Source organism: Kitasatospora sp. NPDC058115 (assembly GCF_042884635.1).
In the GTDB taxonomy this organism is placed as follows: Bacteria; Actinomycetota; Actinomycetes; order Streptomycetales; family Streptomycetaceae; genus Kitasatospora.
In genome coordinates this window covers 1-90,391 of record NZ_JBHVTL010000028.1, presented here as the reverse complement: position 1 = coordinate 90,391, position 90,391 = coordinate 1, and the positions used below count along the sequence as shown (strand labels likewise).

Annotated in this window: 73 protein-coding genes and 3 pseudogenes; 43 read left to right on the top strand and 33 right to left on the bottom strand. The window is 74.0% G+C overall.

The features are described from left to right. The first annotated feature begins 400 nt into the window (after window positions 1-400). Window positions 401-1,243, top strand: coding sequence for a TIGR04222 domain-containing membrane protein (locus ACFVVL_RS27570; RefSeq protein WP_387679835.1), 843 nt, complete (start codon window positions 401-403; stop codon window positions 1,241-1,243). 119 nt (window positions 1,244-1,362) lie between these two features. Here the strand turns inward: ACFVVL_RS27570 and ACFVVL_RS27565 are convergent, their stop codons facing one another. Further along, a complete protein-coding gene (locus ACFVVL_RS27565; protein ID WP_387679832.1) occupies window positions 1,363-1,647 on the bottom strand; it encodes a pyrimidine/purine nucleoside phosphorylase in 285 nt (94 codons plus the stop codon). Window positions 1,648-1,869: 222 nt separating this feature from the next. Between ACFVVL_RS27565 and ACFVVL_RS27560 the strand changes: the two are divergent. Further along, window positions 1,870-2,031: pseudogene (locus ACFVVL_RS27560) on the top strand (MepB family protein); the annotation flags it as partial. A 1,261-nt stretch (window positions 2,032-3,292) separates the two neighbouring features. Here the strand turns inward: ACFVVL_RS27560 and ACFVVL_RS27555 are convergent. Further along, a complete protein-coding gene (locus ACFVVL_RS27555) occupies window positions 3,293-3,697 on the bottom strand; it encodes a RidA family protein (protein ID WP_380297244.1) in 405 nt (134 codons plus the stop codon). A 374-nt stretch (window positions 3,698-4,071) separates the two neighbouring features. Between ACFVVL_RS27555 and ACFVVL_RS27550 the strand changes: the two are divergent. Next, a pseudogene (locus ACFVVL_RS27550) lies at window positions 4,072-4,212 on the top strand (IS5/IS1182 family transposase); the annotation flags it as partial. Between the two features lie 145 nt (window positions 4,213-4,357). Beyond that, a complete protein-coding gene (locus ACFVVL_RS27545; RefSeq protein ID WP_387679942.1) occupies window positions 4,358-4,813 on the top strand; it encodes a hypothetical protein in 456 nt (151 codons plus the stop codon). Between the two features lie 254 nt (window positions 4,814-5,067). Here ACFVVL_RS27545 and ACFVVL_RS27540 read toward each other — a convergent pair whose 3' ends face one another. Next, complete coding sequence (locus ACFVVL_RS27540; RefSeq protein WP_380297246.1) at window positions 5,068-5,628, bottom strand: hemerythrin domain-containing protein; 561 nt, start codon at window positions 5,626-5,628, stop codon at window positions 5,068-5,070. Between the two features lie 727 nt (window positions 5,629-6,355). Here ACFVVL_RS27540 and ACFVVL_RS27535 point away from each other — a divergent pair. After that, window positions 6,356-6,931, top strand: a complete 576-nt coding sequence (locus tag ACFVVL_RS27535) for a hypothetical protein (RefSeq protein WP_387679828.1) — start codon at window positions 6,356-6,358, stop codon at window positions 6,929-6,931. A gap of 111 nt (window positions 6,932-7,042) precedes the next feature. On the opposite strand, the pseudogene ACFVVL_RS27530 reads toward ACFVVL_RS27535, so the two are convergent. Further along, window positions 7,043-7,169, bottom strand: a pseudogene (locus ACFVVL_RS27530) (IS5/IS1182 family transposase); the annotation flags it as partial. Window positions 7,170-7,329: 160 nt separating this feature from the next. On the opposite strand from ACFVVL_RS27530, the gene ACFVVL_RS27525 reads away from it, so the two are divergent. Further along, window positions 7,330-7,686: a phosphatase PAP2 family protein gene (locus tag ACFVVL_RS27525; RefSeq protein ID WP_387679825.1), complete on the top strand. Its 357-nt coding sequence runs from the start codon at window positions 7,330-7,332 to the stop codon at window positions 7,684-7,686. 77 nt (window positions 7,687-7,763) lie between these two features. Here ACFVVL_RS27525 and ACFVVL_RS27520 read toward each other — a convergent pair whose 3' ends face one another. Together ACFVVL_RS27520 and ACFVVL_RS27515 are read right to left on the bottom strand one after the other, a co-directional pair. Then, on the bottom strand, window positions 7,764-8,177 hold the full coding sequence (locus ACFVVL_RS27520; RefSeq protein WP_387679822.1) for an ATP-binding protein: 414 nt from the start codon (window positions 8,175-8,177) through the stop codon (window positions 7,764-7,766). 599 nt (window positions 8,178-8,776) lie between these two features. After that, window positions 8,777-9,442 carry a DNA-binding response regulator gene (locus ACFVVL_RS27515; RefSeq protein ID WP_387679936.1) on the bottom strand — a complete coding sequence of 222 codons (666 nt, stop codon included), beginning with the start codon at window positions 9,440-9,442 and terminating at the stop codon, window positions 8,777-8,779. 67 nt (window positions 9,443-9,509) lie between these two features. On the opposite strand from ACFVVL_RS27515, the gene ACFVVL_RS27510 reads away from it, so the two are divergent. Continuing rightward, window positions 9,510-10,358: an aldo/keto reductase gene (locus ACFVVL_RS27510; protein WP_387679819.1), complete on the top strand. Its 849-nt coding sequence runs from the start codon at window positions 9,510-9,512 to the stop codon at window positions 10,356-10,358. Between the two features lie 141 nt (window positions 10,359-10,499). Here the strand turns inward: ACFVVL_RS27510 and ACFVVL_RS27505 are convergent, their stop codons facing one another. Continuing rightward, entirely contained in the window at window positions 10,500-10,793 is a 294-nt protein-coding gene (locus tag ACFVVL_RS27505; RefSeq protein WP_387679816.1) for a hypothetical protein, read from the bottom strand. A gap of 198 nt (window positions 10,794-10,991) precedes the next feature. On the opposite strand from ACFVVL_RS27505, the gene ACFVVL_RS27500 reads away from it, so the two are divergent. Further along, window positions 10,992-13,802, top strand: coding sequence for a BTAD domain-containing putative transcriptional regulator (locus tag ACFVVL_RS27500; protein WP_387679813.1), 2,811 nt, complete (start codon window positions 10,992-10,994; stop codon window positions 13,800-13,802). A 571-nt stretch (window positions 13,803-14,373) separates the two neighbouring features. Here the strand turns inward: ACFVVL_RS27500 and ACFVVL_RS27495 are convergent. Next, entirely contained in the window at window positions 14,374-15,045 is a 672-nt protein-coding gene (locus tag ACFVVL_RS27495) for a response regulator (protein WP_387679810.1), read from the bottom strand. Further along, window positions 15,042-16,238, bottom strand: coding sequence for a sensor histidine kinase (locus ACFVVL_RS27490; RefSeq protein ID WP_387679807.1), 1,197 nt, complete (start codon window positions 16,236-16,238; stop codon window positions 15,042-15,044). The genes ACFVVL_RS27495 and ACFVVL_RS27490 overlap by 4 nt, the downstream gene beginning before the upstream one ends. 263 nt (window positions 16,239-16,501) lie before the next feature. Between ACFVVL_RS27490 and ACFVVL_RS27485 the strand changes: the two genes are divergently transcribed. Next, on the top strand, window positions 16,502-17,734 hold the full coding sequence (locus tag ACFVVL_RS27485) for an alpha/beta hydrolase family protein (RefSeq protein ID WP_387679804.1): 1,233 nt from the start codon (window positions 16,502-16,504) through the stop codon (window positions 17,732-17,734). 307 nt (window positions 17,735-18,041) lie between these two features. Here ACFVVL_RS27485 and lepB read toward each other — a convergent pair whose 3' ends face one another. Together lepB and ACFVVL_RS27475 are read right to left on the bottom strand one after the other, a co-directional pair. Continuing rightward, on the bottom strand, window positions 18,042-18,800 hold the full coding sequence (gene lepB, locus ACFVVL_RS27480) for a signal peptidase I (RefSeq protein ID WP_387679801.1): 759 nt from the start codon (window positions 18,798-18,800) through the stop codon (window positions 18,042-18,044). Between the two features lie 482 nt (window positions 18,801-19,282). Further along, window positions 19,283-19,717 carry a DUF6892 domain-containing protein gene (locus tag ACFVVL_RS27475; RefSeq protein ID WP_380294248.1) on the bottom strand — a complete coding sequence of 145 codons (435 nt, stop codon included), beginning with the start codon at window positions 19,715-19,717 and terminating at the stop codon, window positions 19,283-19,285. A 322-nt stretch (window positions 19,718-20,039) separates the two neighbouring features. Here ACFVVL_RS27475 and ACFVVL_RS27470 point away from each other — a divergent pair, with 322 nt between their 5' ends. The 3 genes from ACFVVL_RS27470 (at window position 20,040) to ACFVVL_RS27460 (ending at window position 22,619) form a co-directional block, all read left to right on the top strand. Next, window positions 20,040-20,813, top strand: coding sequence for an SDR family NAD(P)-dependent oxidoreductase (locus ACFVVL_RS27470; RefSeq protein ID WP_387679798.1), 774 nt, complete (start codon window positions 20,040-20,042; stop codon window positions 20,811-20,813). Between the two features lie 319 nt (window positions 20,814-21,132). Further along, the gene (locus ACFVVL_RS27465; RefSeq protein WP_387679796.1) at window positions 21,133-22,143 is read left to right on the top strand and encodes an aldo/keto reductase; all 1,011 of its coding nucleotides are present in this window, start codon (window positions 21,133-21,135) and stop codon (window positions 22,141-22,143) included. Window positions 22,144-22,199: 56 nt separating this feature from the next. Next, window positions 22,200-22,619: an SRPBCC family protein gene (locus ACFVVL_RS27460; RefSeq protein WP_387679793.1), complete on the top strand. Its 420-nt coding sequence runs from the start codon at window positions 22,200-22,202 to the stop codon at window positions 22,617-22,619. A 136-nt stretch (window positions 22,620-22,755) separates the two neighbouring features. On the opposite strand, the gene ACFVVL_RS27455 is transcribed toward ACFVVL_RS27460, so the two are convergent. The 6 genes from ACFVVL_RS27455 to ACFVVL_RS27430 form a co-directional block, all read right to left on the bottom strand. Further along, complete coding sequence (locus ACFVVL_RS27455; RefSeq protein ID WP_387679790.1) at window positions 22,756-23,961, bottom strand: low temperature requirement protein A; 1,206 nt, start codon at window positions 23,959-23,961, stop codon at window positions 22,756-22,758. A 396-nt stretch (window positions 23,962-24,357) separates the two neighbouring features. After that, window positions 24,358-24,585 carry a hypothetical protein gene (locus ACFVVL_RS27450; protein ID WP_380294252.1) on the bottom strand — a complete coding sequence of 76 codons (228 nt, stop codon included), beginning with the start codon at window positions 24,583-24,585 and terminating at the stop codon, window positions 24,358-24,360. 200 nt (window positions 24,586-24,785) lie between these two features. Further along, window positions 24,786-25,970, bottom strand: coding sequence for a GDSL-type esterase/lipase family protein (locus tag ACFVVL_RS27445; RefSeq protein WP_387679787.1), 1,185 nt, complete (start codon window positions 25,968-25,970; stop codon window positions 24,786-24,788). Between the two features lie 702 nt (window positions 25,971-26,672). After that, window positions 26,673-27,881 (bottom strand): hypothetical protein, encoded by a 1,209-nt coding sequence (locus tag ACFVVL_RS27440; RefSeq protein WP_387679784.1) that lies wholly within the window; start codon window positions 27,879-27,881, stop codon window positions 26,673-26,675. Window positions 27,882-28,284: 403 nt separating this feature from the next. Continuing rightward, window positions 28,285-29,106 carry a DUF1206 domain-containing protein gene (locus tag ACFVVL_RS27435; protein WP_387679781.1) on the bottom strand — a complete coding sequence of 274 codons (822 nt, stop codon included), beginning with the start codon at window positions 29,104-29,106 and terminating at the stop codon, window positions 28,285-28,287. A gap of 282 nt (window positions 29,107-29,388) precedes the next feature. Beyond that, window positions 29,389-29,892 (bottom strand): metallophosphoesterase family protein, encoded by a 504-nt coding sequence (locus tag ACFVVL_RS27430; protein ID WP_387679778.1) that lies wholly within the window; start codon window positions 29,890-29,892, stop codon window positions 29,389-29,391. A gap of 204 nt (window positions 29,893-30,096) precedes the next feature. On the opposite strand from ACFVVL_RS27430, the gene ACFVVL_RS27425 reads away from it, so the two are divergent. Both ACFVVL_RS27425 and ACFVVL_RS27420 read left to right on the top strand, forming a co-directional pair. Then, window positions 30,097-30,597 (top strand): MarR family winged helix-turn-helix transcriptional regulator, encoded by a 501-nt coding sequence (locus ACFVVL_RS27425; protein WP_380294257.1) that lies wholly within the window; start codon window positions 30,097-30,099, stop codon window positions 30,595-30,597. Between the two features lie 87 nt (window positions 30,598-30,684). Then, window positions 30,685-31,713 (top strand): LLM class flavin-dependent oxidoreductase, encoded by a 1,029-nt coding sequence (locus ACFVVL_RS27420; protein ID WP_380294258.1) that lies wholly within the window; start codon window positions 30,685-30,687, stop codon window positions 31,711-31,713. Window positions 31,714-31,770: 57 nt separating this feature from the next. Here ACFVVL_RS27420 and ACFVVL_RS27415 read toward each other — a convergent pair whose 3' ends face one another. From ACFVVL_RS27415 to ACFVVL_RS27390, 6 genes are all read right to left on the bottom strand, one after another. After that, entirely contained in the window at window positions 31,771-32,205 is a 435-nt protein-coding gene (locus ACFVVL_RS27415) for a hypothetical protein (protein WP_387679774.1), read from the bottom strand. A gap of 103 nt (window positions 32,206-32,308) precedes the next feature. Next, a complete protein-coding gene (locus ACFVVL_RS27410; protein WP_387679770.1) occupies window positions 32,309-34,633 on the bottom strand; it encodes a hypothetical protein in 2,325 nt (774 codons plus the stop codon). Continuing rightward, window positions 34,630-35,298 carry an ABC transporter ATP-binding protein gene (locus tag ACFVVL_RS27405; RefSeq protein ID WP_380294261.1) on the bottom strand — a complete coding sequence of 223 codons (669 nt, stop codon included), beginning with the start codon at window positions 35,296-35,298 and terminating at the stop codon, window positions 34,630-34,632. The genes ACFVVL_RS27410 and ACFVVL_RS27405 overlap by 4 nt, the downstream gene beginning before the upstream one ends. Window positions 35,299-35,534: 236 nt before the next feature. Continuing rightward, window positions 35,535-36,290, bottom strand: a complete 756-nt coding sequence (locus ACFVVL_RS27400) for an SDR family NAD(P)-dependent oxidoreductase (protein WP_387679767.1) — start codon at window positions 36,288-36,290, stop codon at window positions 35,535-35,537. Continuing rightward, window positions 36,274-36,969 carry a GntR family transcriptional regulator gene (locus tag ACFVVL_RS27395; protein ID WP_380294263.1) on the bottom strand — a complete coding sequence of 232 codons (696 nt, stop codon included), beginning with the start codon at window positions 36,967-36,969 and terminating at the stop codon, window positions 36,274-36,276. The genes ACFVVL_RS27400 and ACFVVL_RS27395 overlap by 17 nt, the downstream gene beginning before the upstream one ends. 37 nt (window positions 36,970-37,006) lie before the next feature. Continuing rightward, window positions 37,007-37,570, bottom strand: coding sequence for a VOC family protein (locus tag ACFVVL_RS27390; RefSeq protein WP_380294264.1), 564 nt, complete (start codon window positions 37,568-37,570; stop codon window positions 37,007-37,009). Window positions 37,571-37,706: 136 nt separating this feature from the next. Between ACFVVL_RS27390 and ACFVVL_RS27385 the strand changes: the two genes are divergently transcribed. The 6 genes from ACFVVL_RS27385 to ACFVVL_RS27360 all read left to right on the top strand — a co-directional run bounded on the left by ACFVVL_RS27385 (window position 37,707) and on the right by ACFVVL_RS27360 (window position 46,320). After that, on the top strand, window positions 37,707-39,890 hold the full coding sequence (locus ACFVVL_RS27385) for a thiamine pyrophosphate-dependent enzyme (RefSeq protein ID WP_387679763.1): 2,184 nt from the start codon (window positions 37,707-37,709) through the stop codon (window positions 39,888-39,890). A 38-nt stretch (window positions 39,891-39,928) separates the two neighbouring features. Then, entirely contained in the window at window positions 39,929-41,353 is a 1,425-nt protein-coding gene (locus ACFVVL_RS27380; protein ID WP_387679760.1) for a dihydrolipoamide acetyltransferase family protein, read from the top strand. A 126-nt stretch (window positions 41,354-41,479) separates the two neighbouring features. Then, a complete protein-coding gene (locus ACFVVL_RS27375) occupies window positions 41,480-42,793 on the top strand; it encodes an MFS transporter (protein ID WP_380298158.1) in 1,314 nt (437 codons plus the stop codon). A 151-nt stretch (window positions 42,794-42,944) separates the two neighbouring features. Continuing rightward, window positions 42,945-43,766 (top strand): TIGR04222 domain-containing membrane protein, encoded by an 822-nt coding sequence (locus tag ACFVVL_RS27370; protein ID WP_387679757.1) that lies wholly within the window; start codon window positions 42,945-42,947, stop codon window positions 43,764-43,766. 221 nt (window positions 43,767-43,987) lie between these two features. After that, complete coding sequence (locus ACFVVL_RS27365; protein WP_380298161.1) at window positions 43,988-44,467, top strand: hypothetical protein; 480 nt, start codon at window positions 43,988-43,990, stop codon at window positions 44,465-44,467. Window positions 44,468-44,766: 299 nt separating this feature from the next. Then, window positions 44,767-46,320, top strand: coding sequence for an alpha/beta hydrolase (locus ACFVVL_RS27360; protein ID WP_387679754.1), 1,554 nt, complete (start codon window positions 44,767-44,769; stop codon window positions 46,318-46,320). A 70-nt stretch (window positions 46,321-46,390) separates the two neighbouring features. On the opposite strand, the gene ACFVVL_RS27355 is transcribed toward ACFVVL_RS27360, so the two are convergent. Next, on the bottom strand, window positions 46,391-49,696 hold the full coding sequence (locus ACFVVL_RS27355; RefSeq protein ID WP_387679751.1) for a BTAD domain-containing putative transcriptional regulator: 3,306 nt from the start codon (window positions 49,694-49,696) through the stop codon (window positions 46,391-46,393). A 352-nt stretch (window positions 49,697-50,048) separates the two neighbouring features. Between ACFVVL_RS27355 and ACFVVL_RS27350 the strand changes: the two genes are divergently transcribed. Beyond that, a complete protein-coding gene (locus ACFVVL_RS27350) occupies window positions 50,049-51,065 on the top strand; it encodes a hypothetical protein (RefSeq protein ID WP_387679748.1) in 1,017 nt (338 codons plus the stop codon). 70 nt (window positions 51,066-51,135) lie between these two features. Here the strand turns inward: ACFVVL_RS27350 and ACFVVL_RS27345 are convergent, their stop codons facing one another. Then, window positions 51,136-52,251, bottom strand: a complete 1,116-nt coding sequence (locus tag ACFVVL_RS27345) for a TolB family protein (RefSeq protein WP_387679745.1) — start codon at window positions 52,249-52,251, stop codon at window positions 51,136-51,138. 610 nt (window positions 52,252-52,861) lie between these two features. Between ACFVVL_RS27345 and ACFVVL_RS27340 the strand changes: the two genes are divergently transcribed. Together ACFVVL_RS27340 and ACFVVL_RS27335 are read left to right on the top strand one after the other, a co-directional pair. Continuing rightward, the gene (locus ACFVVL_RS27340; RefSeq protein WP_387679933.1) at window positions 52,862-53,272 is read left to right on the top strand and encodes a peptidase inhibitor family I36 protein; all 411 of its coding nucleotides are present in this window, start codon (window positions 52,862-52,864) and stop codon (window positions 53,270-53,272) included. Window positions 53,273-53,620: 348 nt separating this feature from the next. Then, complete coding sequence (locus ACFVVL_RS27335) at window positions 53,621-53,881, top strand: hypothetical protein (protein ID WP_387679742.1); 261 nt, start codon at window positions 53,621-53,623, stop codon at window positions 53,879-53,881. Window positions 53,882-53,999: 118 nt separating this feature from the next. On the opposite strand, the gene ACFVVL_RS27330 is transcribed toward ACFVVL_RS27335, so the two are convergent. Beyond that, the gene (locus tag ACFVVL_RS27330) at window positions 54,000-54,500 is read right to left on the bottom strand and encodes a tetratricopeptide repeat protein (RefSeq protein ID WP_380289561.1); all 501 of its coding nucleotides are present in this window, start codon (window positions 54,498-54,500) and stop codon (window positions 54,000-54,002) included. 120 nt (window positions 54,501-54,620) lie between these two features. Here ACFVVL_RS27330 and ACFVVL_RS27325 point away from each other — a divergent pair, with 120 nt between their 5' ends. From ACFVVL_RS27325 to ACFVVL_RS27300, 6 genes are all read left to right on the top strand, one after another. Further along, on the top strand, window positions 54,621-55,931 hold the full coding sequence (locus ACFVVL_RS27325) for an acetyl-CoA carboxylase biotin carboxylase subunit family protein (protein ID WP_387679739.1): 1,311 nt from the start codon (window positions 54,621-54,623) through the stop codon (window positions 55,929-55,931). Window positions 55,932-56,033: 102 nt separating this feature from the next. After that, on the top strand, window positions 56,034-56,951 hold the full coding sequence (locus tag ACFVVL_RS27320; RefSeq protein ID WP_380289557.1) for a LysR family transcriptional regulator: 918 nt from the start codon (window positions 56,034-56,036) through the stop codon (window positions 56,949-56,951). A gap of 186 nt (window positions 56,952-57,137) precedes the next feature. Beyond that, window positions 57,138-57,482 (top strand): hypothetical protein, encoded by a 345-nt coding sequence (locus ACFVVL_RS27315; RefSeq protein WP_380289555.1) that lies wholly within the window; start codon window positions 57,138-57,140, stop codon window positions 57,480-57,482. A 143-nt stretch (window positions 57,483-57,625) separates the two neighbouring features. Continuing rightward, window positions 57,626-58,909, top strand: coding sequence for a dTDP-4-dehydrorhamnose 3,5-epimerase family protein (locus ACFVVL_RS27310; protein WP_380289554.1), 1,284 nt, complete (start codon window positions 57,626-57,628; stop codon window positions 58,907-58,909). Window positions 58,910-59,041: 132 nt separating this feature from the next. Next, window positions 59,042-60,466 carry an MFS transporter gene (locus ACFVVL_RS27305; RefSeq protein WP_387679734.1) on the top strand — a complete coding sequence of 475 codons (1,425 nt, stop codon included), beginning with the start codon at window positions 59,042-59,044 and terminating at the stop codon, window positions 60,464-60,466. 149 nt (window positions 60,467-60,615) lie between these two features. Continuing rightward, window positions 60,616-60,810, top strand: a complete 195-nt coding sequence (locus ACFVVL_RS27300; RefSeq protein WP_387679731.1) for a hypothetical protein — start codon at window positions 60,616-60,618, stop codon at window positions 60,808-60,810. A gap of 91 nt (window positions 60,811-60,901) precedes the next feature. Here ACFVVL_RS27300 and ACFVVL_RS27295 read toward each other — a convergent pair whose 3' ends face one another. The 5 genes from ACFVVL_RS27295 to ACFVVL_RS27275 form a co-directional block, all read right to left on the bottom strand. After that, the gene (locus ACFVVL_RS27295) at window positions 60,902-63,961 is read right to left on the bottom strand and encodes a BTAD domain-containing putative transcriptional regulator (protein WP_387679728.1); all 3,060 of its coding nucleotides are present in this window, start codon (window positions 63,959-63,961) and stop codon (window positions 60,902-60,904) included. Between the two features lie 402 nt (window positions 63,962-64,363). Further along, window positions 64,364-64,762 carry a hypothetical protein gene (locus ACFVVL_RS27290; RefSeq protein ID WP_380289546.1) on the bottom strand — a complete coding sequence of 133 codons (399 nt, stop codon included), beginning with the start codon at window positions 64,760-64,762 and terminating at the stop codon, window positions 64,364-64,366. A gap of 349 nt (window positions 64,763-65,111) precedes the next feature. Continuing rightward, window positions 65,112-65,696 carry an RICIN domain-containing protein gene (locus tag ACFVVL_RS27285; protein ID WP_380289544.1) on the bottom strand — a complete coding sequence of 195 codons (585 nt, stop codon included), beginning with the start codon at window positions 65,694-65,696 and terminating at the stop codon, window positions 65,112-65,114. A 44-nt stretch (window positions 65,697-65,740) separates the two neighbouring features. Beyond that, window positions 65,741-66,403, bottom strand: a complete 663-nt coding sequence (locus ACFVVL_RS27280) for a hypothetical protein (protein ID WP_387679723.1) — start codon at window positions 66,401-66,403, stop codon at window positions 65,741-65,743. A gap of 246 nt (window positions 66,404-66,649) precedes the next feature. After that, on the bottom strand, window positions 66,650-67,714 hold the full coding sequence (locus tag ACFVVL_RS27275; protein ID WP_380289540.1) for an IS701 family transposase: 1,065 nt from the start codon (window positions 67,712-67,714) through the stop codon (window positions 66,650-66,652). A 354-nt stretch (window positions 67,715-68,068) separates the two neighbouring features. Here ACFVVL_RS27275 and ACFVVL_RS27270 point away from each other — a divergent pair, with 354 nt between their 5' ends. The 12 genes from ACFVVL_RS27270 to ACFVVL_RS27215 all read left to right on the top strand — a co-directional run bounded on the left by ACFVVL_RS27270 (window position 68,069) and on the right by ACFVVL_RS27215 (window position 81,899). Continuing rightward, the gene (locus ACFVVL_RS27270; RefSeq protein ID WP_380289538.1) at window positions 68,069-68,644 is read left to right on the top strand and encodes a TetR family transcriptional regulator; all 576 of its coding nucleotides are present in this window, start codon (window positions 68,069-68,071) and stop codon (window positions 68,642-68,644) included. A gap of 531 nt (window positions 68,645-69,175) precedes the next feature. Then, a complete protein-coding gene (locus ACFVVL_RS27265) occupies window positions 69,176-70,420 on the top strand; it encodes an NAD(P)/FAD-dependent oxidoreductase (protein ID WP_380289537.1) in 1,245 nt (414 codons plus the stop codon). A 108-nt stretch (window positions 70,421-70,528) separates the two neighbouring features. After that, window positions 70,529-70,882: a cupin domain-containing protein gene (locus ACFVVL_RS27260; RefSeq protein WP_380289535.1), complete on the top strand. Its 354-nt coding sequence runs from the start codon at window positions 70,529-70,531 to the stop codon at window positions 70,880-70,882. Continuing rightward, entirely contained in the window at window positions 70,879-72,552 is a 1,674-nt protein-coding gene (locus ACFVVL_RS27255) for a class I tRNA ligase family protein (RefSeq protein ID WP_387679718.1), read from the top strand. Before ACFVVL_RS27260 ends, ACFVVL_RS27255 begins: the two co-directional genes overlap by 4 nt. 370 nt (window positions 72,553-72,922) lie before the next feature. Beyond that, on the top strand, window positions 72,923-73,300 hold the full coding sequence (panD, locus tag ACFVVL_RS27250; RefSeq protein WP_380289531.1) for an aspartate 1-decarboxylase: 378 nt from the start codon (window positions 72,923-72,925) through the stop codon (window positions 73,298-73,300). A 148-nt stretch (window positions 73,301-73,448) separates the two neighbouring features. Further along, window positions 73,449-74,792 (top strand): SidA/IucD/PvdA family monooxygenase, encoded by a 1,344-nt coding sequence (locus tag ACFVVL_RS27245; protein WP_387679714.1) that lies wholly within the window; start codon window positions 73,449-73,451, stop codon window positions 74,790-74,792. After that, on the top strand, window positions 74,789-75,883 hold the full coding sequence (locus ACFVVL_RS27240; protein WP_380289526.1) for an NAD(P)/FAD-dependent oxidoreductase: 1,095 nt from the start codon (window positions 74,789-74,791) through the stop codon (window positions 75,881-75,883). The genes ACFVVL_RS27245 and ACFVVL_RS27240 overlap by 4 nt, the downstream gene beginning before the upstream one ends. Next, complete coding sequence (locus tag ACFVVL_RS27235; protein WP_387679710.1) at window positions 75,880-77,478, top strand: hypothetical protein; 1,599 nt, start codon at window positions 75,880-75,882, stop codon at window positions 77,476-77,478. The genes ACFVVL_RS27240 and ACFVVL_RS27235 overlap by 4 nt, the downstream gene beginning before the upstream one ends. 5 nt (window positions 77,479-77,483) lie before the next feature. Further along, complete coding sequence (locus tag ACFVVL_RS27230; RefSeq protein ID WP_387679707.1) at window positions 77,484-78,413, top strand: lactoylglutathione lyase; 930 nt, start codon at window positions 77,484-77,486, stop codon at window positions 78,411-78,413. Between the two features lie 102 nt (window positions 78,414-78,515). Next, complete coding sequence (fdxA, locus tag ACFVVL_RS27225; protein WP_380289520.1) at window positions 78,516-78,842, top strand: ferredoxin; 327 nt, start codon at window positions 78,516-78,518, stop codon at window positions 78,840-78,842. A 10-nt stretch (window positions 78,843-78,852) separates the two neighbouring features. Continuing rightward, a complete protein-coding gene (locus ACFVVL_RS27220; RefSeq protein ID WP_387679704.1) occupies window positions 78,853-80,658 on the top strand; it encodes an NAD(P)-dependent oxidoreductase in 1,806 nt (601 codons plus the stop codon). Then, entirely contained in the window at window positions 80,655-81,899 is a 1,245-nt protein-coding gene (locus ACFVVL_RS27215; protein ID WP_387679701.1) for a cytochrome P450, read from the top strand. The genes ACFVVL_RS27220 and ACFVVL_RS27215 overlap by 4 nt, the downstream gene beginning before the upstream one ends. Window positions 81,900-82,371: 472 nt before the next feature. On the opposite strand, the gene ACFVVL_RS27210 is transcribed toward ACFVVL_RS27215, so the two are convergent. Both ACFVVL_RS27210 and ACFVVL_RS27205 read right to left on the bottom strand, forming a co-directional pair. Further along, a complete protein-coding gene (locus ACFVVL_RS27210) occupies window positions 82,372-83,118 on the bottom strand; it encodes a thioesterase family protein (RefSeq protein ID WP_387679930.1) in 747 nt (248 codons plus the stop codon). A gap of 1,282 nt (window positions 83,119-84,400) precedes the next feature. Beyond that, entirely contained in the window at window positions 84,401-85,411 is a 1,011-nt protein-coding gene (locus ACFVVL_RS27205) for a GlxA family transcriptional regulator (protein ID WP_387679698.1), read from the bottom strand. A 482-nt stretch (window positions 85,412-85,893) separates the two neighbouring features. Between ACFVVL_RS27205 and ACFVVL_RS27200 the strand changes: the two genes are divergently transcribed. Then, a complete protein-coding gene (locus ACFVVL_RS27200; protein ID WP_387679695.1) occupies window positions 85,894-87,030 on the top strand; it encodes an MFS transporter in 1,137 nt (378 codons plus the stop codon). Window positions 87,031-88,515: 1,485 nt separating this feature from the next. Then, complete coding sequence (asnB, locus tag ACFVVL_RS27195; protein WP_380289510.1) at window positions 88,516-90,366, top strand: asparagine synthase (glutamine-hydrolyzing); 1,851 nt, start codon at window positions 88,516-88,518, stop codon at window positions 90,364-90,366. Window positions 90,367-90,391: the final 25 nt, after the last annotated feature.

Below are 90,391 nucleotides of genomic sequence, written 5' to 3'. Positions count from 1 at the left end.
CTCGCCGGCAAGTTCTCGGACGGCCAGCTGCTGATGTGGGCGGGCAACGGCAACGGCACCGTGAGCACCAGCGGCTACTCCATGCTCGCGAGCGGCAACTTCGCCGCCGTCAGCGACCTGATCTGAGCGGCACCCCCACGCAGAACCGTGGCGCAGGGCGGAACCTCCGCCCTGCGCCACGGCGCGTTCATCACATCGGGCAGCCTGGCCCTCCACCGGGCGCTGCGCATGTTCTGTCGCGCCGGCCCGGCGTGCTGCTGCGCCGGAGGCGGGACGCACGGTCCGGGCCGGCCGGGCCGGCGGACGCCGCGTCCCCGCCGGCCCGGCCGTCCGCGTCGAGGACGGCCGGGAGGGGTAAGTGCCAAAGGGAGGCGGGTCGGCGGGGGTCGGGGGTGGTGCCATGCCGTGGTGGGTTCTGCTCGTCGCCGCGTACGGGCTGGGCGTTGTCTGTGCCGTCCGCTACCGCCGCGCGTTGCGGGTCTTCCTGCACACTCCGGTGCGTACGCGTCCGCCCGACGAGGAGTTCACCCTGTACGAGGTGGCATTCCTGGAATTCCAGGAGCAGCGGGTGGCCGAGGTGGCCATGGCCGCGATGGTGCTCGGCGGCCGGTTGACGGTGCGGGACAAGGTGATCACCGTCGTCGACCCCGAACCGCGCGACGCCGTCGAGGCCGCCGTGCTGAAGGTGATCGGTCGCTCGCCCCGGAGCAGGATGTGGCGCAGGACGGGCCGGTTCGGGCGGAGCCGGGCCATCGTCGCGATCGGCGACGGACTGGGGGACCAGGGCCTGACGAGACACCCCGGCCGCTCCCGCGCGGCGGAGCGCCGTCACAACCTGCTGGTGTGGGCCCAGGTGCCGTGTCTCGCCATGGGACTGACGGCCACCGCCCTGGCCGCCGACGAGGGCGGCCGCCTCTTCCTCGTCCCGCTCGTGGCCACGGCCGTCCTGCTCGCCGCCGTCTGGAAGGCCGCCCACCCCGAGGTGAGCGGTCACTACTGGCGCAGCCATAGGACGGAGGCGGGGCGTGCCGCGCTGGAGGCCCACTTCGCCCGCCACCGGCCGTGGAGACCGGCCACCAACGACGACCTCTCCCCGCAGGACGCCGAACTGCTCGCCGCCGTCCTGCCCTGGGGCAGCTTCCGCGGCAGGCTCGCCCCTCTGTCCGGCGCCCTGCGCCGGCCCGAACGACCGCGCACCGGCGGCACACCCGTCAACGACCCGCCGGGGCTCGGCGGCCTCTGACACCGGCCCGGACCCTGTCCGCAGGACGGCCCCGACCGGCTGCCGGGACGGATCGCCCGTCACCGCTCCGGCGGCGACTGCCCGGCCTCCGGGTGTCGGTGGCGGGGCGGTCCGCGACGTCAGTCGCGGTACTCGCAGAGGTAGGCGCTCTCGACCGCGCTCCTGACCTGGAACCTGCTGTCGGCCGGGACGTCGAAGCGGCCGCCGGCCCGGAAGGTCTCCCACTGCTCGCACCCGGGCAGCCTGACGGTCAGCGCGCCACTGACCACGTGCATGATCTCCCGCTTCGCGGTGCCGAACTCGTACTCACCGGGCGCCATGACGCCGACGGTCGCCGGACCGTCCTCCGCCGTGAAGGCGATCGACCTGACCGCGCCGTCGAAGTACTCGTTGACCTTGAACATCGGCATCCTCTCGGGAGACGGGCACAGCAGGGGCGCCCCGCCCATCGCAGGCCGGCCCCCGGGGAGGGAAGGCTACCGGCAGCCGTCAACGCCCTTCCGCGACGTCCGGGGAGCGGACGGCGACCGGTACCGCAGCGGTCGGCCGATCGACGTCAGGACCACGACCCACCCGGCAGAGCTTCCCCCCGTCGACATCCACCAACTGCGCGGATGCCGCTCCTCGGCTCCGGCGGGAAGAGAGGATTCCGTGTCTACCCGCCGTGGGTGACCACGGCCAACCGGCAAGCCCGCAGCACGCAGGCATGGCAGATGAGCCACTTCTTCCCCATCGGCCAGGACGGGCCTGCGGACATGGCACGCGCCCAGGCGCTCTACCACCCGTAGGTGCCCCTTCAATCCACCGCCGAACAACCCGGCCCGATTCGCCGCACCCGTACACGAGACCTCTCACCCGCAAGCCCGGTCACCGCCCCGGACCGGCCGCGCGGTCTCCTGGCCCCGGACGAAGCGCAGCGGGCGGGACCGGACGACGAGAGACTGAGCACAGGACCGGGCGGGCAGTGGCCCTCGGGCCATGCGTGGCGGGCGGGCTGTCCGGCGAGGATTTCGTGGCTGCCCTCGTCCAGCCAGCGGCAGCGGGCGCGGGGCGGGCGGACGGCTCGCGGCAGGGCGGACGGCTCGCGGCCGGTACGGGCGCCCGGAGGGTGCGGACGCCGGTTCCCCCGCACCGGCCGTCAACGCATGAATCCGCAGATCAAGGGCATGCGGACGCGGAGAGCGGCCGGCGCAGCCAGGGGCCGGCCCGACGACGAAGGGAGCAACCCCGCGGTGACCGAGCAGACCCGGCCCCCCGAGGCCGTACCTCCTCACGACCCCGGCGGCCCCTCCCGCCCCCCGTTGGTGCCGGATCCGCCGCCGCCACCCGGCGCACCTGTACCGCCCCCGGAGCCGCAGCGTCCCGCTCCGGCCCCGCCGAACCCCGAACCGGCCGCACCGGGACCGGGCGAGCCCCGAACCCCCGAACCGCCGGACTAGTGTCCCGAGCCCTTGATCCGTCGGCAGTGTCCGGCGCGGATCCGCCATCCGCGACGCGCAAAAGGCAATGGCGGCGGCGAAGCGGCGCGTCAGCGTGCGGCCGGGGCGCGTGGTCTCCGCCCGGCCGGGGCCGGCCCTGCCAGCGCGGCCGTGCGGGCACCCCCCGTGACCGTCCGTCCCCGCTGTCGTGGTGAACGTCGCCGGCCGGTCCGGGCCGGTCCTGTTCCGGACGGGTGGACCACCCGCTGCGCCCGTCCGGTGATGCGGCGTTGGGGCACGAAGCCACCGCCAGGATCGGCCAGGTGGTGGGCCGTCGCCCGCTTCTCCGCGGTCACGGCCACCGGCCTCACCCCGCGCCGCCGCCCCCGGGCCGGTGAGAACGGGGACGGTCCCGTTCTCACCGGCTGCCCGAGCTCACAGGGATCCGGGGGTGAGATTCATCGGCCGGGCGGTTGGGGGACGCCCTCCTGGACGCCGCACCGCGCGGGATCCGGCGGTCTGACCGCTCCCGGGCGTGTCGCGGCGCCCGTCGCGGTGGAGGGGCCGGGTACGGGCCGCGCACGGCCGGTTCCAGGAGCCCCTCCGTCTCGCAGGCCGAGCCTCGATCCGGCTAGGGCTTCACATCGAGACGCACAAGGGCACCGATTTCCACGAGCTGGTCCGGCAGCGCCAGGTCCGATATGCCCATGACCGTGCTGGTCGGCCGGTGCTCCCCGAAGTAGTCGGCGTGGAGGCGTGCTGCCGCTTCGAAGTTCTCCCGCAGATTCCTCACCAGTACCGTGGTTTCCACGATCTGGCTCCGTTCAGCACCGAACTGCCCCAGTACCAGGTCGAGGTTCTCCAGCGTGGTGCGGACCTGCAATTCGAAGTCGCCGGCGCCCACGAAGTTTCCATGCTGGTCATGGGACAACTGACCTGACACGTAGACGGTTTCACCCACCTGAACGGCCTGGCTGTAACCGTACAGCGATTCCCACGGCATGCCGAACCCGAATGCCTTCACCTGAGAACTCACAAGCCACTCCTTCGATACAGCGCACGGTGCTGCCCGTTGCAGACCGGAACCTTTCCGGCAGAAATTACAGGTCCTCCGGAGTTTTAATTTCACGACCGCGAACTCGAATTATTCTCTGCGCGCACAGACGGGGCTGTGAACGCGGCCGAGCCCTCGTCGGCGCACACCCGCACCCGAACCGGCCCGGCCCGGCCGTCGTGCTGGTGGTCACCGCCGGTCCCCAGCCGGGCAGGCGGGCTCCGGACGCCGTCACGCTCGAAGGCGCGGCCGCCATCAGCTCCTTCTGCACCCGAATCACCCCCTCAGCCCGCAAGCGGTGCACCCACCCGCGCGGCTGCGGGCAGTTCACCCCGCCGTCCCACTCCCCCGCCGGCCGACTCCACACCTGCCACGGCACCCGGAACCGGGTTCACGATGCCCTGCGCGAGCGAACGCGGGTGGCCAACGGCCGGGACCCGCAGCCCGTGCGCGGTCACCGGGGCGGCGAGGCGATCGGCCACGACGCAGGCAAGCGGGGCGGGTTCGGGGCCGCCCGTGCGCTCGCCGCCGTGCCCGATGGGGCATGGTCGGGGCGGCCGGGCGGACGGGGCCGAACCGGGTGGCGACGACAGCGCGTCGGGTGGTCAGTAGCGCGTGACCACCACCACCGGGGAGAAACGGATGATGAGGATCAAGAAGACCGCCGCCGTCGCGGTGGCGCTCCTGAGCGCGACGCTGGGCGGCGCGGTCGCCTCCGCGACGGCGGCCCAGGCCGTCCCCGCGAAGTTTCCCCGCGTCCACTGCAGCGCCACCAAGATCGAGGTGAAGTTCCTCGACGTGGCCGGCGGCCCGGTCAAGTGCGGCGGCGCCCTGGGCGACCCCCTCTACTACACCATCAACGGCGTCGACCACGTCTTCGCGGTCGGGACCGACAACGCCATGTGGGTGCGGTGGATCAGCCCGTCGGGCGTCCTCAGTGACTGGATCTCGTTCGGGGGCAACCTCACGAACGAGATCCGGCTGTACTCCGACGGCTCCGACGCCCTGTACTTCCGCGCCCGCTGGGCCGACGGCCACCTGTACGAGATCACCCGCAACGGCGACGGCTCGTGGATCAACTGGCGCCGCGTCGACTGAGAAGGCACCGGGCAACCGGGCGGCTGCTCCTCCTTGAGGTCGCCCCCCCGACACCGGGTCCCGCCCGCCGGGGCCGGCCGTCCGTGCGCGGGACGGGACCGATCGGCGTCCCCGCAGGGACCTGCAGCCGGAGGGGCGCGGCGGGGGCGGGCCTCGCCCGGCGGGACGTCATGTGGTCGGCGATGTGCCGACGGCCGGCCTCCGGGTCGTAGCGGGTCGGGCGGGTCGGGCCGGCGCCCTCCGGAAGGCGGTGGTCAGGACTTGCCGCGGCCGGTTACGAAGTCGCGTACCCGGTCGACCATGCCGGTACCCGGAGCCAGGAGCTTGTTGGCGGGCGGAGTGTCGGGGGCGGAGGGGTGCGGGCGGGTGGGCGCCGTCTTCTTGGCGGTGCGGACCTTGTCCCCCAGTGCGTCCAGCCGCTCGGGCGAGCACACGCCGGCCAGCGCCGGGAACAGGTTGTCCTCCTCGTCGCGCACGTGCTCCCCCACCTCGGTGATCAGACGGCTCACCAGGACATCGAACCGCGCGTCCCCGACATCGGTGCCCTCCAGCTCCTTGAGGAGCCGTTCGACCTTGGCGTGGTCGGCGAGTTCCTTGTCGGCCAGCGACGCGCCGCCGGGCACGTGCTCGCGCACCGCCGGGTAGAGGTACTGCTCCTCGGCGACCGAGTGGCGCACCAGCTCGATGGTGAACTCGTCCGCGATCGTGCGGCGCCGCTCGTCCCCGGAGGGCAGGGCTTTGATCTTGTCGAACAGTTCTTCCACCTCGCGGTGGTCGGTAGTGAGCTCCGCGATGACGTTCCCGCCGTGTCCCATGTCCCAGTCATCCTTCTGTTGGTGGGCGGCGGTCGGCCGACCGCCGTACCGGGCATCCGTTCCTGTCGCGGGACGGCGGGCACCGCCGTCCCGCGAAGCATCACCCGTCTGCCCCGCGCGCCGGTCCGCAACCGGGGGTGAGAGGAATGGCCGGGCGGAGCAGCCGCGGTCGGCAGCGGCGATCGCGATGATCGCGATGATCGCGATGATCGCCGGAGCGGTGAGGGTCAGCAGGCAGCTGGGGCGGAGGTGGCCACGGCGCTGTCCGCGACCCGGCCGCTCGCTCAGTGGGACGGGGCCGCCTTCGGAGCGCTCGGTCTTGCAGCCTTCGATGCGGAGCCCGACGGTCCGGTGGCTCGCGCGAGGCATCAAGATCGGTTCCGGCGCGCCGGACAACGGCCTGGGCCTTGAAAAGACGATATGACGCAGAATTCCAGGAGAAGAACCCAAACCCGAAATATCACCGCCCACTTCATGGAAATCATCCATAAAGGGCGATCCGAGCCGCGGGCCCCGAGGCCGATCTCGGCGAGCAGGTACTGCCGACCTGGACAGAGCTCGGCCCGGCCGGTTTCTCAGCGCCTGGCTGGTCACAGAGGGGCAGCGGTCGCGGTCAGGGCCTTCGCCGCTGTTTGCATAAAAATGATGGCGACAGGTCGTCAATAACCCTATGATCAAAGCCAGTTCATCTGTGCACATCACGTTCGGACACAGTCAGGATGGTGAAATGACCAGGTTCACGACCAGGTTCGCCCGGGGGACCGCGATCGCAGCGGCAGCGGTCGCGCTGACGGCCTTCGCTCCGACGGCGGCCCAAGCCCATGGCTCGTCCGGCATCACCCCCGCCACGGCGGGCTCCAGCCCCGCGCTCGCAGAATCCATACCCTCCAGCCCCGCACTCGCAGGCTCCATCCCCCCCTGTACGGCCCACAACGCGAACAACGACCTCGGCGTCGGCTTCTGGGCCACCTACACCATCGTGTCGACCGCGGCATGGTGCAGCTACAGCTACAAGTACGAGCTCGCCATGCAAGGCGATGGCAACCTCGTGCTGTACAACAGGGAAAGCGGCTCGGCGATCTGGGCCACCGGCACGTACAACCACCCGGGCGCGACGGCGAAGATGCAGTCGGACGGGAACTTCGTCGTCTACGACACCAACGGCACCGCCCTGTGGTCCACCGGCACCTGGTGGGCCGGCGCCGACTCGCACTTCGTGTTCCAGAACGACGGCAACCTGGTCGTGTACAAGGGCAAGGGCGAAGGCAACCCGGTATGGGCCAGCGGCACCTACGGCGCCTGATCCCCCACCCGGCGGGGCCGATTCCGCTGCCCCGCCGCAGCGCCTGATCCATGGTGCGGAGCTCCGAAAGGCCGCTGCCCTGTCCTTGGGTTCCTGGAGCAACGCCGTTCAGTCGGTGATCACGTGGCGCTTCGAGCCCGGTCGGGCGCGGCCGACCGGGCTCGGTCCCGTTTGGGCCGCCGCGACGGGCCTGGTGGTGCGAGCCGTCGATCACCGTCCCGTGCCGGTCGCCCCGGTCGTCCAGCGGCGGGCGGCCGAGGTCGCACGGGGCGGCCGGCACGGGCGGGGAGAGACGTTCGGGAGCGCCGGGGACCAGACGGTGGACCTGTGACGAGGACCAGGAGCAGTGGCACCCGGGTCGTCGCCGACGCGCTGCTCGGCCCCGGCCTCCGGTGGCGGTGGCGCAGGGGCGCACGCCGCCGTCCGCACGGGGCGGCGGCTGTGTCCTGGCCGCGCTGCTGGCGGCCCTGGTCGCGTTCAGCCGGCTGTATCGCGGCATGCACCACCCCGCCGACGTCCTGGCCGGTCCGGTGAACGGTGGCGCCGCGCTCTGGATCATGTGGCGGGCCTTTCTCGCCGACCGTGGGCGGGGCGCGGGGGCTACCGGGCCCGTCCGCCCGCCCGCCGGCCGGGCGTTCGGGGCCTGGCGGCGGGAGAGCGGGCTCCGGACGGCGCGGCTCCGGCAGGGGCCGGAGGCCGAGCTCGGCGCGAAGGACGGGCTCCGGCCACGACCGGCCGGCGATCCGCAGCTGTAGCGGCGGCCGGGCAGAGCCGGACGGATGGTCCAGGGGGCAGCCCGACCGGCCGTTCCCGCCGGCTGCGGCCGGGCTGCTCAGTGAGAGGGCCCCACGCCCGGCGGGTGGAAGCAGGCGGTGACCGTCTTGCCGTTCTTCTGCCGGCGGGTGTGCCAGTGGTCGGCGAGCGCGTCGACCAGTGTCAGGCCCCGCCCGCCGACGGCGTCGGGGGCGGCCGATCGCGGACGGGGCAGCCGAGGGCTGTGGTCGTGGACGCTCAGGTGCAGACAGCGCCCGTCCCACGTCAGCACCAGCTCCGCGTCACTGCTGGCGTGGACGTGGGCGTTGGTGGTCAGTTCGGACACGGCCAGTACCACCGCGTCCGCGGCCTCGGGCGCGTCCTGGTCCCAGCCCAGGGCCTCCAGGTGCGTGCGCGCCCACTCCCGGGCGGCCCGTACTCCCGTGCCGAGCGGAAGGCGCCGGGCCCACCCCACTCCGTGGATCCTTGCCATGCAGATCTCCCTCCGACCTGGGTCGTTCGAGAACCTCCGGATGCGTGCGTCCAGCGCCTGCCCGCAGCCGGTGACCGCATGCGACGTACCTCACGGTCCGTCGGCAGCGACCGGCCGGGGCCCCCGGCCCACGACGGAACCGGGGTCGGCGGCGAGGCCGTTCAAGCCGCCGACGGCGCCGGGCAGGGGCAGGGGTTCGTCCGATGTGCCCGGGTCGACGGGGACGGGTTGGCCGCGTGCGGAGAGGACGGCGACCACCTGGCCGCGGATCATCGCCGGCTCCGGCTCGGCTCCGGTCGTCTCCCCGGGGCCCGTGCCCGTGCCGTCGTCCTGCTGCCTCCGCACGCGGAGCGTCTGCGGTCCGGTGGGCGGCCGGGCTCAGGGCTGCCGCGGTCGTGGGATCCTGTGCGCGCAGCGCGTCCGCCGTCGCGGCGATCCGCTTCGAGGCGACCTCGGCGGCTGTCGCGTTCAGGGCCACCGCAGCGAGAGCCGTGGCCGGCGTGGTGGCGCCGGACGCGGCGGCGAGGGCCTTGCGGCGTGGGGCGGTTGGTTGTGCGCTCCGCAGTGCTCAGGTGGGCAGACCCGCGATCACCGTGGCTTCAACGGGGTAGCCCCAGCTCGGCCGCACGCAGCCCGGCCTGGAAGCGGGAGTCGGCTTCAAGCTCGGCCATCAGCCCGGCCACCCGCCGCCGGTAGGTGCGCAGCGAGAGGCCGAGTCTCCTGGCCGCCGATTCGTCGGTGAGGCCCGAACCGAGGGCTTTGAGGATCATGCGGCCGTCGGCATCGAGGTGCGGGACATCGCTGCCCAGATAGGTTTCGAGGTCGACGGCGGCGTCCCAGATCGCCCGGAACAACGAGCGAACGCCCTCGACCAGGATCTGCGACGTCGTCACGGTGTATTCGCGGCCGGTGGGGGTCTCCTGGCCGGCGAGGATCATCACCCGCCGGTCGATGAGAATGGTCTCGTGCGGCAGCGGCGAACGGCTGATCCGGACGAGAACGCCCTTGCTCCGCACCAGCCGCAGGTGCGCGCGGGCCTCCTCGTCGGCGAGCGCCACCGGGCTGAGCAGCTTCCGGGGGGTGAAGGCAGGCGCATCCGCCGCGCGCATCCGACGGCGGACCGCGGCCCTGGACCCCGGGTGCGACCAGGTCCTGAGATCCCGGGCGGCACACAGGAACTCGGCCCGCGCGGACTCGAAGAGATGACCTGCGCGCGCGATCAACTCCGAGTCCCCCCGCACTGAGAACACCTCTTCGTTCCGCATCCCGCCAGTCTGGCAGCAAGCTGTCACGAACTCGCCGGACGTCGTGCCGGTGGACACCATGAGCGTCATGGCGATCAAGACCTTCCCCCTCGGCGGGGAGCTGACGATCAACCGGCTCGGCTTCGGCGCGATGCGCGTGGCGATGGGCACCTTCGCCGGTCCGGCGCGAGATCCCGGGACGGGCATCGCGGTGCTGCGCCGGGCCGTGGAGCTGGGTGTGAACCACATCGACACGGCCGGCTTCTACGGCCGGGACGCGGTGTGGGCCAACGAGCTGATCCGCACGGCACTGGCCCCCTACCGTGACGACCTGGTGATCGCGACGAAGGTGGGGCCGTTGCCCGGAGCGAACGGTGTACCGAGCGGGCAGGCGACGGCCGATCAGCTGCGCGGCCTGGTCGAGGCGGACCTGCGCTCGCTCGGCCTGGAGCGGCTCGACCTGGTCTATCTGCGGGTCGGCGGGGTGACCGGGCCGGGTGCCGAGTCGATCGCCGAACGGTTCGCGGTGCTGGCCGGGCTCCGTGCGCAGGGGCTGATCCGGCACCTGGGCGTCAGCAACGTCGATGCCGCCCAGTTCGCCGAGGCCCGGGCGATCGCGCCCGTCGCGGCGGTGCAGAATCGGCACACCGGTGACAGGGGGCTGCTGTCCGAGTGCGAGGAAGCGGGTATCGCGTACGTGCCGTACTTCCCGCTCGGCGGCGGCGTCGGCAGCGGCCCGCTCGACGCTGAACGGCTCGGCGAGGTCGCCGCACGCCTGGGCGTGACCCGGGCGCAGCTGCGGATCGCCCTGCTGCTGGCGGAGTCGTCGGCGGTACTGGCGATTCCGGGCACCGGTTCCCTCGACCATCTGGAGGAGAACCTCGCGGCGAACGACCTCGATCTCCGTGGCGAGGACCTGGCCGGCCTGCGGGGATAGCCGGTCGGCTCCGGAAGCCGGCCGGCCGGGCCTGCCCCCGCCCGGGCGTGCCGGGATACCGCGCCCCCCGTGTAGCGCGGTACCCCGACACGTCCGGGCGGGGGCCTGGGCGGGAGCGCGCCCCCGCGCCCCGGCGGGTCCTCAGCTCTGCACGAGCAGCTCCCATACCGTCCCCCGGTATCCCCGGTCCTCGCAGAAGGCCCGCTTGCCGGGGTGCCGGCCGGCCCAGGCCACGGCGGCCGACTCACAGGAGCTCAGGCTGGGGTAGGTGGCGATCACCGTCCAGCCGGTGACCGCAGAGGGGGCCTTCGCCGGGCCTGCGACGGCGGCGGGGGCCGCGGCGGGGGCCGGGGCCGCCTGGGCCGGCGCGGCCAGGGCGCCCACGGCGAACGCGGTGCCGAGGGCGAGCCCGGCCATGGTGTGACGGATGCGCATGATCTGCCTTTCGTGGAAAAGGTCGGTCCGGTCTGCTGCCGTGCCCCGCCCCGCCGGCGGCCGGCGGCCTCGGAGGCACGTCCGCAACTCTGCTCGGCCGACCTGAGGCAAACCCTGAGCAAACCTCGACGTCACAGGTGAGACTGTCAACTCATCGATCGAAAAAGGACGTTGAACTCACGAGAGAGGCATCGCGGCATGGTCGGGTTCCGCATCCTGGGCCCCCTGGAGGTACTCGCCGGCGGACGGCCCGTCCCGCTGGGCCACGCCCGGGAGCAGTGCGTCCTCGCCGCCCTGGTCCTGGACGCCGGCCGCCCCGTCCCGGTCGGCCGGCTGATCCGCGACGTGTGGGGCGAGGACGCGGGCGACCAGGCACGGAACACGCTCTACACCTATGTCTCCCGGCTGCGCCGCGTGCTGGGCCCGCTCGACGTGCTGCTGGCCCGCGGGCCCGGGGGCTACGTCCTGCGGGTCGAGGAGGACGCCGTCGACGCCCACCGCTTCCGCCGGCTGGCCGCCCGCGCCAAGAGCGCCGACGACGCCACCGCCCTGACCCTGCTGGACGAGGGACTCGCCCTGTGGCGGGGCGAGCCGCTGGCCGGGCTGAACGCCCCCGGACTGGACGCCGTCCGCGAACACCTGGCCGCCGAACGCCGGGAGGCCGAACTGGCGCACACCGACCTCATGCTCCGGGCCGGGCGCCACAGCGAGTGCCTCGCCGCGCTGTCCGCCCGGGCCGCGGCCCTCCCCCTGGACGAACGCCTCGCCGGACAGCTCCTGCTGGCCCTGTACCGCAGCGGCCGCCCCTCGGAGGCGCTGGAGCGCTACCGGCGGACCCACCGGCTGCTGGCCGAGGAACTCGGCACGGAACCGGGTCCGGCCCTGCGCACCCTGCATCGGCAGATCCTCGACAACGACCCCGCGCTCTCCCTCCCCGCCCCGCCGCCCGCAACCGGCGGCGCCACGGCCACCGGCGGCGCCGGCCCCCTTCCGGTGCCACGCCAACTTCCTTCCGCGCCGATCCAGTTCACCGGGCGCGAGCGCGAGATCGCCGCACTCGACCGGGCCCTGGCCGAAGGCCCGGCGGGACCGGAGGGCGCCGTCACCGGCCGTACGGTCGTGCTGAGCGGGATCGGCGGCATCGGCAAGACCTGGTTGGCCCTCCACTGGGCGCACCGGCATCGCCGGCGCTTCCCCGACGGCCAGTTGTACGTGGACCTGCGCGGCTTCGCGCCCCACCGGGACCCCCTCCCCCCGGCGCTGGCGATGGGCTCCTTCCTCGACGCCCTCGGTGTCCCCCACGACACCCAGCCCGCCGAACCGCAGACGCGGCTCGGCCTCTACCGCAGCCTCGCCGCGGGAAAACGGCTCCTCATCGTCCTGGACAACGCCCGCGACGCCGAGCAGGTCCGCCCGCTGCTGCCCGGCTCCGGCCTCTGCACGGTGATCGTGACCAGCCGCAGCCGGCTGCCCGAACTCATCGCCGCCGACGGCGCCCGCCTCCTCGCCCCGGCGGCCCTCACCGACGACGAGGCCCGCGGCCTGCTCGCCCACCGCCTCGGCGGCCACCGGATCGCCCGGGAGGCCGAGGCCGTCGCCTCCATCGTCACCGCCTGCGCCGGGCTGCCCCTCGCACTCGCCGTCGTGGCGGCCCGGGCCCTGGCCAACCCCGCCTTCAGCCTGGCCATGCTGGCCGGTGAACTGCGCGACGCCGCCGGCGGGCTGGACGCCTTCGCCGAAGGCGGTACGGCACTCAGCCCGCGCTCGGTGTTCTCGTGGTCGCGCCGCGCCCTCAGCGACGACGCCGACCTGCTGTTCCGCCTCCTCGGCGTCCACCCCGGACCGCAGATCAGCAGGCCGGCGGCCGCCAGCCTGACCGGCTTCTGCCGGCACCGCACCGGCGCCGCGCTCGGCGAACTGGTCCGCGCCCAGCTGATCACCGAACACCTTCCGGGCCGGTACGGCCTCCACGACCTGGTCCGCGCCTACGCCGCCGAGCTCGCCGACGACCCCGCGAACCGGGCGTCCCGCCACGACGCCCTGCTGCGCACGGTCAGCCACTACACGCACACCGCCCACGGGGCCGCCGCCCTCGTCGAGCGCCACCGCACGGACATCGCCCTTCCGCCCGTCCACCCCGGCGCCCACCCCGAGCCGCTGGCCGACAGCGCGGCGGCGCTGGCGTGGCTCGGCACCGAACGGCCCGTGCTGCACGCCCTCGTCGCCCTCACCACCGCCGCCGGACTCGACGGCCACACCTGGCCGCTCGCCTGGACCCTCTCCCACGTCCATGCGCGCGACGGCTACCTGGACGCCTGGCTGTTCGCCCAGACCACCGGGCTGCAGGCGGCCGAACGGTTGGGCGACCGGCTCGGCCAGGCACTGTCCCACCGCGCGCTCACCCGGGTGCACACCCGGCTGGGCCACCACGCCGAGGCCGAACGCCACGGAACCGAGGCCCTCGCGCTCTTCACCGCCCTCGGTGACACCACCGGCCGGGCCCGGATGCACCTCGCCCTGGGCTGGATGCTCGACCAGCAGGGCCGCCACCCGGAGGCGCTCGACCACGGCACGGTGGCACTGGAGCTGTACCGGTCGGCCGACGACGTCGCGGGCCAGGCGCGCGCCCTCAACGCCGGCGCCTGGTCGCGCACCATGCTGGGCGACCGCGACCAGGCCCTGCGGCAGTGCGAGGAGGCCCTCGGCCTGCTGCGGAACACCGCCGACCGCCCCGGTGAGGCCGCCACCTGGGACACCCTCGCCCACGCGCACCACCGGTTCGCGGCGTACGACGAGGCCGTCCACTGCTACCGGCAGGCCATCGGGCTCTACCGGACGCTGGGCGACCGCTCCTGGGAGGCCCGCACCCTCGTCGGCCTCGCCGACACCCACGAGGCCGCCGGGGACCGCCCCGCGGCCCGGGCGGCGCTGCGTCAGGCCCTGGCCGTCTACGAGGACATCGGCCACCCCGGCGCGGAGCGCCTGCACGCCCGCCTCGCCGAGGGCTGACCGGCCGGGGACAGCGGGCGCGGGTGTCCCGGCCCCGGAGGAGAGCGCGCACCGGGCCGCGGAGTGCGCGGGGCGCAGCAGGCGGGCAACCGGCGGCGGGGGTGCTTCGTTCGGGGCCGTCGTGTACGGCCGGGACCGGGTTCGGGGGGCGGGTTCGGGGGGCGGGCTGTCCTGGGCGGGGCGCAGAGCCACGGCCGGCCGGTCGGCCGGCCGGCCGGCTCACGACCGATCGCGAGGACGCCGTCGCGCAGGCTGGTGGCCGGAGGTCGTCGGCCGGCTCGATGTGCGCAACTCCTCGGGTGTCGGCGAGCGCTGGTTCTGCCTGGCGGCGGGGGCAGCGGTGCCGGGGCCGTCAGCGGCATCACGTCCAACGGCCCGGCGGGCAACGGCTCGACCGGCATCGGCGGCCAGGAGGCCTCCGGCGTCCGGTGGCGGGCGCGGACCGTCTGCATGGCGTGCGCTGGGGACCGCAGGGGCGCGCGCACCGCGGTCCTGCGGCCGAGGGCTCTGGGGCGTCGCCGGCGCCGCCTGGAGTGCGGTGGACGTCGCCTGAGCCGGCGGCTGCCCGTGTCTACCGCGGTCCGACCAGTCCGCACTCGTACGCGAAGATCACTGCCTGTACCCGGTCCCGCAGGCCCAGCTTGGCCATGGCGCGGCCGAGGTGTTTCTTCACCGTGGGCTGTGCGAGGCCGAGGGCGGTGGCGAGTTCTGTGTTGGTCAGGCCGCGGGCGGCTCCCAGCAGGACCTCCCGCTCGCGCGCGGTCAGCGCGCGCAGCCGCTCCGCGTCGCCTCCGGCGCCGTCGTCGCCGGTGGCGGGGAGCCGGTGGGCGAAGCGGTCCAGCAGGCGCCGGGTCACCCGGGGGGAGAGTGCGGCGTCCCCCCGTGCCACGTCGCGGATCGCTCCCAGCAGTTCCTCCGGCCGGCTGTTCTTCAGCAGGAAGCCGGAGGCTCCGGCGCGCAGCGCCTCGAAGGCGTAGGTGTCCAGGTCGAAGGTCGTGAGTACCAGCACCCGTGTGCCGGGCGCTTCGCGCAGCAGCTGCCGGGTCGCCTCGATGCCGTCGGTGCCCGGCATCCGCACGTCCATCAGCACCACGTCCGGTCGCAGCCGTCGCGCCAGTTCCACTGCTGCCGCCCCGTCGGCGGCCTCTCCGACCGGTTCCATGTCCGGCTCGGCGCGCAGGATCATGCCGAAGGCCAGCCGCAGCAGTTCCTCGTCGTCCACCAGCAGTACCCGGACGCTCATGGCGTGCCTGCGGGGTCGAGCCGGACGAAGACCCGCCAGCCGCCGCCGGGCCGCGGGCCCGTTTCCAGTACCCCGCCGAAGGCGGCGGCGCGCTCCCGCATCCCGGTGAGGCCCCGCCCGGATTCGGCGGGTGCGGGGTGCCCGGTGTCTGCGGGGCGCCCGGTGCCTGCGGGGTGCCCGTCGTCGGTCACCTCGACCGTGACCGCCCTGGGCGCGCAGGTCACCCGCACCTCGGCGCGCGAGCCCTGCGGCGCGTGGCGCAGCGCGTTGGTCAGGGACTCCTGGACGAGGCGGTGCACCGTCAGTTGCGCCGCGGCCGGTACCGTGGCGGCCTCGCCGTCCACGCGCAGCCGGGTCGCGAGGCCCGCTGCCTCCATCCGCTCGCACAGCACCCCGAGTTGCCCGATCCCCGGTGGCGGCTGCCGGTCGTCCTCGGGGCCGGCGTCGGGGCCGGTGTCCTGGAGCAGGCCCAGGGCGCGGCGCATGTCGGTCAGCGCCTGCCGCCCGGTCTGTGCGATCCGGGCCGTCACGGCGGAGGCGTCGGCCGGCCGTGCGTGGCCGAGTGCGTCCGCCAGCGCCACCACCACCGACAGGCCGTGCGTGACGCTGTCGTGCAACTCCCGCGCGATCCGGGCGCGTTCCTCCTCCACCGCCCGGCGCTCCCGCTCGTCGCGGTCCCGTTCCAGCCGTTCCAGACGCTGGGCCCGCGCGGCCCGCCGGATCCGGGTGTTCACCCCGAGCAGGGTGCTCGCGGCGACCGCCGCCGTCATGGCGGCGGCCGAGGCGAGGAACCGGCCCTCGGGTGCCCAGCGCGCCGCCGCCAGCACGGCCCCGGCCACCGCCACCAGGGCCGCCGCCCACGCCGACCGGGACGGCGCCCGCGCGGTCACCGTCCCGAGGGCGACCAGCAGCGCCACGTCGGCCGGCAGCTGAACACCCAGCAGCCACTGCGTGAGCGCCGCGGCGGCGATCACCGCGAACGCGGCCCGCGGCGCCCGCCGCCGCCACACCAACGGCAGCACCAGGGCGGTCTGCAGCGCGTAGCCCGTGCCGTCCGTCACCCGTCCGGGCCCGAGCGTCACCAGGAACAGGGCCGCCGCGAGCGCGGCGTCCGCCACCAGGGGCGGCAGCCGTCCCGGCAGCCGGGCGAGGGTGCCCGGCGGGCCCGTCCGTACCGCGCCGGTCTCGGTCATCGTGTCCGTCCTCGCGTCCGCGTCGTCCGGCGTCCTCGCCGGAGGCCCACGGTAGGGCCCCCGTGGCCGTGAAGGCGTCCGCCCACCGGCGGAGACCGGGGGCTCCCCCGGGACACCGGGGGCTCCTGCGGGCGGAGGAGGGCACGGGCCCCTGGGGCGGCCCGTGCCCCTTCGCGGGATCGTCCCCCGGCAGGGCGCCTCGCGTCCCCGGCGGCGGAACGCTGGTGGTGACCCCGCAGCCGTACCGTCCGAGGAGCCCGCCCATGCCCTTGACCCGCCGCGCCCTGCTCGGCACGCTCGGCGCCGCCGCGCTCGCCTCGGTGGCCGCCGCCCCGGCCCCGGGAGGCCGCCGCGCCGCGCCGGCCGCCGCTCCCGTCCCGCTGCGGCTGCCCGCGCCCACCGGGCCCTGGCCCATCGGCACCGTCGCGCTGCACCTGATCGACGACAGCCGCCCCGACCCCCTCCTGCCCGCCAAGCCCTACCGGGAGCTCATGGCCGGCCTCTGGTACCCGGCGGAACCCGGCGGCGGGTACCCGACGGCCCCCTGGCTGCCGCCGGCCGCGGCGGGCGACTGGGACGCGCACTCGGCGCCGGCCCTCGGTGTCCGCGCCGGCGCCGCCGACTGGCAGGGGATCAGGACCCACGCGCGCACCGGCGCGCCCGTCGCCCGCCGCGCCGGCCGGCTGCCGGTGGTGCTGTTCTCCAGCGGCGACGGCGGCTCGCGCGCCCTGGGCACCACCCTGGTCGAGGAGCTGGCGAGCCGCGGCCACCTCGTCGTCGCCCTCGACTCCACGTACGAGGCCGAACAGGTCGAGTTCCCCGGCGGCCGGGTCGAACGGGCCCTCCCGCTGCCCGACGACCTCACCCCGGAGGTCATCGCCGCCCTTCTCGCCGGGCACTGCCGGGCCCGCCTCGCCGACGCCCGTTTCGTCCTCGGCGCGCTCGACCGGCTCGCCCGCGGGGAGCGCCCCGACACCGGCACCGACCCGCTCCCGGACGGGCTCGCCGAAGCCGCCGACCCGGCCAGGACCGGCGTGCTCGGGCAGTCCCTCGGCGGCTGCGTCGCCGCCCAGCTCGCCCACGACGAGCCCCGCGTCCGCGCGGCGGCCGACCTCGACGGCGCGCTCCTGGGGCCCGTTGCCGACAGCGGCCTCGCCAAGCCCTTCCTGCTGATGGCCTCCGGGACGAAGAGCCTGCGCACCGAACCGAGCTGGGCCTCCTGCTGGGCGGCGTCCACCGGCCCCCGGCACGCCCTTCGGCTGCGGGACTCCGCGCACGGCTCGTACACCGACCTCCAGGTCCTCCTGCCCCAGCTCGTGCGCCGCCTCCCGGTCCCCGACGCGGATACCCTCATCGGCACCGTCGACCCCCGGCGTTCCCTGGCCGCCCAGCGCACCGCCGTGACCGCCTTCTTCGCGCGGTACCTGGCGGGGCGGCCCAGCGGCTTCCTCGAACGGCCCGGTGACGACTGGCCGGAGCTGGAGGTGCTGCGCTGAACGGGCCCGCCCGGCACCCCTCGGGGCGCCGGGCGGCACGGCTCCTGAGGGTGTGGGCCGCGCCCGCACCGCCGCCTTCGCCGGCCCCGATGGCGGTGCCGTTGTGCACGAGTACGTCCGGTCCCTGCCCGCCGGGTTCTTGGACCGGCAGCGGCGGTCACCGCACGGGGCGCGGGCGGCGCGGCGGGCCGAGGGGCGCCGGAGCAGCGGCACCGTCACCGGCCGTGTCCCGCGGTCGGCTCGCGGTCTTCGGCTTCTCCTGCCGTGCCGCGCGCCGGGTGGCTGCGGTGAACCGGCCGGCCGGCGTCTACCTCCGGTCCCCGTGACCGTCCGTCCCCGCTGTCGCGGCGAACGCCGCCGGCCGGTCCAGGCTCGCCCAGTGTCCGAACGGGTGGACCACCCACTGCGCCCGTCCGATGACGCGGCGTTCGGGCACGAAGCCGCCGCCAGGATCGCCCAGGTGGTCGCGCGAATCGTGGGAGGTGCTGCGGCGGTCCCCCATCACCCACAGCTTTCCGTCCGGCACCACGACGTCGAAGGCCGTGTTCGACGGTTCGTCGCCTTCGGCCAGGTAGGCGGACTCGTCGACCGGCACGCCGTTGACGGTGATCGGCTCGCCCGGGCCGGTGCCGGCCACCCGGTCGCCGCCGACGCCTATGACACGCAGGAAGTAGATCGTTTCACCGGCCGATGTCAGGCCCAAGTCCCGCCCCAGCGAACGCAGTCCCTCCAAGGGACCGTTCCGCTTGGCCGCCCCTCGCACGAAGTAGCCCCTGCCGTCGAAGACCACCACGTCACCGCGTTGGGGGTGGCCGTCGAAGGCGTACGCCAGCTTGTTCACGACCAGGCGGTCACCCGGTCGCAGAGTGTTCCCCATCGAGCTCGACGGCACCGCGAACAGGCGAGCCACGAAGGCGTTCAGCGGCAGGACGATCACGACACAGACACCCAGCAGCCGGAGCAGGCCGCGCAGGCGGGAACGGGTCCGCGGGCTCTCGGACGAGTCCGCCTTCCCCTCCGGCCGTGCCGCCCGGCCCTCGGCTTCACCGTGCTCGCTCACATCCATCCTCCTGACGGTCGATGCCGAACGGCGGCGCCCGCCGTACCCGTCGGCCCGAGCGGCGTGGCCCACTCGCTGTGGTCCGCGGCGGCTGCCTGCACCGCAACGGTGTCGACGAACGAGGACGGGGACGGGGGCGACAACGGAACGGGTGCACCGATCATGGGGACATGATCGCAGCCGGCACCGACGACATACCCGCCGAGCAGCGTGGAGGGCGTCCTGTCTGCGGCCGCTCCCGGGCCGAAAGGAGTGAGGAACTGGTGAGCGGTGTCGGCCGGCGCCTCAGGGGGCGATCACGGCCGGCCACGGACACCACCGCACCGCAACCCACCCCCCGATCCTCAGCTGCGGGTTGGCGCTCGTTCCGCGCGATCGCCACAGACATCGCCCCGGCCGGAGCGCCCGGTCAGAGGGTTTCCTTCGTCATCTGATCGATCGGCCGGTCTCTCGCCTGCCGCGGCCCCGATGGCGTTCCCTGTCGGGGATCAGTCGGTCTCGATGCCGCGCGCGGCGAAGATCTCCGCCGCGTCCGGCACGGCAAGGACACCGTCCTCGACGAAGGTGACCTCCCGCAGGTTGGGCAGCAGGGCGAGGTCGTCGAGCGAGCGGACGTCGAACAGGTCGTCCTCGCCGTCCCAGGCAGGGGCGCAGTGACGGAAGACGTCCGCCCCCGCGTCGAAGCACAGTTCCTCGACGCGGGCGAGCAGTGCGGCCGGGATCTCCAGGGACTCGAAATGGGCCCGGGACTCCGCCAGCACCTCCTCGTGCAGGCCGTTCTCCAGGACGTAGGACGCGGGGTCGCCGATCCCTCGCTCGGCCAGCTGCGCGGACACGTCGTAGACCGGGAGGAGCGGCTCGGGGCCGTACATGAGCTCCTCGATGACGAGCAGCTTGAGGTTGAAGTCGCGGAACTGGTTCATGGGGGATGGGTATCACGGAGGTACGACACGGGCTCCTGCCCGGTCGGCGGCCTCGATGCACTCGACGTCGACCTGGTCGGCGGCGCAGGCCGGCTCGGCGGCGATCGCCGTACCCGGCTCCATCGATCCTCGGGCCTGCTGTTCTGCAGGGGCTCCGAGGTTTCCGGGGTCGGCGGTCCCCCGGCGTCCGGGGAGGTCTTCGAGGTGCCGGGAGCGCCTTGCGAGGTGACCATCGAGGTGTGCGCCCGGGTGCGTATGCGGATGCGGCCCGTCGCCGGGCGTGCGGGCTGCGGTCGCCGACCGAGGAGAGGTGTCCCCTCCGATGCAGATCGATCTCACCGGACGGATTGCGCTGGTCACCGGATCAACGGCCGGAATCGGCGCGGCGGCGGCTCGGAGCCTGGCCGCCGCCGGAGCCGATGTCGTGGTCAACGGCCGCAATCCCGACCGCGTCAGCGAGACCGCGAAGCGGATCGGCGGGCGCGGGATCGCCGCCGATGTCGGCACGGCCGAAGGAACCGCCGAGCTGGTACGGCAGCTGCCCGACGTCGACATCCTGGTCAACAACACCGGCATCTTCGAGACCAAGCCCGTCTTCGACATCACCGACGCGGACTGGCTGCGCTTCTACGAGGTCAACGTCCTCTCCGGGGTGCGCCTGGCGCGCCACTACACGCCCCGGATGGTCGCGCGCGGCTGGGGCCGGGTGGTGTTCGTCAGCAGCGAGGCCGGTGTCCAGACCCCGCCCGACATGGTCCAGTACGGCATGACCAAGACCGCCCAGCTGGCCGTCTCCCGGGGCATGGCGCAGGAGGTGGCCGGCACCGGTGTCACGGTGAACTGCGTGCTGCCCGGGCCCACCATGAGCGACGGCGTGCTCGCCATGTTCGACGAGCTCTACCCCGGCCTCGACCCCGCCGAGCAGGAACGCCGCTACCTGGCGGAGAACCGCGCCGCTGCTTCGCTGCTCCGGCGCCTGATCCGCCCCCACGAGGTCGCCAACATGATCACCTACGTGGCCTCCGAGCACTCCTCGGCCACCACCGGTCGCGCCCTCGGCGTCGACGGCGGCCTGCTCCCGACGATCATTCCCTGAGCCGGCTGCCCGGCCGCTCGTCGGGGCGGGGGCCTGCCGGCCCGGACATCGGGCGGGGGCCGGCCCGGGCCCGGGGGGGCCCGGTCGGGGGGACCACTTGCATTACCCCGCGCGTGCAATTATTGTTTTCACACGTAAGGCGCTTCTGCATCTATGTGGTGCAGGTGCCCTGCCTCCGGCCCTGCGGAACGCCGCCGCGCACCCTCGCGCGACCCGCCCGCAGCGCCGCCGCCCCTCACAGGCGCACCCTCCACTCGCGCCTCGCCCCGGCCCGGGGCACCGTCAGGCCCTTGGCACCAAAGATCGAAAAGGCATCGTCATGACCCTCAAGAACATCCTTCCCGGCCGGCTCGGCTTCGGCACCGCCCCGCTCGGCAACATGTTCCGCGCGATCCCCGAGGCGGAGGCCGCCGCCACCGTCGAGGCCGCCTGGCAGCAGGGCGTGCGCTACTACGACACCGCCCCCTTCTACGGCGCCGGCCTGTCCGAGCAGCGCCTGGGCGAGGTGCTGTCCACCAAGCCGCGCGACGAGTACGTCCTGTCCACCAAGGTCGGCCGCGTCATCCTCGACGAGGTGGAGGAGGGCGAGCGCGACCTCGGCGAGAAGGGCGGCATCTTCGAGCACGGCAACCCCAACAAGGTCCTCCACGTGTGGACCGCGGAGGCCACCGAGCGCTCCATCGAGGACAGCCTCAAGCGTCTGGGCACCGACCGCCTGGACATCGTCTGGGTGCACGACATCGCCCAGGACTTCCACGGCGACCTGTGGCTGAGCAAGTTCGAGGAGGCCCGCACCGGCGCCTTCCGCGTGCTGTCCCGCCTGCGCGACGAGGGCGTCATCAAGGCCTGGGGCCTGGGCGTCAACAAGACCGAGCCCATCGAGCTCACCCTCGCCCTCGACGAGCCGCAGCCCGACGGCTTCCTGCTCGCCGGCCGCTACACCCTCCTCGACCACGACCACGCCCTGCAGCGCCTGCTGCCCCTCGCCCAGGAGCAGAACGTCGACATGGTCGTCGGCGGCCCCTACAGCTCCGGCGTGCTGGCCGGCGGCACCCACTTCGAGTACCAGCCCGCCCCGCAGCACATCCTGGACAAGGTCGCCCGCCTGAAGGACCTGACCGCCAGGCACGGCGTGTCCGTCAAGGCCGCCGCCCTGCAGTTCTCCCTCGCCCACCCGGTCGCCGCCGCCGTCATCCCCGGCGCCACCAAGCCCAGCCGCATCGCCGAGGACATCGCCGCCCTGGACGAGGACGTCCCCGCCGCGTTCTGGCAGGACCTGCGCACCTCCGGCCTGGTCAGCCCGGCCGCCCCGCTGCCCCACGGCGCCTGAGCCGCACCCCCCACCCCCGCACACCACCCCCACCGCAGTACACAGGAGAAATGATCATGGCTTCCACCTCCGTCAGCCGCGTCGTCCCCGGCACCCCCGAGCAGGTCTGGAACCTCATCGGCGGCTTCGACGCCCTGCCCGACTGGCTGCCCTACATCCCGGAGAGCGTCGCCGTCGAGGGCGGCCGGGTGCGGCAGCTGAAGAACCCCGAGGGCGAGGTGATCGTCGAGCGCCTCGTGGACTTCAACGAGACCGAGCGCCAGTACAGCTACGCCATCCTCCAGGCCCCGTTCCCGGTCGACGGCTACGTCTCCACGATCCGCGTCCACGCCGTCCCCGGCCGCGACGACGTCGCCGAGGTCCAGTGGTCCGGCCGCTTCAACCCCAAGGGCGCCACCGAGCAGGAGACCGTCGACCTCTTCCACGGCATCTACGCCGACGGCCTCGACGCCCTCAACAAGACCCTCGCCGGCTGAACCGCACCGCCGAGACGGCACCCGGCCCCGTGGCCCGCACGCGCACCCCGCGCGTGCGGGCCGCGGGCGTGCGCGCCGCGGGCGTGCGCGCCGCGGGCGTCCGCGTTCCGCGGCCCGGACCGCGCGGTCGCGGCGCTCAACGCCGGCGCCCGCCGGCCGGGTCCTCGTCGAGGACGCGGCGGTGCACCTGCTTCAACACGAGGACCAGCGCGAGGAGCACCGCGTCGAGCAGCAGCACGGACGCCAGCGGCGGCAGCCACCTCGCCGCCAGGCCCGCGACGGCACAGGCCAGGCAGGCGAGCAGCCGCGCTCCCCAGGCCCGGCCGGTGGAGGTGTAGTACCACCAGGCCTGGGTGATCACGTAGAGGACCGGGCCGCCGAACAGCAGGAGGCTGAGCGTGGTGCTGCCGGGCCCGGTGGGGTGGGCGACGGCGAGTTCGGCACCGACGGCCAGGGCGACCAGGCCGGCGAGGGTGGGGTACTGGCCGCTGACGGCACGCCGCACGGGCAGCAGCCGGTCGGCCGTGGTGGCGACGTGCCGCGCGAGGATCTCCTCGCCGCCGCGGAAGTAGCTCGCGCACAGGCACACCAGGGCGACGAACACCCCCAGGCCCGTGACCACGGTCGGGACGTCCACCGGGGCGGCGGAGACCGCCGTGCCGAGGGTCAGGACGGTCTCGCCGAGCTGCACGATGATGAACAGCCGGATCCGCTCCACCATGTGCTCGGCGTCGAACACGAGGTCCCGCGAGACCAGGACGTTGCCGGGCAGCGGGTGTGCCAGCCACACGCCGGTCATGTCGACGGCCGCGGCGGCGGCCCACCAGGCCAGCCGAGGCCCGGACCCGGCGGCCGCCCCCACCAGCCACAGCGGGACGGAGAAGACCGCCCACGCCGTCACCCGGCGGTAGTGCCCGCGCAGGACGTCCGTCGGGGCGGTCAGCGCCGCCGTCACGGCGGTCAGGAACAGCACGGCGGCCAGCGGAAGGGCGAAGGCCCACGGGCGGCCCGCGAACGCGTGCGGGATCTGGGCGTTCGCGTACAGCCCCAGGCCCATCACCGTCAGCACCAGCCACCGCGTGCGCGGCAGCTCCACGTCCAGGAAGGTCGCGTCGAAACTGGTGAGGGCCCAGCAACTGAGCACCGCCACCAGCATCACCACGCTCTCGCCCGCCCCGCGCCAGGACAGCTCCTCGTGCAGGTGCTCCGCCAGCTGGCCGACGGCGAAGACGAAGACCAGGTCGAAGAAGAGCTCCAGCGGGGAGACACTGCGGCGCAGGACGGCGAACGGCTCACGGGTCGCATCGCCCCGTCCCTCCGCGGCCCGGGGGCGGCTCGGCATGCGTTCACGATCCGACGGCGCCGGGTGACACGCAATTCGGGATCCTCGCCGCACCCTCCCCACCGGGAGCCGCTCCGCCCGGGAGGTCCGGGGCGGGCGTCAACGTGTCCGCCCCCGGCCTCACCCACGCTTTGACCTGCGGAATTGCCGCTCCTTTGCCGAACCGCCAAGGGAGCGGCGGGGCGCAGCCGGACGCGGATCCGGGCGCGCGGGCGGCTTCCCGCCGGGGGCGGGCGGAAGGACTTTCGAGCAGCCCGGCCGCCTGGTCGGAACCGGGCCGCTTCCCGCGGGGAACGGTGGTGGTGGCAGGTAGGCAGGCCGGAGTCGGCCGGGCGGGTGTGCCCGCCACCGGTACCGGGGCGCGGGGCGGCGCGGCCGATCAAGTGCGCCGGGGTTTCAGAGGCCTCCTCCCCCGGGCCCGTAGCCGCCGTCCCCGATGTTGCCTCCCGGCCCGCCCGGGCCACCGGCGCAGATCGCCAGGCCGACGGACAGCACGACGAGGGCGGCCACCGCGAGCAGGGCGCGCAACCATGTCGGCAGGGGATCACCGAACAGCAGCACGGCGAGGAACCCCAGACCGGCGGGCACCATCACCGCGACACCGACGAGCTCGTTGTTCTCCATACGCCCCCCGAGGCGGAACACGGCCGGCCCTGCGCTGCCGTACCGGGGGTTCTACCCGCCTCGGCGACGCCGTGCACCGCTCGCGAGGGGCATCGCAGGGGGGAGCCGCCCGGTGGGCCGGGCCTGTCGGGTGGCCCGGGGGGCGGTACGCGGCCCTGGGGTCGGAGATCCTTTCACGGGCGCGCCGGCTGTTCGCTCGGCTACGGGGCGAAGGGGCCCGGGGCGGTGAAGGCGTGGGCGGCGAAGCGCTGGGCGATGTGGTGGTGGGTGGCGGCGTCCGGGTGGAGCCGGTCGGGCAGGGGGAGGGTGGTGGCGTCGGCCTCGCCGTAGAGGTTGCGGCCGTCGAGGTGGTGGAGGTTCGGGTCGTCGGCGGCGCGCTGTTCGACGATGCGGGCCAGTTCGTCGCGGATGACGCCCAGGGTCAGCTTGCCGCTCGCGCGCTCGGCGGGGTCTCCCGTCGCGAGGAAGCGGACCTGTCCGGCGGCGAGGGCGGCGAGGTCGAGGGTGCAGGGGCCGGGTGTGTCCTCGACCGCGGGGCACAGGATGGGCGAGACGACCAGCAGCGGGGTGTCGGGATGTCCCTCGCGAATGGTGTCGAGGAAGCCGTGGACGGCGGGGGTGAAGGCGCGCAGGCGCATCAGGTCCTGGTTGACCACGTTGATGCCGATCTTGATGCTGATCAGGTCGGCGGGGGTGTCCCGGAGGGTGCGGGCGGTGAAGGGGTCGAGCAGGGCGTTGCCGCCCAGGCCCAGGTTGATCAGCTCGACGTCTCCGGCGGCGGCGGCGAGGGCGGGCCAGGTGGTGGTGGGGCTCGCGGCGTCGGAGCCGTGGCTGATGGAACTGCCGTGGTGCAGCCAGACCCTGCGGCCCCGGTCCGGCGCGGGCTCGACGGGGGCGTCGGTCCGCAGGGCGAGGAGTTCGGTGGTCTCGTTGTAGGGCAGCCAGATCTCGATGTCCTTGATCCGGTCGGGCAGGCCGTCGAAGCGCAGGGTGCCGGCGGGGCCGGGGCGGTGCTCGGCGGTCCTGGTGGCGATGTCGATGGTCAGCGTGTCGCCGCCGGCCACGCTCGCCTGGCCGGTGAGGCGGCCGTCGACGAGCAGGTCGTAGAGGCCCTCGGGCCGTGCGGGCAAGCCCGTGTAGAGGGTCTTGGTGGGGATGGTGTCCAGTTCGAGGGCGGTGGCGCGGGTGCGGAAGGCCAGGCGGACGCCGGCGGGCTGGGACTGTGCCCTGGCCAGTTGCGGGTCCGTGCACTGGGCGCGGGCCCAGGCGGGCAGCCGGTGGGGCAGCAGGCCGCGCCCGGTCCGCTCCGGGGCGAGGGCCCCGCGCAGCAGGCCGGCGGTGATGGGCGTGGTGATCCAGGTGCGCGGATCGTGCTGGTGGTCCATGGTGTCGGCCTGCCCGTCGGGGTTGTCGTGAGGGGGCGGTTCATGCGCCGGGGGTGCAGGTCCCGCAGGGGCTCCCGACAGGACGTCTAGATGTCTAGATGTCTAGATGTCGGCGATGCTATCCCCCGTCGAGCGGCCGCCGGATGAACGAGCGGGGAATTTCACGGATCGCGCGCCGGGGGCCGGCCGCGCACTTCGACGCCCATGGGCCGACGGTCCGCCAGGTGGTCGCCGAGCCCGAACGCGCGGGCGCGGTGGAGGTCCGGCGCGGGGTCGGGGTCCGGCGCGGGGCGGGGTCGTCCCCGATGTTGCCCCCCCGATCCCCCTGCGCGGATGGCCGGGCCGACGGACAGCACGACGAGGGCGGACCACCGCGGGCAGGGCGCGCAACCGCGGAGGACGGCCGTCGTGGAGGGCGGGGCGGACCAGCACGGCGCCGGGGGTGAGCGGCCCGGTGAGCCGGTGACGCGGGCGGTGCGGCGGGTGGGCGGGCGGTGGTCCGGTCCGGGTGGGACGGGCCGAAGGCGGCGGGTGAGGACGTCCTGTCCGTCGGGGGCGTTCCCGCGTACGGCGGCCGTCGTGCACCACGCCGGAGCGCTGCCGCGGGCGCCGCGCCGCGGTCCGGTCATGGTCGGCCGGCCGTTGCGGGCGGAACGGCTGCCCCGGTGGGGAGCGGCCCCGCAGTCGGCGCCCGCGGGTGTCTCAGGTTCCGGCCGGAAGGGTCCGCACGAAGACGTCCGAAACGCCGTAGCTCTTGCCGGGGACGATGGGCATCCCCGATTCGAAGGCGAAGGCGGCGCCGTCACCGGTCATCGCCACCGGCCCGGGAATCGCGCCGACCGGGCTGCCGTCCGACCAGACGCTCACGATCTGCACCTGGTCGGTCTCCCGCTTCCACATGAAGATCGGCGGCACCAGGTGCGGCGGCCGCCCCTCCGGGCTGTCCGGCATGAGGAGCACGGTCCGGCCGTCGGCGCTGAGCGAGGCGCAGCTGGTGATGTTGGTGAACGGGGTCGGGCGGGTGGTACCGGTCGCCACCTCGCGGATGAACGTGGTCGACTTCTGGTCGTTCGCCGTCACCGGGCTGCTGTCGGTGCGGTTGAAGAGCACCAGCCCGCCGTCCGCGCTGAGGGACAGCCGGCCGCTCAGCGTCCGCTCCGGGGTCGACCCGTCGTGCGCGACGTCCACGATCTGGCGCTCGCCGGTGTTCCGGTCGAGGAGGTGGACATGGCCGGTGGAGGGGGAGCCGCGCCTGATGTAGGTGTACGCGATGCGCTGCCCGTCGTCGCTGACGACGGGTCCGGCCGCGTCGTAGAACTCGGTTCCGGTGTTGGGCCGGCTCACCCACTGCGTCGTGCCGTCCAGCAGGTCGCGCACGTACACCCGGATGCCCTGGTCCGCCCCCGGCCCCGAGGGGGCGCCCGCCGAGAACACGACGTAGCGGCCGGAGCCGCTGATCCGGGCGGTGAGTGTGTAGCCGCCGGTGTAGTCGCCGAGGTCCACGTCCACCCGCCGGGTGACGCCGGTCGGCAGGTCGCGCACGTACATGCCGTTGTCGTTCGACCGGATCACGACCCGGTCGCCCGCGGCGCTGAAGTCCTGCACGACCCCGGGGACGGCTCCGATCCTCACCCTCTCCACGGTGCCTTCCTGCAGGTCGCGCAGGTATCCCCGGGGCTGGTTGCCGGGGAGCGGTGAGTCGAAGGGCACGAGGTTCGTCGCCCACGAGGTGAACGCGACGTACCTGCCGTTGCGGCTGATCACCGCGTTGCCCGACCCCCCGTTGGCCTGCGTCCCGTCGGTGGCCCTGCTGACCCATACCGTCCCGGTGGCGCCGGCCGCGGGATCGGCGGCCGCCGTCCCCATCGGCAGCAGCGCCGCCAGCAGGCCGGCCCCCAGCACGCGCGTCATCGCGGGTAAAAGCCTTCGCATGTCCCCTCCTGAGCATCGGTGGCCCCGGCCCGACCCCCCTGCCGGCGCATGCCGCGATACAACCGCAGCGGGCCTGGGGCCGACAATCAGCCCGATGACGTACAACCTCGGGGACGCCTCGGTCGTCGGGGCCGCCGGGCAGCCGTGTGCACCCCTCGCCGGACGCCGCCCCTGGTGCGGGTGGGGCTGTGGTGGAGGGTTGCGGCCGGCGGTTCGGGGCACGGCCCCGCCGAGGTTGCCGAAGACGGCACGGTGGCCGGCGGGGGGTTGCTCGTGAGGAGCGGTGTCACGTCGATGCCGGGCGGCTGTCGATGCCGGGAGGCTGTCGTGGCCGGGAGGCGGTCGGCTCCGGTGGTGGTGGCGTCGGGCACGGTGGCGGGGGTCAGAAGCGCCGCCAGCGGGCGGAGGCGAACGAGAAGGCGCCGAACAGCAGCAGGCCCACCGCCGTGGCCGTGAGCAGTCCCGGGCCGGCGGGCGTGGCGGCGAAGGAGCGCAGGGTGTCGTCGATGCCCTTGGCGCGGTCCGGGTCGAACCGCACGGCCGCGGTGATGACGAAGACCCCCACTGCGGCGAACACCGCGCCGCGCGCCGTGTTGCCGACGATCCCGCCGGCCGTGACGGCGGCCCGGGTCCGCGGGCCCATCGCGCCGGTGTCCAGCTTGCGCAGGAACGTGCGCAGGAACGCGCGGACGGCGATCCCGGTGCCGACCCCGACCAGGACCGCGCCGGCCGCGCCGACCAGGACGCGGCCGCCGGGCAGGCCGAGTGCGGTGGCCGTCCAGTCCTTGGACGTGCGGTCGCTGTCGGAGGCGGCGCCGGCTCCCGCCGCGAAGACGGCGGTGCTCCAGCAGACCGAGGCGTAGAACGCCGCGCGCCCGGCGTCGAGGATCCTGCTGCCCGGCTTCCCGTGCCCCTGGCCGCCGGCCGTGGCGCTCACGGCGCGCCACAGCGCCATGCAGGCGAAGCCTGCGGCGAGCAGCCACAGCAGTGCCCGGCCGAAGGGCTGGTCCGCGATCCGCTGGAGCGCGCCCTGGCGGTCGGCCTCCTCGGAGCCGCCCCGGCCCAGGGCGATCCGCAGGGCGAGGTAGCCGACCAGGACGTAGACGACGCCGCGGGCGGTGAAACCGGCCCGGCCCGCCGAGCGCGGGAACCGCTCGCTCCAGGCCGGGTGCCGGCGCCGGGCGTGCTGTGCGGTGGACACCATGACTCCTCCTCCGTGGGGAGCGCGTGCCGCGCCCGGCGGCCCGTGTGCCCGCCTCCGCGGCGGGTACACGTGGGCGGCGTTGCGCCGTTGCGCCGTTGCGCCGCTGCGCCGTTGCGCCGGGGTGGCTCGCCGGCCGGGGCCGTGCCGGTCGTCCGTCCTCGTGGCGCGGACGGGACGTCATGGTCGTCCTGGGGCCATCGGGTTCGTCCGGGACCGTCGCGCGTGGCGGTCCCGGGGGGCGGTGAGCGAGGGGTGGTGGGATCGTGCGTCCGTGGGCCCCGGTCAGGAGCGGGGCGGCAGGCGGTGGAGCCGGACGTCGAGGAGCCGGCCGTCGTCGGCGCGGGCCGTGAGGAAGGTCGCGAACGGCTGACGGCGGCGGTCCGTGGGCGAGCCGGGGTTGAGCAGCCGCAGGCCGCCCGGGGTGGTGGTGTCCCAGGGGATGTGGCTGTGGCCGAAGACCAGGACGTCGGTGTCGGGGAACCGCGCCTCGCACCGCTGCTCGCGCCCGTGGGCCGGGCCGCTCTCGTGCACCACGGCGAAGCGCAGGCCCCGGAGTTCGACGCGGGCGGTCCCGGGCAGGCGCTCGCGCAGTGCGGGCCCGTCGTTGTTGCCGTGGACGGCGACCAGGCGCTCGGACCGCGCCAGCAGCAGGTCGAGGGTGGCGGTGTCGACCCAGTCGCCGGCGTGGAACACCACGTCGGCCTCGTCCACGGCCGCGAGCAGCGGTGCGGGCAGGTGCCGCGCACGCGTGGGGACATGGGTGTCCGAGGTGATCAGCAGGCGCATCCGGGACTCCGACGGGGCGGCGGGTGGCGGGTGATGGGTGGCGGGTGATGGTGGTGGGTCCGATCCTGCCCGGACCGCATCGCCGGGGGCGGGCGCAACGCCGGGGTGCGGCGCCCGCCCGGCCGGGGCCGCGTGGGGCGAACCGTTCCCGGCGGTGTCCGGCGTCCCGGCGGGCGGTGCCGTGCGGTCGGTAGCATCGGCCGCATGGCGGAGCGGGTGGAGCAGGCGGGGCCGGGCGAGCGGGCGGGGTGGCTGGACGAGCACGAGGACGAGGTCTGGAGCGGCTTCTTCGAGACCCAGGTGCTGTTCTGGCGCCGCCTCGCCCAGCAGTTGCAGCAGGAGACCGGCCTGTCCGAGCCGGACCTCGCCATCCTCCAGGCCCTGTCGGCCGCCCCCGGCGGGAAGCTGCGGCCCTACCGGCTGAGCGGGGTCACCCAGTTCGAGAAGAGCCGGCTGCACCACCACCTGACCCGGATGGCCGGGCGCGGCCTGGTCACCCGCGAGCCCTGCCCGGGGGCCGGGCGCGGCGCCGTGGTGGCCCTCACGGAGGAGGGCCGGGCCGCCGTCGCCGCCGCACTGCCCCGGCGTGCGGCGCACATCCGCCGCTGGCTGACCGGTCCGCTGACGGAGGATCAGCGGCGGGAACTCGTCGGCATCTGCGCCGACTTGACGCAACGGCTGAAGGACGACCGGCCCGCACCCTGAAACCCGCCGAAGCCGGTTGACGTGTCAACCCAGCACGCCCATGCTTGGGTTGACACGTCAACTCGATGCCGTACCGGGGGGACCGCCGTGCGCTTCCTGCTCCTGCCCCACCTTCCCGACCGGTCCAAGCCGGACCACGACCAGCTGCGCGAACTCGTCGACTACGCCGTGTTCGCCGAGGAGCTGGGCTTCGACGCCTACGGCATCGGCGAGCGGCACGACCGCCCCGCCGTCTCCAGCTCCCCGCCCGTCCTGCTCGCCCACATCGCCGCCCTCACCTCGCGGATACGGCTGTTCACCGCCGTCACCACCCTCGGCATGCTCGACCCGCTGCGCGCCTACGAGGACTACGCCACCGTGGACCACCTCGCCGGGGGCCGGCTGGACCTGATCGTCGCCAAGGGCGCCTACCCGCGTTCCTCGCGCCTGTTCGGCGTCACCCGGGAGAACCAGTGGGAGCTGCTGCAGGAGAACTACCTGCTGTTCCGCCGGCTGTGGCGGCAGGAGCGGGTCACCTGGCAGGGCCGGCTCGGCCGCTCGCTGGAGGACGCCGAGGCGCTGCCGCGCCCCTTGCGGCCCGAGATCCGCATCTGGCACGGCGCCGGGAGCAACCCGGACTCCGCCGACTTCGCCGCCCGCCACGGCGACCCGCTGTTCACCCCCAACGGCGCCGGCGCCATCGGCCCGTACGCCGCGATCGTGCGCCACTACCGGGAACGCTGGGCGGCGTACGGCCGCGACCCGGCGCGCGCCCTGGTCGGCGCGGGCACGGCGGGCTACTTCGGCGCCCGCACCTCGCAGGAGGCGGTGGCGCGTTACCGCCCGGTCTTCGAGGCCCGGCTGAAGGTCAACCGGGCCTTCGACGGTGCCTCGATCCGTTTCGACACCGTCGAGGAGTGGATCGAGCACGGCCCGGTGCTGGTCGGCAGCCCCCAGCAGATCGTCGAGAAGGTGCTGGGCCAGCACGCGCACTTCGGCCACGAGCTGCTCCACCTGCACGTGGACGGCGAGGTCCTGGACCGCGCCGACTACCTCGGCACGCTGGAGCTGTTCTTCGCGGAGATCGCCCCGGTGCTCCGCCGCGAACTGCCCAGCCGCCCGCTGGACGAGGCGTAGCGGCGCAGGGGGCCGGCCGGAACGGCCTGACCCGTCTGATCGAGGTCGGGCGGCTTCTCAGGGGCGTTCGACCGGCTGGTAGGGCTGGTGGTCGTGGCTGAGATGCAGGGACCGGTCGACGTAGCGCCAGGCGACGGTGCGTCTGCTCAGCGCCCATGCCTGGGAGCCGTGCCGGGCCTTTTCCACCCAGGTCCGGAGCTCGGGGAGCGCCTGTTCGCGCAGCACCTGGCGGGCGGTGGCCCGCTCGCTGCTCGCGACGGGGCCGACGGTGATCCACACGCTCGACCACCAGTCGGGAGGCAGGCCGGTGCCGTAGTTCGAGCCGGCCGGTGGCACCCACCTGGCCCTGAGGAGGGTTCCGTCCGTCCGGTGGTGGTCGGAGAAGCCGATCCGGAGGGTGCTGGAGGGCCTCTCGCCGAGGGCGGAGCAGATGTCCGTCGAGGTGAGCGGCCACGACAGGTGCCGCGGCAGACGGCGGTTTCGAGCTGGCACGCGCCCGAGAATCGCAGAGGTCCCGGTCGGGGCACCAGGGGATTTCGGCCCGGCCCTCCACGGGGCCGGCCGGATGGCGCCGGCGGCGATCCGCCGGGCACGGCTAGCCGGTGGGGGTGGTCGGGGGTGGTTCGGCAGCGGCCGGAGGTGCGGCGGTGCGGTGGCGTCGGCGCCGGGCTGTGCGCAGGGTGAGGCCGCTGCCGGCTGCGGCGGTGACGAGGACGGCGCTGACGCCGCCTGCGGCGGCGAGGATGTAGGGGAGGTTGCTGTCGAGGTGGTCCTCGTTGATGCGCAGGTAGGTGAGGCCGACGGTGGTGGAGGCGAGGGTGGCCAGGGCCGTCGTGACGGTGGAGGTGACCAGGGCCTCGGTGAGCTGGACGGCGGTCAGGCGGCGGCGGGCGATGCCGAGGGCGCGCAGGGCGAACCATTCCCGGCGGTGTCCGGCGTCCTCGGCGAGGGTCAGGACGGCGCCGAGGACGGTGATGGCGGCGGCGACGGTCAGCCCGAGCAGGACCCAGCTGCCGGTGCCGTCGAGGACCTCGGACAGCTGGTAGGAGTTGACCAGCCGGTAGGCGGGTGAGGAGGAGACGACCCAGGTTCCGGCGCTCTCCCAGGCGGCGGCGTCCACGGGGATGCGCATGTAGGTGGAGATCAGGAACGGGGTGCCCAGCGCGGCGAGGGCGCCGTCGTCGGGCGGCAGCACCATGAGGGCCTCGACCGGGGCGTCCGAGCCGGACGGCAGTTCCAGGGTCCCGGCAACGGGCGGAATGCTCGCCTGCCGTGTCCGGTCGGCGGAGCGCAGGATCAGCTCGCCCCCCGCACCCGGCGCTCCGCCCACGTGCGGTGAGTCAGCGGTGCGCAGCATCATCCGGCCGCCGGTGCAGTCGGGGAGGGGCCCGGCCAGGAGGGTTTCCAGCTGGGGGCAGGTGGCGACGAGCGCGGTGTGGGCGGGGCGGGTGGCGGGGTCCTGTCCGGGGGACCACAGGGCGACGGCGGGGACGGGGCCGCGGACGGCGTCCGGTGGCTCGCCGAGCCGCAGGGGCACGGCTTCCAGGGTCTCGGCCCTGGCGAGGAGGTCGGTGTGGCCGGCGGCCCGGGCGGCTGCGGCCCAGGGCAGGTTGGGCTGGGCCATGACCTGGGAGACCGGTTGGGCGGCGCCGACGGCGAAGACGGCGATGCCGACCATTCCGGCCACGCGGAAGCGGGTCTGCGGGTCCGCCGCCAGCCGTCGCATCGCCAGCAGCCAGACGACGCCGGCCTCGATGCGGCCCAGGAGCCGGGCCAGCCACTGGCCCGCCCAGGCGGCTGCGCTGGGCAGGCCCGCGCCCAGCAGCACGATGGCGGTCCACAACAGCGGGTCGCGGGCCTTGTGCCGGGCGTAGGCCGCCGCGAGGAGCAGCAGTCCGGCGCCGAACAGCAGCGCCACCCAGGGGCTGGTGAGCCGGACCGGTTTGAGGAAGCGCACACTGCGTGAGGCGCGGTCGGAGCCGGCCGCGGTGGCCGCGCCCAGGACCGCGGCGAGAGCGGTGACCCCGAGGACGGCGAGTGCCGACCGTCCGGCCGGCACGTGCAGGTCGGCGCCGAACAGCCGGCGGCCGGTGACCGGGAGGGCGAAGGTGTCCGGCAGCAGGAGGGGCCAGGCGAGCGCGGCCAGCAGTGCGCCGGCGGCGACCGGTGCGGCGCTCTCCAGCGCGCCGGCCAGCCGGGCGTGGGCGGCGGGCAGGCCGAGCAGGCGCAGGGCCTGGTAGCGGGTGGTGCGGACCTGGCGGCCGAAGCGGCTCGCGGTCAGGACGAGGGCGAGCGCGGGCATGACCAGGAACAGCATGCACCCCAGCGCCGGGTACCAGCCGAACCCTGGTCCTCCCCTGTCGCCGAAGCCCGTCAACGGGCCCTGCTGGGTTCCCAGTTCCTCCGGTGGCACGCCGACGTAGGCGAGCAGTTGGCCCGCGCCGGCGACGGCGGTTCGGGGAAGGACGTCGGTGTCCACCGTGGCGAACCACTCGGCGAGCGGGGAGCCGGTGCTGTGGATCAGCCGGTCCAGCGCGGGGCTGACCAGGGCCTGTCCCGGACGCGGCCAGGCGGAGATCCCCGGCGGGAACGGCCCGCGGCCGTCCGGGTCGGCGACCCGGACGATCTTGATGCGGCGGCCGTCGTGGTGGTGCTCCACTTCCGTCCACCCGGTCTCGGCCACCCCCTGCCTGCTGAACACCGGCTCGCCGCCGAAGCCGGGTGGCGGACCGAACACCGGCACCATCGCGCCGGAGCGGGCGCTCTCGCGTCCCTGCATCGCCGCCGCGCCGAACGTGGCCAGCACCCCCAGTGCGGCCACCGCACCGACCAGGGTGAGCAGCGCGACCCGGCGCCGCGCCCCACGGGACAGCACCGTGCGCCACGCGACCGCCACGGCCGTCGCCCAGGACGCGCTCACGCGGCTTCCACCACCCGTCCGCCGGCCAGGACCACGGTCCGGTCGGTGCGGGCCGCAAGGAGGCGGTCGTGGGTGACCAGCACCACCGCCGCCCCGTGCTCTCTGGCCTGTTCCAGGAGCAGGCCGAACACCACCTCGGAGTTGTGGTCGTCCAGGGCGCCCGTCGGTTCGTCGGCGAAGACCACGTCCGGGCGGTGCACCAGCGCACGCGCGATCGCCGCGCGCTGCAACTCGCCTCCGGACACCTCCCCCACGGTCCGGCGCCCCAACCGGCCGATCCCGAGCGCGTCCAGCTGCTGCGCCGCCCGCCTGCGTGCCTCGCCGGCCCGCACGCCTTGCAGGCGCACCGGCAGCGAGACGTTCTCCAGCAGCGTCAGCTCCGGCACCAGGTCTCCGAACTGGAAGACGAAGCCGAAGTGGGAGCGGCGCAGTTCGTCGCGCTGACGGGCCGTCATGTTCTCGACCGGCCGGTCACGGAAGAGGACGCTGCCGCTGTCGGCGAGGAGGAGTCCGGAGAGGCAGTGGAGCAGGGTGGTCTTCCCCGAGCCGGAGGCGCCCACCACTCCCACCACCTCTCCGGGGCCGATGCTCAGATCGACTCCTGCCACCGCGGGGGCCGGGCCGTAACTCAGGTGCAGGGCCCGGGCTTGCAGGACTGGTGGCACGCGTTCACTCCTCGCGGCGGCCGGTGAACCGACGGATCAGGTGGTGGTGGCGACCCACCTTGCTGCGGGCCGAGTGGTCCGAGTTGAACGAGTAGTGGACGTAACAGTAGTCACTGTCGTTGTGGTCGACGTCCCGGATGCTCCCGGCGCCCCGTGCGCGCCTCCGGCCGCTCCCGTGTGCGTGCCGCAGGCCCGGAGCGCGGTGCTCCGGGCCTGCGGTGGGTGCGGGGGCGGGGTCAGATCATGTGGAGGCCGCCGTTGACCTGGATGGTCTCGCCGTGGACGAAGCTCGCCGCGGGGGAGCACAGGAAGGTGATGACGGAGGCGACCTCCTCGGGGCGGCCGAGGCGGCCCATGGGGGTGGCGGCGAGGGCGTCGTGGCCGCGGGTGGCGACGTAGTCGCGGGTCATGGGGGTCTCGATGATGCCCGGGGAGACGGTGTTGACGCGGGCGTGGCCGCCCAGTTCCCAGGCGAGGCTGCGGGAGAAGGCGAGCAGGGCGCCCTTGGTCGCGGCGTAGTGGGCGTGGCGGATGCTGCCGCGGTGGCCCGCCATGGAGGCGAGGTTGACGATGGCGCCGTTCTTGTTGAGGTGCGGCAGGACGGCGCGGGTGAGGAAGAAGACGCCGTCGAGGTTGACGGACACGACGGTCCTCCACTGCTCGTCGGTCATGTCGGCGACGGCCTGTTCGGGGTAGATCCCGGCGGCGGGCACCAGGAAGTCGACCGAGCCGAACTCCTCGACGGCGGCGGCGACGAAGGCGGTGTTGCTCTGCGCCGAGGCCGCGTCCAGGTGCCGGGTCAGCACCCGGCCGGCGCCGGGCCCCAGGGAGGCGGCGAACTCCTCCAGGGCCGCCGGGTCGAGGTCGCCCAGCACCAGGTGGGCGCCGGCCGCGTGGAACTGGCGGGCGACCTCGCGGGCGATGGCGCCGCCCGCGCCGGAGAGCAGCAGGGTCCTGCCGTGGAAGGGGGTGGGGTCACTCGGCGGTGTCATTCTCGTCCTCGCGAAAGAGTTCGGGGTGCTGGACCAGCTGGAGCCGCGTGCGGCGGATGTGTCCGGTGAGGAAGCGTTCGGCGTCCTCGGGGTCGCCGCGCCGGATCGCCTCGATGATCAGGCGGTGTTCGGCGTGGATCAGTTCCCAGCCGGTGGCGTCGGTGATGCGGGCGAACGCGCGGCGGTAGTGCTGGGTGGTGTTCCAGAAGCGGTCCACCATCTCGGTGAGCTGGCCGGCCGGGCAGCCGGCGTAGGTGAGCAGGTGCAGGCGGCGGTCCAGGACGAGGAAGCGGTCGACGTCGGTGGTGGCCTCGATCCGGCCCGCGAGGTCGGCGAGTTCGGCGATCTGGGCGGCGCTCAGGTGCGGGATGCTCTCGCTGAGCGCGAGCGGTTCGAGGCGTTCCCTGATCTTGTAGACGCCCTCGCACTCGCGCATGTCCATCTTGGAGACCCAGGCGCCGCTGTTGGACTTGACGACGGTCAGTCCCTCGGCGGCGAGGATCCTCAGGGCCTCGCGGACCGGCAGGCGGCTGGCGCCGAGCCGTTCGGCGACCTGTTCCTGCATGATCCGGGCGCCGGGCGGCAGTTCGCCGTTCAGGATGGCGCGGCGCAGGTGGTCGGCGACCCGCTGGCTGGCGACGGCGGAGGCGTTCGGGCCGGTGGTCGGTTTCTGGGGCACGGCGGGTACGGCTCGCTTTCCGGTGCGCGGGCGGTGTTCAGTCGGAAGGCTGCCACAACGGCGTGGGCGTGCCGTGGGCGCACCTCTTGCCGTGCGGGTAGGAGACCAGTTCCAGCTGCATCCCCCAGGGGGTGAGGAAGTAGACCCAGCGCTGGCCCTGGCTGGGGCCGCTGCTCGCGGTCGGCTCGCCGAGGATCCGTACCCCGTGGCGGCGCAGGTGCTCGACGGCGGCGTCGAGGTCGGTGACGTAGAACGCCAGGTGGTGGCCGCCGATGTCGCTGTTGCGGGGCTGGTCCGTGCGCCGGTCGGGGGCCTCGTACGCGAAGATCTCGAAGTCGGGTCCGCCGGGGCAGCGCAGGAAGCGCAGTTCGCGCATGACGGCGCGCGGGTGCACGTTCAGGTGCTCGGTCATCCAGGTGCCCTCGTGGTGGAAGGGCCCGAGCGTGTAGAGGTGCCGGCAGCCGATCACCTCGACGAAGAAGCGGGTCGCCTCGTCGAGGTCGGGGACGGTGAAGCCGATGTGCTCGACCCCGGTGAGCCCCGGCAGTCCCTGGGGTGGGGCTTCCTCGCCCCCCGGTGAATGGATCCATTGACCTGGCATGGATATCACCCTGGTCTGCGCACAGTGCCGTAGTCAAGGGGATTCGCCGCCGCTGGAACATCACACTCCGATAACGGGGGTTGGCTATGGATCCATTCGCTGCGACAGTGCTGGTCGAAACACCTAGGGAGCTCATATGCCTACACACCGGAAACTGGCCGCGGCATCGCCCTGGACGCAGCTGACGGCGACCCGCAGGGACTGGCAGGACGCCGATCCCGCGTTGCTGACCTCGATGTTCGCCCAGACCCTGCTGATCAGGACCTTCGAGGAGTACGTCCTCGACCTCGCCTCCCAGGGGCTGGTCCACGGCCCGGCCCACTCCAGCATCGGCCAGGAGGGCGGCGCGGTCGGCTCCGTGCACGCGCTGACCAGCGCGGACTTCGTCGGCGGCTCGCACCGCGGCCACCACCAGTTCCTCGCCAAGGCGCTGGGCCACGTCGCCCCGCACGGCATCGACCCGCGCCTGCCGGTGAGCGAGGACGTGCGCACCGTCCTCACCCGCAGCCTCGCCGAGATCTGCGGCCTGGCCCGCGGCTTCTGCCGGGGCCGGGGCGGATCCATGCACCTGCAGTGGCGCGAGGCCGGGGCGATGGGCACCAACGCCATCGTCGGCGGCGGCGTCCCGCAGTCCGCCGGATTCGCCTGGTCGGCCCGCCAGGCCGGCACCGACGCCGTGTCGGTCGCCTACTTCGGCGACGGCGCGGTGAACATCGGCTCCGTCCTGGAGACCATGAACCTCGCCGCCGCCTGGAAACTGCCGCTCTGCTTCTTCATCGAGAACAACCGCTACGCCGTCTCCACCCACGTGGAGGAGGTCACCGCCGAACCCCGGCTGTCCGCACGCGGCCTGGGCTTCAACATCCCGTCCTGGCAGGTGGACGGCATGGACCCGCTCGCCACCCACCTCGCCATGCGCGAAGCCGTCGCCCACATGCGCGCCGGAGGCGGCCCCACCATCGTGGAGGCCGAGGTCTACCGCTACTACCACCAGAACGGCCCGTTCCCCGGCAGCGCGTTCGGCTACCGCACCAAGGACGAGGAACAGCAGTGGCGCGCCCGCGACCCGCTGGACCTCCTCGCCCGGCAGCTGACCGAACGCGCCGTCCTGGACGCCGCGGCCGTCGAGGAGTGCACGGCACGGGCCCGGGAACTGCTCGCCTCCATCGGCGACGAACTGCTGGAACCCGACCCCGACGGCAAGCCCGGAAAGCGCCGCATCAAGCCCGCCGAATGGCCCGACCCGTCCTTCCGCGACGTGGGCGTACGCGGCGACCTCTCGGAGTTCGACACCGTGCGCCAGGCCGACCTGGACACCTTCACCGGCGCCACCGCCGAGCGCCGGTTCATCGACGTCGTCTCCGAGGTGATGCGCCGCCGCATGGCCGAGGACGAGTCGATCGTCGTCATGGGCGAGGACGTCCACCGCCTCAAGGGCGGCACCAACGGCGCCACCAAGGGCCTGGCCGAAGCCCACCCCGACCGCTGCCTGGGCACCCCCATCAGCGAGAACGCCTTCGCCGGACTCGGCTGCGGCATCGCCCTGGACGGCCGCTACACACCCGTGGTCGAGTTCATGTACGCGGACTTCATGTGGGTCGCGGCCGACCAGATCTTCAACCAGATCGGCAAGGCCCGGCACATGTTCGGCGGCGACGGCGACGTGCCGCTCGTCCTGCGCAGCAAGGTCGCCATGGGCACCGGCTACGGCTCCCAGCACTCCATGGACCCCGCCGGCGTCTTCGCCACGGCGCCCGGCTGGCGGATCGTCGCCCCCTCCACCCCCTTCGACTACGTCGGCCTGATGAACTCCGCGCTGACCTGCAAGGACCCGGTGGTGGTGCTGGAGCACGTGGACCTGTACAACTCCACCGGCACCGGCCCGGTGGACGACCTCGACTACTGCCTGCCGGTGGGCAGGGCCGCGGTGCGCCGCACCGGCTCGGCCCTCACCGTCGTCTCCTACCTCGCGATGACCGGCCACGTCCTGGAGGCCGTCGAACAACTCGGGCTGGACGCCGAGGTGATCGACCTGCGCTGGCTGGACCGGGCCAGCCTGGACTGGGACACCCTCGGCGCGAGCATCCGCAAGACCAACAACGTGCTCCTCGCCGAACAGGGCCCCCTCGGCACCTCCTACGGCGGCTGGCTGGCCGACGAGATCCAGCGCCGCTACTTCGACTGGCTCGACCAGCCGGTCCAGCGCCTCACCGCCGGGGAGTCCTCCCCCAGCATCAGCAAGGTGCTGGAGCGCGCGGCCATCGCGCGGACCCCGGAGGCCGTGGCCGCCCTTCGCCGGACCACCGCCGACCGGCCCTGACCCCGCCCCCGACCCCACGTGACCCAGGAGGGTCCCCCATGGCCGAACTGTTCCGCATGCCGGCGGTGTCCGCCGACGACACGACGGGGGTGCTGTCCGCCTGGCCGGTGGCCGAGGGCGCCGCCTTCGCGGCCGGCGACGCGCTGATCTGCATCGAGACCGACAAGGCGGAGGTCGACGTCCCCGCCGAACACCCCGGCGTCCTGCTCAGGACGCTGTACGAGCCCGGCACCGTGATCGAGGTGGGCACCCCCGTCGCGGTCCTCGGCGCACCGGACGAGCCCGTCGGGGACCTCGACGCGCTGCTCGCCGAACTGGGCGTGGCCCCCGCCACCGCAGCGGACGTCATCCGCCCCGAACGCCGGACGGTCCCCGACTCCCCCGCCCCCCACGCCCCCGCACCGGCCGAACCCGCCGGGCCGGCCACGGCACCCGCAGCGCCCGCAGCAGCCGAGGCACCCGAGGCCGGCGGCGCCCCGCCCGTGCCCGGCGGGCGGCTGTTCAGCAGCCCCCTCGCCCGGCGGCTGGCCCGCGAGGCCGGGCTGGAACTGGCCGAGCTGACCGGCACCGGCCCCGGGGGCCGGATCGTGCGCCGCGACGTCGAGGCCGCCGTCGCCGCCCGGCACCGGGCGCAGCCGAGCGCCGTGCCCCGGGAACCGGCGCAGCGCACCGCGCCCCCCACGCCCCCGCTCCCGCCCGCCCCGCCCGCCCCGCCCACCCCGGCGGGCCCGGCCGCCCCGGCCGCCCCGTCCGCCCCGGCGGGCTCGGCGGGCTCGGCGGGCTCGGGCCACCAGGACATCCCGCACACCCGGATGCGGCGGGCCATCGCCGCACGGCTGACCGAGAGCAAGCAGCACACCCCGCACTTCTACCTCCGCGCCACCTGCGAGGTGGACGAACTGCTCGCCTTCCGCGAGCGGATCAACGCGGCGAGCCCGGTCAAGGTCTCCCTCAACGACCTCCTGGTCAAGGCCGCCGCGCTCGCGCACACGGCCGTCCCCGAGATGAACGCCACCTGGCACGCCGACGCCGTGCGCCGCTACGAGAGCGTGGACATCTGCATCGCCGTCGCCGCCGAGCGCGGGCTGCTGACGCCGGTGCTGCGCGGCGTCGAGCGCATGTCGCTGTCGGCGCTCGCCACCGCGACCCGCGAGCGCGCGCAGCAGGCGCGCGCCGGCACCCTGCGTCAGGGCGACCTGGAAGGCGGCTCCCTGACCATCTCCAACCTCGGGATGTACGGGGTCGAGGAGTTCGCCGCCATCATCAACCCGCCGCAGGCCGCGATCCTGGCCGTCGGCGCGGTCCGGGACCAGGCCGTGGTCCGCGACGGCGCGCTCACGGCGGCCAAGGCGATGACGGTGGTCCTCTCCGTGGACCACCGGCCGGTGGACGGCGCCGTCGCCGCCCGCTGGCTCGCCGCCTTCACCGGCGCGCTCAGCGACCCGATGCGGATCGTGGTCTGAGCCCGTCCCCCTCCCCCGGGCGGTGCGGCACGCGCCCCACCCCTCCCTTCGCGTGCCGCACCGCCCGGCCCCCGGCCGCGGTCCCGCGCCCCGCGGACCGCCTGGACCCTCCCCTTAAGGACACCGATGCCCCCCACCCCCGCGCCCCGCGACACCCTCGGCGACCTGGACAGACGCAACCTGCGCCGGCTGATGCCGCTGCTGCTGGCGGCCTACATCATGTCCTTCCTCGACCGGACCAACATCGGCCTGGCCAAGGAACGGCTGGAGGCCGACCTCGGTATATCCGCCGCCGCCTACGGGCTCGGCGCGGGACTGTTCTTCCTCACCTACGCGGCCTCCGAGATCCCCAGCAACCTGATCATGCACCGGGTCGGCGCCCGCTGGTGGATCACCCGGATCATGCTCACCTGGGGCGTCATCTCCGCCTGCATGGCGTTCGTCCAGGGGGAGAAGTCCTTCTACGCGATGCGGCTGCTGCTGGGCGCCGCCGAGGCGGGCCTGCTGCCGGGCATCCTCCTCTACTTCACGTACTGGTTCCGCTCCGGCACCCGGGCCCGGGCGATCGGCCTGCTGCTGCTCGGGGCTTCGATCGCCAGCGTGCTCGGCAACCCGCTGGGCGGCCTGCTGCTGGAGATGGACGGGATCGGCGGCTGGCACGGCTGGCAGTGGATGTTCGTCGTCGAGGGCCTTCCCTGCGTCCTGCTGGCCTTCGTCGTCCTCAAGTACCTCCCGGACGGCCCGGCCACGGCCCCGTGGCTGACCGCCAAGGAAGCGGCACTGGTCACCGAGGCGACCACCCGCGAGCAGGAGGAAGGCGCCAGGGCCGCCGGCACCAGCTCCGGTTCCCTGCTGACGGTGCTGCGCGACAAGCAGATGCTCATCGCCATCTTCGCCAACTGGACGCACCAGGTGGCGCTCTACTCCGTCGTCTACTTCCTGCCCGGCATCATCGGCGGCTGGGGACACCTGTCCCCGTTCACCATCGGGCTGCTGACCAGCCTGCCCTGGGTGACGGCCGCGATCGGTGCCGTCCTGGTGCCACCGCGCGCCACCACCCCCCGCCGCTCCCGCAACTTCGTGGTGACCGGCCTGCTGATGATGTTCGCCGGACTCCTCGTCGCCACCGTCGCCGGCCCCGTGATCGCCCTGCTCGGCTTCTGCTTCACCGGCCTGGCGTTCTTCGTCGTCCAGCCGCTCCTGTTCAACTTCCCCGGCACCCGCCTGGAGGGCCGCACACTCGCCGGCGGCCTCGCCCTGCTCAACACGGTCGGCATCACCGGCGGCTTCGTCGGCCCCTACGTCATGGGCTGGGCCGAGGAGAGCACCGGCAACCACCTGGCCGGCCTGTGGATCTCCGTCGTGCTGCTGGCCCTCGGCGCCGCGGCCGCCACCCGCCTGCGGTTCTCCGCCACGGACCAGCGCCACGGCGCGAGCTGACACCTGCCCCCGTCCGCCCCGCCCGGGCCCACCACGTGGGTCCGGGCGGAACCGGGCGCGGGGCGGGCGGGTGCGGCTTGACGGGGGCCCGGCCCGGGCATTGCACCGGGGAAGCGCCGGCGGGCGCGGAAAGAAAAAGGGGGGTCCGGTTGTGGGGTGGGTCGTCGTGCTGGCCGTGGCCGCCACGCTGACGGCGTTCGGCGCCTTCCGCTTCCGGCGGGCGCGCCGCGCGTTCTTCGACGCACTGGTGGTCCCGCGGGCGCAGGAGGAGGAACTGACGGTGTACGAGGTCGCCTACCTCCACGGGGGAAGGCGGTCGCTGGCGCGGACGGTGCTGGCCTCGATGGTGCTCGGCGGCCGGGTGTCGGTGGCGGACGGGGTGCTCACCGTGGTGGACCCCGTGGCGCGCGACGCCGTCGAGGCGGAGGTCGTCCGGGTGTTCGGGCGGGCGCCGCGGCGCCGGGCCTGGCGGCGGATGGAACGGCTGCAGCGCTCCCCCGGCCTCACCGCCGTCGGCCGGCGGCTCGGCGACCAGGGACTGACCGCCCACCCCTCCCGCCTGCGGGCGCTCGAACGGGCCGACGACCAGCTGGCCGTGATCCGCATGGCCTCCTTCGCGCTCGGCGTCACGGCCGTCTGGATGGTCGCCGCCCGGGGCTTTCCCGACCCCCTGGTCCCGGGAGTCGCCACCTTCCTGCTCGTCGTGGCGGGCTGGTGGGCGGCCAGGGACCGGCTCCTGCGGTCCGGCGGGACCACGCAGGCGGGCCGCGCGGCCCTCGCCGCCCACCAGGAACGCCACCAGCCGTGGTGCCCCCGCATCCACGACCCGCTCGGCGACCAGGACGCCGCATTCCTCGGCAAAGCCACCCGCGGCGAATTCCACGGCAGGCTCGGCGCGTTGAACAAGGCCCTCAGCCCGCCCCCGCAGACGCCGCCGCCCTTCGAGGACCCGCCGGGCCTGGGCGGCCTGTGACGGGCCGCAACCGGGCGCAGGCGGGCCCGGGCCCCGACACCGCGGCGCGCGCGAGGGCCGCCGCCGGACGGCGACCGGCCGCCGGGGCTCCCGGCCGGGAGGGCCGCGGCACCGCAGCCGGCAAGGGCCTGTCGGTGAGCAACTCCCTTCCCTACAATGCGAATCCGGCCGGCCGCCGGCGATGACGGCGGGCCGGTGACGACGGTCGAGGGGCGGGCGCGATGAGTGGCGATCGACTGAGGGTTCCGCACGAGTACCGGGTGGCGACCACACGGGTCGGGGGGCTCGCGTTCACCGTGCTGCTGCTGTCCTTCGGGGCCCTGCTGCCGATCTGGAGCGACAAGGAGTTCGCGCCCTCCACCAAGGCGATCGGCTCGCTGCTGGTGATCGGCTTCTGCCTGCTGGTGATCGTCGGCGTCGCCCGGGCCGGCACCCTGCTCACCACCGAGGGGATCACCGTGCGCGGAGTGGTGCGCCGCCGCCGGCTGCCCTGGGCCGGCATCACCCGGTTCGTCAAGGTGCCCAACCCGAACGCGCACACCGGCCGCGGCGCACCCGCGTTCCTCGTCCACGCGCTGCGCACCGACGGCCGCACGGTCCACCTCCCCTACGTCGACGACAAGCACGTCCTGGTGGACCGCGAAGTCGAACGGCTGAACGCGCTGCTGGCCGAACACCGCGCCGACGCCGACGGCGACTGAACCCGGGAGACGACGTCCGGCCCGCGGCCACCCGCACGAAGCCCCGCCCGCCGCGCGCGCGGCGGGCGGGGGCCGGATCGCTGCCAGGGCGATGCCAGGGGGATGCCGGCGGTGTGCCGGCGCGGTGCGGAACCGTCGCCCGTACCGGACGGTGCGGCGTGACCAGGAGCGCCGACGACGGTCCGGACCGTCGACGAAGGGGCATCCACGTGACTCGCATCTTTGCTTCCCCCCGCCCGGCCACCCGGCCGCCGCGCAGGGCCGGGGCCCGCCGCGCCGCGAACCGGCGGCAGGCAGCCTTGCGGCGCCTGGCCGCGGCCACCGCCGCGGCCGCGCTGACGGCCCTGCTGTGCCCGGCCGGGGCGGTGGCCGCACCGCACGGCACCCCGGTGCCGCGGGTCGACTGGGCGGCGTGCGGGGGCGGCCTGGAGTGCGCGACCGTCCGCGTGCCGCTGGACCACCACGACCCGCGCGGGGCCGGGATCGACCTCGCCGTCATCCGGCACCCGGCCGATGACCGGGCGCAGCGGATCGGCTCGCTGTTCTACAACCCCGGCGGCCCGGCCGTGCCCGGCACCGTGGCCCTGCCCGCAATGCTCGGCCGGTTCCCCGAGGAGGTGCGCCGGCGCTTCGACATCGTCTCCTTCGACCCGCGCGGCACCGGCGCCAGTGCGCCCGTCCGGTGCTTCGACGACCCGGCGCACGAGCAGGACCTGCTGGCGGGAACGGCCGCCGGCTATCCCGAGGGCGCGGACGAGCAGAAGGCCTGGGCCGAGGCCTACGGGCGCCTCGCCCGGCAGTGCGCGGCCCGCGAGCCCGGCCTGCTGGCGCACATCTCCACCGCGGACGTGGCCCGGGACATGGACCTGCTGCGCCGGGCGGTCGGCGACCGGCAGCTCAGCTACCTGGGCACCTCCTACGGCGCCTACCTCGGTGCCACCTACGCCAACCTGTTCCCCGGCCGGGTGCGCGCGATGGTCCTCGACAGCGCCCCGGACCCCGTCGCCTGGTCGACCGGCCACGGACAGCAGGCCGCCACCACGGGCACCCTGCTGCGCAACGGCACCGACGTGGCCGCCGCCCGCGTCCTCGACGTCTTCCTCGACCGGTGCGCCCGGGCCGGCCGCGAGGCCTGTGCGTTCTCCGCCGGGTCGCCCGGCGCCACCCGCGCCCGGTACGGCGAGTTGCTGCAGCGGCTGCGCGCCCGTGCGGTCGCGGTCGGCGGCGTGACCTTCACCGCCGGCTCGGCGGTGGAGGCCACGATCGTCTCCCTGTACGCCCCGAACCCCGTCCCGCAGCTGCCGGGCACCGGCTGGGCCGGGCTCGGCATGATGCTCCAGGCGCTGTGGACGGCCACCGAGGCGCCGGGCACGCCGGGCACGCCGGGCACGCCGCTGCCGCCCGTCGCGCGCCGGTCTCCGGACCAGGCGCTCGCGCTGGTCTGCTCCGACAGCGCCAACCCGCCCGCCCGGGCCGACTACCCCGCCCTGGCCGCCTCCGCCCGCACCCGTTCGGGCGAGGCCGGCCCGTACTTCGCCTGGGCCGACGAGCGCTGCGCCGACTGGCCCGTGCGCGACGGCGACCGCTACGACGGCCCGTGGAACCGGCCGACCTCCCGCCCGCTCCTGGTCGTCGCCAACACCGGTGACCCGGCCATGCCGTACGAGGGGTCGCGCGCGATGGCCCGCTCGCTCGCCCGTGCGCGGTTGCTGAGCGTCGACGGCTACGGCCACACCGTGCTGGCCAACCCCAGCGGCTGCGCCGCCGGGTACGAGGCCCGCTACCTGCTCGACGGCGTCCTGCCCGCCCCCGGCACGGTGTGCGCGCCCGACGAGGCGCCGTTCGGCGGCTGACCGCACCTGCGGCCGCGCCGGCCGTCCCGGGGGCGCGGGCGGCGCGGCGCACCCGGGCGGGTGGTGCCGGTCAGTGCGTCTCCAGGGCCAGCGACTCCGGTCGCGACAGCGCCCGGCCGTGTTCCCAGGCGGCCCGGAAGCCGGCCTGCCCGAGGGCCTCGGCGCAGCCGTCCAGGACGGCCCGCAGCTGCGGATCGCCGGCGTCGTGGGCTCCGCGCAGGCCGTGGGCGGCGCCCAGTGCCGCCGCGCCGCGGGCCGGGTCGCCGAGGTGGAGGCAGTACTCGGCGAAGCCTTCCAGGACGTCCGCCCGCACGGGCCGGTCGCCGCTTGCGGCGGCCAGTTCCAGGGCCCGGCGGTGCAGGGGCCCGGGTGCGTCGGGTGCGGGTGTGCCGGGTGCGGCGCGGTGCCGGTGGGTGCGGCGCTGCTGGGTGCGGGCGAGGCCGGTGTGGAGCAGGGCGAGCAGGTGCAGGCGGGCGGGGGCGCCGGGGCCGGTCGCCGGCAGCTGGTCGAGCTGTCGCAGTGCCTCCTGCTGGCCGTGCAGTGCCGCTTCCAGGTCCCCTTCGGTGCGGGCGAGTTCGCCCAGTGCGTAGCGGGCGGCGGCCTGCAGGTGCGGGTCCCCGGCGCGTTCGGCCGCGGCCAGGGCGCGTTCCAGGTCCGCGCGGGCGGCGGCCGGCTCTCCGCAGCGCGCCCGCAGCCGGCCCGACAGCAGCAGGGTCAGGGGTGCCTGGCCGCCGCCCGTCGCGGTGTCCTGTTCAGCGGCCCGGGTCAGTGCCGCGAGGGCCTCCTCGGGCGCGCCGGTGACGGACAGCAGCGCGGCGAGGGTGAGCAGGGCCATGGCCAGTGCCCAGCGGTCGCCCAGGGTGCGGAAGCCGTCCGCCGCGGTGCGCAGGCAGTGCTCGGCGTGCCCGGTCCGGCCCGCGCTCAGCTCGATGCGGCCGAGCACCAGGTGGGCGGCGGCCCGGATCCAGCGGTCGGGGTGCTCGGTGTACTGCTGGGCCGTGGTGTGCGGTGCGTGCGGCGGCCCCGTCATGGCGAGCAGCAGCGCGGCGGCCAGGGCGGCCGGGTGGGTGCTCCGCTGTGCGGTGGTGAGCGCCGTGCTCATCGTCGCGGGTGGGATCGCGGGCTCGCCGCTCTGCCGCAGCGGGGCGGTGAGCTGGGTGAGGATCACGCAGCGGGCGTGTGTCTGTTCCAGGCCGGGCGGCGGGGTGCGGCCGTGGGCGGCGAGGGCGGCCGCCGTGCGTTCGCCGGCCTCGCGGCCCTGGCCGCGCATCAGCCAGGGCCAGGCCCGGGCGGCGGTCAGCCGCAGGGCGTGCTCGGGTGGGCCTGCGGTGATCGCCCGGTCCAGTGCCGCATCGAGGTTGTCCTGCTCGGCGTCCAGCCGGGCCAGCCAGCCGTTCTGGCCGTCGGTGCGCAGCCGGGGTTCGGCGGTTTCGGCGAGTTCGACGAAGTGGCGCAGGTGGGCGGCCGCGGTCGTGTCGTGCTCGCGGGCCTCGACGAGGCGTTCGGCGGCGTAGGCGCGGATGGTCTCCAGCGGCCGGTAGCGGGCCGTGCCGTTTCGGGTGGTGGTGGTGAGCAGGGACTTGTCGACGAGGGAGGCCAGGAGGTCCTCGACGGCGGTCGGGTCGGGTGCCGGGCCGTTGGGCCAGTCGGCGGCGCAGACCAGGTGTGCGTCGGGCGGGGTGGCGCCGCCGGTGAAGACGGAGAGCCGTCGCAGCAGGACGCGTTCGTCGTCGTCGAGCAGGTGCCAGCTCCAGTCGATGACGGCGCGCAGGGTGCGGTGCCGGTCGGGGGCGGTGCGGGGGCCGCGGTCCAGGAGCCGGAGCCGGTCGTGCAGCCGGGCCGCGACCTGGGCGGGGCTCAGGGCCCGCAGCCGGGCCGCCGCCAGTTCGAGGGCCAGGGGCAGGCCGTCGAGCTCGCGGCAGATCCGGATGACCGGTTCGAGGGTGTCGTGGTCGAGGGTGAAGCCGGGGCGGGCCGCGGCGGCGCGTTGGGTGAAGAGGTCGACGGCGGGGTGCGCGCGTGCTTGCGGGGCGGTGGATCCGGGTTCGGGGACGGCGAGTGGTGTCACGGGCCACAGGGTCTCGCCGGTGATGGCGAGCGGTTCGCGGCTGGTGGCGAGGACGGTGAGCCGGGGTGCGGCGGTCAGCAGGTGCCGGGTGAGGCGGGCCGCGGCGTCGATCAGGTGCTCGCAGTTGTCCAGGACGAGCAGGACCTCGCGGTCCTCCAGGGCCCGGACGATCCGGTCGAGGGGGTCCGCGGGCCGGTCGCCGGTGGGCAGGCCGGTGGCCGGCACGCCGGGGTCCGCCGGGCGGCGGACGGCGGTGAGCACGGTCCGGGCGAGCGCGTCGGGGTCGTTGACGCCCGCGAGGTCGGCGAGCCGTACGTCGGTCGTGGGCGGGGCGGTGCTCGCGGCCGCGATCGCCAGGCGGGTCTTTCCGACGCCGCCCGGCCCGGTGAGGGTCACCAGGCGGCCGTGGTGCAGGCGTTCGCGGATCGCCGTCAGTGCCTCCTCGCGCCCGACCAGGGCGGTGAGCCCCAGGGGCAGTGCCGCCCGCCCGGCCGCCTGCCCGCCCGGGTGGCGGTCCGGGTGGCGGGTGGTGGCCGGGGCCGGCTCGGGCGGTGGTGGTCTCGTGCCGGTGAGCACCTGGAGGTGGGCGTCGCGCAGTTCGGTGGACGGGTCCGCGCCCAGTTCCTCGGCCAGGGCCCGCCGGGTGCGTTCGAACACCTCCAGGGCCGCCGCCTGCCGGCCGTCCGTGTGGAGCGCGCGCATCAGCCGGACGGCGGCCCGTTCGCGCAGCGGGTGGGTGACGCACAGTGCGGTGAGGTCGGCGACCAGGTGGGGTGGCGCTTCGGTGCCGGCGAGGGCGAGCAGGGCGTCCGCCCGGTCCTCGACCGCCGCGAGCCGCAGTTCCGTCAGCCGGGCCGCGGGCGCGGCGCTGAAGGCGGCGCTCGCGGCGTCGGCGAGCGGTGCTCCGCGCCACAGTTCCAGTGCTCCGTCCAGCAGGGCGGCCGCCTCGGCGAAGCGGCCGGCGGTCAGCGCCGCCCGGCCGGTGGCCGCCCGCTGTTCGAAGTCCCAGGCGTCCACGCTCTGCCGGGGCAGGTCCAGCAGGTACCCGGCGGGGTGGGAGCCGATCACCGTCCGGTCGCGGCCCAGTGTCCGGCGCAGCCGGGAGACCAGGGACTGCAGGGCGCCGGCGGGTTCCTGCGGCGGTGTGTGCGCCCACAGGTCGTCCACCAGGCGTTCGCGGGTGACCACGCGCCCGGGGTCGAGGGCGAGGCGGACCAGCAGCAGCCGGCGCCTCGCCCCGCCGACGTCGCAGGGCGTGCCGTCCGCGTCCCGCAGGACCTGCAGCGGCCCCAGAACGTTGATCCGCACCTCGCCCGTCCCCTCCTCCGGCACCGGCCGGCCTCCATGATCAGTCCAAGATCATTGTCCCGGTGTCCCGCCGGGGGCCGAACGGCGGGGCGCGGTGCGGGGCCGGGGTCTCCCGGGTGGGCGGGGGCAGGGCGGGCGGCGGGTCCGGGTCCGGTGTGCTGACCGGCGTGGGGAGGCGGTGGACGTCCGGCCGCCGGCCGGGGGTGCCCGGTGTATGCGGATCCGCGCCGGGGATGTCGCCCGACGGTGCCGAAGTGCTGCCGTTACTCCGGTGGCTCTGGCGATGGTGCGTACCAAGAGGGGCTGGCCTAGGGTGAGTTCGGTGGGGTCGGCGGCGGTGAAAGGTGCCCCTGTGACTGGCGATGACATCGGTGAGGCGTTGGATCTGGGCGACGCGAACTCTGTCCGTCGCACGACGTACCTCCGCTGCAAGCGGAAGGACGATCAGCACGAGTACGTCGGCAACGAGTTCTTCGTTGTCGAGCCGGAGCTGACCCCGGATCTGGTCCCGAAGGGCGATCACGACGCGATCACCGGCACCGGTCTGAAGGGTGGTGCCGGGGTGATCGGCAACGGGGGCGAGATGAGCGCGCCCGGGGTCAGGGGGAACGGCGGGAACCGGAGTGGGCCGGGCGTGAGCGGTCTGGGGGGACAGGGGAAAGGCGGCGCAGCCGCCGGAACCGGGGTGGCGGGGTCAGGAGGGGCCGGTCAGCAGATCGGATCCACGGTCTTCGGTCTCCCCGGAGCCGGGCTCCTCGGTCGGGGAGGGGTGCACACGGTGGAACTCGAAACCGCCCAGGACACCGGTACCCGGCACCCGAACGGACCTGGTGTGGTCGGCCTGGCCGGCGCAAGCGGCGCACCCGGGCAGCCGGAAGCGGATCATGTCGGCGTGTTCGGTCGGGGCGGTGACGAGATGGCGCAGAGCGTCCCTGTGGGGCCGGGCGGCGCCGGCACGGTGGTGGTGGGGTCGCCGTTCCCGGGCGCCGGGGTCGTGGGGCGTGGTGGGGGGAGGCTCACGCAGACCGGGACCGCTCCGGCAACGGATCTCCTCGGTGGCGGTCCCGGCGTCGTGGGTGTGTCCGGCGGTTCACGTCAGCTGCTGGCCGGGGAGGTGCGTGACGTCGGTGTGGTCGGCCTGTCGACCGTGCCGGGTTCGGGAAGGGGCGGGGTCTTCTCCACGTCCGATTCGCCGCAGATGCGTCTCGTTCCGGTGCAGGTCCCGTTCAGCAGCAGGGGGACTCCGGCCGTGACGGGTCTGCCGGGGGATCTGCTGTTCGCCTTCCGGTTCGAACCGGATCGGCCGGATGTTCCGATCTACTCGTTCTGGGTGTGCATGGGGGGTCTTCTGTGGAGCCCTCTGGCCTAGGGTCCGTCGCTTGGATTGTGGGGGATCGTGCTCTGCGCGGGTCCGGGGCGTGGGCCGGGCGGTGACCGGGTCAGCGCAGGGTGCGCAGGAAGATGTCGGCCTTGCCGTTGGTGTCGCCGGGGACGAGGTCCTCGGCCGTGGACCGGAAGACCACCTGGCGCCCGCCGGCGCTGACCGTGTCGATCCCGGCGGTGGCGGGGCGGTCGGTGACGGTTTCGTCGGTGCCCGTTTCGAGGTCGCGCAGCGTGAGCGGCGCCGGCCCGGTCGTCCCTGACGTGGTGTGCAGGAGGTAGCGGCCGGTGGGGTCGATGGCGAGGCCCTTGACGCCGGGGACCGGCAGGGCGGTGCCGGAGGCGACGTCGTGGACGTAGGTGTCGGGGCCCGAGAGGTAGACGACCTTGGTGCCGTCGTCGCTGAGCTGGACGAGCTCGGCCGCCACGCCCGGGCCCTCGATCGGGCCGGCGGCGGTGTTGCCGGCCCAGTCCCACAGGAAGATGTCGTGTTCGCCGCCGTCCTGGTAGGCGAGGCGGGTCCCGTCGGCGCTGATGGACGGCCGGATCGGCTCGGTGTTGTGGATGATGTCGACGGTCTGCAGGGCGCCGGTGTCGGGGCTGCGGACCTCGACGCGCTGGTTGGGCTCCGGCGGCCTGAACCTGACGGTGAACGCCTGGTGGGTCTCGTTCGCGCCCATGGACGCCTCGCAGGTGAAGAGCGAGCAGGTGTAGGCGGAGGTCCATCCCCGGGTCAGGTGCTCCTGGTAGAGGGCCGTGTTGGCGTACCTGGGTGCCAGATAGGCGAGGACCTGGCCGTCGCTGCTGAGCATGGGCGATCCCGACGCGGATCCGCCGAACTGCCGGTTCTGTCCCGTCGTCAGGTCGCGGACGAAGACCCGGTCGTTCCTGCCCGTGTTGCCGGGGGTGAGGTTGTTCGCGTAGGAGGTGAACACGATGCGGTCGCCGGCCGGTGTGATCGACGCCCGGGCGGAGTCGTCGTTGGCCTGGGTGCCGTCGGCCGCGACGCTGACCCTCTCGGTCCCGATCTGGTGCAGGCCCGCGCCGCCGGTGCCCCCGGCGGGTGCGGCCCAGGCCGTTGCGGGCAGCGCCACCGCGACCGCCCAGGCCACGGCCGCCGCGCCCAGGGCGGCCCGCCCGCGTCCGGCCGTGAGCCGTCTCGTCCGTCCTCGCATGTTCCCCCCACGCAGTTTCCGGTGCGGCACCCCGTTCGGGGAAGCCATCGACCATGAAAGAGGCGGCGCAGCGGCGCGGTCAACGCGCAGACGCGCCAGATGAGTTGCTGGAGCGGAGGGTTTCGGTCATCCGCCGGCCGTGCCGTCACTCGGCCCTCTCCCGCCCCACCGGGGACGTCGGCCCCGGCGGCGGTCTCCGGAGAGGGCCGGGCCCGTGCGAGGGGTGGTGCGAGCGGTCGGCTCGGGCCGGCCGGCCGGGGCGGCCGCTCGTCGCCGCGGTTTGCGGGGTGGGTGGGGCTCGGTACTGGACGTCGATGGCTTCGATGCCGGTGAATTCGACGTCGAGTTCGCCGGCGCGGCCGCCGCTCCTGTTCCCGGGTCGGCGCCCGGCTTCCCCCTTTCCCTGTGTGCGTGAGCCGGGTGCGCCGGGGCGGGGGGTGTGCGCCCGGGGCGGGGAGGAGGGGGGTGAGGGGTGGTGGGCTTCTGTGCGCCGGGTGGTGGGGGTGCGTACGGCTTGCCCGGTGTCGTCACCGTGGGCTTCCATGGCGTTACCAGTGGTGATCTCCCGTGCGGGGTTTCCGCCCACCGTCCCGGAAGGACAGACGACATGATGATCCGACGCGTCGCGTTCGCGCTCGCGGCCGGCACGATCGCCGCCGCCCTCGGGTTCGCCCCGGCGGCGGCCGCCGGTACGGGGGGCCCGGCCGGGGGCGGGGCGCGGGAGAGCGTGCGGTCGTACGACGACTGCCCCACGGGCAACTTCTGCATCTTCAGCGACTACAACGGCGAGGGCCGGCGGTGCTGGTGGCCGGCCGAGGGGTCCTCCTCGATCACGGACACCGCCGCCGGGTGCCCGTTCATCCGTGACGGCCAGAACGTGCGCTCGGTGCGCAACCGCACCGAGCACCGCGTCCAGTACTACACGAGCACCAACTACCACGACCGGGTCGGATCCACCCTCGCCGGCGGCCAGGGCAACCTCCAGGGCACCTACCAGATCCGCTCCTTCAGGCCGCAGTAGCCGGTCGGCGGCCGGGGGCGGTCCCCGTGCGCCGGGATCCCGGCGCACGGGGGCCGCCCCCGCGTTCGGGGAGCGCGCGCGGGCCCCGGCCCCCCGTGTGGCCGCGTGGAGGGGCGGCGGGGTGCGGTGGCCGCGCGGCCTCGTCCGCGCCGAACGCGCCGAACGCGCCGCGCAGTGGCACGGCCCCGGCCGGCCGCGGGATCCGTGGTGCGCGCCGGCGGGGACGACGGGGCGGGCGCGCAGTGTGCCGGTGGTGGTGCGCGGGCCCGGCGGTGCCGGGAGCGTCGGGCATCGCCGCGCGGCGGCGCGCCGTCCCTCGGGCGGGGCTGGGTGGTGGTGGGGCGGGATGTGCCGCGTCGTACCGTGCTGCGGGAGCGCGACGCGGCCGGGGCGGCGAGCATCGGCCTGCTCGGCCTGGTCGCGCGTCACGCCCCGGACGACGGTTTCCACGTGGCCGTCGAGGGCGTCCCGGGTGCCGCGGGCCGCCGCGGGCGCGGTTTCCCGTCCTCCCCGGACGTCGGCTTCGGGGAGAGGGTGCGCCGGGCCGGCCGTCCCCGGGCCGCCGGGTTCTCCCCCGCCGGGCCGGCCCGCCCGGTAGCGGCCCCGTGATCTGCTGCCCGGGCGCGCGTGCCGGCCGTGAGCGGGCGCGGCGGCTCCGCGGGCCCGGTCCGGCCGGTGGGCGGGGTGGGCGTCGCAGCGGAGGGGGTGGCTCCGCTGCGAGCGCTTCTCACGCGGTGTGGTGCAGGTCCTTCGCGTAGAACTCGATGGCCCGGCGGTAGCGCCGCACGTCCGGGTCCTCGCTCGTGGTGGCGAGCAGGTCCAGCAGCAGGCTCATCGCGCCGTGGTGGTCGCCGACGTTGAACAGGGCCATGCCGAGGAAGGTCCGCAGGGCGCCGTCGTGCGGGTGGCGGCGCACGCCGTCGCGCAGGGTGTCGACCGCCTCGGGGTAGCGGCCGAGGACGCGGTAGGTGCTGCCCAGGCCGAGGAGGGCGCCGCGGTGGTCCTCCTCCGACAGGCCGGTGCCGGCGAGGCTGCGTTCGTAGAAGGCGACGGCCTCGGCCTCCAGGCCCATCCGGTCGTGGACCGATGCGGTGATGTAGGCGATTTCGGCGTCGTGCGGGAAGCGCGCGGACAGCTCCAGCAGCCGGGCGCGGGCTTCCTCGAAGCGCTCCTCGTCGCGCAGCCGGGCGACTTCCGACAGGGCGTCTTCCTTGGTCTGTGTGCTCATGCGCACATCGTCGCAGAGCGCCGGGGCGGCTTCTCACCGGCCGGGAAGGCGGGGGGAACGAAAGGGGAAGCGTCGTTTCGATACTCGGCGCAGTTGCCGTGAACGGGAAGGGGCGGACCCATGGGCGGGGTGCCGGGCGCGGTGTCGGGCGTTCAGCGGGTGCTGGTGGTGGAACCGTCGCCGGAGCTGCTGCGCCGGGCGGCGCGCGCCGGGTTCCTCGTGTGGTCGCTCGCGGACCGCGGGCGGCGCGGCGGCGCGCACCTGCGGGAGGTGGCCGGGCGTTCGCGGGGCCTGCTGCTGGTCGACACCGGTGACGCGCCGGCCGTGCGGGGCGCGGTGGCGTGCGCCGTGCGGGAGCACGGGATCGCGCACGTGCTGAACCTGGGAGGGGTGCGCACCGCCGGGCCGGTGTTCGCGGCGGCCCAGGACGCGGGGGTGGCGGTCAACCCGGCGCACACGGTGGAGGTGCTCACCGACCGCGGGGCGCTGCGGGCGCTGCTGAGCCCCCATCCGCGGCTGCGGGTGCGGGCCAGGCGGGCGTACGGCGGCGCCGGGGTCGAGCGGGCCGTCGCCGGTTTCGGCGGGCAGGCGGTCGTGGTCAGGTCGGCCCGGCCGGGCGGGCCGCGCCGGGCCGAACTGCTGCGCGGGCAGCGGGAGGTGGGCCGGTGGCGGCTGGGGCAGGGCGGCGGCGGGCAGGAGCCGTTCGTCGTCGAGGAGTACCTGCCGGGCCCGCAGTACGCGGTGGAGACGCTCAGCGTGGACGGGATGCACCAGGTCCTCGGCATCATCGCGCTCGAAACGACGGGCCCGCCGCACTTCGTGACGACCACGCACCTGTACCCCGCTCCGCTGGCCGGCCGTGACGAGGCGGCGATCCGCTCCGCGGTGTGCGCGGTGCTGGACCTCGCGGGGTTCGAGAACGGGGCGGTGCGCACGACGGTGGTGCACGGCCCCGGGGGCACGCCGCGGGTCCTGGCCTGCCGGCCCGGGCTCGACCGCGCGGACCACGCGGCGCGGCTGGTGCGGCTGGCCGGCGGCGCCGATCTGGAGGAGGCGGCGCTGCGGGCGCTCACCGGCGAGGTGCCGGCTGCCGTGCCGGCGGGGCGCAGCGCGGTGGTCGGTCTCGTGTGCGGCCCGCCCGGGGACGGTGCCGGGGACGGTGCCGGGGGCGGGTCCGACGGGGGCGGGTTCGACGGGGGCGGGTTCGCCGGGTTCGGTGCCGGGGGCGGGTTCGGTGCGGGTGTGCTGGCCGGGGTGCGGGAACTGCCGTGCGTGGCCGGGGTGGAGGTGGCGGGGCGGGGGGTGTCGCCCGGGTGTGCGGCGCACGGGCACGGCCTGGTGGCGGTGGTGGGTGCGGGTGCGCGCCAGGCGCTGGGGCATCTGGCGGCCGCCCGGGCGCGGCTGGCGGGGGTGGGCCGGGAGGTGACCTGAGGGTGCGCCCGCTCCTGGCGGGGCCGGCCGCGGGCCGGGAAGTGACGATGCAGACAGTCGACGAGAACAGCCGCGCCTCATCGCGCGCAGGACGGACGACACGTGGACATTCGCCAGCTCACGACCTTTCACCGCGCTGCCACGTTGCTGAGTTTCAGCGGCGCGGCGGCCGAACTCAATTACGCGCAGTCGACCGTGACCGGGCAGATCAGGGCGTTGGAGAACTCGGTGGGGGTGGCCCTGTTCGAGCGGCTCGCCGGGCGCAGGGTGCGGCTCACCCTGGCCGGTGAACGGCTGCTGCCGTTCGCCGAGCGGCTGCTGTCGCTGGCCGACGAGGCGCTCGTCGCCGCGGCCGGTCCCCGGGAGCCGTCGGGGCGCCTGGCGGTGGGGGTCATGGACTCGCTCGCCGCCTACCGCCTGGCGCCGCTCTTCGAGTACTTCCGCCACCGTTACCCGCGGCTGCACCTCGCCCCGCAGATCGCCACCGGTTCCCAGATCCTGCACGACCTGCGCGAGGGCAGGGTCGACCTCGGCCTGCTGACCTGCGAGCGGGTGCGCCACGAGGGGCTGGAGAGCGAGGTGCTGGGCCCCGAGCCCCTGGTGGCGGTCGTCAGCCCCGGTCACGACCTGGCGCGCCGGGCCCGGATCACCGGCGCGGACCTGCGGGAGGTGCCGGTCCTCGCCCCGGAATCGGGCAGCGGGCGCCGGCACCCGGGGGGTGCGGGTGTGCGGGGCCCGGCGCGCGGGCCGGGCGCGGCGGTGGCGGTGCTGGAGTGCGGGAGCGCGCAGGAGACCAAGCGGTGGGCGGCGGCCGGGCTCGTCGTCGGGCTGCTGCCGAGGGTGTCGGTGGAGGCGGACCTCGCGGCGGGCAGGCTGGCGGCGCTGGCCTGGCGCCCGCCCGTGGAGGTCCACACCCAGCTCGTGCGGCGCCCGCGCACCCCCCTGACCCGGGAGATGCGGCTGTTCATCGAGCAGGTCAGCGCCTTCCTGCTCCAGGAACAGGACCTGGCCGCGGCCTGAGCGGGCGCCGGAATTCCCGCCCGAATTCCCGGGGGTCATCGCAATGTCCGATGGCCCGGCTTCGGAACAGCGAATGAGTGGTTCGTTGACCACCCGGTGCGGCGGCTGGTGGAATTCATTCAACAGCGCGGGCCGCCGGAAAAAGGGCGGGAAACCGCAACCGCACCCGGGAAGAAGGAGTCGACCATGAACAGCAACGCGATCACGACCACCGAGGCCCGTCAGATGCTGGACGGCCTGTACGCCGGCGGCGCCCAGTTCGACGCCGACTGGAGCGCGGTGGGCGACGAGACCCTGGCCAAGCTGCGCGAGGCCGCGGCCTCCGGCGACGAGGCGCTGCAGACCCTGCTGACGAACCTGGCGTTCAACAAGTTCGTGGACGCCGACCAGGCCACCCGCCTGTCCGCCTCGCTGGGCGGCATCAAGCAGGCCGCCGTCATGGAGGTCTTCGACGAGCTGCCCACCACCTCCCTGGAGGACCTGCGCGCCGCCGCCGAGGCCGCCGGGTACGAGGTCGAGATCCTCGGCTGACCCGCGGCGCACGCCACGGCACCGGCTCGGCCCCGGGGGCGCCGCACGGCGCCCCCGGGCCGGCCCGGCCCGCCCCTCCCGGCCGGCCACCCCCGGCACCGGGAAAGAAAAAGGGAAAGAAAAAGGGAAGGAAGAGGACTGTTGTGAACGAGTCGTTCTCCATCGACGGACTGTGCTGGCGAAAGAACTGGCGGATCGAGAACGGGAACGATTCCTATGTCGTCCCCTTTCCGACCCTGCGGCCGGTGACGCTGGTCTTCCACGGTGAAACGGAATTCAGCTACGGACACTACGGGATCCACCTGGGGCAGGCCGACGTCCTGACGTTCCTGGGCCCCGGCACCGGCACGATCACCGGGCACTTCATCGACTGCCGCGAGGGCTCGCCCACCGCCGGCATGCGCGAGCGGCACACCTGGTCGCCCGGCTCGCAGCGGGCGCTGTACATCCCGCCGGGGGTGGCGCACACCTTCGACGGCCTGGAGTTCGTCAACACCGTCAACACCTACGAGCTGTTCCTGCCCGACCCGGAGCAGTGGGTGCGCGGCACCCTCGACTGGCAGCCGGACGCGGACATCATCAACCTGCCGCTGAACGTCACCGACGAGGAACTCCCCCTCTACCGGCCCAACACGCACCCCGCGAGCGAGCTGTGGTACGACCTGGTCGCCGCCCAGCAGAGGGACGTCATCCCCAAGGTGTCCTACGAGTACCCCATCACCCGGGACGTGCGCCTGGCGGACGGCACCGTGCGCCGCGTCGAGCTGCGCAAGATGCTCCCCAAGAACGAGAAGAAGAACTGGGAGTCGCTGGACAGCGTGTTCGGCCTCGGCTGGGTGCGCCACCCGGTCATCTCCAGCGGCCCCGAGTCCGGGTTCTCGGCGCTGCTCGACCGCCACCCGCTGTACTTCATCGACCACGGCGAGACCTCGTACACGCACGACGCGTACGGCATCCACCTCGGGCAGGAGGACCGGCTGACGTTCGTCGGCCCCCGCGACCAGGAGGTGACCCTGCACCTCATCGACACCCGGGTCGACTCCCCCACCTACGGCGCCGACGTCACCCACACGTTCTTCCCCGACCCGGAACGCTACCTGGTGATCCCCCCCGGGGTGGGCCACGCCTTCGAGCACCTGGAGAACGTCTACACCCTGAACCGGCCGCGCACCCTGCTGCCCGCCGACGGCAGCCCGTACCTGCCGGGCAACGACGTCACCGACTGGCCGCTCGCCCGGCGCCCGCTGCCGGCGCTGCGCGCCAACACCGTGCCCGCCGGCCCGCAGTACTACGAGGAGCGCGTCGCCGACCAGCAGCAGCTGCGCGCCATGCCCGTCACCCACGCCACCCCCGCCGTGATGATGATCAAGCGCGAGGACGGCTCGCAGGTCCGCGTCGCGCTGCGCAGGAAGGTCCCCGCCGCCTGACGGCACCCGAGCACGCCGCGGGCGTGGGCGCGAGAGGCGCTCACGCCCGCGGCGCAGCCCGTCCCCCCGCACCCCCTCTCCCCCGGCCCTGCGCGGCCGTCCCCGGCCCTTTCAGGAGTGAGGAACCCCCAGATGTCGGCCCTGTCCCGGTCCACGGCCCCGCTGCGGCACCGCAACTACCGTCTGCTCTTCCTGTCGTTCGTCGTCAGCATGCTGGGCGACGGCGTCTGGCTGGTCGCCCTGCCGTGGGTGGCGATGGAACTGGGCGGCACCAGCTCCGACCTGTCGATGGTCGTGGGCGCCGAGGCGGCGGGCCTGATCTCGTGCGTCCTGATCGGCGGCGCGCTCGCCGACCGCTTCCCCCGCAAGGCCGTGATCGCCTGGTCGTTCGCCGCCGCGTGCGCCACGCTCGGCGCGCTCGGCGCCGTCCACGCGCTGGGCCGGGTGGAGATCTGGCACCTCGTGACGGCGGCGTTCGTCCTGGGCGCCGCCGCCGCGATCAGCGGGCCGGCCGCCGACGCCGCGACCCCCGACCTCGTGCCCGACAAGGACCTCCACGCGGCCAACGCCCTGGAGTCGATCGTGCGTTCCCTGGCCGTGCGCATGATCGGCCCCGCCATCGGCGGCCTGCTCATCTCGCTGTTCGACGCCCTCAGCATCATCCTGGTGAACGCGGCCAGCTTCGGCGTCGCGCTGGCATGCGTCGCCGCGATCCGCACCGACACCCGCACCGGTGCGGGAGCGGGGGCGGAGGCCGGTGCGGGGGCGGGGACGGGCACGGCGGGCGGGGCCACGGACACCCCCGCGCCCGCACCGGACGGCGCCCCGGTCCCCTACCGCCAGGCCCTGCGCTACCTGGGCGGCGAGCGCTGGCTGTGGGTGCTGATCGTCTGGTCCGGCCTGGTGCTGCTGCTCCAGTCGGGCCCGCGCCAGGTCCTCATGCCGTTCCTGATCCACAACGACATGGGCGGCGACGCCCGCGACTACGGGCTGCTCATCGCCGTCACCGGCATCGCCGCCGTCGTGGCCTCCTTCCTCGTCGGCTCCCGCACCCCGCCGCGCACCTACCCCCGCTGGATGCTGCTGGCCTGGACCGCGGGGGCCGCCCCGCTGGCCCTGATGGTCTTCCTGCCCTCCTTCTGGATGCTGCTGCCCCTGGGCGCCGTCTACGGGTTCTGCTCCACCGTCGGCAACGTGTACTGGTCCACCCTCGTGCAGTCCTCGGTCCCGAGCGCCGTCAGGGGACGGGTCATCAGCATCGACTGGCTCGGATCGCTGGCCCTGGTCCCGCTGTCCGCGCTGCTCGCCGGCGTCAGCGCCGGACGGGCCTTCACCGTCTGGCTGTTCGTCCTGGGCGGCGTGCTCCCCGTCCTGCTCACCCTCGCCACCCTGCGCTGGGTCGTCCTGCCGGGATCCGCCGCCGCCACCGCGCAGCAGACCCACGACGACGACACCGCCACCGCCACCGGCAGCGGGGGCCCGGACACCCCCGCGACGGACCGCGCCGGTGCGGACCTCGGCGCGGCGCCCGAGCCCGCGCCGGCCGCACTGTCCTGAACGCCCGCTCCCCGCACGGCGCCCCGCCCCCCCTGGGGCGGGGCGCCGTGCGGGGGCGAGGAAGGGATGAGGAGCGATTCGGGAACGCCCCGCCCCAGGATCGAATCCGCCGGAAGACCCCGGCGCAGCGAGGACAAAAGGGGTGGGACATGCGCAGCAGGGCAGTCGTGGTGGCGGGGCTCGTGGTCCTGACGGTCACGTTCGCCGGCGACAGGTTCGCCCCGCCGGTTCCGGCGCCCGGGCAGCGCACCGCCGTGGTGGTGGCGGGTGACGAGGGGCCTTCGACGCCCAAGCCCGTGCACCCGGGCGCGGGGGCGGGTGCGGGGGCGGGGGGCACGGTCTAGGGGCAGGCGCCCGCGGCCCCGGCTCCGGGCCCGCGGGTTCCCGCGATCCCCGCGGGCCGGGGCCGCGGGCCGGGGCCGGTTCGGGTGGTTGTCAGCAGTGCCGGGTGGCGGGCATGCCGATCTCCTCGAACAGCCGGCGGGCGCGGCGCAGGTACGCGTCGGCGGCGGCGTCCTGTCCCAGGTCGGCGCAGGCGCGGGCGAGGCCGGCCAGGGCGCCCGCCGATTCGACGCGGTAGCCGAGTGCCTCGCAGTGGGCCAGGGCGCTGGTGTGCAGGTGCCGGGCCCGGGTCGCGTCGCCGCTCCTGCGATGGACCCGGGCGGCGATGTTCTCCACCTCGGCCTGGCGCAGGCGGGCGTCGCAGCGGGCGACCAGGTCCAGGGCGCGCTGCGCGCAGGCCAGGACGCCGGTGCGTTCGCCCAGCAGCTGGCGGGCCTCGGCGGTGTAGGCGAGGGCCAGGGCGTGGTTCTCCGCGCGGCGGGTCTCGTCCCCCAGGGCCAGGGCCTGCTGGAGGCTGTCGAGGGCGCCGGCGGGGTCGTCGGTGCACAGCCGGGTCGCCGCCAGTTCGATCAGGGCGATCTTCTCGTTGTCGCGGGCGCCGATCTGCCGGTTGAGGCGCACCGCGCGCAGGGCCGCGTCGGCGGCGTCGGGGAAGCGTTCCAGCCAGCGGTAGACGGAGCTGAGGTTGGTCCAGCTCTCGCCCTCGCCGACCTCGTCGCCGGTCTCCCGGCGCAGGACGACCGCCTGTTCGAGGAAGGACAGGGCGGTGGGAAGGTTGCCGAGGGCGCTGTGCAGCAGGCCCAGGCGGCCCACGCCGATCGCTTCCTGCTGGCGGTCGCCGCAGGCGCGGGAGATGTCGAGGGCCTCGACGGCGCAGGCGATGCCGTCGGTGAACTGCCCGCAGCGCCAGCGGGCGACGGCGAGGTTGTTCAGGCTCAGGCTCAGCAGGTGCGGGACGGCCAGGCGCCGGGCGGCGCGCACGGCGACGAGGCCCTGTTCGACCTGTTCCTCGACGCGGCTGCGCATGTAGAAGTAGAAGGCGAGGTTGCGCGACAGGTGCAGGATCTGGTGCGGGTCGGCGGTGTCGCCGTCCTGGTCCAGGCAGTAGCGGATCGCGTGGTGTTCGCGGTCGAACCAGGCGAGCGCGTCCTCGGGGGCGTTCCACGGGGGCAGTTGCGCCGCCGGCGGGCGGGGGCCGTCCTCGAAGCGCAGCCGGTCGGGGAACAGTGTCACGCAGGCGGCCTGCGTGGCGCTCAGGTAGTAGGACAGCAGCCGCCGCACCGCGCCCGCGCCCTCCCCCTCGCCGCCGTCGTCCCCGTCGCCGTCGCGGTCGTCGTCGCCGTCGCTGTTGTCCCCGGCGTCGTCGTCCGTGGTGCTCAGGGAGCGTGCGAAGCTGCGCACCAGGTCGTGAATGCTGTAGAGGTCCTGGGTGTGCTGGAGCAGCAGGTGGGCGTCGAGGAGGTGTTCCAGGACGGCTTCGGCCTCGCGGGCGGGGATGGCGGCCAGGGCCGCGGTGGACCAGATGTCGATCTCCGCGGCGGGGTGGCGGCCCAGCAGGCGGAAGACGGTGCGCTGCGGGGCGTTCAGTGCCTGGTAGGACAGTTCGAGGGTGGCGGTGACGCTGCGCTGTCCGGCGCTGAGTTCGTCCAGGCGCCGGGTCTCCTGGCCGAGGCGTTCGACGAGGTGGCGCACCGACCAGCGGGGCCGGTTGCGCAGGCGGGAGGCGGTGATGCGCAGGGCCAGGGGCAGTTGCCCGCACAGTTCGCCGAGGCGGTCGACGGCTTCGGGTTCGGCTCCCGCGCGTTCGGCTCCCAGGGTGCGGGTGAGCAGGGCTCTGCTGTCCTCGGGGGCCAGCATGCCCAGGGAGAGCCATTCGGCGCTGTCCAGGTCCATCAGCCGGGCGCGGCTGGTGACCAGGACCAGGCAGCCGGGTGAGGCGGGCAGCAGCGGCAGCACCTGGGCGCTGTCGGCGGCGTTGTCCAGCAGGAGCAGGACGCGCCGCCCGGCCAGGGCCGCCCGCCAGGCGCGGGAGCGTTCCTCCACCCGGCCGGGCAGGTGGTCCTCGTGGGGGGCCAGGGTGCGCAGCAGGCTCTCCAGGGCGGCGGCGGGTTGCAGCGCTTCTTCGCCCGGGGTGAAGCCGCGCAGGTCGATGTGGAGCTGGCCGTCGGGGTAGTGGGGGGCGAGGCGGTGGGCGACGTGGACGGCGAGCGCGGTCTTGCCGATGCCGCCCATGCCGTCGAGTGCGATGACGCGGGTGCTGTCGTCGCTGTCGTGGCGGGCGCGTTCCAGCAGGTGGCGCACTTCGGTGTCGCGGCCGGTGAAGTCCGCCAGGTCGTAGGGCAGGGTGCGGATCGCGCGGGCGCGCGGGGCCGCATCGGGGTCGGGCGCGGGCGCGGGGGTGGGTTTCGCGGTGGGGGTGGGGGTGGGTGGTGGTGTGTCCAGGCCCGGGTCGGCGCGCAGGATCCGTTCGTAGAGGGCGGTCAGGGGCCCGCCGGGGTCGGTGCCGAGTTCCTCGGCGAGCAGGGCGCGTACCGTTCCGTACTCCTCCAGGGCCTCGGCGGCGCGTCCGGCCCGGTAGAGGGCCAGCATGAGGTGGCCGCGCAGGGTTTCGCGCAGCGGGTGGTCGCAGATCAGGGCCCGCAGGTCGCCGACGAGTTCGCCGCTGTCGCCGCGGGCCAGGCGCAGGTGGAAGTACTGTTCCGCGGCGGTCAGGCGCCGTTCGCTCCAGGCGGTGGCCGCGGCGTCGATCACCGGGCTGCCGCGTCCGGCCATGACCGGTCCGCGCCACAGGGCCAGTGCGCCGGACAGTGCGGTGAGCGCGTCCTCGGCGCGTTCGTGGGCGAGGGCCTGGCGGGCGGTGCGCAGGGCGTCGGTGAAGCGGGTCAGGTCCAGGGCGAAGGCGGCGGTGTCGGTGCGGTAGCCCGGGCCGTCGGTGACGATGACCGCGGCGCCGTCCGGCAGGCGCCGGCGCAGGTCGGAGACCGCTTTGCGGACCTGGTGCTCCGCGCTGGAGGGCGGCACCTCGCCCCAGGCCGCCTCGACGAGGCGGGCCACCGGCACCACCCGGCCGTTCTCCAGCAGGAGTGTCACCAGGACGCGTTCTTGGACCGGTCCGCCGAGCGGCAGCCGCCGCTCGCCGTGCCAGGCCTCCACCGTGCCCAGGACGAGAAAGTGAAGCGTCCGCTGTGCCCCCACCCGTTTCCCCCAATCCCCTTTCCAGGTGCCGGGCATCGGTTCGGCCCCGCCGTGTCACGATAGGCGGTCGACCTGTGCGGGCCCGCGGGTTCCAGTCTGGGGTCGTCCGCGAACGAGGGAAAGGGGCGCTTGGGCCGCGCCGCCAAGGGCCGCGGCGGGCCGGGCACGGAAGGAAAAAAAGGGGCGCGGAAGCCAACGGCGCGGCGGCCGACGGCCCGGGAGAAAGACGCGGCGGCCGACGGCGCGGAAGGACAGGGCGCGGAGGGGGTGCGGGCCGGGCGGTGTTCCCGGCGGCGGGGCGCGGGCCGGGCGGTGCGTGGGCGCGGGCCGGGCGGCGCCGGGGTGGGGTCGCGGGGGCGGTCAGGCGACGGTGGTGAAGGCGGCGTCGACGGCCAGGACGGCGAGGGCGCCGGCCTCGGCGGCGGGGCGCAGGTCGAACACGCCGGTGAAGGGTCCCGTCACCAGCAGCAGGACCTCCTGGGAGCGCAGCGCGCGCCACCATTCGCGCCCGGCCATGATCGAGGTGTCGAGCCAGGTCTCCCCGCTGGGGCGGTGCACGGTCAGGCGGGGTGCGGCGGCGGTGACGGACCAGCCCGGCGCGGGGCCGTCCTCGGGGAAGCCCGCCTGCCGTGACCAGCCTTCCTCGACCCGCAGGGGGCCGGCCACCGGGGCGGGCACCACCAGGACCGGGCGCCGGTCGGGCAGCAGTTCCGGCCAGGCGCCGTCGATGAGTCCCGCGTTGGTGGTGGTGATCTCCATGCCCCGCCCCTTGCCCCGCATTCCGTCCCGGCACACTCCCCGCCCCGGGCAGCGTCCATCATCCCCCACTTCGCCGCCCGTGTCCCGGGTTGCCGCCAACCGCACGGGCACCTGCGGGCAGGGCCGCCACGGGCCGAACGCCCGTTCGTGGAAGTGGTGTTGACGGCCCTTCGGGGGCGAACGGGCGTTCGGGAACGGTGCCGTGGCGGGCCGGCGGGGCGCGTCAGGAAGGGGGCGGGGTGGGGCCGGCCCGGGGTGGGGTGGGCCGGCCCGGGGTGGGGCGGGGTGGGGAGGGGTCGGCCCGGGGGCTGCCCGGCTCCGGGCCGTCCCCTCCCGTGGGTGTCAGCGGTTACCAGACCTTGTCGAACCGGAACAGGTCGGCCTGGAACTGCATCTGGACGATGTGGTCCCCCTCGCCGCCGCCCTGGACGACCAGCCAGCCGTTGCTGTTCTGGGCCTGGAAGGCGGTCAGGCCGGTGCCCGGGACGGTCTTGCCCCAGAACACCTCGCGCGCGTCCCAGTTGCACTCCTCGGTGATCAGCCAGACCCCGTCGCCGGCGGCGCCGCGGTCGATGGCCAGGCACCACCAGCGCATGTGGTCCTTGAACTTGTAGAACTTGGCGTTCGGGTCGTTGGGGTCCTGGCGGCTGCAGACCTGGAACTGCTGGTTGGCGGCGCCGTTCCAGCGGTACTGGACGATGGAGCCGTGGTCGTCGCGGCTCTTGGACACGTCGAGCACCAGGTTCTCGTTGCTGCCGTACTTGGTGGGGGTGAAGATGCGGTACCCGCCGCCCTCGCAGCTGTAGCCGTCCATCGGGTCGGACGCCGAGGCGGCGGGAGCCGCGACGGTCATCAGCGCGGCGGCGGTGACGGTGGCGCCGAGGACGGCGCCGATGCGCCGGGCGGGGCTGTTCCTGTGCCGGGTCCTGGCCATGGTGTGTCCTTGCCTCCTGGTCGGTTCGCCTGACGGGGCCCGGGTCACGGGCAGATCTTGCGCTGGGCCGCCCACCGGACCGTGCCGGGGGGCATGTACTGCGTGCACTCCACCGTGCCCAGCTCGGCGTCGCCGAACGTGACGTAGCGGCCCTTGCCGGTCGAGCTGGAGTTGACCCAGTAGCCGGTGCCCGGGCCGGAGCGGGCGCACAGGTAGCGGGCCCACTCGCCGGAGACCTCCAGGACGCCGCGGTAGAGGCCGTAGTAGCCGGGCACGTTGATGTCGAAGCTCTGGGTGCGCTCGGTGGTGCGGGTGGTGCTGCGTTCGGTGGAGACCGAGAACCCGACCTTGACGCCGACCTCGGAGAGGGTGGACTTGTAGCTGGAGTTGAACTCGGTGTTGTTGTTGATGCTGGTGTTGATGGTGGTCTGCTCGCGCATCGTCTGGGTCTGGCGGCCGGTCGTTCCGGGGGCCACGTTGAACCCGATGAACTCGGTGATGACCGGTTTGACGGTGGCGGAGGTGATGTCGTCCCAGATCCTCTCGACGTCGGGGTTGCAGGCGGGGCCGGGCGGCGGTGTGGCGTGGGCCGGTACGGCGCCCAGTCCGAGGCCGGCGAGCGTCAGGGCCGCGGCGAGGGCGGTGGCCGGCGCGGCGCGCCGGCGCCTGCGGGCGGGGGTGGGGGTGGGGGTGGGTGAGGTGCTCACGAGGGTCTCCCTGCGGTTAGGGGGAACGGTCCGCTGCGAACTACCGGAAATCCTCGGCCACGGCGCGGCGGGCTTTCCATCCCACGTTCCTGAGGGGCGTTTGTGGCGGAGCACGGGCAAACGGCGGGGGCGCTCGCGGGCGCCCGGGCCGGCGGGCCGGGCCGGGCGCGGCCTGGGGCGGAGCCCGGGCGGGGGCCGGGCAGGGGGCCGGGCAGGGGGCCGGGCAGGGGGGGCCGGGCGGGGTGTTCAGCCGGTGTCGGCGAGGGTGCGGTAGGCGTAGGCGGCGGACATCAGGGTCATGTAGTGGTGCCAGCCCGGGTAGGAGCGGCCCTCGAAGTCCTGAAGGCCGAAGTCCTGGGTCAGTTCGCGTACCGCCTCGCCGGTGCCGGCGTGACAGGAGACGAGGGCGAGGAGGTCCTCGGGGCGCCGGCGCACCAGGTTGGTGATCCACACGACGGTGGGGTAGCGCGGGTCGGTGAACAGGCGGTAGGTCTCGCGGGCGCGGGCGCCGGCGGCGGAGGGCAGGCGTACCAGGGTGTGGCGCACGCCCGGTGGGGAGACGCAGGCGGCGGCGGGCAGGTCGCGTCCGGTCTCGTCGAGCGGCAGGACCGCGAACACGCCGGGCACGGCGAGCACGAAGTCGTGGCAGTGGTGGGTCAGCAGGCGCAGCAGGCCGGCGGTCTCCTTGCTGTCGCGCAGGTCGGCGACGATGGGGGCGGGGGCGATGCCGGAGCGTTTGAGGCGTTCGACCATGTCGAAGGTGTCGGCCCAGATCGGCTGGCCGGGGGCGTCGCGGGGCACGCGGGCGCGTCGGCGCAGGCTCGGCAGGGACCATTCCTGGGGCAGGTGCAGGCGCCAGTCGACGGGGACGGCGGCGGTGGGGCCGGCCAGGAACAGGCCGGTGCCGACCTGGCAGTTGACGGTGCGTCCGAGTTGGGGGACGAAGCGCCGGTGCACTCCGCAGGAGTGGTCCCCGCGTTTGGGCACGACGGTGGTGACCACCGTCCACGCCCGTGGGCGCAGGTGGGCCTCGGCCCAGCGGGCCAGTTCGCGGCGTACCGGTTCCCAGGGCCAGGGGCTGGAGTTGACGAACTGCTGCAGGGACTGCGAGGCGGTCGGGGAGTCGGTGACGGCGGCGGCCAGGTGGCGGACCGTCTTCTTGCCCGGTGCGGTGAGCAGTCCGTGGAGGTAGGCGTGGCCGCGGCGGCGCTGGTCGGCGCGCTGCAGGTGGACGAACAGGACGTCCGCGAAGGCGGACAGCCGGTCGGTGGGATGTGGCGGAACAGTGGCAACAGGGCAGTGCGGCAGCATTGGTACCCTTCCCCCTCGAAGCACGTCTCCTGCCGCCAAGAATAATTGAGCTGACGATGTTTCCGGAGTCCAGGAACCGGACAAAGAACACCCGGTCAAATCGACGTCATATCGAGGTCAAGACGCCGGATGCAGGGGGAATCGGCCAGCAGCGGATTCCGGGATTCCCAATCCGATGTGGCCGCTCTGCGTCCGCGGCACCGTGTTGCTGGTTCACTCAGCACACGAGGCGGTTGCTTCGCGCCGTCCTCCCGGTACCCGCCGCGACGGCGGCGCTCGCCTCGCAGAATTCCCATCCGCCCGACCGTGCGACCGCCCAATGCCCCTCGGAGTCATCAGATGCAGGAACGAGCAGTGCGAACCCGAATCGCCCTGGTACACGCAGCCGCCGCGGAGTTCGACCGGCACGGCTATGCGGGCACGTCCATGCTGCAGGTGTGCAAAGCGGCGGGCATCACCACCGGTGCGCTCACCTTCCACTTCGGTTCCAAGGGTGAACTGGCGGACGCCGTGCAGGATCTGGGGCGCAGTGCCGTTCGCGCCGCGGTGGAGCGGGTGACGGCGCGCCCGGCCCCGGCGCTGGATCTGATCGTGGAGCTGACGATGCGTCTGGCGGGGTTGCTGGAGGACGACATCGCGGTGCGTTCGGCCGCGCGGCTCACGCGGGAGCGTCCCGAGGGGCGGCTGAGCCTGTCGGCGTCGTGGCTGCCGACGGTCAGCCGGCTGGCCGACCACGCGCACCACGCGGGTCAGTTGCGGGTCGGTACCTCGCCGGCGGCGCTGGCGGCGCTGGTGTCCTACCTGCTCACGGGCGCCGAGGACCGGACGCGGGCGGCGCTGGGGGGCACGGGGCGTCCGGACGCCGTGCAGCAGGTGCAGCAGATCTGGGGGATCGCGTTGCCGGGGATCTGCGCCGAGCGCGGGGTGTGAGCGCGGGCGCCCGGGCAAGGCCGGCGGGCGCGGGCCGCAGGGCGCCGGGCGGCTGAACCCGGGGGCCGGGAGGCCGGGTTGCGGGCACGGGCCGGGGGCCGGGCGCCGGGTGCGGCCGGCCGGGGGCCAGGTGGCCGGGCGCCGGGTGCGGGCGGGTCGGGGCGGGTGGATGCGGGGCGGGCGGATGCCGGGGGGCGGGGCGGGCGGCGCCCGGGTGCGGGTGCGCGGGGCGGGCGGGGCCCGGGCGGGGGCGGGCGCAACGCGCGGAGAACCGTGTGGCCGGCGGGACCCGAGCGCCCGCGCACGACCCCTGCGCATTGCCGTGGCCGCAATGGCGCCGCACCCCCGGGCGCGGGCCCGGAAAATGCGCGCGATGACCCAAAGTGGACGACGAGTGTCACGTCCTCGTCTCGTCCCCGCCTGCCGCGGCGGCGAGGATTCCATCCACCACGAACTCGCGACCAGCGCGTCCGGCTGACTAATCCTCAGCCCTGTCCGGCATGCCTGCATTCATTTATCCAGGAGGATTCCATGGCGAAAGCCGAACGCATGGACGTGGTCATCGTCGGTGGCGGGATCGCCGGATCCGCGCTCGCCGCCGCCCTGGCCGGCGACGGCCTCGATGTGCTGCTCCTGGAGCGGCAGGCCGTCTACCGGGACAAGGTCCGCGGCGAGGTGATCAACTGCTGGGGTGTCGCCGAACTCCTCGAACTCGGCCTGGAGGAGTGCATTCTCAAGGCCGGCGGCACCTACGTCGACCGGTTCATCGGATTCGACGAAATCGTCACCCCCGAAACCGCCCGCGCCAACGCCCTGCACCTGGACCGGCTGCTCCCGGGAATCCGCGGCGTCCTGGACGTCGGCCACCCGCAGGCCTGCGAGGCACTGTCGCAGGCCGCCCGCCAGGCCGGGGCCACCGTCGTCAAGGGCGTGGGCGACGTCATCGTCAGCGCCGGCGCGCACCCTGGCGTGCGCTACGAGTACAACGACCAGGAGTACGAGGTGGACTGCCGCCTGGTGGCGGGCGCCGACGGGCGGATGTCGACCGTGCGCCGCCAGCTGGGCCTGGGCCTCACCCAGACCCCGGCGAACTCGCTGGGCGGCGGCATGCTGGTGGAGGACCTGCACGCCTGGCCGGTGAACGTCACCTCCGTGGGCACCGAGGGCGACGTGCTGTACTTCGTCTTCCCCCGCGAGGGCGGACGGGCCCGGCTGTACCTGCTGCACGACGTCGCCCAGAAGGGCCGCTTCTCCGGCCCCGAGCGCCACAGCGACTTCCTGCGGGCCTTCCGGCTCGACTGCCTGCCCGACAACGAGATGTTCGCCTCCTGCACCCCGAGCGCGGTCTGCGCGTTCTACCCGATGAACGACGCGTGGGCGGACGCGCCCAGCGCACCGGGCGCCGTGCTGCTCGGGGACGCGGCCGGATGGACCGACCCGGTCATCGGCCAGGGCCTGTCCATCGCACTGCGCGACGCGCGCATGGTGCGCGACGCGCTGCGCGCCTCGCCCTCCTGGGGGCCGGGCACCTTCGAGCCCTACACCCGCGAACGCGAGATCCGCATGCACCGCCTGCGGATCTCCGCCTCGGTGCGCACCATGATGAACCTGACCTTCACCCCCCGCGGCGTGGCCCGCCGCCGCGCCTACGCCGAGGTGTGGCCCACCGACCCGCTGCTGGCGGGCTCGCGCCTGGCCACCTTCAAGGGCCCCTTCCACGTGCCCGCCGAGTCCTTCGAACCCGAGGTCATCGAGCGCCTCTTCGCCCTGGGATGACCCGCCCCCCGGGCGGCCCCGGCACCCCCGTGCCGCGGCGCACCCGGGCACCGCGCCGGCCCTCCTTGCGGGCGCGGGACGCGCAGCACTCACGAGAGGAGACACCCCATGCACGTCAAGACCGCCTCCGGTGACGAACAGATCCGCAAGAACGGGTGCGACATCCGCCAGCTCTACCCGTGGGAGGGCGTCGTCACCCCGCCCTGGAACAGCACCCTGTGCTCCATCAGGCCCCAGGAGTCCAGCACCCCGCACGGCCACGACACCGACGAGACGTTCATCTTCGTCAGCGGCCACGGGCGCGCGCGGGTGGGCACCGAGGAACGCGAGGTGGTGCCCGGCGACGTCATCTACATCCCCCACGGCACCAACCACATCGTCACCAACGACAGCGACGAGCAGGCGCTGACCTTCGTCAGCATCTACTGGCTGCAGCCCGCCGGACCCGGGGAGGACGCGTGAGCGGCGACACCGCGCACGACACCCCGCACAGCGGCGCGGACGGCGCCGCGGGCGGCTCGGCGGGCGGCTCCGTGGGAAGCGGCGGGGCGGGCGGGGGTGGGCGGCGCCGGCGTGTGGACGTCACGTTCTCCCCGCCCACCCCCAACGGGGACCTGCACCTGGGACACCTGGCCGGGCCGGTGCTGGGCAGCGACGTGTGCGCCCGCGCCCAGAAGATCCAGGGCCACGACGTGGCGTTCGGCACCAGCACCGACGACAACCAGACCTACGTCGTCACCACCGCCCGGCGCCTGGGCACCGAACCCGAGGCCCTGATCCGCCAGGCCTTCGACGCCGTCACCAAGACCCTCGCCCTCGCGGGCGTGGAGGTCGACCTGTTCGAGCGCCCCGACGCCGAGTACACCGCGTTCGTGAAGAACTTCTTCACCCACCTGTGGCGCCACGGCGCGTTCGACCGCCGCGAGGTGGACCTGCCCTACGACGAGGAGAGCGGCACCTACCTCGCCGAGGCGTTCGTCACCGGCCGCTGCCCCACCTGCCTGGCCCACGCCCGCGCCGGCGTCTGCGAGGCGTGCGGCCTGTACAACCTGCCCGGCGCGCTGCTCGCGGTGGGCGAGGACGCGCTGCCCACCCGGAAGGTGTCGATCTGGGTCCTGGACCTGGAACGCCACCGCTCGCTGCTCGCCCACTGGTACCGCTCCAGCGACATCCGCCTGCGCCCGGACCTGGAGAACGTGGTCACCCGCTCCCTGGCCGCACCGCTGCCCTACATCCCCGTCACCTACCCCGGCACCTGGGGCATCGCGGTCGACTGGGACGGACCCGACGCCGAGCCCCAGACCGTCAACGCCTGGCCGGAGATCTACGTCGGCCACCTCTACTGGCTGCGGCGCGCCCGCGACAACCGGCGCGAGGACGTCGAGGAACTGGTGCAGTTCATCGGCATCGACAACGGCTTCTACAACGCGTTCGTGTACGTGGCCCTGTCGCTGCTGGCCGCACGCCACGGCCTGCCGGTCGAACTGCCCCGCACCCGCACCCTCACCAACCAGTACTACCTGCTGGAGGGCCGCAAGTTCTCCACCAGCAAGGGCGACGTGCGCTGGGCCGGGGAGTTCCTGGAGGCCTACGGACGCGACCGCACCCGCTTCGTGCTGTCGCTGACCAGCCCCGAACTGCAGCAGTCCGAGTTCAGCGAGCCGGTGGCCACCGCCACCCTCGCCGCCCGTTTCGACACCCCGCTGGCGACCATCGCCACCACCCTCACCACCGCCCTGGCCGGGCACCGCGCCGACCACGAGCCCTCCGCCTGGTGGGCCACCGCCCTGCACGCCACCCGCCGGCGCTTCGAGCAGGCCTACCAGACGCAGACGTTCTCCGTGCGCAAGGCCGCCGAGGCCCTCGCCCTGCACCTGGAGGTCCTCGCCCTGCGCTGCGCCGACCTCGACACCGAGGACCCCGCCGAGACCAGCGGCGCCCTGCGATTCCTGTGGACGCTGCGCACCCTGGCCTGGCCCGTGACCCCGGACCTCGCCGAACAGGTCGCCACCGCGTTCGGCGCGCCCTCCACCACCGGCGTCCCGCCCCTGCTCGCCGACCTCGACCGCCTCCCGCCGGCGCCCTTCGCCGGCCTCACGGCCCCCCTGCCCCCCACCCCCCAGAACACCTGACCCCACCCGGGGCACACCCGAACCACCCCCGGAACACCCACCGGGGGGGGTGCCCCCGGGACGCCCAACTCCCCGGGGGCAACCTCGGAACAACCGAATCCCCCGGGGGCGCCCTCGGGACGCCCAACCCTCCTCCGGCGGCACCCTCGGAACAACCGAATCCCCGGGGGGGCACCCGCGGGACGCCCAACTCCCGGGGGGTGCCTTCGGGATGCCCGAACCGCCCCCCCCCGGGGGGGTGGCCCGGCCCCCCGGGGGGTGGCGGGTGCCGGGGCCGGCAGGCCCGCCCCCCCCCTTGTTTTCCTCGTCCTTTCGCCCACCTGTCCCGTGCCGACCGGCACACCCCACGCCGCAAGGGAATCGACGCATCATGCAGCGCACCTTCATGCACTCCAAGATTCACCGCGCGACCGTCACCGACAGCAACCTCAACTACGTCGGGTCGATCACCATCTCCCCCGAACTCCTCGAAGCCGCCGGCATCGGCGTCTACGAACTCGTGCACGTCGTCAACGTCAACAACGGCGCCCGCTTCGAGACCTACACCATCCTCGACGACTCCCCCAACCCGCCCGCCGGGCACATCGTCGTCAACGGCGCCGCCGCCCGCCTCGTGCAGACCGGCGACAAGGTCATCATCATCAGCTACGCCCAGCTGACCGACGAGGAGCGCACCGACTTCAAGTCCCGGGTCGTGCACGTCAACGACGCCAACGAGATCACCGAGACGGCCCTGCTGAGCGCCTGAGCGCACACCCCCGCCCGCCCTGCCGGGAGCAGCAACCCCCCGGGCCCCCGGGGGCAGGACACCCCACCCCCCGTTTCCGCGTGTGCCGGGTGCCTGCCCCCGGGGCCGGGTCCTGCTGCGCACGCGACAAGTTGAGGATGCGTGAGTAGTGAAGACGAACAAGGTTCACCCCATCCTGGGCATCGGGTTCGGACCGGCGAACCTCTCCCTGGCCGTCGCGCTCGACGAACTCGGCCGCCCCGACGACGCCCACTTCCTCGAACGCTCACCGGGCTTCCAGTGGCAGGACGAGCAACTGCTGCCCGGCACCGACATCCAGAACAACCCGTTCCGCGACCTGGTCATGCAACGCAACCAGGACAGCCCCTACACGTTCATCAAGTACCTCGCCTCCCGCGGCGCCCTGACCGACTACCTCCACCTGAACGCCAAGTTCCCGCTGCGCCGCGAGTACGCCGGCTACCTCGCCTGGGTCGCCCGCTCCTTCGCCGAGCACGTCGACTACGGGCAGAGCGTCCAGGCCCTGGGCCTGGTGGAGGACAGCGACGGCGGCGAGCTGTTCAGCGTGCGCACCCACGAGGGCGCCCGCTACCTCGCCCGCACCGTCGTCGTGGGAACCGGCCGCTCCCCGCGCATCCCCGCCCCCTTCCGCACCCCCGCCGCCACCGGGGCGGGCGTCTTCCACTCCACCCGCTACCTGTCCTCCATCGAGGCCCTCGCCGCACGCGACATCCGCGTGGCGGTCGTCGGCGCCAGCCAGAGCGCCATCGAGATCGTCCTGGACCTGCTGGCCCGCCCCAACGTGCGCCAGGTCACCTCCATCCACCGCGGCATCGGCTTCCGCCTCAAGGACACCAGCCCCTACAGCCGCCAGGTGTTCCTGCCCGAGTTCGTCGACTACTTCCACCCCCTGCCCTCCGCCACCCGCCGGCGCCTGCGCGCGGAACTGCGCTCCATCAACTACGCCGCCTGCGACCAGGACGTCATCGACCGCCTCGTCGGCCTGCAACGCGAATACGAACTCACCGGCAGCGACCGGCTGCGCCTGGCCCCCTTCACCGAGGTCACCGCCCTGGAGAACGCACCCGGCGGCGGACACCGCCTGAGCGTCCACGACGTCAACCACCTCACCCGCGACACCATCGACACCGACATCGTCGTCCTGGCCACCGGCTTCAAGGACTTCGGCACCGGCGCCCACGACGAGCGCTACCACCCCCTGCTCGAAGGCCTCGCCCACCGCCTGCCCCTGGACGACGACGGCATCCCCGTCGTGGAACGCGACTACTCCATCACCCTCAAGGCCTCCGCCTCCGCCCCGCGCCCGCTGAAGGTCTACCTCAACGGCCTGTGCGAGGCCAGCCACGGCATGGGCGACGCCGGCGCCCTCGCCATGCTCTCCGTACGCGCCTCCGACGTCACCGCCTCCCTGCTCCACCTCCACGAGGACGACACCCCCCGGCACCGCCCGGCCGAACGGGTCCTGCAGTGAGCACCACCCCCGGCGCGGACATCGCCGTCGTGGGCGCCGGCGTCATCGGCCTGGCCACCGCCGAACGCCTCGCCGCCCACGGCGCACGCGTCGTCCTCATCGACGACACCGGCGCCACCGGCGGCGCCACCAGCGCCTCCGGCGGCCTCGTACGCGCCTTCGACCCCACCACCACCCACGCCGCCTGGGCCGCCGAAGGCTGCGCCGCCTACCAACACCGCGGCCCCCACGGCACCTGGCCGCACCTGCGCGCCCACGGCAGCCTCACCCTCCTGGACCGCGACACCCTCACCACCGCACACCCCGCCCTCACCACCGCCCACGACGCCGGCCACAGCGCCCACGTACTCGACGCCCACCAGATCACCCACCACTTCCCCGCCCTGCGCACCCCCGACCACCTCCTCGCCGTCCACGAACCCCACGCCGGCTGGCTGCCCGCCCAGGACCTCACCCGCGCCCTGCTGCACGAAGCCACCACCCACCCCACCACCCGCCTGCTCACCACCCGCGCCACCGCCCTGCTCACCCGCCCCGGCGACACCCGCGTCCACGGCGTGCAGACCACCACCGGCCCCGTCCACGCCGACGCCGTCCTGCTCGCCGCCGGCGCCGCCAGCACCCCCCTGGCCGCCACCGCCGGCATCCACCTGCCCCTGACCACCCGCGCCGTCGGCTACTGCCTCTTCCACATCGAGGACACCACCCACCTCGCCCACCTGCCCACCCTCGTCGACACCACCACCGGAGCCTGGCTGCGCCGCTGGGACGACGACCACACCGTCCTCGCCGGCGTCACCAGCACCCGCACCGGCATCCCCCCCACCGTCCGCCACCACGTCACCCCCGCCGAAGAACACCGCATCCGCACCGTCGTGCGCGAACGCTTCCCCCCGCTCGCCCACGCCCGCGCCGTCGGCGGCGTCAGCGCCTACGACGCCCTCACCCCCGGCACACCCGGCACCGTCACCCGCTGGAACCAGGCCCCGGGCCTGGTCACCGCCGTCGGCTGGAACGGAGGCGGCTTCAAACTCGCCCCCGCCGTCGCCCGCCACGCCGCCACCGAACTCCTCACCGCGGCCAGCCGATGACCGACACCGACTCCTGGCGCCTCAACCCCACCGACGAAATGCTCCACCACAGCGCCCACACCCTCGGCTCCACCCGCATCGTCCAGGTCCTGTGGCACACCCCCCGGCCCCTGCCCGCCCACGCCCTCGACGACCTGTGGCACCACCTCAACCACGGACTGCTCAGCCGCCGCGCCCACCACCCCCGCCTGCCCGGCGCCCGCCGCGCCTGGAAACCCGCCACCAACACCGACCCCCCGCACCACCAGACACACCCCCTCACCCACACCACCGCCCCCGACTGGATCGACGACCAGATCCGCATCCCCCTACCCGCCGGCTCCACCCGCCTGTGGCACCTCGCCAGCGCCCCCTACGACGGCGGCCACCTGATCTCCCTGACCGTGCCCCACTTCCTCAGCGACGGCCTCGGCATCCTGAACGCCCTCGCCACCACCACCCGAGCCCACCCACCCACCGGCCCCCGCCACAGCGACACCGCCGACGCCCTGCGCCAGATCACCCGCGCCGCCCGCCACACCGCCCGCTGGACCCTCCACCTCGCCACCGACCCCCACCTGCGCACCACCCTCACCACCGCCCTGCACCCCACCACCAACAACACGACAGCAACCGGTGCGGCCAACAGTGCAGCCAACGGGACAGCAGCCGATGCGGCGGGCACCGCCGCGAACGGTACGGCGAACAGGACTGACGGCACGGTAAGCGGGACCGCGAACGGTGCGGCGAACGGGACTGACGGCACGGTAAGCGGGACCGCGAACGGTGCGGCGAACGGGACTGACGGCACGGTAAGCGGGACCGCGAGCGGCACGACGGACGGGACTGACGGCACGACGGACGGGACCGCAAGCGGGACGGCGGGCGGGGCGGGGGGCGGGTCGCAGCCGCGGTTCTTCACCACCGCCGTCCTCGACATCGACGCCCACGCCTGGGAGGAACGGGCCCGCGCCCACGGCGGCACCGTCAACAGCCTCTTCCTGGAGATCGCCGCCAACCTCCTGCGCGCCCGCCTGCCACACGCCGCCCACCACGGCCTCACCCTCGGCATCCCGATGAACCTGCGCCGCGCCGACGGCGACGAACGCGCCAACGCCCTCGTCGTCCTCCCCCTGCCCCTGCCCGGCGGCCCCCCACACCACGACGACCTGCACCCCACCCGCCGCGCCACCAAACACCTCCTGCAGACCTCCGCCACCCACCGCACCACCCTCGTCCCCGAACCCCTGTGGCACCTACTGCCCGAACACCTGGCCACCCGCCTGAAAAACCCCGGCGCCCAGCAGACCGACGCCGTCGCCTCCAACTTCGGCGACATCCCCGACGCCGTCGCCCGCTGCGCCGGCCCCACCGCCACCCGCGTGGCCCTGCGCACCATGAACGTCCCCGGCCTGATCCCCGAACGCGCCCGCCTGCGCGCCTCCCTGTGCCTGGCCCGCCTGGGCCCACGCATGACCCTGACCGTCACCGCCATGCCCGACCACTTCGGCACCCGCGACCACCTGCACCACCTGGTCACCGAAGAACTGACGGCCTGGGGACTGACCGCACAACCGTGGTGGCCCGCCCCCCCGCCCACCACGAAGGAGAACTGATCCCCATGCCCACACCCGTGCCCACCAGACCCGCCAACCCCGAACGCTGGTTCCGCACCCGCCCCGACTCCTCCGTCCTCACCCGCCCACGCCTGCTCGCCCGCTCACTCATCCACGCCACCGACCTCGACGACCACATCACCTTCTACGAACACCTCCTCGCCGTGGACGCCGACCTGCGCATGCCCATCCCCGACTTCGGCGGCCTGGAACTGGCCGCCATCGGCAACCTCCTGCTGATCGCCAGCGAACGCCCCTTCACCCCCATGCAACGCCGCACCGCCTACTCCCTGATCGTCCCCTCCCTCACCACCCAACTCACCCTCCTGCACACCACCGCCACCACCGTCCTCGAAGCCCCCGAACCCATCCTCCCCGGAGCCCGCGCCCGCGTGCGCTACCCCGACGGCCAACTCGCCGAACTCGTCGAACACCGCCCCTACCCCGGCGAACAACCCCGCACCCGCACCACCACCAACAGCGCCAACGACAACACCGCCGACAACAGCACCAGCAACGCTGTCGACGGCGGCAGCAGCGGCGGCACTGACGGCAGCGGCGGCGGTGCGGCGGCGCGGGACAGGGCACCACAGCTGCTCGTACGCCGCGCCGTCCCCGAGGAAGACTTCACCACCACGCTACGGCTCTACGAACACCTGCTGCAGGCCCCCGCCCTCACCGGCCCCGCACCCACCGGCCCCCACCCCGCACGCTGCGCCGTCATCGGCAACCTCCTGCTCGTCGCCCGCACCACCCCCGACCCCGCACCCTGCCCCACCGCCCTCGTCCTGCCCCCCACCGCCACCGCCACCACCGGCAACGGCAACGGCCACAGGAACAAGGACGGGAACGGGGACGAGGGCGGGGGCACGGTGCTGCTCGCCGGAGGCGTACGCGCCGAACTCTGGCAGACCCCCCACGGACAGCAGCACTGACCCCGTACCCCCGACACGCACGTACGCGAGCGACACCCCCGGACCACCCCGCACCGCCCGCCCCCCCTTTCCCGCTGTTCGGACCTGTGGAGGATCGGACCCATGGCCTTCGTCATCGCCCAGCCCTGCGTGGACGTCAAGGACAAGGCGTGCATCGAGGAATGCCCCGTCGACTGCATCTACGAGGGCCCGCGCAAGATGTACATCCACCCCGGCGAATGCGTCGACTGCGGCGCCTGCGAACCCGTCTGCCCCGTCGAGGCCGTCTACTACGAGGACGCCGTACCGGCCCCCTGGACCCCCTACACCACCGCCGAACGCGAGTTCGCCGACACCCTCGGCTCCCCCGGCGGCGCCGCGGCCACCCAGGCCGCCACCACCGACCACCCCACGATCGCCGCCCTGCCGCCCACCACCACGGACAGCTGAGAGCACCGCGATGACCACGCCCGTCGTCCTCGTCACCGACGACCTCGCACCCGCCGCCCTGGACGCCCTGGGCCCCTGCGTGCAGGTACGCCGCATCCCCGCCGGCGACCACGCCGCCCTGCTCGCCGCCGCCCCCGGCGCGCACGCGCTCCTCGCCGGCCCCGACACCGACGTCGACGCCACCGTGATCACCGCCGCCCGCGACCTGAAAATCCTCGCCCGCCACGGCACCGGCCCGAACCACCGCACCGACCTGCCCGCCGCCACCCGCGCCGGCATCACGGTCCTCGCCCCACCCGCCCCCCAGGCCCTGTCCGTCGCCGAACTCACCTGCGGCCTGATCATCGCCACCGCCCGCCACATCCCCCAGGCCCACACCACCCTCACCACCGGCACCTGGAACCGCACCGCACACACCGGCACCGAACTACTCGGCAAAACCCTCGGCGTAATAGGCCTGAGCACCGCCGGACACCTCGTCGCACAACGCATGTCCGCCTTCGGCATGCACATCCTCGCCCACGACCCCACACACCCGACACACGCAGCAGACACGCACGCGGTGGACACGACGGGCACGGGCGCGACGGACACGGCAGACGCGGGCACGACGGGGGCGGTGGGGGTTCGCATCGTGACGCTGGAGGAGCTGCTCGGCGCCTGCGACGTCATCACCCTCCACGAACCCGCCGGCCCCGCCACCCTCCCCGTCCTCGGTCACGACCACCTGCGCCGGGTCAAACCCACCGCCCTGATCGTCAGCGCCGAACACGCCGGCGCCCTCGACCACCGCGCCCTGGCCCGGGCCCTGGACGAAGGACGCATCGCCGGCGCCGCCCTGGACATCCCGGCCGCACCCGGCCCGCACACCACCCCCGCGAGCGCCACCCTGGCCGCCCACCCCCGCGTCGTCGCCACCCCCGCCCTCGCCACCCGCACCACCGAGGCCCGCGAACGCGCCCACACCCAGGCCGCCCACGCCGTACGCCACGCCCTGCAATCCGCCCACGACCCCGGCCCGCACAGCATCAACCTGCCCGGCGCCGGCACCGACCCCCAGGTCACCGCGTTCGTCCCCCTCGCCCGCCACCTCGGCCGCATCCTCACCGCCCTGGGCGACGGCACACCCCCCCAAGGCCTGCGGATCACCACCCACGGCGACCTCACCCGCCACGACACCCGCCTGCTGCAGGCCGCCGCCCTCGCCGGCATCCTCGACGACCTCACCGACGAACGCGTCACCCCCGTCAACGCCCCCCTCATCGCCCACGACCACGACATCGACGTCCACCCCGCCACCGCCGCCCCCTGCCCACGCCACCGCACCACCCTGAGCGTGCGCGCCCACCACACCGACGGCCGCACCACCACCGCACGCGCCACCGTCACCGGCCCCCGCGCCCGCCACCGCCTCACCGGCATCGACGACCACGACCTCGACCTCCCCCTGGACACCCACACCCACCTGCTCCTGCTGCGCTACAAAGACACCCCCGGCATGATCGGCGCCTTCGGCCGCGTCCTGGGCGACCTGAACCTCAACATCGCGCACATGCAGGTCTCACGCACCACCGAAGGCGGCGAAGCACTCGCCGCCATCACCCTCGACACCACCCCGGCCCCCGCCCCGGCCCCGGCCCCGGCCCACAGCGCCCCGACGGCCCCGGCCCGCAGCGCCCCCACGGCCGCGGCCCGCGGCGCCGCCGGCGCCCTGACGGCCCTGACGGCCGCCGGCCCCGGCGTGCACACGGCCAGGTCCGTCGACCTCACCGACCGCCACCACCCCACACCACCGCACACGGAGGATCCGTCATGACGGACGTCACGGGCTGCCCCGTCCACCACAGCTTCGACCCCCTGGGCGAGGCCTACATCGCCGACCCCTACCCGATCCTGACCGGGGTGCGCGAAGAGACCGCCGCCTTCTACGCCCCCTCCATCGACATGTGGGTCATCACCCGCTTCGACGACATCCAAAGCGCCCTGATGGACCCCAAGACGTTCTCCGCCGCCGTCGGACAACGCCCCGTCTTCCCCCTGTCCGACGAAGCGCAGAACATCATCAAGGCCGGCTTCCACGCCTACCCCGTCATGTCGGACTGCGACCCGCCCCGCCACACCCGCATACGCCGCCACAACCAGAAATCGTTCTCCGCCCGCCGCATCTCCGCCCTGGAACCCAAGGTCTGGGCCAAGGCCGAAGAACTCCTCGACGCCGTCGAACCCGGCTCCGGCATCGTCGACCTCGTCTCCGCCCTCACCTACCCCCTGCCCGCCTACATGATCTTCACCTTCATCGGCTTCCCCGACGAGGACATGGACATGCTGAAGTCGTGGTGCGGCAACCGCATCGCCTTCAGCTGGGGCCGCCCCACCCCCGAAGAACAACGCGACATCGCCTCCAACATGGTCAACTACTGGCAGTACTGCGAAGAATTCGTCGCCAAACGCCTCGCCGAACCCGTCGACGACTTCACCAGCGACCTCATCCGCATCCACCAGGCCGACCCCGAAAGCCTGCCCGTCTCCGACATCACCAACGTCGCCTACGGACTCAGCTTCGCCGGCCACGAAACCACCACCAGCTTCACCGGCAACGCCATCCGCCGCCTGCTCGTCAACCGCCCCCAATGGGACGACCTGTGCGCCGACCGCACCCTCATCCCCCAAGCCGTCGAGGAAATCCTGCGCTACGACAGCAGCATCCCCGCCTGGCGACGCATCACCACCCGACCCGTCACCGTCGGCACCACCGACATCCCCGCAGGCGCCAAGATCCTCCTCCTCCTCGGCGCCGCCAACCGCGACACCAACCACTTCGAAGACCCCGAAACCTTCAACGTCCACCGCGACGACTCCCGCAAACACCTCGCCTTCGGCCAAGGCATCCACTACTGCATCGGCGCCCCCCTCGCCCGCATGGAAGCACGCATCGCCCTCGACCTCCTCGCCCAACGCGCCCCCGACATCAACCTCGTCGACAACCAGGACTTCGACTTCCCCGCCAACGTCTCCTTCCGCGGCCCCCGCAAACTCCTCGTCCACTGGCCCCACTAACCCCCACCCACCCCACCACCCGCCACCGGCCCCTCCCCCACCACACCAGACCACCGGCAACACCACCCCCCGCAACACAAACAACCGGCCCCCACCCGGCAAACCCCGACCACCACACCACGCAACCGGAAACCAAAACCGGGACCGACCGGACGACCGGGCCAGACACCGACCCGCAACCCGGACAGGACCCGACCCGGACCAGACAGCCAGGAACCGCAACCGGCCCGGAGCCGGATGGGGGTCGGGCGGGAACCGGAGCGGGGTGGGGGTCGGGTGGGGCGGGCAGGGGCCGGACGGCCGGGGGTCGGGTGGCCGGGCAGCCGGGAGCCGGAGCCGGGCGGGGACCGGACAGCCGGGAACAGGAGCCGGGCGGGGCCGGGCGGGGCGGCCGGGTGGCCGGGGTCAGGCCGGCGGTCGGGACGGGCAGGGGCCGGGCAACCGGCGGGCGGGGTCGCCGAGTGACCGGGGGTCAGCGTTCGTCGACCACCAGCGTCTGCAGCACCCGCCCGCACTGCCCCGCCTCGTCCGCCAGCACCCCCTCCGCCAGACCCGCACCCCGCGCCGCAGCCGCCGTCGCCGAACGCAGACACAACCACGACCCCACCGGATCACGGTGCACCAGCAACGTCACATCCGTGTTGATGACGAACCGCCGATGATGATCCAACTCGAAAGCCACCGCCCAACTGCTGTCCGCCAGCACCAGAGCACGCGTCAACGGCGTGTCCGAACAACCCGCCAGCAACGGAATACGCTGACGCGCCCACACCACCCCCGGCCCCGGCACATCAAAACCCCCACCCCCCTCGAACCGCCACTCCATCGCCGCGAGATACCCCTCAGAATGAGCACCCGCCATCACCGCCGCCGGCTGCACCCCCGGCACCCGCCCCACCCCCGGCCCCGGCGCCAGACACGGCGTGTCCACCGGACTCGCCACCACCCGCCACGCCCGCGCCAACGCCACCGTCCGCCCCCCACAGACGATCTCACCCTCCAGCAACTCCGCACGCCGCCCCGACCGCACCGTCCGCACCTCCACCCGCAGATCCGCAACCGGCACCGCACGCACCAACTCCACCGTCACACGCGCGATCCGCAACCCCTCCCTCGGCCGATAACGCTCCATCGCCCACCCCAACAACGCCGACGGCGGCCCCCCATGCTGCAACTTCGCACTCCACGGCCCCGCCGTCGCCGCACCACTCGCAAACACCCCCTCACCCACCTCCTCATAGAACGCCCCACCCACCGCCACATCACCAACACCCACAACAACCAACTCCCTTCACACAACCGAAACTTCCCCACACAACGACCTCGACCACCGCACAGCGCCGAGACCCCCACACCCCGAACACCCCCACCGATACCGCACCCCGACACACCCACGAAAGACCCCCACACACCAGATGCCGCACCCAGGAAGGCACGCAGACACCGCCTCGGCAACAGGCGTGCAGCAACGCCACGCCCAAGGAGGCTGCCGGCTACGGAAGAGGCCCAGCACACCACGTGGTGCCACACCCGGGAAGGCGTGCAAGTACGGCCCCGGGAACGGGTGTGAGCAGTGCCGCCCCCGGGAGGGTCGCCGGGTTGCCGGGTACGGCTGCAACTGCCCGACAGCACCGCACCCGAGAGCGTCGCCGGCTGCGGAAGGGACCCGGCACACCACGTGGTACCACACCCGGGAAGGTGTGCAAGTGCGGCCTCGGGAACGGGTGTGAGCAGTGCCGCCCCCGGGAGGGTTGCCGGGTACGGCTGCGACTGCCCGGCAGCGCCGCACCCGAGAGGGTTGCCGGCTGCGGAAGGGACCCAGCACACCGCGTGGTGCCACACCCGGGAAGGCGTGCAGGTGCGGCCTCGGGAACGGGGTGTGAGGTGCCGCGCCCGGGAGGGTTGCCGGGTTGCCGGGTACGGCTGCAACTGCCCGGCAGCGCCGCACCCGAGAGCGTCGCCGGCTGCGGAAGGGACCCAGCACACCGCGTGGTGCCACACCCGAGAGGGTGTGCAGGTGCGGCCTCGGGAACGGGTGTGAGCAGTGCCGGGCCCGCGAGGAGTTCCGGGTTGCCGGGTACGGCTGCAACTGCCCGGCAGCGCCGCACCCGAGAGGGTTGCCAGCTGCGGAAGGGGTCCAGCGCACTTCGTGGTGCCACACCCGGGAAGGTGCGCAAGTGTGGCCTCGGGAACGGGTGTGAGCAGTGCCGCCCCCGGGAGGGTTGCCGGGTTGCCGGGTACGGCTGCGACTGCCCGGCAGCGCCGCGCCCAAGGGGGTTGCCGGCTGCGGAAGGGACCCAGCACACCGCGTGGTGCCACACCCGAGAAGGCGTGCAGGTACGGCCTCGGGAACGAGGTGTGAGGTGCCGGGCCCGGGAGGGTTGCCGGGTACGGCTGCGACTGCCCAGCGGCGCCGTGCCCGGGAGGTCCGCCAGGCCACGGGCCGGCCGGCCGGCGGGTGAGCCGGCGGGTGGGTGGGTGGGTGGGTGGGGCGGTGGGTGTCATGACTTCGGGGCCGCCGCGGCCGGCGCGGTCGCGGATCCCCACTGCGCCCGGCCCCGCCCACGAAACCACCGCCGGTAGGAATCCGGCGGCACCCCGACCGTACGGGTGAAATGCCGGCGCAAGGTCGCGGCAGTCCCCATCCCGGTCTGCGCGGCAACCTGCTCGACACTGAGGTGCGTGGTCTCCAGCAACCGCTGCGCGAGCTGAACACGCTGCGTCAGCAACCACTGCAAAGGCGCCATCCCCGTACCCGCACGAAAACGCCGCACCAGCGTCCGCCGGCTCACATTGGCCTGCTGCGCCATGACCTCGACCGTCACCTGCTGGTCCAGCCGCTGCGCCGCCCAGGCCAGCACCTCCGTCAGCAACGGATCCTCCGCACCGTCCCCACCCTGCAACGACGGCGCCGGCGGGGACGGCACCTGCTCGTCCCCACCCTGCAACGGCGTCACCAGACGATACGCCAGCGCCTTCGCGACCGCCGGACCGTGATCGACCCGCACCAGATGCAGGAACAGATCCAGCGTCGCCGCACCACCCGCCGACGACAGAATGTCACCCTCGTCGACACACAACGCCTCCGCATCCACCCGCACCCGCGGATACCGGGCCGCCAGCAGATCGGCATGCGCCCAGTGCGTGGCCACCCGACGCCCGTCCAGCAACCCCGCGGCCGCCAGCACGAACGCCCCCGTGTCCGCACACACCATCCGCGCACCGGCCTCATGAGCCCCACGGATCGCATTCAACAGACCCGCCGACGGCATCCGCGTCACATCCGGCCACCCCAACACCACAACGGTGTGAGCCTTGGCGAGCTCCTCCAGAGAGCACAACCGCTCGATCCGGCACGCATCACAGCTGTCCACACTGTCGACCACATACGCCGCGAAGTCGTACCAAGGATCCGCCAGCGCCGCACGATCGACACCGAACACCTCACGCGCAGCCGCAAGATCAAGACCGGAGATTCCTGCAGCAAAAACCAGAGCTAGAGAAATCGGCATGACTCATACCGTCACCGCCGGAACGTTCCCGGTCAATAGAGTCGTGCCGAAGTATCCGGCAAATGCCGTGACACGACACGGAACCCGCGGACAGGAAGAGCCCGCACAGCATCAGCATAGCATCGGCGCAAGAGCGCATGAGCCACTTGTTTATCCCCACGGACCTGCCGAAGTCGTGGACGACCTGCCCCCACCCCACCCCACCCCACCACCCCGCCCACCCACCCGCACCCGACCCGCTGACCTGCACACACGCCCGGAACCCCCGCCTCCGGCACCGCACCCAGGGCCCGCTCCCCGAAAGGGTGATGTCGCAAAGCTGCCAGTCTCCCTCCCCGGGACCTGCTGGACTGGTCGCGCACCGAAAGGCCCTTCACAGGACGGAATTCATGGCCTCAACGACGACCGCCACTTCGCTCGAAGGCGGAACCGGCCGGCCCGTTCGATCACCCGTGGTCGAGTGGCTGGCGGTATTGTCGGTAATGCTGGGGATCTTCTCGATCGTCACAACCGAAATTCTCCCGATCGGACTGCTCACCTCGATCGGCTCCAGCTTCACCATCTCCGACGGGATGGCGGGGCTGATGATGACCATGCCCGGATTCCTCGCAGCACTCTCCGCGCCCCTGGTCACCGCCGCCACCGCACGCATCGACCGCCGCCTCATGCTGTGCGTGTTCATGCTGCTGCTCGCACTGGCGAACTTCCTCGCCGCCGCAGCACCGGACTACTGGCTGGTCCTGGTCTCACGCGTCATGGTCGGCATCACCATCGGCGGCTTCTGGTCCATCGGAGCCGGACTCGCCGACCGCCTCGTCCCCCCCGAGAAAGTCGGACGAGCCCTGTCCGTCATCTTCTCCGCCGTCCCCCTGGGCTCCGTCCTCGGCGTCCCCGTCGGCACCTTCATCGGCGACATCGCCGGCTGGCGCACCGCCTTCGTCGTCATGGGCGTCCTCACCGTCGCCATCCTCGCCCTGCTCCTCGCCGTCATGCCACCCCTGCCCCCCACCGAAACCACCCGCCTGAGCGTCCTCGCAGGACTCTTCCGCAGCACCAACACCCGCTACGCCCTCGCCCTGACCTTCCTGATCGTCCTCGCCCACTTCGGGACCTACACCTACGTCACCCCGTTCCTCGAACAGGTCACCCACGCCGGCTCCCGCGCGATCACCGTGTTCCTCCTCATCTACGGCGCCGCCGGCATCGCCGGCAACTTCCTCGGCAGCGCCCTGGTCACCCGCCACCCACGCACCGGCTTCGGCACCGCCGCCGCACTCCTGGCCGCCGCAACCCTCCTCCTGCCCGTCCTCGGACACAGCGACACCGGCGCCATCACCCTGCTGATCGTCTGGGGCATCGCCTACGGAGCAGTCCCCGTCTCCTCCCAAACCTGGTTCGCCAAAGCCGCACCCACCGCACCCGAAGCCGCCTCGGTCCTGTTCACCGCCTCCTTCCAGGCAACCATCTCCCTCGGCGCCCTCGTCGGCGGCGCCATCGTCGACCGCACCTCCCCCTCCACCGTCATGACCCTCGGCGGAATCACCGCCACCCTCATGGTCCTCACCACCCTCCTCCACCTCACCCACCGCCAAACCTGGCCCGACACCACACACCCCTAACCACCACCAACACCCACAACACCCCAGCACCCCGGCACCCCAGCACCCCAGCACCCCGGCACCCCGGCACCCCGGCACCCGCACAACGTCCCAACACCACCGGGACAAACCACCGGGACACACCACGGACACGCCACGGGCCCGCGCACAGCACACACCACAACAGCCACACCACCGCACCACCGGGAAGCGGCACCCGCACCACAGCACCCACGTGACACGGCACCCGCCACCGGCCCCTTCGCACCACCGGGGCACCCTCGTGACGTGGGACACCCGCACCACCGGGGCACCGCGGCACACACGCCACAACAGCCACGTCCCGCGGCACACGCACCACCCCGCAGCACCCGTCACACGGGACCCCGCGCGATGCACCACCCGCACCACCCCGCCCGCGCGACACGGCACCCTCGTGACACAGCACCCGCACCACCGGGGCACCGCGCCACACGCCGCCGGCCCCTTGGCACCACCGGGGCACCGCGGCACACGCACCACAACAGCCACGTCCCGCGGCACACGCACCACCCCGCGCGACGCGGCAGCCGCGTGACACAGCACCCGCCCCACCCTGCACCACCCGTCACGCGGCACCCTCGTGACACGGGGCACCCGCACCACCGGGGCACCGCGCCACACGCCACGGGCCCCGCACCACCCGTCACACGGGACCCCGTCCGATGCACCACCCGCACCACCCCGCGCGACGCGGCAGCCGCGTGACACAGCACCCGCACCACCCCGCACCACCCGTCACACGGCACCCCCGTGACGCGGGGCACCCGCACCACCGGGGCACCGCGACACACGCACCACCCCGCACCACCCGTCACACGGGACCCCGCGCGATGCACCACCCGCACCACCCTGAGCGACGCGGCAGCCACGTGACACAGCACCCGCACCACCCCGCACCACCCGTCACACGGCACCCCCGTGACACGGGGCACCCGCACCACCGGGGCACCGCGACACACGCCACGGGCCTTCCACCACCGGTCACGCGGCACCCGCACCACCCCCCCGCACCACCCGTCACGCGGAACCCCGCGCGACGCGGCTGCCGCGCAACGCACTCCCGCGCGGGCCGGCACCCGTACCACCGGTCACGCGGCACGCGCACCACAGCACCCCCGTGACACGGCACGCACCACCCCCGCACCACCCCCGCACCATCCGGGCGGCGCGGTGCCCCGCGCGAGGCACCACCCGCGCGAGCCGGCACCCCCGCACCACCCCGCACCACCCCGCACACCCGTGACGCGGGACCCGCGCCACCCCCGGCACGTGCCCGCCACGGCGACCCCCGCGGCGTGTACGTGCCGCGGCACGGCCACCACGCCACACCCCCCTGCCCCCGCCCCACCCGAAGGCGCCCCTACACCCCCGCCCGCCCGCACGGGCACGGGACCACGGCGCCCGCCCGCGCGGCCCCCAGGGCCACGCCCCCCGGCACCATCACCTACCGAGAGGACACCACACATGTGCGGAATAGTCGGCTGGGTGGACTTCGAGCGTGACCTGACCCTCGAACACGCCACCGTCAACGCGATGACCGACACCATGGCCTGCCGCGGCCCCGACGCCGAAGGCGTCTGGATCGACCGCCACGCCGCGATCGGCCACCGCCGGCTGTCGGTCATCGACCTCGAAGGCGGCCGCCAGCCGATGGTCGCCGAGGAGGACGGCCGGGCCCTGGCCGTCCTCACCTTCAGCGGCGAGATCTACAACTACCGCGAACTGCGCTCCGAACTGACCGTCCTCGGCCACCGCTTCCGCACCAACAGCGACACCGAGGTCGTCCTGCGCGCCTACCTCCAGTGGGGCCACGACATGGTCCACCGCCTCAACGGCATGTTCGCGTTCGGCATCTGGGACATCCGCCGCGAGGAACTCGTCCTCTACCGCGACCGCATGGGCGTCAAACCCCTCTTCTACTTCCCCACCCCCCACGGCGTCCTGTTCGGCTCCGAACCCAAAGCCATCCTCGCCAACCCCGCCGTCCCCCGCCGCGTCAACGCCGACGGCCTGCGCGAGATCCTCGACATGGTCAAAACCCCCGAACACGCCCTCTTCACCGGCATGGCCGAAATCCGCCCCGGCCACCTCGTCCGCGTCGGACGCCAAGGCCTGACCAAACACCGCTACTGGGCCCTGGAAGCCCGCGAACACACCGACTCCCTCGACACCACCATCACCACCGTCCGCGAACTCCTCGAAGACATCATCTCCCGCCAACTCATCTCCGACGTCCCCCTGTGCAGCCTGCTCTCCGGCGGCCTCGACTCCTCCGCCGTCACCGCCCTCGCCGCCAAAGCCCTCAAAGCCCAAGGCGCCGGCCCCGTCCGCTCCTTCTCCGTCGACTTCGTCGGCGCCGCCGAAAACTTCGTCCCCGACCCCCTGCGCGCCACCCCCGACGCCCCGTTCGTCCGCGACCTCGCCGAACTCGTCCACGCCGACCACAAAGAAATCCTCCTCGACAGCGACGACCTCAGCGACCCCGCCATCCGCGCCGCCGTCCTCGCCGCCACCGACCAACCCCCCGTCTGGTACGGCGACCTGTGGCCCTCCCTCTACCTCCTCTTCCGCGCCGTACGCGAACGCTCCACCGTCGCCCTCTCCGGCGAATCCGCCGACGAACTCTTCGGCGGCTACAGCTGGTTCCACGACCCCGAAGTCCTCACCGCCGAAACCTTCCCCTGGCTCACCACCACCCCCGCCCCCTTCTACGACGGCACCCCCCTCTTCGACCCCGCCCTCCTCAACCGCCTCGACATCCCCGCACGCCGACGCCAGGCCTACCACGAAGCCATCGCCGAAGTCCCCACCATCCCCGGCCAAACCGGCCTCGAAAAACGCATGCGCGAACTCGGCTACCTCAACCTCACCCGCTTCGTCAACACCCTCCTCGACCGCAAAGACCGCATGAGCATGGCCGTCGGCCTCGAAGTCCGCGTCCCCTTCTGCGACCACCGCCTCGTCGAATACGTCTTCAACACCCCCTGGGCCATGAAAAAATTCGACGGCCGCGAAAAAAGCCTCCTCCGCGCCGCCACCCGCGACCTCCTCCCCCAATCCATCATCGAACGCGTCAAAGCCCCCTACCCCAGCACCCAAGACTCCGGCTACGAAAAGAAACTCCGCGACCGCCTCACCGAAACCCTCACCAACCCCAACGCCCCCATCCACCCCCTCCTCGACCACAAAAAAACCAAACAACGCCTCAACAACCCCATCACCAACGAAAGCACCCAAATCACCCGCATCGACCTCGAAGTCCCCCTCGCCCTCAACAACTGGCTCCACACCTACAACATCACCATCACCGACTAACACCCACCACCACACCCCACACCCC

Coding starts and splice junctions, on each gene's coding strand:
- ACFVVL_RS27260 (WP_380289535.1), top strand. CDS start 70,529: ATGCACGTCAAGACCGCCTCCGGTGACGAACAGATCCGCAAGAACGGG.
- ACFVVL_RS27430 (WP_387679778.1), bottom strand. CDS start 29,892: ATGCGCCTGCTGATCACCTCGGACACCCATGTCCCCACGCGTGCGCGG.
- ACFVVL_RS27300 (WP_387679731.1), top strand. CDS start 60,616: ATGCGCAGCAGGGCAGTCGTGGTGGCGGGGCTCGTGGTCCTGACGGTC.
- ACFVVL_RS27365 (WP_380298161.1), top strand. CDS start 43,988: ATGAGTGGCGATCGACTGAGGGTTCCGCACGAGTACCGGGTGGCGACC.
- ACFVVL_RS27435 (WP_387679781.1), bottom strand. CDS start 29,106: ATGGTGTCCACCGCACAGCACGCCCGGCGCCGGCACCCGGCCTGGAGC.
- ACFVVL_RS27510 (WP_387679819.1), top strand. CDS start 9,510: ATGGCGATCAAGACCTTCCCCCTCGGCGGGGAGCTGACGATCAACCGG.
- ACFVVL_RS27215 (WP_387679701.1), top strand. CDS start 80,655: ATGACGGACGTCACGGGCTGCCCCGTCCACCACAGCTTCGACCCCCTG.
- ACFVVL_RS27505 (WP_387679816.1), bottom strand. CDS start 10,793: ATGCGCATCCGTCACACCATGGCCGGGCTCGCCCTCGGCACCGCGTTC.
- ACFVVL_RS27375 (WP_380298158.1), top strand. CDS start 41,480: ATGCCCCCCACCCCCGCGCCCCGCGACACCCTCGGCGACCTGGACAGA.
- ACFVVL_RS27230 (WP_387679707.1), top strand. CDS start 77,484: ATGCCCACACCCGTGCCCACCAGACCCGCCAACCCCGAACGCTGGTTC.
- ACFVVL_RS27325 (WP_387679739.1), top strand. CDS start 54,621: ATGGGCGGGGTGCCGGGCGCGGTGTCGGGCGTTCAGCGGGTGCTGGTG.
- ACFVVL_RS27385 (WP_387679763.1), top strand. CDS start 37,707: ATGCCTACACACCGGAAACTGGCCGCGGCATCGCCCTGGACGCAGCTG.
- ACFVVL_RS27440 (WP_387679784.1), bottom strand. CDS start 27,881: ATGACGCGCGTGCTGGGGGCCGGCCTGCTGGCGGCGCTGCTGCCGATG.
- ACFVVL_RS27465 (WP_387679796.1), top strand. CDS start 21,133: ATGACCCTCAAGAACATCCTTCCCGGCCGGCTCGGCTTCGGCACCGCC.
- ACFVVL_RS27290 (WP_380289546.1), bottom strand. CDS start 64,762: ATGGAGATCACCACCACCAACGCGGGACTCATCGACGGCGCCTGGCCG.
- ACFVVL_RS27545 (WP_387679942.1), top strand. CDS start 4,358: ATGATGAGGATCAAGAAGACCGCCGCCGTCGCGGTGGCGCTCCTGAGC.
- ACFVVL_RS27315 (WP_380289555.1), top strand. CDS start 57,138: ATGAACAGCAACGCGATCACGACCACCGAGGCCCGTCAGATGCTGGAC.
- ACFVVL_RS27470 (WP_387679798.1), top strand. CDS start 20,040: ATGCAGATCGATCTCACCGGACGGATTGCGCTGGTCACCGGATCAACG.
- panD (WP_380289531.1), top strand. CDS start 72,923: ATGCAGCGCACCTTCATGCACTCCAAGATTCACCGCGCGACCGTCACC.
- ACFVVL_RS27520 (WP_387679822.1), bottom strand. CDS start 8,177: ATGGCAAGGATCCACGGAGTGGGGTGGGCCCGGCGCCTTCCGCTCGGC.
- ACFVVL_RS27495 (WP_387679810.1), bottom strand. CDS start 15,045: ATGAGCGTCCGGGTACTGCTGGTGGACGACGAGGAACTGCTGCGGCTG.
- ACFVVL_RS27425 (WP_380294257.1), top strand. CDS start 30,097: ATGGCGGAGCGGGTGGAGCAGGCGGGGCCGGGCGAGCGGGCGGGGTGG.
- ACFVVL_RS27205 (WP_387679698.1), bottom strand. CDS start 85,411: ATGCCGATTTCTCTAGCTCTGGTTTTTGCTGCAGGAATCTCCGGTCTT.
- ACFVVL_RS27485 (WP_387679804.1), top strand. CDS start 16,502: ATGCCCTTGACCCGCCGCGCCCTGCTCGGCACGCTCGGCGCCGCCGCG.
- ACFVVL_RS27345 (WP_387679745.1), bottom strand. CDS start 52,251: ATGCGAGGACGGACGAGACGGCTCACGGCCGGACGCGGGCGGGCCGCC.
- ACFVVL_RS27500 (WP_387679813.1), top strand. CDS start 10,992: ATGGTCGGGTTCCGCATCCTGGGCCCCCTGGAGGTACTCGCCGGCGGA.
- ACFVVL_RS27460 (WP_387679793.1), top strand. CDS start 22,200: ATGGCTTCCACCTCCGTCAGCCGCGTCGTCCCCGGCACCCCCGAGCAG.
- ACFVVL_RS27450 (WP_380294252.1), bottom strand. CDS start 24,585: ATGGAGAACAACGAGCTCGTCGGTGTCGCGGTGATGGTGCCCGCCGGT.
- ACFVVL_RS27220 (WP_387679704.1), top strand. CDS start 78,853: ATGACCACGCCCGTCGTCCTCGTCACCGACGACCTCGCACCCGCCGCC.
- ACFVVL_RS27445 (WP_387679787.1), bottom strand. CDS start 25,970: ATGGACCACCAGCACGATCCGCGCACCTGGATCACCACGCCCATCACC.
- ACFVVL_RS27305 (WP_387679734.1), top strand. CDS start 59,042: ATGTCGGCCCTGTCCCGGTCCACGGCCCCGCTGCGGCACCGCAACTAC.
- ACFVVL_RS27535 (WP_387679828.1), top strand. CDS start 6,356: ATGACCAGGTTCACGACCAGGTTCGCCCGGGGGACCGCGATCGCAGCG.
- ACFVVL_RS27455 (WP_387679790.1), bottom strand. CDS start 23,961: ATGCCGAGCCGCCCCCGGGCCGCGGAGGGACGGGGCGATGCGACCCGT.
- ACFVVL_RS27490 (WP_387679807.1), bottom strand. CDS start 16,238: ATGACCGAGACCGGCGCGGTACGGACGGGCCCGCCGGGCACCCTCGCC.
- lepB (WP_387679801.1), bottom strand. CDS start 18,800: ATGGATGTGAGCGAGCACGGTGAAGCCGAGGGCCGGGCGGCACGGCCG.
- ACFVVL_RS27275 (WP_380289540.1), bottom strand. CDS start 67,714: ATGCTGCCGCACTGCCCTGTTGCCACTGTTCCGCCACATCCCACCGAC.
- asnB (WP_380289510.1), top strand. CDS start 88,516: ATGTGCGGAATAGTCGGCTGGGTGGACTTCGAGCGTGACCTGACCCTC.
- ACFVVL_RS27285 (WP_380289544.1), bottom strand. CDS start 65,696: ATGGCCAGGACCCGGCACAGGAACAGCCCCGCCCGGCGCATCGGCGCC.
- ACFVVL_RS27265 (WP_380289537.1), top strand. CDS start 69,176: ATGGCGAAAGCCGAACGCATGGACGTGGTCATCGTCGGTGGCGGGATC.
- ACFVVL_RS27515 (WP_387679936.1), bottom strand. CDS start 9,442: ATGCGGAACGAAGAGGTGTTCTCAGTGCGGGGGGACTCGGAGTTGATC.
- ACFVVL_RS27390 (WP_380294264.1), bottom strand. CDS start 37,570: ATGCCAGGTCAATGGATCCATTCACCGGGGGGCGAGGAAGCCCCACCC.
- ACFVVL_RS27330 (WP_380289561.1), bottom strand. CDS start 54,500: ATGAGCACACAGACCAAGGAAGACGCCCTGTCGGAAGTCGCCCGGCTG.
- ACFVVL_RS27235 (WP_387679710.1), top strand. CDS start 75,880: ATGACCGACACCGACTCCTGGCGCCTCAACCCCACCGACGAAATGCTC.
- ACFVVL_RS27570 (WP_387679835.1), top strand. CDS start 401: ATGCCGTGGTGGGTTCTGCTCGTCGCCGCGTACGGGCTGGGCGTTGTC.
- ACFVVL_RS27540 (WP_380297246.1), bottom strand. CDS start 5,628: ATGGGACACGGCGGGAACGTCATCGCGGAGCTCACTACCGACCACCGC.
- ACFVVL_RS27340 (WP_387679933.1), top strand. CDS start 52,862: ATGATCCGACGCGTCGCGTTCGCGCTCGCGGCCGGCACGATCGCCGCC.
- ACFVVL_RS27200 (WP_387679695.1), top strand. CDS start 85,894: ATGCTGGGGATCTTCTCGATCGTCACAACCGAAATTCTCCCGATCGGA.
- ACFVVL_RS27565 (WP_387679832.1), bottom strand. CDS start 1,647: ATGTTCAAGGTCAACGAGTACTTCGACGGCGCGGTCAGGTCGATCGCC.
- ACFVVL_RS27475 (WP_380294248.1), bottom strand. CDS start 19,717: ATGAACCAGTTCCGCGACTTCAACCTCAAGCTGCTCGTCATCGAGGAG.
- ACFVVL_RS27380 (WP_387679760.1), top strand. CDS start 39,929: ATGGCCGAACTGTTCCGCATGCCGGCGGTGTCCGCCGACGACACGACG.
- ACFVVL_RS27400 (WP_387679767.1), bottom strand. CDS start 36,290: ATGACACCGCCGAGTGACCCCACCCCCTTCCACGGCAGGACCCTGCTG.
- fdxA (WP_380289520.1), top strand. CDS start 78,516: ATGGCCTTCGTCATCGCCCAGCCCTGCGTGGACGTCAAGGACAAGGCG.